Below are 115343 nucleotides of genomic sequence, written 5' to 3'. Positions count from 1 at the left end.
GTCTGAAGTATCATTCGAAGCCAGATTGATGAAAACCGGCAATGGCTTTTTGGGTTCAGGAACTATGTTCAGCACGGTGTCAACATCGACGTCCTGACTTACTGTCACGCTGAGCCAGTCAATCGGTTCTGCGATGGTCGCTAAATCATCTGACCAGTTGTCAGGAAAGTAGTCCTTCAATCGATCCAGCAGAACCTCGGCGTACTTCGCGTGCAGAATTGGTTCGAGCAAGACTGGTTCAAGCTCTGCGCCTAGGTTGGTCAAACCATAGCTGCGCATTTCTTGACGAGCAGCGCCTTGAGCAAGCAGTTGATGGTGCAGACTGCGGGCTTCGATGCGTGGGCTGCCTTGGTTTTTTGTCCTCAGGCACGAGGTTGAGACCTTGAATAGGCGATCGCCCATCCGCGCCACGATTGTTTCAGCGAAATCCGAGAAATATGCGGCTATTTCTCGATTGCACCAGCCGCCAATGTCTTCCAGTGCTGGGGGTAACTCTGAATGATCTAGCACCACACATGGCCGGAGGTTCAGAGACAGAATTTGATCGATCCGCTGTTCGCACTGATCCAACGCATCAGTATCAGGTGTGCAACCATCTGGCAGGATATCAATCCAACTGATTGGGATGCGGTACATATCTAACCCTGTGGCCATTTCAGCAGGGGCATTCGCCCCAAATAGGAAGCCATCGGGAAAGTCTGAACGGGTGTAATTCATTGTCGCAACCTGTTGGAGCCATGTCCTGCGTCATGCCCTGTATCAGGTTATGTTAGCGGTATCTATATTAACGTTGATATGAGCCGTGTTTCCTGAACAGGACATCACAACCTTCGATCTGAAGGCCGTTCCACGAAACCGGATGCGCATTGTAATTGATCAATACCTCATGCGACTGCGTCTCGCGCCGTCGTAGTCCCGGTGGCATTGGGTGGAGCACAAGATTGGTGTCCTGAGCAGCCATCGTAATCACCCGATCCCAAAGCGCCTCATCCGGGAATCCGGCCAGATACCAAAGCCCCGCTTCACCGTGCAGGGCAGGGGTGCCATCGGTGAATGTTAGCAGAGTCTTGGCTTCACCCGACAAACGTTCAACCCAATGTTCCGACTTGCCACCCCCGTCGACGGTGCGGACCACGCTGGGTGGTAGCGTTTCGATCAGGTTAACATGAGTATCAAGATAGTTGAGGCCGGGAGGCCCTTCGCGAGGGATTTGAAAGTCTTCCGTGATTGCTCCGCTACGCGGACCCAGAATGGCCAGATCACAACCCTGTATCAGCCGCTGTTCCAGATCGCCCAGCACGGCTACGCCCGGTGCGAGGATCAGGTTGTAGTGCTTTTCGCCGACCATAGACGGAGAAAGAAAGTCCACTGACAATCCGGCGCGTCGCAATGCGCGGTAGGCTGAGAACACCAACTTGAAATAGTTGAACCCGGCACCCTGAGGTTGCGTGGCCCATGCCCAGTCCGACGCATAGTCGAACACAATCGCTACAGGCGCGCGTGCCGGATGGACCTCGCCCAGTGCGGCCAGATCGACGGCTGTTTGGCGCGCCTCGGCCAATCCGGGTGCGTCGTGGCCGTTTGGGGCCAACAGGCCGGCATGCATCTGTTCCTGACCGAACGGTGCTTGTCGCCAGCGGAAATAGCTAACAACTTCGGCCCCGTGTGCGACAGCCTCAAGCGACCACAGGCGCACCATGCCGGGAAGAGGGGCTGGGTTGTATGGGGCCCAATTTACCGGACCCGGCTGTTGCTCCATCACCCACCAGCGGCCATGACCCACAGCGCGGTAGAGGTCGTGGTGAAAGGCCTGCATGTCGGGATCGCCCTGCTGCAGAAACGCGGTTTTGTGCGCCTCATCCGCTTCCAGACGATCCGACAGGAAGCCAATCGGATAGCTGTCCCACGTAGCGATATCGAGATCATCCCCGACATCGAAATGATCGAATTCCAGCACGCGGCCCATATAGTTGTGCAGCAATGGTGCATCCGTCAGCGGGCGCAGCGCGTCGACCTGAGCCTTGTTGAACGCCACCACCTGATCCGAACTGAACCTGCGAAACGCCAGGACATGCGCTGGGTTGGGCTCGGTCACGGTTTGGTTCGGCAATTCGATCTGATCGAAGCTATTATACTCCATCGACCAGAACACATTGCCCCATGCTGTGTTCAGTGCATCGATCGAGCTGTAGCGATCCGCGAGCCAATGGCGAAACGCTTCCAAAGCTGCCTCGCTGTAGCTGATTGTCGTATCGTGACAGCCATATTCGTTGTCGATCTGCCACGCCGCGATATGCGGGTTACGGCCATAACGCTGACCTATAATCTGCGCGATCCGCGTGCATTCGTCGATATAGCCTACGTGACTAAAACAATAGTGTCGGCGCGAGCCGAATTTGCGCGGATCGTCATTGGCGTCCATGGCCAGCATGTCGGGATACTTGTCCAGCATCCAACGTGGCGGAGTTGCCGTTGGTGTGCCCAGCACAATCTTCAAGCCCGCAGCGCCTAGGGTTTCAATCGCGCGATCCAACCAGCCAAACTGTAGATCGCCCGGAGTGGGCTCCATCCGGCTCCAAGCAAATTCTCCGATCCTGACCCAGGTCAGGCCGGTCTCGATCATGCGTGCCGCGTCTTTGGCCCAATTCTCTTCAGGCCAGTGTTCAGGGTAATAGCAGACGCCAAGTTCTGGCTTCATATGATAACTCTGTGCTCCGCTTGACCTTCGCCAGCATTTGCGGCGGCGAAGGTCATGCCGTTTGTTGGTGTTTTTGTCAGTGTGTCGGCTTCAAGCCCTTGTCGGGCGGAGGTGCAAAACAACGTTGTCAGATCGTTGCCACCAAAACTCGGGCACGACGTGTGTTTGGCGTTGAAATGGACTGATTTCAAGAATTGACCGGCTGGCGTATAGGCCGCGACCCGGCTTGCACCCCACTGAGCGATCCAGATATTGCCGGTGCTGTCGACAACAGCCCCATCCGGGTTCAAGCCGTCGCTTTGCAGGTCGAGGAACACGGCGGCTTCGCCTATGGGCCAGCCAGTCTCCGCATCCAGCTCCCAGCGCATGACCTGTTTGGTCAAAGTATCGCTGTAATAGGCACAGGCGCGGTCAGGCGCGAAACAGATCGCGTTCGAAATCGTCACATCCCGAACCAATGGCCTTAGCTCACCTTTCCAATACCGGTAAATCGATCCGGCGCCCGTTTCAGCATTCTTGCCCATGGTGCCAATCCAGAACCCACCCCAAGGATCGGCGCGGCCGTCATTAGATCGAGTCACCGGGTTGTCGGCCTCAATCGGAACAATCAAATCCTTGGCGTGGCTACCCAGCTCAAATCGCCACAGACCTGTCTCTGATGCGATCAGCAGGGTTTCGTTGTCAACCCAACCAGCGGCGGAGACATGTTCTTCAAATTCCCAGACCCGAGCTTGGTTGCCTTCTCTGGACATCAGGCGATTGCTAAGAATGTCAAACCAGAAAAGCTGTTTTCGCTCCGGATGCCACAATGGTCCTTCACCCAATTCGCAGGGGCGATCATCATAAACGTGGCTCATTTTGTTGACTCGTCATAGGCTGCCACGATCTGCCGGGCGTGGTCTGATACTTCAGCAACAGACATGCCTGGCTTGTAAAGCGCTGAGCCAATCCCGAAGCCATCGGCACTGGCCTTGATCCATTGATCAAAATTCTCTGGGCCCGCGCCACCGACGGCATATACCTGCGTGCCAGGTGGTAGTATGGCCCGCATTGCGGCCAAGCCTGAGGGGCCGGCCATAGACCCGGGGAACAATTTCAACCCGGTTGCCCCAGCTTGTAGGGCGGCGAAAGCTTCGGTCGGGGTGAAAATGCCCGGCCAGCTTTGCAATTCAAGCGCAACAGCACGCTGGATCACTTTTACATCGCAATTCGGCGAGACGATAAGTTTGCCGCCAGCGTCCGCTACCGCATCAACCTGATCAGGGGTAAGCACAGTTCCTGCGCCAATAAGTGCGCGATCACCGATATCCGAGGCGAGGATACGGATGCTTTCCAGAGGATCAGGTGAATTCAGCGGTACTTCGATCCGGTCAATACCCGCTTGCACCAACGCTTTCCCGACAGGCCCCGCCTCATCAGGTGTCAGCCCACGTAGGATGGCGATTATGGGACGGCTCATGCGGTTTGCCTCGTGAGTGTGCGGGCCTGTGCCAGCCCCGCAAGTGTTGTCGCGGTTGCGTCAACGGTTTCGACCAATGCGCCTTGTTGCTGTAGGGCGGTGGCATACGCCTTGGTTAGACTTTCTGATCCGATGACTGCCAATTGCTGACCCAGCCAATAGGGCCGCGATGCGGCAAGCTCTGCACCTATCAGGAAGCCCGAAAGACTGGCGTGCGCGATGTTCTTATTCTGACCATGCAGCAAGTCAGCCGCCCGCAACCCAAAGAGTCGCGCAGCAAGCTGTTCAGGTTTCGATAGTATATCCGCGACTGCGTCAATGAAGCTTGCTTCGTCCCATCCATCATCAATCGAATGCCGAAGAACGGATTGCCCGCACAGCAGGTCAAACATTTCGCCCGTCATGAATGTACGGAAACTGACAACTTCACCAGCACTGATCTGCGCCCATTTCGTATGCGTGCCGGGCAGGCAAATAACACCGTCCCAATTCTGATGCGCGCTGAGGAACCCTGAGATCTGCGTCTCTTCCCCGCGCATCACATCGGGGGGGCTGTTCTGCTTTAGTCCCGGAACAACGAAGGCCCGAATACGCGGATCGGTGTTTGGAACGCGGAAGGGTACGACCGGGATTGGCTCGGACGGCACGGCGGAATAGGGCGCCTCGACCCAGCCCTGCCGCGCACCAACCATTCCGCAGGCGATCACGTCTACTGGCTTCCCAGGCAGCCAGTCTTCGATCAGAGCCAACAGGGCTGCCTGAAAATCTCCCCCAGCCGTGCGCGACATACCATCCTGCGAAGCCGCCTGAGCGATCACTCTTTCTCCCTGCATGGCCCAGGCGCGCAGATGAGATGTACCCCAGTCAACAGCGATCCACTCAACATTCATAGCGTTACCCCGTTACCACAACGCCGCCGTCGACAACCATGCATTGACCCGTCATGGCGTGGCTTGCGCTTGAGGCCAGAAACAGGGTTGGTGCGATCATGTCTTCGGGCGTCAGATGTTCTTTCAGGCATTGGCGATCCAAATGCGCGGCCAGATCTTCGGGCGTTGCCCACATGTCCAGCTGTTTCTGCGTCAGAACCCATCCCGGAGCCAGTGCATTGACCCGGATTTTCTGAGGCCCAAGCTCGCGCGCCAAAGAGCGAGTCATACCGGTGATTGCCGCGTTTGAGCTGGTGTAGATCGGATAGCCTGCGTTCCCCATCATGTAACTGATTGAACTGAAATTGATGATCGACCCGCCGTTGTCTTTCATCTGCCGCGCGGCTTCCTGACAGGCAAAGTAATAAGCTTTGAGGTTCACCTCGATCATCCAGTCCCAGAAATCGGGAGTGGTTTCCTCAAGCGAGTGACGCTTGTCATTGGCTGCATTGTTGACCAGCACTTTCAGCGGGCCGTGGGCCTCGGCAGCTTTGGCCATGGTGGCATGCAACAGCTCGGTATCGGTCATGTCACCCTGCAGAAATAGAGGGGCGCGGCCATGCTTGTCACGCATCTCTTCGACGAAAGCACTCGCATCGGACCGACCTATGAAGGCAACATTTGCACCTTGGCCCATGAAGCCATCGGTTAGTGCCGCGCCAACACCCGATCCACCGCCCGTAATGTATACGGATGCACCGCGCAGGTCTTGAAATGTAGCTGGTTGATCCATCAGTGGCTCTCTCTCGTCACAAGGCGCGTGTCTTTGCCCACAAGGAAATCAAGGTCGGCGCCCTGATCGGCTTGCAGCACGTGGTCGATGTAGAGTTTCGCGTACCCGCGCGTGTAATGCGGATCGTCCGGTTGCCACAGGGCGCGACGGGCGTCCAGTTCCTTTTCGTCAACCAGCAGTTCCAGTTCGCCTTTGCTGGCGGACACTCGGATGCGGTCACCAGTTTTGACCAAGGCGAGTGTACCACCGGCCTGCGCCTCAGGGCTCACATGCAGGATCACCGTGCCGAAGGCTGTGCCCGACATGCGCGCGTCCGAGATGCGGATCATGTCGCGTACGCCTTCTTTGACCAGCTTCGCCGGGATAGGCATGTTCCCAACCTCCGGCATGCCCGGATAGCCCTTGGGGCCACAGCCTTTGAGCACCAGAATGGTCTCGGGTGTGACAGGCAGTTCGTCGCGGTCGATATTTGCTTTCAGGTCCTCGATGCTCTCGAAAACATATGCTTCTGCCTCGGTTTCCAACAGTGCGTCTGTGGCCGCCGAAGGTTTCACGATCGCCCCGTTGGGCGCAAGATTTCCGCGCAGAACCCGCAGGCCAGCGGCGGGTTTTACCGGATCGTCGAAGGGGCGAATGACGTCTGTGTTGAAACATTCAGCGCCTTCATAATGCTCCGAGATATCCTTGTTCAGAACGGTCGTTGCCGGGCGCAGGAAAGGTTTGAGTTCGCTCAGAACCACTGGCACGCCGCCCGCATAACAGAAATCCTCCATCAGGTATTTGCCTGAGGGCATGCAGTTGACTAGCAGTGGGATTTCTGACCCGATTTCAAAGTCTTTTAACGTCAGATCGACGCCCACCCGCCCTGCCAGTGCCAACAGGTGAACCACCGCATTTGTTGATCCTCCGACGGCCGCATTGGTGAGAATGGCGTTTTCAAAGGCTTCCTTGGTCAAAATGTCCGAGGGCTTGAGGTCTTCGTCCACCATCTCGACAATTCGTTTGCCGGTCAGATGCGCCAGTGCCATGCGGCGGGCGTCGACGGCGGGCAGGGCGGCGTTGGTAGGCAGAGACATGCCCATCGCCTCAACCAGCGAGGCCATGGTACTAGCGGTGCCCATGGTCATGCACACACCTGCGCTGCGCGACATGCCGGATTCGGCGTTCATGAAGTCCTGAAGAGTCATTTCTCCGGCACGAACGGCCTCGGAAAACTTCCAGACGTCAGTGCCCGACCCGATATCCTGACCGCGATACTTGCCGTTGAGCATGGGGCCAGAGCTGACCACGATAGACGGCAAATCGACCGAGGCCGCACCCATCAATTGACCCGGTGTAGTCTTGTCGCATCCGCCCAGCAGCACAACGCCATCGATGCCATAGGCGCGGATGGATTCCTCAACATCCATCGCCAGCAGATTGCGAAATAGCATGGCGGTGGGTTTCATCTGAGTTTCACCCAGCGACATCACCGGGAATTCGACAGGGAAGCCGCCCGCCTCCCACACACCCCGTTTGACACCTTCGGCCAGGTCACGCAGGCCCGAGTTACAGGGCGTCAGTTCTGACCATGTATTACAAATGCCAATGATGGGGCGTCCGTCGAACGCATGGTCCGGAAAGCCCTGGTTCTTCATCCACGACCGATGAATGAACCCGTCCTTGTCAAGTTTTCCGTACCAATGTTGAGAACGGCGTTTTTTAGTCATTTTTGGCTCTGTCTGTCTGGCTTGCGATGGAGTTGATTGTTTTTCGAATAGATGAAGATCAGGCCGCGCGGGCTGATTGGCACCAATCGGGTAGCCAGTCGCCATGGGCGGAAAGCAGATCGGTGACGAGGCTGCGTATTTGGCGCAGGTCTAACTCAGCTGCGGTATGCGGGTCCATCATGGCGGCGTGGTAGATATGTTCGGGGTTCTGCTCTGTCAGCGCCCGAACTGTCAGTTCCTGCACGTTGATCTGTGTTCGCATCAGCGCGATCAGCTGGGGCGGGATGTCGGTGACGACAGATGGCTGCACACCGTTGCTGTCCACAAGGCAAGGTGTTTCCACCGCAGCGCCCAAAGGCAATTGCGGGATCTGGCCTGTATTGGGCAGATTGCCATAGGCTGTGTAGGGTGTGTTAGTGACGATGGCGTTCATAAGGTCGGCGGCAAATTCGTGGCTTCGGGTTACTTCGATATCCCGACCATCGGTCAGTGTCTTGGCTTGGTCCTTCCAATTGGCCACCTGCTCGACGCAGCGGGTCGGGTATTCGTCCAGCGGTATGCTGAACTGTTTGATCAGGTCATCGCGCCCGTCTTTGATGAACCACGGAACATATTCTGCGAAATGCTCGGAGCTTTCGGTGCAGAAGTACCCGAGATGATCCATCACTTCGTACCGCACTTTGTTCGGACAGCGAGACATTAGCAGCGGAGGCTTTGGCAGGTGCCCGGCGTGATAGCCCTGTCGCAGATCGGGATAGATATCACGGCCCTTATGCTCGAGTTTGAGAAAGAAGGCGACGTGGTTAATGCCTGCAACTTTGTAGCGAATATCCGCCTTGGGCAGATCCAGATCATGCGCCAGTTCCTCGACTGTGTTCTGAACGGAATGACACAGTCCCACATGTTTCAGAGCAGGGAAGCGCTCGGTCAGGGCCCAGGTATTGATGGCCATCGGATTCACGTATTGCAGCAGCGTAGCATTGGGGCAGAGTTGCATCATATCCTGCGCGACACCCCACAGAACGGGCACAGTACGTAGGCCGCGCATGATACCGCCTACACCCAGCGTATCAGCGATAGTTTGGCGCAGGCCGTATTGTTTTGGAACCTCGAAATCAGTCACGGTGCACGGCTCGTATCCGCCGACCTGAAAGGCAGTAATCACGAAATCCGCGCCGTCCAGCGCCGCGCGGCGATCTGTGTGGGTCGAGACGGTCGCACCCGTGCCGACTGATCGGATCATGGCCTTGGCCACAGCCTCGCTCTCGGCCAAGCGCACCGGATCAATATCCATCAACGCAAAATGGCTGTCGGCGAGGGCAGGGGTGAGCAGGGCGTCGCCCACGATATTCTGCATGAAGATCGTGGAACCCGCACCTACAAAGGTGATCTTGGTCATGAGGTAAACCTCTGGTTTGACGTTATTTTACAGCACCGAGGGTCAAGCCCGCGATAAAGTGTTTCTGCATCAGGAAGAACATGGCAACAGGTGGCAGGGCTGCCACGATAGAACCGGCACTCATCAATTGATAGGCAGCGCGGAATTGCGCGTTGAAGCTGGTGATCCCGGCGGTCACGGGCTGACTTTCGGCGCCTTGGGTCAGGACAACCGCCCAGAAATAATCGTTCCAGATGAAGGTGAAGATCAGCACGCTGAGCGCGGCAATTGCGGGCTTCATCAAGGGCAGAACGACATACCAAAAGATCCGCCATTCGCTTATGCCTTCTACCCGTGCGGCCTCGATCAACTCGAAAGGCAGGGCGCGGATGAAGTTTCGCATAAAGAGTGTGCAGAAGCCGGTCTGGAAGGCAATATGGAACAGAACGAGCCCGGTTTTAGTGTTGTAGAGGCCCAATTCCAAAGTCAGATCGCGCACCGGGACCATCAAAATCTGGAAGGGCACAAAGTTGCCCGCCACGAACATGAAGAAGATCCAAAGGTTCGATTTGAACTTGTAGATTCCAAGCGCAAATCCGGTCATGCAGCTGAGCGCAACGGCTCCGATCACGGTGGGCACGGTGATCAGGAATGAGTTCAGCAGGTAACGCGGCATGTCCGAATTGAAAAAGACCTGCCCATAGTTGAACGCGCCTTCAAAGCTGGACGGCATGCCCCAGTAGTTGGCGTTTGTGAAGTCCGCTGCCGGTTTGACCGAGAAAAGCGCGACTGCCAGCAGAGGCCCGAGCCAAAGCAAGAGGGCAATCGGCAGCAAAGCCTGATAGCTGATCTGAGCGGCGCGGGGTTGTTTTTCGATGGGTTTTGGAAACATCTCAGTGCCCCTTTTCTTCGCGATACATCGACCACAGGAAATAGGCGATGAAGCAGAGCATGATGAGGAACAGGATTACCGCGATGGCGGCTCCATATCCCATGCGGAAGCCATATTCGGACAAGGCGACTTCGAACATGTAATAGGCCAGCACACGGGACGACCCAAAAGGCCCCCCCTGTGTCATGATTGAGATCAAGTCAAAGCTGCGCAACGCACCGATGATGGTTACGACAAAAGCGATGAACGTCGCGGGTCGCAGTTGCGGCAGGATGATGTGCCACAGCATCCGCCCACCTTTTGCACCGTCAAGCCGTCCGGCCTCGATTTGCTCGGGGTCAACGGCGTTCAGGCCTGTGAGGTAGAGGATCATGCAATAGGCGGTTTGCGGCCAGAGCCCTGCGAAGATGATGCCATAGGTAACGAACCGTTCGTCGCCCAGCACATTCAGCGGGCCCATACCGAATAAACCTAGGAATTCGTTCAACAATCCGAATGTCGGGTCGTAGAACCATGTGAAAACAAGGCCAACAACAACTTGAGAGATGACGAACGGAAAGAAGAACAAAGACTTATAGAGCCGTATGCCCCAGACCGTCTGATTCAGGAACAGTGCGATGAACAGGCCTGCGGGAATTGCAGCAAGATATAGGACCAACCAGATCAGGTTGTTCTTGAGCGAAATGTAGAATGCGTCCCGGTCGACCCATTCCCAATACAGATCTTCGTAGTTGCGCATGCCTACATATTCGGCGGCTCCCAGCCCATCCCACTCGTAAAGAGACAGATTGAAGGACTGAAACACCGGGATGATCACATAGACCATGAAGAACAGCAGGCCCGGAGCCAGAAACAGCCAGGGCGCAATGCGCTGTTGGTTTCTGTGGAACCAGCTTTCCTGTTCTGGGGTGTCAACTACAGCGGTCATGAAACATCTCTGGTTAGGGAGTGAAGGCGGGCTGAAGCCCGCCCTACGATTTTGAATGGTTCAAGGCCGAACTGAGTTCGACCCTAATTACACTTAGTTGTCGTAGATGCGCTCACGCGCGCGTTCCAGCTTGGCTAGAATCTTGTCCGCGTTGTCAGGCTTGACCATGAATTCCTGGAAGCCTTCCATCGAGACTTTGGCCATTTCTGCTGGTGCGTCACGGTCCCAGAACTGGGCAACACCGCCAGGGCTGTTGGACGACAGCATGGTGAAACCTTGCTGCAGGAACTTGTCGTCATCTACCGCAGATTGCGCGTTCACAGGCAATTGGCCGAGGTTTGCACCGTTGTTGATTTCGGTCTGCTCGTCCGCGGAAACCGCAAAACGCAGGAACTCGCGTGCGGCTTCTTTGTTTGAGGCATTGGCCGGAATGTGAAATGTATCGGTTGGCGCGTCTTCTGCCAGTTCAACATCAGGGTTGATGGCAACAAACTGGTAGAAGTCCAACTGATCATCGCTCAGACCTGCCTCGCGCAGGGGTGCCACGGCGAAGTTGCCCATCAGATAGGCCGCCGCCTCGCCGTTGACCATGAAGGGCAGGGCTTCCTGCCAGCTATAAGTCTGGTGATTGTCGATGAACGCGCCCATGTCGATCAGTTGTTTCCAGTTGGCGAAGGTCTGCTTGACCCGGTCGTCTTCCCAGCTGATTTCACCATTTGCGAGCTGGTTGTGGAAATCGAACCCGTTGGTGCGCATATTCAAGTAGTCAAACCAGCCACCAGCGGTCCACAAGAACTTGGTGCCGATGGTGTAGCAGGCGCGGCCTGAATCAACTATCTTCTGGCAATTGGCCAGCTCTTCTTCCCAAGTGGTTGGCTCGGTCAAGCCAAGCTCATCAAAGATGTCTTTGCGATAGTAAACCCCCCATTGATAGTATGTGTACGGGACACCCCATTGCTTTCCATCAATGGTCATCGCGCCTTTGGTCGATGCCAGATTGTCGGCGATTTCAGGCTCGGCCCACAGATCTGAGACGTCCTCGAACAGGCCCGCCTCGACATATGGCTTCATCCGGTTGGCAGCGTACCACGTGGCAACGTCAGGCGTGTCTGCCGTCAGGAAGTTGCGGATCTGGGTCTTGTAAGCCTCACGGTCGATCACGGTGGTCTCGATTTCCAGACCGGGATGTTCAGCCGCGAATCGCTCGATCATCGCTTCCATCGTCGCGCGCGGCGCCGGGTTGGATGTATCGAGGAAGATTCGCAGCTCGCCGGTTAGCTCAGCTGCGGCAGGCGCAGCAAGTGCCACACTGGCAGCCAAAGCAGCTGCTGTGCGCTTGAACATGGAATGCATAGTTTCCTCCCTTAAGCTTCCATATTGGTTCCAAATATTGAAACCTTGTTTTATATATTGAAAACTACACATCGACTCGGCTAGTCTTGTCAAGACCCTCGTGCCCATAGCCGGGGGAAAGTGAAGGAGAACAGGCACCCGTGGCAGGTGACGGAACAATAGGAAAAGCATGTGATGTGTTGGAACAGGTCGCGGCCTTCGGGCGCCCTGTGCGGTTTGGGGAATTGCTGGAAAGCAGCAAATTCCCCAAGGCGACGCTGTATCGCTTTCTGCAATCGCTGACCAATCAGGGCATGCTGCATTACGAACCGGAACGGCAAACATATTCTCCGGGGATGCGGCTGGTGCGGTTGGCTCATTCGGCATGGACCCAAAGCTCGCTTGCGCCCATTGCGCGGCCTTTCTTGGACGCCCTCAGCGCCGAGACAGGGGAAACGGTGCACCTGGCGCAGCTTGATTCCGGGCAGGTGCTTTATGTGGATAAACGCAACGCGCAGCGACCGATCGAGATGTATTCCGAGGCTGGCAAGGTCGGCCCGGCTTATTGTACCGGCGTCGGTAAGGCGATGATGGCTTATCTGGACGAGGCACTGTTGGAGAAGACGATCTCGCAACAAAGCTTTCACCGGTTCACCGACAAAACCCTGGCCTCGGAAAAGGCATTGCGAGCCGATCTCGAGTTGATTCGTAGCCGGGGTTACGCAGTTGATGACGAAGAGCATGAGCCCGGCATCATCTGTATTGCCTGCCCGATTCTGACCACCGGGGGCCGCATGTTGGGGGCTCTATCGGTGACGGGATCGACCGGAAGGATGGATTTTGAACAATTACAATCTTGGGTGCCGCGCGTCCGGCGTGTCGCTGAACAGATCGGCACAGAAGCACAGGCGTGGCGGTTCCCCGAGGGCCAACAGAATAGGATGCAAGCAACATGACAGGCGTAACCCTGAAAGGCGCGATCAAACGGTATGGCCAGACTCAGGTCATTCATGGAATTGATCTCCAGATTGAAGATGGTGAGTTCTGCGTGTTCGTTGGGCCGTCGGGCTGCGGCAAGTCTACGCTGTTGCGGATGATCGCAGGGCTGGAAGAAACCTCGGATGGTGAAATCCATATCGGAGCACGTGAAGTCACGCATGTCGACCCGGCCAAGCGCGGGGTGGCGATGGTGTTCCAGACTTATGCGCTCTATCCGCATATGACGGTGGCCGAGAACATGGGCTTTGGCCTGCGGATGAACGGGGTCGCCAAGGCTGAGATTGACCAGAAGGTTCAGGAAGCGTCGAACATTTTGAAACTCGACCAGTATCTGAAGCGCAAACCCAAAGCGTTGTCCGGCGGTCAGCGTCAGCGGGTTGCGATTGGGCGCGCCATTGTGCGCGGCCCAGAGGTGTTCCTGTTCGACGAGCCGCTTTCGAACCTTGACGCAGAGCTACGCGTGGAAATGCGGGTCGAGATTGCGCGCCTGCATCAGGAAATCGGCGCAACGATGATTTATGTTACGCATGATCAGGTCGAGGCGATGACCATGGCCGATAAGATCGTTGTGTTGCGCGACGGACGGATCGAGCAGGTGGGTGCCCCTATGGATCTGTATCGTGACCCCGATAACAGATTCGTGGCGGGTTTCATCGGCTCTCCGGCCATGAACTTCCTTGAGTGCGATGTCGTGGATGGCATGGTGCGGCACCCCGCGCTGACTGATGCAATCCCGGTTACTGAAAGTGTGCCGAGTGGAGTTACTAAAGTTACACTGGGCATTCGCCCCGAGCATATTCAGGTGGATCGAAACGGTGACACCTGCACTGTTGATCTGACCGAAGCGCTGGGTGGTGTATCCTATTCTTATCTGCTGACGCCCAATGGCGATAAGCTGATTGTGGAAGAGCGGGACGACCAACGCAGTACGACCGGTGACCGTATCGGGCTTTCGATCCGGCCCGAACGCGCGATGCTGTTCTATCCCGAGTCGGGTCAGCGGCTGCGTTAGGGCTTGCCAGACCGGAGCTGTTTTGCATCACTGCGCATTAATCAGCGGCTTTCAGGAGGCCATATGCGCAGTTCCAAAACCATCCATGTGATCTCAGCCCATGCCGAAGGCGAGGTGGGCGATGTAATCGTTGGAGGTGTTACCCCGCCTCCCGGGGAAACGGTTTGGGATCAGAGAACCCATATCGCTGAAGATCAGACCCTAAGGGATTTCATGCTGAATGAACCCCGCGGCGGTGTCTTTCGCCATGTGAACCTGCTGGTTCCACCAAAAAACCCCGAGGCCGCTGCCGCTTTCATCATCATGGAGCCGGAAGACACGCCGCCGATGTCCGGTTCGAATTCCATCTGCGTTTCTACGGTTTTGCTGGATAGCGGCATCCTTCCAATGCATGAACCAGAAACTCGTTTGACGTTAGAAGCTCCCGGAGGGCTGGTCCGCGTCCGCGCCGAATGCCGCAATGGCAAGGCCGAACGCATCTATGTGCAGAACGTGCCAAGTTTCGTCGACAAGCTGGATGCCCGGATCGAGGTTGAGGGCATCGGGACGCTGCGCGTAGATACCGCGTTTGGTGGCGACAGTTTTGTAATTGTCGATGCAGCTGATCTGGGTTTTGACCTGACGCCTGATGAAGGCGCTGATCTTGCCAGAACCGGCGCGCGTATCACCGATGCGGCCAATGAGCAGCTTGGCTTCAATCACCCCACCAAAGACTGGAATCACATTTCATTCTGCCAAATCGCAGGCCCGCTGAATCGACAGGGCGATATCCTCACCGGTCGCAATACCGTCGCCATCAAGCCCGGCAAGCTGGATCGTTCACCCTGCGGCACCGGTGCATCGGCCCGAATGGCTGTTTTGCTGGCCAAAGGTCAAATGTCGATGAATGACCGCTATCATGCGCGTTCGGTTATCGACAGTGAGTTTCGCTGCCGCATCGTGGATCAGCTCGATCTGAATGGGCGCATGGCGATCACACCGGAAATCTCGGGGCGGGGTTGGATTACGGGCACACACCAGCACATGCTGGACCCGGAAGACCCTTGGCCCGGTGGCTACCGCTTGAGTGATACTTGGGGTGCATAAGTCGGGGCCAAAATTGACCCCGTACTTTGGTTGATCTTCAGCTATCGAGATTGAACATCAGTCTTGCAGTCACTGGGACGGTACGGGTGATGCTAGGAAGTTGCGCCAGCTCCATTAGCTTGTCGACACCCGCTGAGACGCCCGCATCCTCGGTGCTAATGAAGACCATATCGTTTGTCGACACCATGACAGTGTCTTCAGCCACGCGCAAAATGAACATATCGGTGTAGAACTCAACTTCGGTCCCGGCCAGAGCCAGTTTGGCATCCACTTCAACCGTGTTGCTGGACCCCACATCCAACTTGGACACCTCATCCAAATCAATCTCTGCGGTCAGCGTGGCTGTTGCTACCTTGCGGAACACATGTTCGATCATCCGCTCGTTGCGGATATCGATATTCGTTTCGACCGAGGACAGGTCGATATCAATCTCAACTTTGCCATCCTCGCTGACATGGCCCGATAAATTGGTGAAGGAATTGACCTCGCCCACATCGTCGATCTTAACCGTGCCATAGGCCAGATGAGAGGCGCTGGGATTTAGTGTCCAATCAGCGGCCAGCGCGGGACCTGCAACAAAAGCCGACGCAATCGTGATTGTTTTGAACAGAAGTTTCATTTCATTCCTCCAGAGTCTATGACAGTTCAGACCAAGCGGGCCCGGTCCCATGACAAAGCAAACACACACAGGTCGCGATTTATTCGATGAGTGTTGAGATGAGCACCGAACAAGCCGTGCGCGGCGCGATCCAGACCCATTCGAAACGGGTTTGGCGGTTTGGATTGGCTCTGTCGGGGGCGTCGGATGTTGCGGACGATCTGCTGCAGGCAACAGCCTTGCGGGCGTTAGAAAAGCACCATCAGGTAACTTCATATGATCGGTTGGACAGCTGGCTGATGACGATCTGCCGCTCGATCTGGTTGAACGAGATACGGGCACGGTCTGTGCGCAAGGCGCAAGCATTGTCGGTTACACCTGAGGCGGAATTGGTTGCACACGGACCCGACTCAGAAACGAATATTTTCGCCGCTCAGGTGTTTACTCAAGTGATGCAACTGCCAGAGGCGCAGCGCGAAACGGTGATGCTTGTATTTGTAGAAGGGTACAGTTACCGCGAAGCTGCGGCCATGCTGGATGTTCCCATCGGCACGATCATGAGCCGGTTGTCCAACGCCCGGCAGAAACTGAAAACCGTAATGCAGCACGAAGCGGGCGACGCGGTGCAACGGAGTGGCAAATGAAGTTTTCCGACGAAACACTTCTGGCCTATCTGGAGGGCAGCCTTGATGAGGCCGAAGTCCACGCCATCGAAGCGGCCGTGGCAGAGGATACGGGTCTTGAAGCCCGCTTGATGGCGTTGGATCCGTTTGCCCCTGTTGTGCAGCAGGTTTTTGATGACGTCCCGGCTGAGGTTCCTGAAATTGATCTGCCTGCGCCCACTCCGCAGCAATACAAATCAGGACCTCTTCGATTGCTGGCGGTTGCGGCCTCGGTTGCCGTTATCGCAGTATCCGCAACCTTCTGGGTGACGCGTCCGAAGGCTTTGGGCTGGGCAGAGCAAGCCGCAATTTATCAATCACTCTATTCAGCCGAAACGATTGCTGATCTGGATAACTCTCCGCAAAAACTGGACGCGCAATTTGCTCAGGCTGAGGCTCAGCTCGGCCGACCCTTAAATCGGGAGGTGTTGGAAAATCTTCCCGGCCTCGACCTGAAGCGCACACAGGTTTTATCATTCAAAGGTAAGCCATTGGTTCAGGTTGTCTTTGCTGATGCACAAGGAAATCCATTTGCGTTCTGCGTGATCCGGCAAGGTCCAAATGCCCCATCGAAGGCAGTCAATCTTGCAGTGCTAAGCGGCCTATCAACCGCGACATGGGCAAAAGATGGGTATGGTTATATGCTGTTGGGTGGCGATCGCGAGACAGATCTGAGTGGAGAGCTGCATGCTCTGACTGCGGCCTTTGCGGGTTGACTATCGGGATTTCGGGAAACCCCTTGTGAACTGCGGCAAATGCTCGAAGAATGCCAGATATGAAGCCTATCCCTCAAGAACCGGACCCAGAAGATGATGAGGCCTTGGACGCAGGGCCGCGCAGCATCTATGACACCGATCCACCGGATGAAGAGGATCTATGGTTTCTCCCTCCAGCGGATAAAGAAGATCCTGAAGAATTTCTTCCGTCTGTCCCAAGGCCTGATCAAAGCCTCCTTTTTGATCCAAGGGATTGGCGCGCGGCTCAATCTGAACTGTCCGCTGAACTTGCTGATCTGGCCGTGACTTTCGGAGCGCTGGATGAACGTTTGCGCGCAGGGCCGAAAGGATGGGGTCACCGTCTGGCCTTAATGGAAGTGTCGGATTTGGGCTGGTGGACCGGAGACCGGATCAGCGTCGATCGTCTAGCGCTATGGATCGGATTGCGGATCGGTGCGACGGGTGATGACGTTCAGGCGTTGTACCGGGCAGGCTGGGCGGTGCGGCGACTATCCTCGGGCGCTGGGCCATCAGAGGGCGGATGGGACCCTGGGCTGACCGCTTTTCTGGATCGTCAGGCCCAGGGCATCGAGGACGCCCCAGAGACCGTGATAGATCTGGCCGAAGTGATGCGAAATGTGGCTGCGTTGCACCCGGTGACCCAGGCTGCAATCGGGTTCCACGCGTGGCGCGCGCTCTCTCCGGGCATTGGACAGGATACCGAAGCTGCCGTTATTGCAGCCCGCCATGCGGCATCGATGGGGCGAGGTGGAGCATTGTTCATGCCGCTTTCCTTGTCGGGACCGGGTGCGTTGCGCGGTGCAGGCTCACTGGATGAAAAACTATCCGCCTGGATAGGTGGGGCAGGTCAGGCCTCGCTTGCAGCTCTGCTGCATCTGGACCGGATCAGCGCTTGGGAAGGACGTGCCCGCGAGGCTGTATCAGATCTGAGTGGGCGAACTCCACCAGTGTTGATCGACGCGCTGACAGCTTGGCCGATGGTGTCGGCACCATTGGCCGAAGAGCTGACCCAAGCCTCGCGCGCGGCCATACAGCGAAATCTGGACAAATTCAGCGACAGAGGATTGATCCGCGAGGTGACAGGGCAGGGCCGTTATCGAGTCTGGACAGCGGCATTATAACCGATCTTTCGAATTCCCCGTTTGCTTGCATTTGGACGAGTCTTGCTGTTTCTGGAAGAACAAACAGGCGAAGTAGAACCATCGGGGCGCAATCATGAGCAAATCAGCACTGATAACCGGTATTACGGGTCAGGATGGCTCTTACCTGGCTGAGCTGTTGCTTGCCAAAGGCTATGACGTTCACGGTATCAAACGTCGCGCATCGTCTTTCAATACGCAGCGGATTGATCATATCTATCAGGATCCGCATGAACCAGATCCCAGACTGCATCTGCATTATGGTGATCTAAGCGATACCTCGAACCTGACCCGGATCATTCAGGAAGTGCAGCCCGACGAGGTCTATAATCTCGGTGCGCAATCCCATGTTGCGGTGAGTTTTGAATCGCCGGAATACACTGCGGATGTGGATGGGTTGGGTACGCTACGCCTGCTCGAAGCGATCCGGTTTCTGGGACTGGAGGGCAAGACCCGGTTTTATCAGGCCTCTACCTCAGAGCTCTTTGGTTTGGTACAGGAAACACCGCAACGCGAGACAACGCCTTTTCACCCGCGCTCACCCTATGGGGTCGCCAAGCTGTATTCCTATTGGATAACAGTAAATTATCGCGAGGCCTACGGGATGTACGCCTGCAACGGTATTTTGTTCAATCACGAAAGCCCCCGGCGTGGTGAGACCTTTGTGACTCGTAAGATCACTCGTGGCCTTGCAAACATCGCGCAAGGTTTGGATGACTGTTTGCATATGGGTAATATCGATAGTTTGCGCGATTGGGGGCACGCGCGGGACTATGTGAAGATGCAGTGGCTGATGCTGCAACAGGAGACGCCCGAGGACTTTGTAATCGCCACCGGCGAGCAGTATTCCGTGCGCCAGTTCATCGAATGGTCTGCCAGCGAGCTGGGTTTGGTGCTGGAGTTTTCAGGGGAGGGTGTCGAGGAATTTGCGATTGTTCGCGAAGTAGTGGGTGATAAGGCGCCTGCCCTGAAAGCTGGCGATATCGTGATGCGGATCAACCCGCGTTACTTCCGACCGGCCGAGGTTGATACGCTGTTGGGAGACCCGTCCAAGGCCAAGCAAAAACTAGGTTGGGAACCCGAGACCTCTGTGCAAGATCTATGCGCCGAAATGGTTGCCGAAGATTTGAAAATCGCACGGCGCAATGCCCTGCTCAAAGAACACGGGATGGCTGCGCCAGTCACACGGGAAAACGGCTGAAATGGGCAGCTCGCGCAGAATATATGTAGCGGGTCATCGCGGCATGGTCGGAAGCGCGATCCTGCGAAGGCTGCAGCAGCGCCAACAGGCAGGTGAAAAACTCGAGCTAATCACGCGGACGCGGAGCGAATTGGATCTGACCGATCAGGTTCAGGTTCAGAATTTCATGCGCTCAGAACGTCCGGACATCGTGATTTTGGCCGCCGCCCGTGTTGGCGGTATCTATGCGAACAACACATATCCGGCGGATTTCATCTACGAGAACCTGATGATCGAATGCAATGTGATCCATCAGGCGTTTTCGGCAGGTATAAAACAGCTGCTGCAACTTGGAAGTTCCTGCATTTATCCGCGCTCAACACACCAGCCTATGCGCGAAGACGCGCTTTTGACCGGGCCGCTGGAGCCGACAAATGAACCTTACGCCATCGCCAAGATTGCCGGGATCAAGCTTTGTGAAAGCTATAACAGGCAGCACGGCGTAGACTACCGGTCCGTCATGCCGACGAACCTTTATGGCCCCGGAGACAACTTTCACCCTGAAAACAGTCACGTGCTCCCGGCACTGATCCGACGTTTTCACGAGGCACAGCGTGACGGGCTAGATGAAGTTGTCATATGGGGAACCGGAAATCCGCGACGCGAGTTCTTGCATGTTGATGATATGGCCGAAGCGTCGGTGTTTGTTTTGGACCTGCCGCGCGAAATATATGAGGCAAATACTGATCCAATGTTAAGCCACATTAATGTGGGTACGGGCAGCGATACATCGATCGCAGACCTCGCAACGATCATTGCGGGTGTCGTCGGTTTCACTGGCCGGATCACGTATGATCCAGACAAACCGGATGGCACGATGCAAAAACTGATGGATGTATCGCGCCTCGCAGGTATGGGCTGGAGTGCTGGCATCAGTCTTAACGACGGAATTCGCCAGACCTATGCGTGGTTTCTAGATCAATCAGAAACCGATCTGCGCGAAAGGTGACCGCCCGCGCAATGGCCCGGACGGTGTCTGAGCTGTCAGAACCAGCGGCCGATGGCGATCATTGATGGTTCAATATTTGTGGCATCCGAAATTGCCGCCAGTACCTGGAATGTCGTTTGTGTTTCCGATGGCGTGTCAAATCCTACGAATCGACCGAACCCGCCACCATTCCCGCTAAGGGCTGGTTTGCTGCCAGCGGCAAAAGCGATGGGAAAATCCCAGTTGGTAGAACCACTGGTGAACAAGGCACCGGTTGCGGTCGTACATCCGACAGCATCAAGAGTTGTTGCACAAATTTGGGTGCCGTCAGCAAATCGCGTGTAGTCTCCATTTGTATTACTGCCATGCTCGATCACAGCCCCGGAAGGTACACCACTGTTTTGTGACACTGTGCCCAGTACGTTGCCCGGTCCGTACCCATAATCCGCCCGCATCAGGCGACCAGGCGTGGTGTCGTTGGCACTGCTCTGTATTGCCGCTCCACCCGCGATACCAGATGAGGCGTCAAACCGTAGTGCTTCAACCCAGCTCCCGCCATCTGGCGAGACTTTGATCGAGAACTCCGTGTTGCCAGAAAGGCCCATCTCGGCGTGACCGGTCCAGTTGGATTGAAACAAAAGCGAGGCCGTGTCGCCGTCGCTGGCTTTGTTGACCTTCAACTGATGACCACCACCTTCATGGGTTAGCAACGTCGCAGGGCTACGCACCGCCAGCCGATTGGTGCTGTCGGATCCGGTTGCGACTCCAATTCCTGGCAGATTCTGCAAATCGACAGGCGGGTCGATCCAGGCGGATCCGTTCCAGATTTTCAACTGCTCCGAGCTTTGGTCCCAGGCCCGCCAGCCCAAATCCGGCGCAATGAAATGCCATCCGTTGTCCAGCCACGCCGCCAATTGGCCGTCGTGACCAGCCCATGCCCCCGTGGGCGCCGTGCCAAGCGCGTGCGTCTCCCCCTGATCGGGCGCAGCGGGCGGTATTGTCGCGTCGATGGAGACTACGCTCAGTTGGACCACAAGATCGAGTGTACGCAGCGCCTCGTTATGGGTCACGTGTTTCTGGGCCTGAGACGGTTGAATAAAGGGCAGGTTCAAACGGGGTGAGTTCTGTGGCACGGGCGTCCTCCTGAGATGTCGCTTTGACAATGATCGCGCGCCACCCTGCCGCAATCGGAGTGAAGCCCACCTGACGAACCCGAACGCTAGGTTTTTGATTTGTTAGGATTTGAGAAATGTCAAATAAGCCACCTGCATTGCAGATGGCGGGATTTAATCAGAGATGAACGGCGACTAGCGCCTACTGACCTAAGTCAATTACGCGCATAAACATCTTCATAGCGAATAATGTCGTCTTCACCCAGATAGGTCCCGGTTTGTACTTCGATCAGGACCATCGGGACTTTGCCGGGGTTCACCATCCGGTGAACCGCACCCAAAGGCACATAGACCGACTGGTTTTCTGACACCAACTGAACATCGTCATTTATCGTCACTTCGGCGGTGCCCTCCACGACGATCCAGTGCTCGGACCGATGATGGTGAGATTGCAGACTCAGCGATGCACCGGGATGGACATGGATACGCTTGACCTGGAACCGGTCTCCGATAACGAGGCTTTCGAACCACCCCCAGGGCCGATGATCGACGGGCAGGGATTCCGCCTGCTTGGCACCTTTTGCTTTCAAGGCTGTGACGGCCTGTTTGACATCCTGCGCGCGGTCCATGCTGGCCACCAGAACCGCATCGGGCATCGCGACTGTAATGACGTTTTCCAGCCCCATCGCCACGACCTCCTGTGCAGGAGATTCTGAGCGCACCAGCACATTGTGGCAATCAATGGCAGTGACTTCACCGGCGGTAGCGACCCCATTTGTATCAGGGTTGCTGAGCTCCTGCACCGCCGACCAACTGCCTACATCTGACCACCCGGCTGCATAAGGAACAACGCTGAGGTTGCTGGCCTTTTCCATAACCGCATAGTCGATCGATATGTCCTGAACTGAGTTCCAAGCGATGGATTCAAGCCGCAGAAAGCCCAGGTCAGACTGCGCCTGATCAACGGCGTTCTGAACCGGAGCTACAAGATCCGGCGCATGTTGGTCATAGGCCGCAAGGATATCGCGGACCGCAAACAGAAAGATGCCGGAATTCCAAAGGTAACTACCTTCGGACACCATCCTTTCGGCGCTCTTCAGGTCGGGCTTTTCAACAAATCGATCGAGAGGAATCGACGCACCCGACGCGTCGGGAATCTGCCGAAGTTTGAGATAACCATATCCAGTCTCTGGCCGGTCAGGCGTGATTCCGAATGTAACAAGGTCTCCGCGCTCATCGATCGTACGGATACCTTCCGCAACTGCCTCGTGAAAGGCCTGAGCATCCGGAATGACGTGATCCGACGCCGCCACCAGCATCAATGCATCGGGATCGCTGGACGAAAGGTGCAGAGCTGCCGCCAGGACAGCCGGAGCAGTGTTGCGCCCTTCAGGTTCAATAAGGATCGGGCCTGGGTCAATTCCAACGGCCATCAACTGCTCAGGTACAACGAAACGAAATGCTTCATTGGTTAACAGCAACGGCTTTGCGTAAGGCGTTTCGACGGGTCCTTTAAGACGCTTTGCACATTGCTGCAAAAGGCTGGTTTCACCAATCAGCGGCACGAATTGTTTTGGGTAGCTTTTGCGTGACAGGGGCCATAACCGTGTTCCGGAGCCACCGCATAAAATTACCGGATAGACGGTCCTCATGCTGCCCTCGCTCTCTGTGTTCTTGGGGTCGAGCTATTGCAATGAATGCCAACTGGTTGAAGCATCTTACCTATTGCGCGGCCTGGTCCGACGAAACGATATCATGCAGATACTGACTTAAATCATCACGCAGATCGTCGCGGGCCAGCGCAAACGATACCGTGGCCTGAAGGAAACCGGCCTTTGAGCCACAATCAAATCGTTGGCCTTCGAATTTGTAACCAAATACAGGAACGCCATTTCCGATATCCTCGGCGATCGCGTCAGTCAGCTGGATTTCGCCTCCGCTGCCTTTCTTCTTCTGGTTCAAATTGTACAGTACCGAGGGGCCCAAAATATAACGACCAATGACGGCGAGATTTGATGGTGCCTCCTCAGGTTTTGGCTTTTCAACCATACCCTTGGCTCGGACAACCGTACCGACGTTTTGGCCTGTATCCAAAATACCGTAAGAGCTTGTCTTTTCGTTTGGAACTTCCATCGCAGCAACCATATTGCCGCCGGTTTCCTCATAGGCCTCAACCATTTGCTGCAGGCAGGGTTTGCCAGCAGCAATAACATCATCGGGCAGCATTACCGCAAAGGGCTCATCTCCGATCAGTCGCCGTGCACACCAAACTGCATGTCCAAGCCCCAGCGCCTTGTGCTGGCGAATATAGGCGATCGCGCCGCTTTCCATATTGGTCGCGTTCAATATCTCAAGCAAATCGTCTTTGCCCTTCAACTTCAAGTCCTGCTCCAACACAAGGTTGTGGTCAAAGTAATCTTCAAGCGCTGACTTCCCGCGTGACGTCACGAAGATAAACTCGGTGATCCCGGCTGCCCGCGCTTCGTCAATTGCATATTGAACCAGCGGTCTATCGACCAAAGTCATGATCTCTTTTGGCACCGATTTGGTCGCCGGTAAAAAGCGCGTCCCCATACCCGCGACGGGGAAAATAGCCTTTGTGACTTTGCGTGCCATGTTACCTCATGATTTCCATAGTCTGCCCGTGCGCTTTGTAGGCGCTGGGGTCCTCACATAAAACTTAAATTCGCATCAATCAATCTCACCCGACAGTAGTGCAGCGGGCACGATGGAATCTGCCATTAACCTGCACACAGAGTCAAAACGAAACACACCCAAACGTGGTTCTAGCCAAGGTACACAGAGTACTTGGTGCGCAGAAAAGTAGGATTCGCGCCCCTGAAACCTTCAAGCTTCGGGGCGCTAATAGTCAGGAGTTAGCCATAATCGCATCAAGCGGATCATGTTCGGCAACGAAATGGTCAGGAGCAATTTCGCTAAGCCGCGGAACATAGTCCGTTTCGCCCGAGGACAACTTGCTGGGCAAGAAACGCAATGTGGCCTTGGGATCCATTGGGGACGGTAATTCACCCGGTAATTTAAGCCTTTGACGGTTACGCTCAACATCCGGATCAGGAATCGGAACCGCCGATATCAGGGATTTGGTGTAGGGGTGTATTGGTTCAGAACATATCACTTCACCATCGCCCAATTCGACAATGCGACCCAAGTACAAAACCATGATTCGGTTAGACACTGCGCGTACAACTGACAGGTCATGACTAATGAAAATCATCGACAAACCGAACTCTTGTTGCAATTCTCGCAACAATTCCACGATCTGGGCCTGAATGGACACGTCCAGTGCCGAAACGGCTTCATCGCAAATGATCAACTTTGGTTTGTTGATCATTGCCCGAGCGATTCCGACGCGCTGATTTTGCCCACCTGACAGTTCATGTGGATAACGGTTGATCATATTGGTTGGCAGGCCAACACGTTCCATCATCTCGGCGACCAGGTCCTTACGTTCGCGTTCCGTCAGGTCTGGTCGATAGGTTTTTAATGGTTCCGCGATTGAGGCCGAGATTGTCATCCGTGGATCAAGGCTGGCGAGTGGATCCTGGAATACAATCTGCAGATCCTTGCGGTATTTGTTCAACTCGGACCGTTTCAACCCGACGATCGGATGGCCCAGCCAGCTGACGTTGCCCGCACTGGGTTCGATCAATTGCAGAACCGCCCGCGCCAGCGTGGACTTGCCGCAACCGGATTCACCCACAACACCCAGCGTTTCGCCCTTGCGAATATCAAAGCTGACACCATCCACGGCCTTGAGAGGCACCTTGTGGCCGAATAATCCGCCCGGAACATGGATTGGGAAATGAACCTTGACGTCGTCAACGCGCAGCAGCGGCTCTTCGGTCTTGCCCAAGGCTTTGGGCGCGTCACCGGCGTCGATGCGAGGCATCGCCTCAAGCAAGGTGCGAGTGTACTCGTGTTGCGGTGCGCGAAAGACTTCACGGGTTTCCCCGGCCTCGACAAATTGACCAAGGCGCATGACCTGTATGCGGTCGCACATCCGCGCGACGACGCCCATGTCATGGGTGATCAAAGCAATGGCTGTGCCTTCGTCTTTTTGCAGTCGCACCATCAGGTCCAGAATGTCGGCCTGTACGGTGACGTCCAGCGCCGTTGTGGGTTCATCCGCGATCAACAATTTCGGGCTGCACAGCATCGACATGGCAATCATGACTCGCTGACGCATCCCGCCCGACAGCTCGTGCGGGTACTGATCCAATCGCCGTTTCGCCTCGGGGATACGAACGCGGTCCAACCATTCAAGGCATCGCGCTTTGGCGGCAGAGCCCTGCAAACCCTCATGCACTTGCAGCACTTCGCGCATCTGTTGACCGACCCGCAAATGCGGGGTCAGGGCGGTGAGCGGGTCCTGAAAGATCATACCTACATCATCGCCGCGGATGCGGTTCAGCTTGTTCACTGGCAAGTTCAGGATTTCCTGACCGTTCAGCATGGCAGACCCCGTTGCACGGCCAGCCGGAGGCAATAGCCCCATCGCTGCCATGAAGGTCTGGCTTTTGCCCGACCCGCTTTCGCCGACGATGCCCAGACACTCGCCTGGATTGATGTCGAAACTGATGCCCTTGACGGCTTCGACGATGCCATCTGGAGTATCGAACTGAACGCTCAGGTCTTTGATGGAAAATAGACTCATATCAGCGATCCTTCGGGTCCAGAGCGTCACGCAAACCATCACCGATGAAAAACATGGTGATGATGATGGCAACGTAGAAAGTCAGGGGATAAAGAAGCTGCCACAAAGTGCCATAGCCCATGGTCCCGGCACCTTCGGCAATCAGACGGCCCAAAGAGGTGTAGGGTTCAGAGATTCCGAGACCTAAAAACGAAATGAAACTTTCGGTCAGGATCATTTCGGGAACCAACAGCGAGGCGTACACGATCACAACGCCCAACAGGTTGGGCAGAATGTGGCGATACATGATGGTAAACTCACTGACACCGGCGGCACGAGCGGCTTCGATGAATTCGCGGTTCTTCAGCGTCAGGGTTTGCCCCCGAACGATCCGCGCCATGGTCAGCCAACCGACTGCACCCAACGCGATGAACAGCATGAAAAAGGACCGCCCTGCCACGACCAGCAGAAGGATGATGATCAGAGTTGCCGGGATCGCCAATAGGATGTCGACAAAGCGCATCATGGCGTTGTCGGTACGCCCTCCGATATAACCAGCGGCAATGCCATAGCAAGTGCCAACGATCAACGCAGTTGCAGCCCCAATCAGACCAACCAGCAGCGATGTAGTGGTCGCCTGAATGACACGGCTGTAAAGGTCGCGCCCCAGATCATCGACACCGAAATAGTGACCAGTCTCGATCGAGGGCATTCCCATGCCGCGTACGTCACCCATAACGTTCCAGTCGATCTCTTCATTGGACCAGGCTGCAAAATATGGTCCGATAATCGTGAACAGCACGATCAGACCCAAAACAAAAACACTGGCCATTGCGGCCTTGTTGCGGACAAAACGCATACGTGCGTCCTGCCAGAGCGAGCGCCCCTGAATGACCGTGTAATCTGTGATTTCTTCGGCCAGATGGGCGGCTTTTTGAGATTTTCCAAGCATGAGCCAGCCCCTCAGTAACGAATTTTCGGATCAAACCAGGCATAAGCCAGGTCGGTCAGAAGGTTCACGACAACGGTCAATGCGCCATAGAGAATGGTAACCCCCAGGAGCACCGCATAGTCACGAGACAGTGCAGAGCCAACGTAGGCCTGACCAAGACCACCGGTCGAGAAATAGATATCGACAAAGACTGAACCCGTAAGCACGTAGACGAACACCGGCCCGAGATATGAGACAACCGGCAACAACGTAGGTTTCAACGCATGACGCCAAATTACGGTTCTGGTCGGCAAGCCCTTGGCGCGCGCGGTACGGATGAAGTTCGAGTTCAGAACTTCGAGCATCGACGAACGCGTGATCCGTGCAATCGAACCCATATAGGATGTTGCCAGCGCAATCACCGGCATGACCAGATATTGCCATTGGCCTCCGTTCCAGCCACCTCCCGGCAACCAGCCCAGCCACAGGGTGAAGGTAAGGATCAGGATCGGCCCCATGATGAAGTTTGGCAGAGCTTGCGCCGCGATACCAAGACCAACAGCGAAATAATCGATCCAGCTATTGTGTTTGATCGCGGCTGCGATCCCAAGGCTTACACCAACGGCAGTTGCAACAAGAAATGAAAGCGAGCCATAGGTCAGGGAAATCGGAAACCCTTGAGCGATAATGTCGTTGACGTCCCTGTCCTTGAACTTGAAGGACGGGCCGAAATCAAAATGCACGACGATGTTGTACAGGTAGTCCCAGAGCTGTTTCCACAACGGTTGGTCCAACCCATAGCGCGCCTCAATATTGGCCAGAACCTGCGGCGGCAGCGGCCGTTCTGAGGTAAATGGCCCACCGGGTGCTACGTGCATCAGGAAAAAACAGGCGACGATCAGCAACAGGATCGTCGGAATGGCGATCAGCAGTCGCCGCAGACTGTAGGCAAGCATTTCATGCCCCCATGTTTATTGGCCCTGCCCCGGATGCCTCCGGGACAGGGCGTGGTTCTATGGCGATTATTCGGCGACCTTGTACAGGTTCTTCGAATACCAGTTCTGCTCGACGTTGTTGACGGGCCAGTTCCCTACATCGCTGTCCATCATGTAAACGCCTGCATAGTGATAGATCGGGATTACAGGAGTTTCCTGTGCAATAATCCGCTCTACTTCGGTATAAAGCGGTGCCGGATCGTCCGAAGTTTTGGCTTCGGCCAGCAGCTCATCAACGCGTGCGTTGTTGTACTTTCCGTCGTTGTAACCGGAATCCGATTGCAGCAGATCAAGGAAGGTCGAGGCTTCGTTATAGTCGCCACACCATGCGCCGCGAGCCAGTTCGAAGTTCTGGTTACCGCGCTCTTCCAGGAACACTTTCCATTCCATGTTTGCCAGCTCTGCATTGACGCCCAGCTTCTGTTTCCACATCTGGCTGAGTGCCACGGCCACTTTCTTGTGCGCCTCTGAGGTGTTGTAAACCATCTCAAAGCTCAGCGGATTATCCGGACCATAGCCCGCTCCTGCCAGCAACTCTTTTGCAAGCTCATCGCGCTCAGCCTGGCTCATCGAAGCCATCTCCACGTCAGGAACCGTAAAGTTGGCAGTGGCGGCGGGTGCGAACGTGTAAGCCTGGGGCTGACCACCAGCCATCACCTTTTCAGTAATGATCGCGCGATCCACGGCCAGGGACAGTGCCTGACGGACGTTGGGGTCCTTGAACGCTTCGGGACCGCTGTCAGAGACGTTGAAGGTATAGTAATAGTTGCACAAACGAGGGAAGCTGATGGCTTCATCCGGATGCTCCTGCTGCAGGCGCGGGAACTGACCGGCAGGAACTTCGGTGCGATCCAACTCACCCGCAAGGTAGCGGGTCAGGGCGACATTCTCGTCATTGATGACCAATGCCACAACTTTTTCGATAATGGTGTTGTCATTGTCCCAGTACATCTCGTTGCGCTCACGCACCGAACGTTCCTGTGGCAGATGCTCAGTCAGGACATAGGCGCCGTTCGATACGATGTTTTCCGGCTTAGTCCATGCATCGCCGAATTCTTCAATCACTTTCTGCGGCGCAGGGAAGGTTGTCGAATGCGTGGTCATCTGAGGGAAATAGGGGAGGGGCGTGCTCAGTGTGACTTCTAGAGTGTGGTCGTCAATGGCTTTGACACCCAGATCATCCACTGATTTTTCACCCGCAATGATCTCAGCCGCGTTTTCAATCGACATCAATTCCATGAACCACGCGTAGGGCGATGACAGCTCAGGATCGACAGCACGTTTCCATGCAAAAACGAAGTCACCTGCGGTAACCGGATCTCCGTTTGACCATTTCGCGTTATCGCGGAGGGTAAACGTATACACATCCTTGGTGTCATTGACCGAGTATTCGGTGGCAACGCCGGGGACCAGATTACCATCTTCGTCCTGGTTCATGAGACCTTCGAACAAGTCGCGCACGATTTCGGCGCCCGACACATCTTCAACCACTTGCGGGTCGACCGAGCTGTGCTCATCCAGAATGCGATAGATAAACGTCTGATCATCCGCCAGCGCTTCGCCGGTTTCGGGGTGGGTTCCTGCGGCGATTGCTGCGCCAGTTATGATGGTCGAGGACAACAGTCCCGCCAATGAAGTACGGACAATTTTGTGCATGTGATTACTCCCATTATTATGTGGCGTCGGGCTATCCTGCTATTGCAGCGGATACCCATCTACCTGTGTGTCTCCGACAATTGCCGTGCGTTCACCTTGATCTAGATCGCGGCAGAGTCCAAATTTCAGACCATTTCCATTGGGCAGCGTCGGAAAGCCGATTGCGAAAGTTCTCTTTCACTGCTGCAAAATCTGCTGGTTTTTGGAGAAAGGTAAAGAGTTTTAAGTCGCATTGAAGGCTCAAAGATCGATTGAAACCGTAACGTAAGGGAGCATCGAAAGATTATTCTGAAACGCTTTGCTTTGGTGACATTTTCGTGAAGTCATACAAATTGCAAAGGGCGAATGGGTTTTCGTCAACACGCGCAAATGGCGAATCAGGGCAGAATTCAGGGCTTGAGCGCTGCCTTCAAACGGTCATTTGGAAAACATGTCGGCGCACGGCCTGATGCGGCTTGCCAGCGACCGATCGAACGCCGGGTTTTATATCCAGGCAGACCATCGATGCCGCCTACATCATGACCCTGTTCAACAAGCACTTGCTGCATTGTTGCGATATCCGACCGATAGAGGTTGCCGACGTCCCCCCAGCGCCCGCGAAAATCGCCAACACCGTATTGGATGCGATCGCCGACATGGCCCACAAACAAAGCATAGAGGTCACTGGTATTATAGTCTTTGAGGACATAGAAATTGGGCGTGACGATGAAAGCCGGACCGCTGCGACCTGCGGGCATCATCAGATAACCTTCGGCAGCCAGTTCGTGCGCTGGAAAAGGTTTGCCAGCAACACGGCTGACGCCCATTGCTGCCCAATCCCGGATAAGACGCCCTTGATCAGGCCCTTCTAACGCGCATGAAACGGTTTTTGGCAGATTAACCTCAAATCCCCAATCGCGATCCGCAATCCATCCGTGCTCTTCAAGATAGGCTCCAATCGACGCAATAGTATCTGCGGCTGAGCCCCAGATATCCGCCCTGCCATCGCCATCGCCATCGCGCGCATAGGTCAGAAAATTTGTAGGCATGAATTGTGGCTGACCCAATGCTCCTGCCCAACTGCTCTTTAGTTCTCTTCCTTGCGCATGACCCGCTTCGGCAATTTGCAGTGCTGCGATCAGTTCTGCGGTGAAATAATCGGCGCGCGTGCTCATGAACCCTTTCGTGCTCAGAACCTGAAATGCATCGTGTCGGATTGGTACCTGACCATATCCACTCTCGCGTCCCCAAATGGCCAGAATGATGCGTGCGGGCACACCGGTTTCAGCTTCAACGCGTGCCAGGGTTTCTGCGTGACGTCTGGCCATTTTACGGCCGACCGACGTGGCGCCCTGTACGGATCCGGCATTAAAATACCGACCCGGCGAGCCAAACTCGGCTTGACGCTGGACCTTTGGTGTTTTTTGAGGGCTGCCCGGCGGCACCAGATCCGGCAGATCCCAATTTAGATTCACCCCATCAAAAGCTTGCTGAAAAGTTTGCTTGGAAACACCCTTTGCCTTTGCTTGTGGCCAGATGGTTTGTTGCAGCCAGCTCTGAAACTGACGTTCAACAAAAACACGATCCTGCGCCAACAAAGGAGCTGCCAGAACAATCAGGAAAAGAACAGTGAAAACGAAACGCATGGAACCGATCTTGCGCGCCCGTGACGTGGTGTCAACAATCGCCTTTAGGAGCAAAATCGCAAAAGCCCTTGAGAAAATCCGTGACTCTGCCAATAGTTGCCGGGAACCCCCGCCGCAAGAGGATCATCAGGCGTGACCTTTTCCCGGATGTCTTCGATCGCAGTGCCCGCTCTGGTAACGCTAGTTGCGCTGTTGCTGACAGTGCAGGCCGCTGGGGCAAGTGATAGTTTCATGGACCCTCAGGGGCCAATCGCCGAAATCCAAAAAAAGCACCTTCTGCGAGCGACCGCTCTGATCCTGATTGCGGTGATCCCGGTTTTGGTCTTGGTGCCGCTGGTCGCTTATAGGTATCGCCGACGTAAAGGTGGAAACGCATATTACAAACCGCACTGGGATTTCTCGGCAAAGCTTGAGGTATTGATGTGGGGTGTACCGGTGCTGATTGTGGCGATCCTGTCATTCTACCTTTGGAAAACCACATACCGTCTTGATCCCTATGCAGCCCCGTTCGGGGAGGAGCCTGCCTTGCGGGTGCAGGTGGTAGGCCTCGATTGGAAATGGCTGTTCATCTACCCCGATCTTGGAATCGCCACAGTCGGAGAGTTTGGCATCCCGATCAAAAAGCAGGTCGCGATTACGCTGACGACCGACACAGTGATGCAATCGTTTATGATCCCTGCATTGGCTGGGCAAATCTACGCCATGCCTGGCATGACAACGCAACTGCATGTGGTGGCCGACTCGCCCAATACGATGCAGGGTGAGAACACGCAGTATAATGGTCGCGGGTTCACCAAGCAGAAATTTCTAACGCAGGCTATGCAACCCGTGGATTTCGCGGCTTGGGTCGCCAGCGTCCGGGCGCATGGTATTCCGTTGACAGAAGACACGTATCAGACACTGGCCATGCGCACGGATCGGGACGAAGTTCAGGCGGCGTTAGGAACCGAACTCATGCCGCTGAACGCGCTTTATTTTACACTGGAAGAAGGTGATTTGTTCCGCTTGATCCTGCATCGTTATCACAGCGGGGAGCCTCTTGCCCTTGGCCCGCAACCCGGCACCACTGCGTACGGGTCGGAGGCAAAACAATGACTTCAGTCGAGACTGGCATTTTGGGTCGCCTGAGTTGGGATGCGTTGCCGATCACCGGGCTCATCCGGGCGCCCGGTGCCAATGAAATCATCGCCAACGCTGCGGCCGGTATAGTGATAGTGGGCGCTTTGACGGTGCTGTTCCTGCTAACGTGGTTTCGCCTTTGGAGCCCTCTCTGGCGGGATTGGTTGACCAGCGCTGATCACAAGAAAATCGGCATCATGTATATCGTCTTTGCCATCGTCATGCTGGCAAGGGGCGTGTTGGAAGGTGTTGTGATGCGGGCCCAACAGGCGGCAGGTCCGGGCGATGGATTTCTGAAGCCCGAACATTTCGCCGAGCTATTCAGCACCCACGGCACCATCATGATCTTCTTCGTTGCCGTCCCCTTTGTCTTTGGAGTGGCAAACTATCTGGTTCCGTTGATGATCGGCGCGCGGGACGTTGCATTTCCGGTTATGAACCAAATCAGCCTTGGCCTGACGGTATCGTCCGGCATGATGTTGATGGTCTCGCTGGTGGTTGGCGAGTTTTCGACCGGAGGTTGGACCGCATATCCGCCTTACACAGGCGCCGCGTTCAATCCCGGCGTCGGGCCGGATTATTGGATTTGGGCCATTGTTGTCTCGGGCGTAGGCACCACTCTCACTGGTATCAATTTTGCCGTCACAATTTACAAGCTGCGTGCACCTGGGATGAAATTCATGCGGTTGCCGATGTATTGCTGGACGATCATCTGTAGCTCAATCCTGATCGTCTTTGCCATGCCGCCCCTAGGCGTGGCGGCGCTGTTGCTGGCCGCTGATCGGTATCTGGATTTCCATTTCTTCACCAATGATCTTGGTGGAAACATGATGAACTATGCCAACCTGTTTTGGCTGTTCGGTCACCCAGAGGTCTATCTGCTGGTCCTGCCTGCTTATGGCATCTATTCCGAAGTCTTTGCCACTTTTTCGGCCAAGCGCCTTTATGGCTATAACTCGCTGGTCATTGCCACGATGTCGATTGCAGTATTGTCTTTCACAGTATGGCTGCATCATTTCTTCACCATGGGCCAAAGCGCGCTGATCAACGCGGTATTCGGCATTGCGACGATGCTGATCGCGATCCCAACCGGTGTGAAAGTCTATGACTGGATGGCCACGCTCTATCGCGGGCGGATACGGTTTTCCGTTCCGATGCTCTATGGTCTAGCCTTTTTGATGCTGTTCGTGATTGGTGGCCTTAGCGGGGTAATTCTGGCCAATCCGACGATTGACTATCAGGTCCACAACACGTTGTTCCTTGTGGCGCATTTCCACAACGTCCTTCTGCCCGGAGTACTGTTTGCGCTGCTCGCGGGCTATAATTACTGGTTCCCGAAAGCCTTCGGTTTTCGCCTCAACGAATTCTGGGGACGCGTCTCGGTCGTCTGCTGGACCGTGGGTTTCTTGCTGACTTTTATGCCGCTTTACTTTGTTGGTTTGATGGGAATGCCGCGCCGGTCCTACAGTTGGGAGGACCCGAGTTTTCACCCCTACATGATCATTGCCGTAATTGGTGCATTGGTCATCACCTGCGGGTTGTTCTCGATCCTCATTCAACTTTGGGTCAGTATCCGCAATCGTGAAAAAACCCGTGCTCCGATAGGTGATCCGTGGGACGGGCGTACACTGGAATGGTCGATTCCGTCTCCGCCACCGCCCTACAACTTTGCCATCATCCCGGAGGTCACCGACCGCGACAACTTTGCCGCCGCCAAAGAGCGCGCTGCAGCTTATCCCAAACCTGAAGCCTATGAATATATCGAGATGCCGCGCAATACCGGCATCGGATTCATTCTCTGCGTGCTCAGCGGTGTCTGGATGTTCGCGCTGGTTTGGTGGATTTGGTGGCTGGCGCTCCTGATGACGATTGCTATCATCCTGGCGATTATCATCTGGAGCTTTGATACCAGCACCGAAATCATCATTCCTGCCGAAGAGGTCCGCAAAGACCATGAAGCTTGGCTGGACCTTGTCCATAGCACTGCAGCAGTGGATCGCGATTATGAAATCGCCCCAGAAAATCGCGGTCTCGCACGCCCGGATATGGAGGTCGTGACATGAGGCGCGCACCCACGCAAAGCTATCCGGGCATCAACCTTGGCGAAGGCCATGCGAGCGCCCACAAAGCCACCGAGGTTGTCACTTTTGGCTTCTGGGTCTTTCTTATGAGCGATCTGGTCTATTTCGGCCTGATGTTCGCGATCTACATCACGATGATTGATGCACAGGCCGGTGGGCCCGGACCACATGAATTGTTTGATCTGAAAAGCATCTTTGCTCAAACCCTGATATTGTTGACGAGCAGTCTGACCGTAGGGCTTGCGATGCTGGCGTTGAAATACAACTTGCCGCGGGCGCGGATCGTTCTGTGGTTTGGAGTAACACTGGTACTGGGGCTTAGCTTTCTGGTTCTGGAGATCCGCGATTTTCTGAACATGGCAGCCCAGGGCGGTATCCCTCAGCGCAGCGGATTTTTGTCGGCTTTCTATGGCCTTGTGCCACTGCACGGGCTGCACGTCGCGTCGGGGTGCCTGTGGCTGATCGTCTTGGGCATTCAGCTAAGAATGTTCGGACTAACTGACTTGCTGATGTCCCGTATGGTGCGACTGGCATTGTTCTGGCACTTCCTTGATCTGATCTGGGTCGGCATCATCACAATTGTCTATTTTGGAGGGCTGACCTATGGATAGACGCGCTGACCTGCACAAGCGAGAGCGTCGCCGATATGTTATCGGATATGGTGGGTCTCTTCTGCTAACGCTGGCGGTCTTCTTAATCGCTCACCGATACGGGATTGAAACCAAAGGGGTCTATCTTAGCATCGGCCTGCTGGGCTTGGCACAGTTGGTTGTGCAGTTGGTGTACTTTCTTCATATCGACAGGCGGCGCAGCAGCCGAGAGGATCTGGACCTGATCCTATTCTCAACGCTGGTCTTATTGATTATCATCGGCGGGACGGTCTGGATTCTAGGTAATTTGGCCATTCGGATGCACCTGCAGATGATGTGATCCGCCAAGCCCTGACCCGCTTGTAGCCGCATCAGGAATGGTTCTTCGCACCACCATCATTCGTTCCATAACCGGTGACTCGATTGGTCAGGCCATCAGGACCAATCCTAACCAAAGCGCGATCCAGCACAGAACCAGACTGAGAATTATGTTACCAGCTGCGAACGCGATGGTTCTTTCACGGTTCAACTGCAGTGACTGATAAGCAAAGCTGGAAAACGTTGTGAAGCCACCGCAAAAGCCGAATACCAATCGGTTCTGTTGCTCGCTCATTTCGATTTCCCCGCCGAGATAACCAACCCACAGACCAAGCAACAGGCTGCCTGCCACATTCACGATCAGTGTAGCGTAAGGCAGATCGTGGGTCACCTGAAGCGTCAACCAGTGGCGCAGTACAGCACCTGCTCCTCCTCCCAGCGCAAACATGACGTGCAGATGCAGGTCGTTCATTCTGGATGCCTCCAAGGCAAGTACTTTCGACCCAACGCTTCACCCAAAGCCGCTGCGGCTAAGCCAATTGCGATTTCTGCCCCGAAGGCGGTGATGACGTACCAACCGGTGGTTTCGGCCAAACGCTCCAACTCGGCCACAAATGAAGAAAAAGTAGAAAGGCCTCCGCAAAACCCTACAGCACCCAAGTGCAGCACATGTGCATGAACTTTGTGGCGGATAGAATAAAGCCAGCCAAGGATGAAGCAGGCCACAATGTTAATACCGAACGTCTCTGTCAGAAATGGAGCACCGGGTATCGGCACCGTGAACAGTTCGCGTAGCAGCGAACCCGCAGCACCACCAACAAAGACGGCTGCGTACATCTGGGCACTACGCCTGAGGGCAGGTGCAGTTTGTGACACCTAGATTGATCCCGCTCTTACCTGTGTCTTATCCCGCATATAGATTGCGAATGGACCGATCAACTGCCCTTGCTAACTCAACCGTTACTAACGACAGATTAGCAAGGTCTTGCAAATTCAGTTGAATCTGGTTCACGTTTAAAAACATCTGCCGGGCTTCGAGCCCACGATCCAGCCGAGGATACACAGCTCTTTACGCCACCCAGGGAGGTCAGGGATGATTGTTCGCAGACTATATTATGTGCTCAGCTTTGTGGTCCTGCCACTTACCCTATTGCTGGGGTATTTCTGGTCCTCTGCGAATTGGCTGTTGGTCATTCTGATCCCGTACGCGATTGTAGGAATGTACGATATGCTGACGACCAAGCATAACGTATTGAACAACTATCCCGTTCTCGGCCACTTCCGCTATATGCTGGAATTTGTCAGCCCCGAAATCCGGCAGTATTTTGTGGAAACCAACGAAAGTGGTCGACCTTTCAATCGGATTATCCGCAGTCTGGTCTATTCCCGCGCCAAAGGGCAGGTGGATACGCAGGCATTCGGGACCCAGTACGACATACTGAGTGTCGGTTATCATCGTTCAAACCATTCACTTTCGCCAAAACATGTCGATGAAAGTGAGGAGCGGATTATGCTTGGCGGGCCTCAGTGCGACAAACCCTATAACGCTTCGCGCCTGAATGTTTCAGCGATGAGCTTTGGTGCACTCAGCGCAAATGCGATCCGGGCACTGAACGGTGGCGCTAAGGATGGCGGGTTTGCACATAATACCGGCGAAGGAGGGCTATCCCCGCACCATCTGGCTGAGGGTGGTGACATCATCTGGCAAATCGGAACAGGGTATTTTGGATGTCGCACCGCCGATGGGGGTTTCGACAAGGACAAATTCGCCGAAAAAGCCAAATTGGATGTGGTGAAGGCAATCGAGATTAAGCTTTCACAAGGGGCAAAACCGTCTCATGGAGGGGTATTGCCGGCCGCAAAGGTGGACGAGGAAATCGCGGAAATCCGAGGCGTTCCTGTGCATCAGGATGTAATTTCACCCCCTATACACTCGGCGTTCGATGGGCCGACAGGGTTGATGCAGTTTGTTCAGCATCTGCGGGAAATGTCTGGCGGTAAGCCGATTGGCTTCAAACTGTGCATCGGCCAACCTTCGGAATTCATGGCGATCTGTAAAGCCATGTTGGAAACCGGCATACTGCCCGATTTTATTACCGTTGATGGTGCCGAAGGAGGGACCGGCGCGGCGCCGGTTGAATTTACCAACCGTCTGGGGATGCCCCTGAACGAAGGGTTGATCTTTGTAAACAATTGCCTGCGTGGGATTGGAGTGCGCGACAAGGTGCACGTGATTTGCTCGGGCAAGGTTGCGACGGGTTTCGACATGGTCGAGAAAATGGCCTTGGGTGCTGATATGTGCAACGCGGCGCGGGCGATGATGTTTGCCGTTGGGTGCATTCAAGCACTGCATTGCAATACCAATCGGTGCCCTTCGGGCGTGGCGACGCAGGATCCGATCCGGGGCCGAGCGGTAAACGTGCCGCAGAAACGTCAGCGTGTGCACCGGTTCCATGACGCGACATTGGAAAGCTTCCGCGAGATCTTGGGTGCTATGGGCAAAGCCAAGGTTTCTGAATTGCGACCCAGCGATATCCTCCGTCGCATGGCAGATGAGGGAGAACGATCTTACGCTGAGCTTTACAGCTTTCTGGAAGAAGACGCATTGCTGGGCAAAACCGTGCCGCAGGAATATGCTGCGGACTGGCAGGCAGCTTCGGCCAGCCAGTTCTGACAACCCCTAGCTTGGGCTTGATCGTGGGTTGTTCTGCACGTGAGTATTAATTTTGCGGATACTCCATTCAACCGCATCCCGCATGGTCCGGCCCAAGGCCACATCAAATGCTTCGACTAGATCAGGGGTCTGATCAGTCGTGGCCATTACGTTTTCCCTGAACGAGCTGGAGGCGATAATCTTGTCCTCGTACTCATCGATGATTTTGATGTTGATGCGCACTTCCACGCGCACCGTTTTTGAGTCTCCGGTTTCGCTGACGACTATGCCCTGAAACTCGCGCAAATCGGGTGCAATCACATAATCAGCCCGCAGGCCAACCGTCGATCGCCCCACGGCCGCAACCTTGCCGGAGTTTTCATAGCTTTCAACCATCAGCGCCTGAACGATCAATGGCGCGCGATCCACCCAACGGGCCCGAGGCAGGTATTGAACTTGCAGCAAAGTTGGCTGAACGGCGATCTGATCGGTGTTTACCGCTGCCGTCGCTGTGGGTTCCTCAACAACGATCTGTTTCTGTATGCGCGGCAGCGAAGACGAGAACGTGCTCTTTGGGGTTAGCAAATAGAGATCGTTGGGCTTTGAGGCTTGCCGCAGCGTTCCTAGGCCAGTGCAACCCGTCATTGCGGCCAATATCAGAGACAGTGTTAAGGGCCGTATCATTGACGAAACTCCGATGCTTGGGTGCCTAACAAAAAGCGGGCGGGGTCGCGTTCGACCTTGTCGACCAGTCGGTCGAGACTAATCACCAGACGCTGCGATTCCTCGATGAAGCGGATAAACTGAGGCAAGCCAACGCGCAAGAAATCCGAGACCTGACGGCGGTTATCCTGAACGACGCCATCGATGGTACCCAACAGATCTGACGCCGATTTAGAAGCGCTCAGGACGTCGTCTGATATTTCGTCGATTTTTTCGGTGATGTTCGAGACGGTTTCCGCGACTTGATTGGCTGCCTTACTTACATCGGCTGCGACCGGAGATATATCCTCGTCCATCACGCGATTGGCCGAGTCGAATGCTCGCTCGGCCGAGTCTAGCGCCCCTTTGGCCGAGTTCATCGTGGATGTAACCGATTCAAGGGTCGTGTTTGCGTTCAGAACAGTTTCACTTATCACGCTAAGTGTCAGGCTGCCCTCATCTGACAGTCGTGTCAGCCTTTCGGCAAGGATTGAACCCCGCTCGACAAAGGGTCGAATCTCCTCCTGAATTACGTTTTCAGCGCTTGCAATGGCGGTGTTTGCAGTCTCAAGAGTTGTTTTGGCAGTTTCTGACGTCTCTTTGATGCTCTTGAGCGTATCGGTTCCTGTACTCAACGTTGTTTCGGCCGTGTTCGCCAACGTATCCAATCTCTTGGTGAATTCGCCAACATCTTTAGCGGCACCGCCCAGATCCGACGAAAGCGACTGGAAATCCGTCAGTGTTTTATCCAGTTTGCCCGACGCTTCTGCCAGATTGTTCAGTATATCAGACACCGCCTTGCGATTGTTCTCATCTACAACGGAATTGAGGTTCTCCAGCAGGGTGACCGCCTTTTCCAGAACCTCTGGTGCGCCTTCGAGTAAGGACTGGATTGAGCTGCGCTTGCTTGTGATGACACTATTCTGGGGCAATTTCTGTGCGGTTGGTGATCCACCGGACAACTCAACATATGCCACGCCGGTGACGCCCAGAGACTGCAATTGCGCGATGGTTTCCTTGGTGACGGGGATGCCTGCATCAATCTCAAGCCGAACCCTTACTTTCGAGGGGTCATCTTTGTCCAGATCCAGGGAAATTACCTGTCCCACCGGCAAGCCGTTATAATTCACGCCACCGGCGGCAGACAGGCCCGAGACATTGTCGAACAACACATCATAGTAAGCGTATTGACGGGTTACTTCGAATTTGGCGAGCCATAGGAAGAACCCGAAGGCACCAAGAATGCCCGCCAAGGTGAACGCACCAATCAGGATATAATTCGCTCGGGTCTCCATCGCCTCTACCTGTCCTGCCCCTTCTGTTGTGCCGCACGGGCGCGGGGGCCTGTGAAATATTCCTGAACCCAAGGATGATCGACCTTGGTCATCCCTTCTATCGGACCTTCAACCAGCACACGCTTTTCCGCAAGTACAGCGATGCGGTCACAAATGGCGTATAAACTGTCCAGATCATGCGTCACCATGAACACAGTCAGACCAAGCGCGTGCTGTAGTTCACCAATCAAATCATCATAAGCGGCAGCCCCGATCGGGTCCAACCCAGCAGTTGGTTCGTCCAGAAACACGATTTCGGGATCCAATGACAGGGCGCGGGCCAACGCGGCGCGTTTGCGCATACCCCCGGACAGTTCCGAGGGGAACTTGCTGCAACTTAGCTGAGGTAGTCCGACCAGACTGATCTTAAGCCCCCCAAGCGCGGCCATCAGTTTTTCACTTATGCCGGTATGTTCACGCAGAGGCGCCATCACGTTTTGCAGCACGGTCAGCGAGGAAAACAGCGCTCCGTCCTGAAAGGCGACACCCCAGCTTTTTTCGATGCGCTGACGCTCTTCTTCGGGGCCGTTCAGGACATCAACGCCCAGAACTTCGATGCTGCCCGACTTAGGCTTGTTCAACCCAACGATCGTGCGCAATAGCACCGACTTACCGGTGCCCGAGCCGCCGACCACACCCAGAACTTCACCACGCCAGACATCCAGATCAAGATTGTCATGGACCACTTGTTCTCCAAATTGATTGGTCAGATGGCGCACACGAATAACGGCTTCGCGTTTCGTATCGGATTGGGTTTTGTTTTGCAGCGCGGCCCCATCCATCTCATATCCCCATTTCTGAGAAAAAGATCGAGAACAGCGCGTCTATCGCAATTACCATGAAGATCGATTGCACGACCGAGGCTGTCGTCCGCTGACCAACACTTTCCGATGAACCTTTGACCTGCATGGCTTGCCAGCAAGCAATAACTCCGATCACCAACGCGAAGAAAGGAGCTTTGATCATTCCAACGGCAAGTTGTGCCACCCCAGTATTTTCCTTCAACCGGGTCAGGAACATGCCAGGGCTCACTCCAAGGTCGATCCAACTCATCAAAGCGCCACCGATTAAACCTGCCATGTCGGCCACAAAGCCCAGGATTGGCAGCATGATAAGCAAGGCTACGACACGCGGGATGACGAGAACTTCGATCGGGTCAAGCCCGAGTGTCCGCATCGCATCAATTTCTTCCTGCACCTTCATGGAGCCGATTGAGGCGGTAAAGGCCGATCCAGAACGGCCTGCGACTATAATCGCGGTTAGCAGGATACCCAGCTCTCGCAGGATAGAGATTGAGATCAGCTCCACTACAAAGATCTCGGCCCCAAACTGTTTTAACTGAGTCGCACCCTGGAACGCTAAGACAACCCCAATCAAAAAGCCCATCAAGGAAACGATCGGCAGAGCTTTGAAGCCGACCTGCTCCATCTGCGAGAACAAAGCAGCACGCCGCAACCGCCAGGGCATGATCAAAGTTCGAACCAAGCGATGCAGGGTAAGGCCCAGGAAACCGACGATCGACAACGTGTCCTGCCAGGCACCAAAAGTCCTTTGACCGACCCGGGCAACCCAGTTCACAAAACCCTGCGGCGGCAGCTCCTCTCCGGCCGCATCGGGTAAGTTGTGCGATACCGTCTCGATCAACGAAGAATGCGCTGGGGCCACTCCTTCAAGCCGAACCTGGGCCCCATTGGAACTCATCCGTCGTACGAGGTTGGCAACAAGCCATGCCCCTCCGGTATCCAAAGACTCGACTTGTGACATGTCTATCGTAGCATCTTGCCCGTTGGGCATAAGAGTCGCAAAATCCCCTTCAACACGATCCAACGATTGCGTGCGCAAGTCCCCCGATATCCGTATGCAAACGCCGGTTGCGCTCGTCTCAGAATTTATCGTCGGCCGTGTCATAGCCGTATGTGATGGCAAACACTTGGGACCTGCAATGGATTTGTTCAAACAAGCTAAGATTTTACCCTCACGCATGGCGAGTGTGCGACAGTGAAATTCGGGGCGAAGATTGCTAAAGAAACAGTGCAATTGGTCGAAACCCGTCATTTGAATACCAAGATTCTGCTGGCCAAACCTCAAAGGATATTGATAGGCGCGCGGGAGCAAAACAGGTTAATATTCAGATAATTATGGACAAATATCCTTCTTGAGGTATCGTGTGCTGGAATTTCAAGTTGTGGTTGAGTTTGTCGAACGTGCGGCTTGGTCGGCAAATAGATTAGCTTGCAGGGCGCATTTCTGCCTCGCCACCGACGCTTGCACCACATGCCTATTGCGCACGAACTGAGAGGTGGATGATGGTCGATTGGTTGGTGAATATTCTACAGAATTATCCTGAGTTGGCGGTATTTTTGTCGATCGGTATCGGTTTCTTAGTCGGCCCGTGGAAGGTGATGGGATTCAGCCTGGGCACAGTCACCGCAACTTTGCTGGCGGCTGTAGTGATTGGGCAAGCCCAGATTGACATCGACTCGGCCGTTAAATCGACATTCTTCATTATGTTTATATTTGCCGTGGGCTACGGTGTCGGACCGCAGTTCATTCGCGGTTTGAAGGCAGACGGCGCGCGCGAGGTGCTCTTTGCGCTCAGCGTGCTCGCGCTTTGCCTTGTTATTCCGATCATCGCAGCCAAGGTGGCGGGGCTGGAGCTTGGCTATGCAGCAGGGCTTTATGCCGGATCGCAGACGATTTCGGCGGCGATTGGAGTTGCCACTGACCAGATCGGTCAGCTGGGCCTGTCTGCGGAACAGGCCAAGACCTATGCTAACCAGATTCCGATCGCCTATGCGGTGACCTACATCTACGGCACTATCGGGTCGGCCATCATTCTGGCCAAGATCGGCCCGCGCCTGATCGGCGTCGATCTGGTCGCGGCCTGCAAGGAGTATGAGGCCAAGCTGGGTGGCACGACATCGGTGGAAACCGGTGATGGCATCGTCTCAGCTTATCGCGCGATCGAGGCGCGGGCCTTCGAGATCCCAGAAGGTAGCGATCTGCTGGGGCAACCGGTCAAAAACCTGATGCCCGGTATCCGCATCTATGCCGAACGCCTTAGACGCGACGGGAAGATCATTGAGGTAGACGATAACACCGTATTGCAGGTCGGAGATATCGTGATGTTCTCAGGCCGCCGCGCTGATCTGGTGGGGTTGCTTGAGACCAACCTCACAGAAGCTGATGCGCCTGATCTACTGAGTATTCCATCGGAAAAGCTGGATGTGCTGATCACCAGCAAAGAGGTGCATAACAAGACGCTTGAAGAACTAAGCAAATTGTCGATCGCGCGGGGCATTTATGTCTCGAAACTGATGCGCAACATGCAGGATTTGCCGCTGCTGCCAGGCACCGTTGTGCATCGAGGTGACATCGTCACAATTCAGGGCAGCAAGCGGCACGTTGAGGCCGCAATTGCCCAGATCGGCTATGCAGACCGCCCGGTAGATACCACGGATCTGGCCTTTGTGGGTTGGGGCATATTCATCGGTGGGATCATCGGAACTCTGTCAGTCATAATGGGTGGTTTTCCGATCAGCCTTTCCACCACCGGAGGCGCGCTACTGGCCGGGCTGGTGCTGGGCTGGCTGCGCACTGTCCATCCGACATTTGGCCGAATACCTGGCCCGGCGCTCTGGTTGATGAACACGCTGGGTCTGAACGTCTTTATCGCGGTGATCGGGATCACCGCAGGGCCGGGATTTGTCGCGGGGCTGCAACAGGCTGGTATTGCGCTGTTGCTGTGGGGGATCGTCGCAACTTCGCTGCCGATGATTTTTGCGGTCTATGTCGGACATTACGTGTTCAAGTTTCACCCTGCGATCTTGTTCGGCGCCTGTGCCGGCGCTCGGACCACCACAGCTGCATTGGGTATGATCCAAGAAGCCGCGCAAAGTCGCATCCCGGCGCTGGGTTACGGAATGCCGTATGCGATAGGGAACACATTGCTGACCATCTTCGGTATGGTCGTCGTTTTGATCTTAAGCTGATTTGAAGAGGTTCACGGTATGGATAGAGTAACGCTGCACGACTACGAAGCACTCAGCCCGTTTCAGATCAAAGATGAGCTGATCAAACTGGCATCGGCTGAGGCGCACAAGGCCAACAGCGCCTTTCTGAATGCAGGACGAGGCAATCCCAACTGGGTCGCCACCCGCCCACGCGAAGCGTTCTTTGCCCTTGGTCAATTTGCAATAACTGAATCCAAACGCGTGATGGACCATCCTGCTGGTTTAGGCGGAATGCCTGCGCAGAAAGGCTGCCATGAACGGCTGCAGAGTTGGGCGTCTGATCATTCTGAAACACCGGGTGTCGACACGCTGCTTGAGGTCGTGGCGCATGCCATTTCCGCATTTGATTTCGATGCGAATGAATTTGTGCATGAGCTGACGGATTCGATCATCGGTGACAACTATCCGGTCCCCGACCGCATTCTGAAACACAATGCCGCCATCGCCCATGAGTACCTGATGTGGTCCATGTGCCGGGGTCACCGGCCTGACGCTCAGTTCGATCTGTTCGCAGTCGAAGGCGGTACGGCGGCGATGTGCTACATCTTCAAGTCTCTGAAAGCCAATCGGCTGCTGAACCCCGGCGATACCATTGCGCTATGCACACCGATATTCACCCCCTATCTGGAAATGCCAGAGCTGGAGGACTACAGCCTTGAATCTGTCCATGTGGAGACCGACGAGGAAGACGGGTTCCAACTGACTGACCACGCTGTGGGAAAGTTGAAAGATCCCAAAGTAAAGGCGTTCTTTCTGGTCAATCCCGGCAATCCGTCTTCAGTTGCGCTCAGCACCGCTTCGTTGCGCAAGTTGGCGGATTTAGTGGAAAATCAACGTCCTGACTTGATCGTGCTGACAGATGATGTCTACGGCACCTTTGTGCATGATTTTACCTCGGTCATGGGCCATCTGCCGCGCAATACGATCGGAGTATATTCCTATTCGAAGTATTTTGGCTGCACCGGCTGGCGGCTTGGAGTGATTGCCGTAGCGCAAGACAATATCTTCGATCTGAAACTGGCGGATCATCCGGACGAGATCAAACAGGCCTTGGACAAGCGCTATGGCACACTCAGCCTGACGCCACGGGATATCCGCTTTATTGACCGGTTAGTGGCCGATAGTCGCGATGTCGCTCTAAACCACACAGCGGGTCTATCACTGCCGCAGCAGGTTATGATGACTCTGTTTTCGCTGTGCGAATTGGTCGATAGCAAGAAAATCTATCAGACCGCCTGCATGGAACTGGTTCATCGCCGTTTTAAACTCCTGACCGAAGCGATGGGGATCGAGGTGCAGGCAGGTGAGCACTACGACGCATATTACGGCATCATCGATTTTGAATACTGGCTGCGAAAATATGTCGGCGAAGATGTCGTGGCTTGGATTAAACAGAATGTTCACCCGTTGGATATCGCGTTCAAGTTGGCCGAAGACTATGGCATCGTTTTGCTAAACGGCAGCGGATTTGATGCACCCGGATGGTCGGCCCGCGTGTCCTTCGCAAACCTGCCGGATGAAGCCTATTCGCAGATCGGAATAGCTGTTCGATCGGTTGCGCGGGGCTACGTGCAGGCCTACCGCGCCGCGAACAATTTGCCGCTGCATGGCTAGATCAAATTCCCTACACCTGTGCCTGAACTGGTGTTACCCATAGGCGCAGGGGAGGATGAATTTGGAGATATCTGAACAACGCATTAAGGCGATGACAACGGCTGGCCTGAACCTGATCGGGCAAGCGCTGTCGATCTATGACAGTCAGTTGCGCCTTGTAGTCAGCAATTTGAGATTTCAGGAAATGTTCGGATTGCCGGATGAGCTTGTCGAACCAGGTGCATTGTTCCACGACACCATTCACTTTCTCGCCAGCCGTGGCGAGTACGGCCCGGACGGTGATGTCGCCGAAATGGTTGAGACCCGCGTTGCTCAGGCGTTGGCGTTCGAGCCACACTACATGGAGCGTACTCGACCCAATGGCCAAGTGATCTCGGTCGAAGGTGCGCCCTTGCCGAATGGTGGTTGGGTGGCTGTTTACACAGACATTACGCGCACAAAGCGGGTGGAAGATTTGCTGCGAGCCCGCTCAGAAGAACTGTCCGGCCAACTTTTAGGACACGCCGAAGAGCTTTCGGCAACAAACCGGAAACTGGCTGCAACGATTACGGCGCTTGAAGAGGCTAAGCGCCAGTTGACCGAGATCGAGGCGCGCACGCGGATGACAACCGAGATGATGCCGGCTCATATCGCGCATCTGGATACTGATGGACGATACGATTACTCAAACCGCCGCCTCAGTTCGGTTATGCCCGGCCGCCCGTCTGACATTCTGGGCCTTCACATATCAAAGGCCTTGGGGCAATCGGCCTATGATCGGGTAAAACCGCATCTGGAACAGGCGTATGGCGGCCAACCATCGGTTTTTGAGTTTACCGAGGATCAGGATTCGCGCCGCATTCGCGTGTCCTTCACGCCAGACGAAGCTGGTGGCGTTTATGTCATGTCGGTGGATATTACCGAAGAGACACAAGCTCGTGTCGCCCTTCAGCAAACACGACGCAGAGCGATGGCGGCGCAAATGACAAGTGGGCTCGCGCACGATTTTTCGAATTTATTGACCATAATACTTGGCATGCAGGCGCGTCTGGAGAAGATGGATTTGCCTAAAGAAGCAGACCAACTGATCGCCGCCACGCAGCAGACCGCACGGCGAGGCGGGCAATTGTTGAACCGCATCGCAGACATGACTGGCAATCGCACACCACAACCACAGGCGACGGATATGCGCGGGCTACTCGAGGATTTGCGCATTCTGGCCACACCTTCCTTACCGCGTGGAATGGGACTGTCGGTCGTAAATACTCTGCCCAACAAGCCGTTGATGCTTGATCCAGGTATGGTGCAGGATGCTCTGCTAAATCTCGTGCTGAATGCCCGAGACGCCTGTGGTACGTCCGGTCAAATTACCATCAGTGTGCATGCGATCGGAACCATTTGGATCGAGATTACGGTCTCGGACACGGGGTCAGGCTTTACTCCGGAGGCGCTGGAGCAAGCATTAAATCCGTTCTTTACCACCAAAGGCAGCGATGGATCGGGGCTGGGGCTTCCGATGGTTTATGACACCGTAAAGCTCGCCGGGGGCGATCTGAATTTACGGAACACTCCTTCTGGTGCATCGGTCGTAATTCGCCTGCCTTTCCGACCAGCGCCGCCCACTCAGGCGGGTCTTGTACTTTTGGTTGAGGACAACGATGAATTGCGCAGCCAATTTCGGGAAATTCTGATTGGATTGGGCTGTCCCGTCATCGAAGCGAGCTCGGTTGAAGAAGCACTTACTTTGACGTCCGATATTGAAGATATCACGCTGGTGCTATCAGACATCCGGCTTGAGGGTGAAGGCACCGGTATCGATATCGTCGACCATCTGAGTGGTGCTTTGCCTTGCATCTTGATGACATCCCTACCGATTTCCGATCCGTTGCATCATCAAGCGCTGAAACGCGCGCCTGTCCTGAGCAAACCTTTCACACCAGAGCAGCTCTCCGCTCTGATCCGTACCGGGGCCGCGTAGATGACACAACCATTGGTGACCATTCTTGATGATGAACCCGAAATACGTCACATTTTGACAGGCGCTCTCGAAGATGCGGGTTTTCGAACCCAAAGCTTTGCGCGCGCGCGCGAATTCGAAGCGTCGTTGAAGCGGGTCACGCCAGATGTCTGCCTTGTAGATTTGTCGCTCCCTGATACTGATGGACTGGCACTGGTACATCGCCTTGCGCTCGAGCAGGGGGCCGCTGTCATTATCATCTCGGGCCGGGCACAGGTGCAGGATCGAGTGACAGGGCTCGAACTTGGGGCGGACGACTACATAACCAAACCTTTCGACCCCGCAGAGGTCATCGCGCGTGTTCGCGCCCGCTTACGGTCTACTGGTCCTGCCGTGCAAAACTCAGATGCCGCCGAATTCAACGGATGGACCGCGCATTTTGACCGATATGTTCTGATTGATGAAAATGGTGCGGAAACACCATTCAGCCACGCCGAAGGTGAGGTTCTGCGCCTCTTCCTCGAAAGTCCCAAACGCCTTATCAGTCGGGCCCGTATGCAAGAGATTTTAGGTGGTGGCGCTGGTGACAGCTTTGAAAGAGCGATGGATGTACGTATCTCACGGTTGCGGACAAAATTGGGAGAGGACCCCAAAAATCCGCGCCTGATCAAAACTATCTACGGGGCAGGGTACATCTTTCTAGGCGACGTTGCCTGGCGATGAGCATCCCTTTTAAACAATTGTCAATTTACCGCCACGACGAATGAGCCAGCATTTCTTGAGACGAGAGCTCATTCGCGAAGGGCCTGGTCCTTGATCTTCAATACCGGTTGGATCAGGTAATCCAGCACCGTTTTTCGACCCGCAAGGATATCAACTTCCGCGATCATTCCGGGTATGATCTCGACCGCCATACCAGATCCGTCCAGCATGGTGTCCGAGGTCTGAATTTCAACTGCAAAGACCTCTTCTTCACTCCTGTCAGTACGCGTTACTGCGTCAGCTCCAATGCGAATGATCTCACCGTCTAAGCTGCCGTATCGAGAATAGTCGTAGGCCGTAATCTTCATCTTAACCTGTTGTCCTGCATGCAAAAATGCGATGTCATCGGGGCGAATGTAAGCTTCCACCAACAATCCGTCGTCCAATGGCACGATTTCGATCAATTCTTCACCGCTGCGCGCCAAACCTCCGATTGTCTTACTGTGGATGCGATTTACAATGCCTCGAACCGGAGCACGAATCTGCGCGCGCGACACCCGGTCGCGAAGCGAGGGCAGGGCAGGTTGCAACGCCGACAGCTCAGCCGTAACCAATGCCAAATCCGTAAGTGCAGTGCTGCGAAATCTGCTGCGCGTAGCGCTTACTTTTTCATCTATTTCGTTAAGACCGGCCTTAAGGCGGCTTATCACCGCCTCAGCCCTGGTCTTTCGGCCAGTCCATTCTGCCTCACTCCGACGCAATGCAAGCAATGTAGTTACAGGTTCCATGCGTTGCTCAACCAGAGGCTCCATCATTGCGCGCTCTTCAGCCAGAACATTCAATGTTTCCACTGTTGTAATCTGATCCACCAAACCCTCTTCGTACTCGCGCTGTCTTTGTTCGTGTTGTCTCGTCAGAATTGCAATCTCGGAGGCAAGTTCAGCTTGCCTCCCCCGATACAGCGCTGTTTCTGATCGTACGACGCTTGGAGCTTCGCTCAACAAAGGTTCGCCAAACTGCAGATCACTCCCGTCTATTTCCGCCTGCAGTCGCTGGGCACGCGCCATTAAAGCATATGCGCGTTGTTGTTCCTGAATTAACTCACGTTCAATCTGGTTACTGTCGAGTTCCATCAACAACGCTCCGGCTTCGACCAGCTGCCCTTCATATGCATGCAGAGATTGCAGGACCCCCGGCTCGGTGGCTTCAATAACCTGAATGTCTCCGGAGGGTACTATGCGGCCATCGGCGCGTACAACATCGTCCAACTCTGTAAAATTTGCCCACGCAACCGCGGTGATGATGCATCCCACTATCAGGAACAGTAACACGGATCCCCGGAGCGGTGCCTGCCCTTGCATTTCGCGCGCGAGCTGTTTGAGTTCAGGATGCCGCGACATTCAGATGCCTCCCGGGATTGCGAACATGTTGCTCAAGAACGCCTTTGGGTCCATCCATGCCGACCTTGCCATCCTCAATCACGATCACGCGGTCCACCAGTTCCAACAAACTTGTACGATGTGTCACGATCACCATCGTGGTGTGTTGCGTTGCAGATTTTAACCTTTTGATTGTCTCCGCCTCGGATTTGATATCCATGGCACTTGTCGGTTCATCCAACACCAACACCGGGGGGCGGCCGATGAGCGCCCGAGCCAGAGCAACTGATTGTCTCTGACCGCCTGACAGGCCTTCACCACGCTCGGCGATTTGTTGGTCGTAACCGAGCGGGTGCTTGGCGGTGAAATCCTCAACCCCCGCTACCTGACCAGCGCGGATTACATCGCTATCGTGCGGACGCATCATACCGCTGGCAATATTGTCCCTGATTGAACCAGAGAACAGCCAAATATCTTGCAGGATCGAGCCAACGTTGTGACGCAATTCTCCGGGATCGATTTGACGGATGTCCAGCCCATCGAGCATTACAGATCCCACGCGCGGCTGATATAATCCCAGCAGCAATCGCGCGATCGTACTCTTGCCTGATCCAATTTGGCCAAGGATCGCTACCTTTTCACCCGGTTCGATGGTGAAGGAAACACCCTTTAGCGTATCGTCAGTTTGCTCGGGGTAAGTAAAATAGACATTGTTAAACGCGATGCGCCCGGAAATCTCGGGTCGGCTCACCCATGACCGGCCCTGCGGCCGTTCGTTATCTGCCTGCATAAGCTTATCGAGATTGCGAAAAGCACTACGCGCATGATTGATGCGCGTAAGTGTCTGAGCCAACTGGCCCAATGGCGCCAAAGCCCGTCCAGTCAGCATAACTGATGCCACAAGCGCACCCATGCTGGTTTGGCCATCTGCAATAAGAAATACGCCGTAGAACACAATCAACACTTGCGCGGCTTGTTGAGTAAGCCCGGTCAGGTTCAGTGCGAATTGGGTAATGGCGCGACTACGCGCCCCATGCTCCGACTGGCGCACGATTGCATTCTCCCAGCGTGTTCGCATTTTCCGACCTGCAGCTGTGGTCTTGATCGTCTCAAGACCAGTTGCTGTCTCGACCAGTACAGATTGCTTTGACTGTCCATCGGCAAAGCTATTTTCCGCCAGCCGTGACAACATTGGTTGGACAGCTAATCCGCTCAGCAAAACAACCGGTACGGCAAGTGCTGGAACTAGCGCCAATGGCCCCCCGACGAGGTAGATGGTAAGGATAAAGACGGCGATGAACGGCAAGTCTACAACTGCGACCAAAGTGGCCGAAGTAAAGAACTCACGCAGGGTTTCGAATTCTCTTATCGTGCTGGCCATTTCACCGACTGAACCTGGCCGTGCGGTCATGCGGATATTAAGCATCTGGTCGAAGATGCTCCGCCCCATGAACATGTCGGCTTGTTGTCCGGCGCGGTCAATGAAACCGGCGCGCAAGAGTTTAAGCGCAAAGTCGAATATCAATGCCAAGCACACGCCGAAAGTTAGAGCTAGGAGAGACTCCGTTGCTTCGTTCGGCAACACCCGGTCGTAGACAATCATTATGAAAACTGAAGTCGTCAGCCCCAGAATATTCGCCATCGCAGCCGCCAACGCGACCTGAAAGTAGGACCAACGATTCACCGCGAGCGCGGACCAGAACCAGTGCCCTTCGTGCCTCGCGTCAGAGGTGCCGACCTCGTCATCGTGCGACCGTCGAAAAAGTAAGGCATAGCCTGTATATGCTTCCTGAAAGTCTCCCTCAGAAATCTCTCCGACGCCATCGCCTAACGCTGGATCAAAGAGTAAGAGATCACCCGATTGCGAGCGGCCATGATAAACGACGGCACGATCATCACTCAACAACAGGATCGCTGGCGCCAGTGTTGCGTCAAATGCGTTGATTTTTTGCGCTCCAAAACCAACTTGCATCCCGGCATTTTGCGCCAAGGTTATCGCGTCGCGAACGGTTAGATCATCCGCCTCACCCGACCGTGCGGCAGACAGTGTCGAAATTGTCAAAGTGCGTTCGAGCGTGGCTGCTACATTTAACAAGCAAGATTCTAGCGGCGTTATAGAACCATGAGTAATTTTCATGTGAGCCTACCCCAATAGTTTAGTTTGACGATCAACAGATCAATCGAATTTACGGATCGGCTCGCAGTTGTTACCCGCTTTTCACAATTTAGGTTTGGCGCTACTTTCTGTGTAGAAAAAAGCACGGTCGCCAGAAACGGTAGCTTTGATAGATAGTTAGCCCATCTCATTGATCGGCTCTGCGTTTGTGTGATCATGGGCTATATCATTGGCCATCGCGGTTAAGAACCCGTTTAGTGTGTCGCTCGAAGACGAATGATTGTATTCTGAGCCTCTCTGCGCTTGTGCCAGCCATGCACATTGCGACAACGAAATCTGATGAGCGTGGATAAGTTCAAACGCATCATTTTTTATCAGCGTCAGATTGAAAACATCCGGAACGCGATTTAGTTTTTTTCTATCGATGCCCCAACATGCTGGGGGCAGAGCGATCCCTTCAAAATCCTGAAGGGGAATAAAAAGCTCCATTTCTGCAAGCAATGTGCAAAGGCGGTGGGTTGTGATTGCTGCGGCTTCACGATGTTGCAAAAACTGCAGCACGTCCTGGAGGTCCTGAGACAGTTTATTTTGGTCGGTAAAAAACGGATTATCTTGTGGATCGCGCGTCAACAATCCAGAGTTTTCATCTACGTACAGGCACAACTTTTGCACCGCAGGAACGTCGGAATTTCTACAAGGCCCTGTGTAAAACGGGTAGGAACGAAGCGCTGACGGTACGTACGGCGCACGCCAATGCCCTTTTGGATCGACAAAGGGTGACGCTATGCCAGCAGCGACTGAAAACAGCGCCGTCGGTATGAAATCATCCCCCCGCAGCTGAAACACAATGGGAAACGCAGACGCGATCCGAGATATTTCTGAAATAACGATCGGACATCCGGCCATGCTTTGGGCAAATCCGAAAGACGTGAAACGACGCCAGAAAAAGTTGCGATGACGCCGAACATGTACGGGGACAAGACCATTCTCTGTCATACAAACCTCTTGTAAGGATACGGCGAGATCACCTCAGGTAATCTCGCCAAATGCCGATCGACGATCTACGCAGAAGCGCCGGTCGGGTCGGTCAACAGGACGTTGTCTGATGTCAACGCACTTAGGTCCGCAAGCCCTTCAAACTGCGCCAGTGTTTCGACCGACGCTGAACCTGGGCTTGAATAATCGACTTTGACAAGAAGGCTGTCAGAGCCATCTGTTGCAAGAAGATATATCTCGTCTCCGGCCTGAGCACCTGTCAGGTTCTCTGCAGCGCTGGCAATCGTGTTGACATCCAGATCAGCAAGTGAAGTTTCCAAACCAACGAAGCCAGTGTTTGAGCCGATGGTGCCTCCTGCCATAAGCAACTCAACTCCAGTACCGTCACCGCGCAGCGTACTTGCATCGAGATTATGAAATAGCAGCGCGTCTGATACGCTCGCTGCCGGGCCGAGTGTAAAGTTGCGAACGCTATCCAAGCCATTCGCCGCAGGATCTACATCAAACACAACAACGTCACGACCTGCGCCTGAGAAGTCAATCATATCGTTTCCATCGCCGCCATGGATGACATCATCGACGTTTGACCCGATTAGATGATCAGCCCCAGCGGTGCCCAGATGAAGTTGCGACGGCCCGCCATCCGGTGTGGTCAACGTCAGCACTATCGGTTTGGTTGCATCCTGCACGGTCATCGTGAATGTAACAACTGGTTGCGACAAATCTCCATAGCTTGTCGCAGCTCCGGCGAAACTGATCGTTGAACCTCCGCTTGGGTTCGCAAGGAACAGGTTGAAATCCGCGTTCTCGATCTCGGACCCATTGTCATAAGTCGCAATCGAAGAATCAAAGCCCAGATCAGCTGTAAATGCCAGCCCGCTGGAGATATCGCGATCCGGGTCTGCGTAAATCTCAAATGTCACCGTCGATCCGCTTCGACCAACCTCAGAAATAGTATAAGCGGCTGGCACATGAGCGAAGGTTTCAACCGAAATTGGGGAGGGGTTCGGACCACCAGACACAGTTGCCTGTGCAGAAAAATCGAGAGAGTCTCCAGCATCGATCGAGGCGAAGATTGCAGCGGACACTGCAAGGCTCCAACTTCCATCAGCGGCAACGGTTGCACTGCCGATGGAGACTGAATTTAGCGTGACATCAATCGCCTGACCTGGCGTTAAACCCGTAGAACCACCAGAGATCGTTAATCCGGTGCTTTGCGCTTCGGTTAGTGAAACTGCTCCGTTCGTTCCGGGCGTATTGAGGCTCAGGATAGGACGGAAGTTTGTATCTAACGTTGCTGTTGCGTCAATTGCCGGATTCCCTGCTGCGTCCTGGACCGATGCTGTGATCTGAAAGCTGCTGCTATCAGCGAGCCCAAGCAAATCGGCAGAAGGGATAACCGCGGCCCAAGTACCACCAGAAACCACAGAAGTATAATCCGCACCGTTCAGATTGACGGTAACCAACTGTCCATCTTCAGCGGAGGTGAAACCTGAAACGCTCAGATCGGATCCTTGTTCAATTACATCCAGTACAGGACCCACAGTCATAGGGTTCATCGTAATCGTAGGTGCATCAAGGTCCGTGCTGAAACTTGCCGAGGCGCTACTGTCATTCCCAGCGGCATCGGAAACCAAAGCATTTACGGTGTATGATGCCGCATCTTGTAAACTGCTCAGGTCAGATGCGGCCGCAGTGTAAGTCCAGCCACCTCCGCTGACAGGGGTGGAACCACTTAGCAAAACAGTGCCATCTGAAGCTACAATTTGGACAGTAACTTGTGTTCCATCACCGACGTTGGACGTTCCGGAAATTTCCAAATCAGTAACCTGCTCGGCGATGTTTATCACCGGACCATCGGATAGGGACGAAATTACCAATGCTGGAGGTGTGAAGTCAGTGTCGAAGCTGCCGGAAGCCTGCAATGACGGATTACCAGCCGAATCGGAGACATTTGCAGTCACGGATATCGTTGCGCCATCTGACAGCAGCGCCAAATCTGCGGTAGGTACGGTGGCAATCCAAGACCCTCCTTCAACAATACCCGTATAGGATTGCCCGTTGAGGGATACGGTCACCGTTTGGCCATCCTCAGCCGAAGTGGTTCCTGAGACGGTCAGTTCCGTATCACGCTCTGTCGCATTCATGACTGCGCCATGCGAAAAGCTATCAATGTTCAATGTGGGCGCTGAAACATCTTTGGACAGGCCGACAACGTCCTGCGGAGCCGGTAGGCCGTCAGCGTCAGTAACGTCGGCCGTCAGGTTGAAGCTTCCGCCATCAGCGAGTGCTATGAGATCTGCACTTGGAATATTCACGCTCCAACTGCCGCCCGATACCAAATCTGTATAAGTTTGGCCGTTCAGAGTGACCGAAACTTGCTGGCCGTCAGATACGTTTCCTGTTGTCCCATTTACGGTCAGATCAGAACCCACCTCAGCTGCGTTCAGGACGGCACCGACGGATAGGGGAGCAATTGCTATCGAAGGACCAGTGAGATCGACCGGTACAGAGACAACAATGGGTGTTGCAGGGTTACCCGCAGCATCGCTGATCGCAACAGAAATGGTAGCGGGCACCCCGGTGGCCAGTCCAGAAAGATCCCCATTCGGGATCGTCACCGACCAACTGCCGCCCGAAGCGGTTCCGCCATAATCTTGGCCGTCGAAAGATACGGTAACGGCCTGACCGTTCTCGGCGGTGGTTGTCCCCGTCAGAACCAGATCGCCGCCAACATCTGCAAGATCGATAGATCCGCCGGCGACAGGGTTCAGAGTCAGAGCAGGAGCAGAGAAGTCTGTATCAAATGCATCATTTACCTGAACGGCGGGATTGCCTGCGCGGTCAGTTACATCTGCCGTTACTGCTATGTTAGCTCCGTCTGGTAAAGCCGCAAGATCAACGGCTGGTACCGAGACGTCCCAGCTGCCCCCAGAAACTGTCCCTTGATAGGACTGACCACCGACTGTTACCGTGACAATTTGGCCATTTTCCGCCTCTGTTGTGCCCGAGATTTCAAGAGCGCCATTTTGTTCTGCGCCATTCAAAACTGCGCCAGCTGAAAACGCGGTAATTGCCAATGTAGGTGGGACTGTATCGACGTCAAACTTGGCGGTATCCACCGAAAGTTCCGTGCCCATTCCATCCAGATGACGAATTGTAACCGTTGAAATCCCCTGAGGGAGCGCGGCCGCTTCGGCTTGAGTCAGCGAAACGCTCCAGTTTCCATCGATATCGGGGGTGACAGCTCTGGTGACGGAACCAATGGTTACCTCTACCGAAGTTGTGCCCTCGGGGGTCGCTGATTTGCTGCTGATATTATTAAGTTCATTTGTCTGCAATTCCTGCAGATTAAGGCTGGGTGGGCGAGGAGGTTCTGTTGCGACCGTAGTTGGCTCGGGATCTTCATCACTTCCTCCCCCTCCACCACCACCTCCGCCAGCAGCGGCAGCTGCACCGGCAATACCCAGCCCACCTAATGCAAGCCCCGCGCCGCTCACCCCGCCTGCGGCGGCGGTCGCTCCGGCGGCTTCCGCTGTGAGACTGAATTGAGCAATTTCTGCGGCGACCCCGTCGGCAAGCATAATCGCGCCGTTTTCCAGAATTTGAACGTTCTCGGCGGTGACAACAATCGTTCGACCATCCGCCAAGCTTAGTTGGACATCACCATTTGCAAGCAATTTTACAACCAGAACACCGGGGATCGAATTTGCAAATTGATAGGTTTCGAGCTGTTCGTCGGTCGCCTGTGCCAACACCGGCAATGCCAATAGTGTTGACCCAAGACCACCTGCAAATCCACGCTTGGCCAATAGCTTGAGCTTTTTGTCTATCCAGTTGCGAACATGGCGCTTGCGCTGCGCATTGGGCTGAGAGTCCGTGATCGAAATTTTGGTCGAGCCGGTATTGTTGGTCATGTTGCCCTCACATTTGATGGACGCGGTTTTTGCATGTCCCGCATTTCCCGGTTCAAACCCATTCATTCGTGGCGCGATCTGGCACCTTTGGGGGAGCAATCCGGAAAACTTGAATTAATCTGGAACCGAAGTCCCTATTTTCACCACATTTCTGCTCTGGTTCTGGTCTGCGCATCGTTCCATCCTGTTTCCACTGCCAGGGGTGGTAGGGGGTAGGGGCGATGAAGCTTCAGTTCGAAAGTGTGGTGGCAACGGGGACCGCAGCGCTCGATTCAGGTATCGGCGATACGGCTTTAAAAACGTTTAACGGAGAAACGTATCTCTATAGTATCACTGGACCCGGAGGCGGGATCGTTTCGTGGCAACTTGGTTCGGAAGTATCGCCTCAGGAAATAGACCAGCAGTATTTCGACGCGTCGATCTCGTATCAAGTCGGTCGGAGTGGCATTCCAATCCAACTCGCCTCTGGCGATCAGCTAATTTTGGACGTCGATACCGCGACGGGTCTGATCGGATATGACCTGAACCCTGATGGAAGCATTGGCAGCATCCGCGAAACAAACACTCTGTCTGGCGGCGGAGATATTTCTGCAGCGACACAGTTGACGGTTGGTACAAACGAAATTCTTACGCTTACACAAACTGATACCGGGCAGCTTGCAACGTATCACATCAATGTAGACGGGACTTTGAACGTGATAAATTCGGTTGCAGGCTCAGCAGATGAGCTGCGGGCGTTACAAGTCGGATCGAAACATTTCGTCATGGCCATTGATGCGGCAAGCAGCTCCATCCAGCCGTATTTGGTCGACCAGAATTCAGGTGTACTGTCCGCGGTCGATGGAAATACTTCGATTCAGTCGCTCGGCATAAGCGCGCCAAATGCTATCGAAGTTGTTCAAGCTTATGGCAAATCCTGGGTCGTCGTAGCGGGTTCCCAAAGCAACTCAATAGGCGTCATGGAATTGGGCGACGATGGTCAGCTCAGACCAACCAATCACGTCCTGGATACACTGCATACCCGATTCGAATCTGTACAGGATCTATCGGTCATTGAAGTAGAGGGGCGGGTATTTGTCCTGGCCGGGGGCGGCGATGACGGCGTCACACTGTTCACGATGACCCCGGATGGGCAACTCATTCATATGGATAGTCTTGCAGATACGCTGGAAACCGGATTGCAGAATGTTGAATCCCTCAGCATCGCGCATGTGGGGGACGAATTACAGGTTTTTGCAACGTCTCAAACAGATCCGGGCATAACCCATCTCAGCGTATCAGTTGCGGATTTGGGAATTGTTTCGCAAGGCTTTGGGTCGGTAACCGGGACCGCGCAAGACGATTTGTTAAGCGGAGGGATTCTGGATTCAACCCTGAACGGTGGAGCGGGCGGCGACATCCTGATCACCGGTACAAGTTCAACGATCATGACAGGTGGGGCAGGCGCGGATGTATTCGTGATCCGTCAAAGCAGTGGTCCAACTGTTATTTCGGATTTTCAGGCTGGGACAGATAGACTGGATTTGTCGCACTACCCGTTCCTTAGAACACCTGCGCAGCTGGATTTTACATCAACAGCGACAGGCGCTCGCATAACCTATCTTGAGGAAACAATCGACCTGATTTCGGATAGCAACACCCCTTTGACCAGCACCCAAGTGTTCGGGTCCGGGTTTGGTGGGCCGGACCACATCCCGGTTGATTTGGGTGCCGGTCCGGATAACAACTCCTCAGAAGGTTTAGCTGGCGCATTTACACTTGATGCTTCCGTCCGCAATCCAGCGCTTAGGGATGCCAAAATCCGGTTTACGCCTGATGGAGGCTCCACTCTCACAGCGCAAGCCAATGAATATGGTGAATTCGATTTGGAAGTACCGGATGGGACGTTTCCCGGACAATTAGAAATCATAAAGTCTTATTCGACAGCGAGCAGCGAAATTACAGCGCTGGATGCTCTGCAGGTTTTGCGTATGTCCGTCGGTCTCTATCCAACCTGGGGGTCTACCGCTGCAGAGAATTTCATCGCAGCCGACATAACCCGGGATGGGTCGGTTAATGCCCTCGACGCGCTGGCGATTCTACAAGTCGCGGTTGGACAACCCACCGCACATGGGGCCGAATGGGTATTTCTGGACGCGAACGAAAATTTGTCTGATATCTCCAGAAACAATGTAAATTACGATACAAGCGTCGATGTCACCATAATAGATGGCGCTTTGACGCTTGATATGACCGCAATACTCCTGGGAAATGTCGAAGCAGTTTGAGCATGGGCTTCAGGCCCCGATCACTCCCTGAATGCGCGATAAAAATAGTCAGCCAATGGTTTGATCAGATAGGATAGAGGTGTACGCTCATCTGTCTTGATCATAGCTTCAACTGGCATTCCAGGCAGCAGTTCCTGACCGTTGAGACGATCAAGCTGGCCTTCATCGGGCACCACTTCGGCCCTATAGAAAGTAAAGCCGCTAGTCTCATCGGTGAACGTGTCAGCCGAAACGTTGACTACATGGCCTTCGATCTCGGGGGTGTCACGCTGGTTGAAGGCCGGGAACCGAAGGGCGACATCCTGTCCACGATGCAACTGATCCACATGCAATGCGTCAACGCGCGCGGCAACCAGTAACGGAGTGTCCTGAGGAACTACGTACATCATCGGTTCACCGGGTTGTATGACCGACTGAATCGCAAAAACCTGGCTGTCATAAACTGTACCAGCAACGGGTGCGCGAATATCCAGGCGCGACAAACGTTCGGTTAGTGCAAGGCGCCTTTCTGCCAACTCAACCGCACGAGATTGAACATCTCGAAGTTCGGTAATCGCCTCTTCGCGGCGGGTGGCCTGCAGTTCGACAATCTGAATTTCGGTCGTTGCGATCTGGCCCTTGAGCCGTGCAATGGTTGATTCAAGCCGCCCTATTTGTCCGGTAAGATTTGCCTCTTCTCTTTGTAGGGCAGAGACACGGCTTGCTTGCGTCAGACCGCGTTGCAGCAAACCCTGCTGATCTTCAAGTTCGGTTCTGATGAGTCCAACTTGCGTGTTCAGCGATGTAAGCTGCGCTTGCGTGCCCTCAATCTCGTTTCCTATCTGAACCTTTTGTTTGCCCAACTGGTCAATCTGTTGGGTCAGCGTGTCAAGTCTTGCATTGAACAAACGTTGCTGGCCCGCCAGCAAATCGTCACCGATTGTTTCATTGGATTTGAGCTCCTGCAGGCTTTGGGCAAGTGCATCGATATCCGCGCCGTCCCTCTCTGCCTCAAGCCGAGCCTTTCGGGCAAGCAACTCGAACAACTGTGATTCAACGATGGTTGTCTCCGACGCCAGAAAGGTATCGTCAAGCCTCAGCATCAATTCGCCTTCGGTGACACTATCACCGTCACGTACGAAGATTTCGCCGACTACCCCGCCATCCGGATGTTCGATCACCTGACGGTTGCTTTGCACTTCAATCACACCCTGGGAAATGATCGCCCCGGCCAGTTCGGTGCGGACGCTCCAGATTCCCAACCCCAACACGAGAATTGCCAGGGCCAACAAGCCGACAACGGCTGGTGCCGTGATGCTCCAAGCTGGACGTGAACTCTTGTCTGACATCATTCACCCACCTTATTCAGATGCCGTTTAATGACGTTGGCGTTTTGCACCATTGTATTCAACACCTCATCGCGCCCGCCGGATTTTACGATCTGACCCTTTTCAACGACGACAAGATCATCGCACTCTGAGATAGCTTGCGGGCGGTGGGTCATGATGATGGTGGATTTGCCTGCTTTCTTAAGCTCGCGTACCGCAGTGTTCAAAGCAAGAGTTCCATCGGCATCCAAAGCCGAGTTGGGTTCATCCAAGATCAACACAACAGGGTTGCCATAGAGTGCCCGCGCAAGTGCAATGCGTTGTTTCTGACCTCCCGAGAGCTGACTATCGTTCCCCTCGAGGAACGTGTCATAGCCCTTCTCAAGGCCGAGAATCAAATCATGTGCATTGGCCGTTTTCGCCGCTGCAACTACCGCTTCGGGATCAGGTGACTGAGACATACGGGCAATATTCTCGGCCACAGTACCATTGAACAAGGTAACTTGTTGCGGCAGATAACCAATGTGCTGCCCCAGATCGTCAGGATCGTATTGGTCCAGCGTCGCACCCCCCAGACGGATTTCACCTGCTGCAGGGGGCCATAAACCAAGCAGCGCCTTGGCAAGCGTTGTTTTGCCAGATCCGCTTTTACCGATTACGCCTAGCGCTCTGCCGGGCTCCAGCTCAAGCGCGGCATTGCGCAATGTTGGGGTTTTGGCGCCAGGCGGAATTACGGTCAAACCTTTTGCCACAAGATGTGCCTTGGGGGTAGGCAGCTTCGTGCGCGATGCCTCTGGTGGTGTGGAGTCGAGAAACTGGTTCAGGTTGATCCAGGCTGTACGCGCGCGTTCAATCATTGACCATTGGCCCACCGCCATCTCAATCGGTGCCAAAGCACGACCCAATAGGATAGTGCCTGCGATCATCGCACCGGGTGTCATTTCATTGCGAAGAACAAGCCATGCACCTAGTGCCAACATCGCAGATTGAAGAAACAGCCGAAGTGATTTGGTGAGTGAGGTGAAACTGCCTGTCCAGTCACTGGCGGAAATCGACTGCGAGAGCGCTTCGGTCCGCTGGTTCAGCCAACGCTTAGATACATCCTCCTGCATTCCTTGCGATCTCACCACTTCGGCAGCTTGCCGGGCGTGTTCAGAAAATGCGTTGGCTTTGGCAGTCGCCACCTGCGCTTCCGCGACCTTACGGTGCGTTAAACCTTGGTTGAGCAGAGCAATCACTACCAAAAGTGTACCACCAGCGACCGCCAGCCAGCCCAGCAATGGGTGAAACAGAAAAATCGCAGCAAGAAACACTGGGGTCCACGGAATGTCCATCACTGCAAGCAAAACAGGGGAGGCGCATAACGAGCGAATCGACTCCAAATCGCGCAACGCCGTAGCAGGCGCTGACCGAATTTGCGGAAACAGGGCACGCCGCATCGTTCCTTCAAACACGCGCTCATCAAGGGATGACTGGAAACGGGCGCCAAATCTGGCAACGATCCGGCCACGTGCATAGTCCAGCATCGCCATCAGCGCATAAAGCAATGCGACAAGCAGAAACAGAGCTGACAGTGTTTCGGTCGAGCGTGACCCAAGGACCCGGTCATATACCTGCAGCATAAACAGAGGGCCGGTCAACATCAGCAAGTTGACAAACACACTGAACAGGAACGCAAGCGCAAGGAAGCTGTTGCCTTGGTTGCGGACTTTTCTCAGCTCGTGTCGCTGGGGTGGGTTGTTGCGATTTTTCAAACTCACACGAACGGCCCTTGATTGCTCACATCGAAAACTCGTCAAAAGCCGAATTTCCAGAACCCGAAATCGACCTGACAATTGTGGCAACTATATCTGCGCGCTTATGCAGGGACAACGCGCGTTATCCGCTGCTTAGTAGCTTTCGGCGGTGTTTATGCTGTTGCTCGTTCGAATATGGCAGGAACACGCCGACTGCCTTAGCGTAATCCGCGCCGGCCTTGGTAAACTCCACCAACCATTTTCAGCCGGAGTTTACTCTAGCTTCCAAAACAAGGCAGCCATTCAGGCGCAAACCGCTTGACTGCGTTCATTGAGTACACTTGCAAGTTTGCCAAATACATTCACAGGCATCGCGGTGTTGACCTCGCCAGCCAACTCAATGAACCGGGTGTCGACGCCATACTCGCGCGCTTTCCAGAGAGCAGATCCCAGGGCATCCAGAGATGTTCTTTTCATTAAGAAATCTCTCGCTTTTTGGGTTTGCAGAGTTTTGCACCAATATCTCGCGGGTCACTCAAACCCAAGATGGGGTCTCTACCAGTCGCTCTGTCAGAAAAGATAATGGGTATTTGCTTGCAGATAACGTGCGACGCACTCAATTTGAGAATTCATTCACCGGTGCCAAATATTGCATCAGATGTGCCAGTTGGCGATTAGGCAGCAGCAAGTGTGATCAGCCTGCCAATGCTCCCATATTACAGGAACATACGCAGACACGGATCATCAACGCATTGAAACAAGCAATTTGATAACTGTAGTGACCCTAAGGGGACCCGCCTAGTTTCTCAGAGTAGCGGTTGGTTTAAGATTGACCAAATCGCAGGCTCTATTTGCTGTAATAGTCGCGATACCAGTCTACAAAAGCCTGAATGCCGTCCTTGATTTCTGTCTTTGGGCGATAGCCAGTCAATCGGTGCAGCAAATCGGCATTGGCCCAAGTCGCGGGCACGTCTCCCATTTGCATCTCCATGTAGTTTCGGATCGCGGGCTTGCCGAGGCTTTCTTCGATCGCGTCAACGAAATCCAACAGGCGCACTTTGTCAGAGTTACCAATGTTAACAATGCGGTATGGCGCGACAGGGCTTAAGCTGTCGCCTTCGACGACATCTTCAGGAGATTCGGGCCGAACCGGAGCGACATCGATCAAAAGCGAAATGGCTCGCACCAGATCATCAACATATGTGAAGTCCCGATACATGTCGCCATGATTGTAGATGTCGATGGGTCGATCTTCTAGAATCGCATCTGTAAATTTGAAAAAGGCGAAATCCGGACGCCCCCAGGGGCCGTAGACCGTGAAAAAGCGAAACATGGTTGTCGGCAGATCCCAAAGGTGCGCATAGGAATGCCCCATCGCTTCGTTCGCTTTCTTGGTCGCAGCGTACATCGTAAGTTGATGATCTGCCTTCTCGCATTCGTCAAAAGGCATATCAGGATTAGCCCCATAGATTGACGAGGTGGAGGCCATCAGCAAGTGCTGTACATTATGTCGCCGTGCCGCTTCCATCACGTTGAATGTTCCGACAACATTGCTTTCGACATAGGCGCGCGGGTTTTCCAAGCTATACCGGACGCCGGCCTGCGCCGCGAGGTGGATGATCACGTTCGGTTCGAATGCGTCAGCCATTCGGTCGAAGCTCTCGGTGTCTTCCAGCATCCCTTCGTCGCACGAAAAGTTCGGGTTTTCCAACAACAGCGCGTGCCGGCTCTGCTTGAGGCGGACATCGTAGTAATCCGTCATCCCGTCATAGCCGTGAACGCGATTACCATTCTCAAGCAAAAGTTTGGCAAGATGAAATCCGCTAAATCCGGCGGTGCCTGTGATCAGAACCTTTTGCATGAGGTTGCTTCCTTGTGTCTGGGCTTGGCGCTTGCGTCCACCGGCACATATGACGCCTACAGTCCTACGGCTCAAGCCGTCATTTCCCTATTGGCCGGTTTTCACTTTTCTATCCAAATCAACCTGCTCATCCGGGCCAGGGGAGCGAATAGGTTTTGACATTCGTAAAGTACTTCATGGCCTCAATGACCCCTTCTTTGACACCATTTCCTGAGTCTTTGATGCCTCCGAACGGGGACATCTCGATGCGATACCCGGGTTGTTCCCAGATGTTGCAGGTGCCAACATTCAGACCATTGATATAGGCAATGGCACGATTAAGGTCGTTGGTGCAGACGCCCGAACTAAGGCCAAACCCCGTAGAATTCGAGATGCGTATCACCGCTTCGTCATCTTCAGGCACGCGAATGATCGGGATGATGGGGCCAAAGGTTTCCTCCATGACCAGTTCGCAGTCATAGGGCACTTTGTCGACCACGATGGGCGGTAGCAATGCGCCCTGACGGCCAGGGTGGTATAGTATTTCTGCTCCTGCTTTCTCAGCAAGATGAACGCGTTTATTAAATAGTTCAGCGGCTTCGTCGTGGATAACACAACCCAGCTCAGTCTCGGGGTCTTGCGGATCTCCAAATTTGATCTTCTTCGCCTTCTCCAGAACCGATGCCACAAACTTGTCGGCCACGCTGTCCTGCACCAGAATACGTTTGATTGCGGTGCAACGCTGGCCAGAGTTTCCGGTAGCACCTGCCACCGCAATTCCAGCAGCCTTTTCAAGATCGGCGTCACACAGATCGTTCAGAACTATAAGTGGATCATTGCCGCCAAGCTCAAGCGCCTGACGCTTAAATGCGGCCTTCTCCGCTATCATCTTGCCCACTGGCACACCACCGGTGAATGTGATGATGTCAATGTTTTCATTGGTGATCATCTCATCGCCGATATCCTGCGGCCACCCGGTGATCACCTGAAACATCTCAGGGGGCAGACCGGCTTCGTACAGGATGTCCGCCAGTGTCAGGCAAGTCAGCGGAGTCAGCTCGGTTGGTTTACAAACCATGCAATTGTTTGTTGCAATTGACGGAGCAACCTTGTGGCTGACCATGTTCAAAGGGTGGTTAAAGGGGGTGATCGCGCTGATTGCGTTCACCGGTTCGCGCATAGTGAAAATCTTGCGGGCCCTGCCATTATGCGTCAAATCGCGCGAAAATATCTCACCATCATCCCTCAGCGCTTCACCGGCTGCGAATTGAAACACATCCTGCGCGCGTTTTGTCTCATAAATTGCGTGCTGATGGCAGATGCCCAGCTCTAGCACGAGCCATTTAACCAGATAGCCACGGCGCAGGCCGATTAACTCAGATGTCCGTTGTAGGATCTGGTTACGCTCATGGCGTGTCAGGCTGGGTTTGTATCGAGCGGCAACCTCAAAAGCGCGACGCGCATGTTCGGCTTGGCCAGCAGGAACATTGCCGACAACTTCATTGGTATAAGGGTAGTGGACCGGAATTGTCTCATTTGCAAAGACGACCTCGCCACCGATCCTCATCCCCTCGGTTCTGATTTCGTTTGCTGACATGTCCCGAACTTTCCTACACTAAGCGAATGAGCGGGAATATGTCATCCAAATCAGATCATGTCTCGCCCGATTGCTCTGAAAACACATCAAACGCTTTCAGTGCCTTGGCGCTGTAGGCATATGACGGTCCGCCCCCCATGTAGGTCGCCATAGCCAGAGCCTCGCACAGTTCGCCGCGGGTCGCACCCAAACGAACCAAAGAACGGGCGTGGAAACCGATGCAGCTATCGCATCGCGTGGCAATCGCAATGCCAAGGGCCATGAACTCCTTGGTTTTCTCACTCAGTGCACCGTTCGTTTTGGCAGCTTTACCCATAATGCCAAACCCACGCACGGTTTCCGGCACTTCTTTCGAGAACACACCAATATTGGCCTCGGTTTCGGCCATGAAGTCTTTCCAGTCCAACTGTTTTCTCCTTATCCGCGTTCATCCGCGCCCATACGACGCTCTAACCAACGGACGCCAGCACTGATTATCAAAACCAGCACCAGATATTCAAAGATCAGCAAAGTATAGATTTCGAGCGGACGATATTCGGTCACCACCAGCTCGTTCGCGCGGCGTGTCAGTTCCTGCATACCAATGACGCTGGCAAAAGCGCTCATTTTCACGATGTAAATGAACTGATTGGCCAATGGCGGCAGAATGCGTCGGATTGCCTGCGGCAGGATCACATAGCGCATAGTCTGAAAGTAGTTCAGCCCGATTGTCTGCGCAGCTTCGCTTTGGCCTTTGGCAATTGATTGAATCCCAGCGCGGTAAATTTCAGCGGTAAAGGCACTGTCCGAGATTGCCAATGTGATGATCGCCCCCCAGAATGGATCGATCGGTATATTCATCCCCATCGACTGAAATACGATTGGCAAACCATAAAATACCCAAAACAACATCGGAAGCAGAGGGATCGAGCGGACAAATTCCACGTAGATCCGGTTCACCAGTCGCCAACCACGTTTTTCAGACAGACCTGGCAGCGCCACCAGCAGACCAATCACAATCGACATGATCGCCGCGATCAGCGATATCTGGATCGTCGCACCCATCCCAGACACCAGAAACTTGACATTGGTCCAGCCTGATGCGGTGGTGGGGTCAATCACATACCAGCCCCATGTCTGAGACGACGAACACCCAGCTAGAAGTACAAACAGGGGGAGGAACAGGAGCGGTTTCTTCATGACATCCAACTCAATGTTGCAGAATCTGGCTTAAGAATTTCTGACACCGCTCAGACCGCGGATTAGTGAAGAAATGTTCCGGTTTTCCTTGTTCGACGATCTCACCCGCATCCATAAACACCATGTTGTCTGCAACTTTGCGTGCAAAACCCATCTCGTGGGTGACAACCACCATGGTCATTCCTTCCTGCGCCAGTTCAACCATCACGTCGAGGACTTCCGAAATCATTTCGGGATCCAGGGCCGAGGTGGGTTCGTCAAACAACAAAACCCTCGGCTCCATGCAAAGCGAACGAGCGATGGCCACACGTTGCTGTTGTCCACCTGAAAGCTGAATGGGACGTTTGTCGGCCTGGTCTGGGATATGGACCCGTTCAAGGTAATGGCGGGCTTTTTCTTCGGCCTCTTTTTTGCTCAACCCTCTTGCTTTGATCGGACCCAAAGTCAGGTTTTCGAGCACGGTCAAATGCGGAAAAAGATTAAACTGCTGGAACACCATCCCGACTTCTGATCGAATTGTGGCGACGGATTGGGCGTTATCTGACAGCTCTGTCCCGTCTATGCGGATCGTACCTTTTTGGTGTTTTTCAAGCTGGTTGATGCATCTTACAACCGTCGATTTTCCAGAACCGGAAGGCCCACAGATTACAACTTTTTCACCGCTATTTATCGTAAGATTGATATCCTTGAGCACATGAAATGTGCCATACCATTTGTTTACGTCGACTAACTCGATCGCGGCGTCTGGCATTAGCTGGCCTGCCTTTGTTATTCTCAGTCAATTATTTTCTTGAGGTTAGCGTGGTCTTTGCGCTTAGATCAAGAAACAATCCAGCTAAACTAGCCGACTGCCACCAACAGGAGAAATACATGAAACATCTTTTCAAAGTAGCCATTGCCGCTGCGATTGGCCTAGCGATTGGTAGCGCCGCTCAGGCCCAGTCTGCACTGAATGAAATCCTGGATTCTGGTGTGATGAAAGTCGGTACAACTGGAGATTGGAATCCAATGTCGCTGCGCGATCCTGCGACTAACAGCTACAAGGGTTATGATATAGATATCATGAACGCACTGGCTGCAGATCTTGGCGTCGAAGTTGAATATGTTCCGACAGACTGGAAAACCCTGGTCAATGGGGTGGTCGCCGGGAAATATCATATCACCGGCTCGGCTTCGATTTCTCCGCCGCGCTTGAAGGTTGCCGGTTTCTCTGACAGCTACATCTCTGTTGAACTGTTCCCGTACACGACCAAAGACAAGGCCGATAAATTTGACGGGTATGACTCGATCAACAAACCCGGTGTAAAAGTCGCAACAACCCTGGGTACAACCTTTGAAAAACGTGTGCGCGAATGGTTCCCCGATGCGGATATCAAGGTGGTCGAAGCCCCGGCTCGCGGTTTTCAGGAAGTGCTTGCCGGTCGGGCGGATGTGTTCATCACGTCGAATATCGAAGGCTCGACGCTAGAGGCCAAGTTTCCGGTTGTTCGCGTGAAAAATGCCGGCCCCCGGTCGCCGTCCCCGATCGCGATGCTGTTGCCACAAGATGATCAGGTCTGGATCAATTATGTAAACAGCTGGATCGAAGTGAAAAAAGCTCAGGGCTTCTTCGATGAAAACCAGAAGCGGTGGGGTCTCTGATCACGGCTAACACCGCAGCAATGATCAAGACTTGGACAGGAAGTCATGAAGCTTGATCACATGACCTGGTACGAGGTCGACGCTCGTATAAATCAAGGTGCTGCGGTGTTGCTTCCGGTGGGTTCGACCGAACAGCATGGTCCGATGGGTCGCATAGGTACGGACACAATTTGCGCTGAGGCAGTCGCGCTTGCGGCTGCCAGTCGATGCGGGGGGATCGTTGCGCCCCCGCTGGCGTACACCCCCGCGCCGTTCAATACAGGCTTTCCCGGTACGGTTTCGGTTTCGGCCGAAGTATTTCAGATGCTGGCAAATGAAGTCATTGCGGGATTGCTGGCACAAGGGTTCCGTGGCGTGTTCGTAGTGAATGGGCATGGTGCCAATCTGGAACCCCTTCGCACCATCAAATCTACTCTTCTTGACAACCAGTTGATTATCCGCAGCTGGTGGGAGCCCGACACTGTAAACACGCTACGCAGACAGCTATACGGCGAATGGGAAGGGATGCATGCAACTCCATCCGAAATCGCAATAACGCAATCTCTACTCGGTGTATTGCCAGCAAACCTGGCTGCCGAACCACCAAGGAAACTCACTGCAGAATATGTGCGGGATCACGCAGGCGACCGACATGGTCCACCCGATGAACATCGTGCAGAATTCCCTGATGGGCGAGTCGGCTCACACTCTGCCCTCGCCAACCCGAAGGATGGTAAACGCCTGCTGACCATGGCTGCGATCGCAATTGCGAACGAATTCCGTTCATTTGAGCAAGATCGATAGTCAAAAGATGCTGAAGTGAAAGGGTAAGTGTTTTCTAACCTGCCTCAAGCCCATCGGTCGACAGGTCATCAAGCTTTGGCATAAGCCGCAGTAATTCGCTTGCGTATTCGGTTTTCGGATTGGCAAACAACTCGCTGGTCTCTTGGACCTCGACGATTTGGCCCTGCTTCATGACCGCAACCCGGTCGCACATCTGGCGGACGACGGGCAAGTCGTGGCTGATAAACAGCATGGTCAGGCCCAGATGCTCTTGCAAATCCTTCAGGATGTTCAGAATCTGAGCCTGAATCGATACGTCAAGCGCGCTAGTCGGCTCATCGCAGATCAGGAACCGGGGTTGTGTCGCCAAAGCGCGGGCGATCGAAATACGCTGCCGCTGACCACCCGAAAACTCGTGCGGGTATTTTTGACCGGCTCCGGAACCCAGACCCACCTGATCCAACAATTCATCCACCCGGCGCTTGATGTGCGCGCCATCCATCAGGCGATGATGGCGAATTGGCTCGGCAACAATTTCATCCACGCGCATCCGAGGATTGAGGGAAGAGTAGGGGTCCTGAAAAATCATCTGGATGTTCTTTCGGTACTCGTCTTGCACCGAACGATTGCTTAGATCACTTACCCGCTGGCCCTGAAAATCGATCGTGCCTCCGTCAACCGGGTAGAGCCCGGCGATCATCCGCGCGACCGTCGATTTACCCGAGCCCGATTCACCCACGACCCCGAAGACCTCGCCCGCGTGAATATCGAAGCTAACATTATCAACGGCTGTAAAATATGTCCGATCCCAAGGCAGCAGGCCACGTTTCTGCAGGAACTTTTTGGTCAGGTTGCGGATTTCAAAAAGCGGTTTGCTAGTGTCGTTGTCCACCTTTGGCCAATGGCGCGCCATATCGTCGACGGCAAAACGTGTTTCGCGACCGCCATAGCTGATCTGAGGGAAGCGATGCAATTTCAGTGTCGGGCGCGGTACAGCAGCGATCAAGGACTTGGTGTATTTGTGCTGTGGCTGGCCCATCACCTGAGCCGTGGTACCGCTTTCGACCACTTTTCCCGCATACATCACGGTCACCCGATCTGTGGAGTCGGCGATCACGCCCATATCATGGGTGATCAGGATTACACCGACCTGACGCTCCTGCGCCAATTCCTTGATCAGGTCCAGGATCTGCGCCTGAACGGAAACATCCAATGCCGTTGTGGGTTCATCAGCGATAATTACGTCAGGTTCGGTGCACAAGGCCAACGCGATGACCACACGCTGGCGCATCCCGCCGGAAAACTGATGCGGGTATTGATCAAGCCGCGTGTCCGGGTCCGGAATGCCCACGCGGTCAATTAGGTCTCGGGCGCGTTTGTTTGCCTCGGCTTCAGTACCGCCCAGATGGGTCTGGATCGTTTCAACCAGTTGCTCGCGCACTGTGAACAGAGGGTTCAATGAGGTCAGCGGATCCTGAAAGATCATCGAGATCTTTTTGCCGCGCAGCCCTCGCATCGCCTCGGCATCAATGCCACTGATCTGCTCGCCCCCCAGCTTGATCTGGCCACTGGCGATACGTCCCGGACGTTCCAGCAGGCCCATGACCGCGGCGCCGATTGTAGATTTACCGGCACCGGATTCACCCACCAGCCCGTGAATTTCGCCGGGTTCAACGGACAGGCTGGCGTGATCCACCGCTGTGAAAAGCTGGCGGCGGGTCGGAAACTCAACGGTGAGGTCTTGGATAGTCAGAAGGCTCATGAAATCACCGCAGTTTGGGATTCAACGCGTCGCGCAGCCAGTCGCCCAGCAGGTTGACCGACAAGGCAAGGGCCAGCAGTGTGCAGGCTGGGAAGAACAGAATCCACCATTCGCCTGAGAACAAGAAGCCCTGACCAATGCGGATCAGCGTGCCCAGCGAGGGCTGGGTCGGGGGCGCACCAACACCCAAGAAGCTCAGCGTCGCCTCGGCGATAATGGCCAGCGCCAGCGAGATGGTGGCGATGACCAGAACGGGGCTCAGGACATTTGGCAGGATGTGGCGGAACATGATCGGGAACGATCCCCGGCCAATCAGGCGCGCGGCTTGCACATATTCCTTGTTTCTCTCAACCAACGCAGCACCACGCACGACCCGTGCGAACTGCACCCAGTCCGACAGCGCAATCGCAATGATCAGAACATAGATTGCCATCTCATCACGGTATTCCGGCGGGGTTATCCCTTTGGCGATGCCGAAGATCAGCATTGCCACGAGAATGGCAGGAAAAGTCAGCTGCACATCGGCGATCCGCATGATCAGCGTTTCGATCCAGCCACCAAAATAGGCCGCGACCAGTCCCAGGATCACTCCGATAATCAGTGCAAGAAGCACCGCCGATGCCCCGACGAACAGCGAAATACGCAAACCATAAAGGATGGTAGAAAACACATCGCGCCCCTGATCGTCGGTTCCCAACAGAAAGGTTTCTTGCGTGAAGGCATTCGGTGTGCCCGGCGGTGTGAAACCGTTCATCAGGTTCAGCGTTGCGGGGTTGAACGGGTTATAGGGCGCGATCAAGGGCGCGAAAATCGCAGCCAACACCAGAATGACCACAACCAGTGAGGCGATCACAGCAACCGGGGAATGCCGGAAGGACCATGCGAAATCACTGTCCCAAAACTTGGCCATGCGCGTTTTTGGTGCGGCTTTCGGAGTTTCCATCGTATCGCTCATGTGGCCCTCGCGTCGACACGCAGGCGCGGGTCAATGGCATAATATAGAAGATCGACTATCAGGTTGATCGTCACGAACATCACCGAAATCAGCATTAGATATGCCGCCATCACGGGAATATCGACAAACTGGATTGCGTTGATGAACAGCAGGCCCACGCCGGGCCACTGAAACACTGTCTCAGTGATGATGGCGAATGCGATGATCGAACCCAGCTGCAAACCCGTGATGGTAATCACCGGCACCAGTGTATTCTTCAGCGCGTGGCGGAAGTTGATGACGCGATCTGATAGCCCACGGGCGCGTGCGAAACGGACATAGTCGGCGCGCAGCACCTCAAGCATTTCGGATCGCACCAGCCGCATGATCAGCGTCATCTGATACAGGCCCAACGTAATCGCGGGCAAAATCAGCGCCTTGAGGCCCGAGGCCGTCAGAAACCCGGTTGACCAATGCCCAATCATAACGGTCTCGCCCCTCCCGAAGCTGGGCAGCAGGTCAAGCTCGACCGAGAAAATATAGATTAGCAAGATACCTATGAGGAATGTTGGTAACGATACCCCGATCAGGGAAACCGTCATGATCACATTCGCAGCAATCCCTTGTCGTCGGATCGCGGTAAAGACACCTAGCGCGATGCCCATTGTAATTGCCAGAAACCCGGACACAAATGCCAGTTCCAGCGTAGCCGGAGCACGCTCAAGCAGGATAGTCGAGACAGGTCGGCCCTGCCGGTAGGATACTCCGAAATTACCCTGAACAGCACCTTGCAGGAACTTGGCGTATTGCACCACAAAAGGCTGATCCAGCCCAAGTTCGGTGCGCAGGCGGTCGATGTCAGCCTGCGTACGCTCCTGTCCCAGCATGTTGTCAATCGGGTCGCCAACAAAGCGGAACATCGAGAATGCTACCAGCCCCACGACCAGAAGTACGATGATGGACTGGAACATCCTTCGGACGATAAATGCGAACATTGATTTTCCCCATTGGTGGGTCTGTCTATGCTTTAACCGACCGGGTGGTCAAGCTATCTCGGCCATGCGGAGTGGTCCAGTCGATTTTCGGGCCCAACGGCACGATGCCCAGCGGGTTGCGCAGCTCGGAAGGTGAAAAATAGCCCTTTTTGTAGATATCAAATTTCACCGTCTCGGCGACACCTGGCAGCGCATAGAGCTCTCGCGCATAGCCCCAGAGATTGGGATAGTCGATCAGACGGCGCAGATTGCATTTGAAGGCGTAATGGTACGCAACATCAAAACGAGCCAGTGTCGGGAATAGGCGCAGATCGGCCTCGGTCAGGGTGTCGCCGCAGAGATAGCGGTTTGTGACCAAATGCGCGTCGATCTCATCCATCGTGGCGAAGACATCTCGGAATCCCGCCTCATAAGCCTCCTGCGTGCGTGCAAAACCTGCGCGGTAGACCCCGTTGTTGAGGCGTGCATAGATTTTTTCATTCCACGCTTCGATTTGATCAAGCTTTTCTGGGGGTGCCAGATTTGGGCCATGGCTCGGCAGGGTGCCCAGCATCCGCACCAGATCAGCGGATTCGTTTGAGACTGCCTTGTCGTGAACCCGATCCCAAAGCAGCGGTACCGTGATCCGCCCGGTATAAGCGGGGGTCACGCGGGCATAGGCGTGATGCAAAGCGCTCGCGCCATAAACCGCGTCGGCGCCTTCCGCATAAACCCAACCATCTGCTGTGCGACGCGGTTCGGCATAGGCAACCGTGACGAGATCCTGCAGACCTTTGAGGGCAAGGACCAACAAAACGCGATGCGCCCAAGGGCAATTCCACGCCGCGTAAAGGTGAAACCGCTCTGGTTCCAGTGCCGTATCGGGTAAAGCGTTACGGATGGTCGAGGCTTGACGGCGAAACGCGCCGTCAAGCGTGCTATCGGGCGCCGGGTCTTCTGCATGATAGACACCGGCAATCATCAGGCCCATTGCTCAGTTCACCGTCACCCAGCGCAGAAGGAAGAAGTTGTCCGGGCGCTGTGTCAGCTCGACATTGCTGCGCGTGCCCCAGACCAGCGGTTGAACATACATCGGTACGTAGACCTGCTCGTCCTGATAAATCTGCGTCACCTCATCCAGCATGGCTTGCCGCTTGGTCTGATCCAGCTCGGATTGGATCATCGGTAACAGCTCATCGACCCGCGCATTCGAGAATCCGCCGAAGTTCCAGCTGCCCAGTTTTTTCTCTTCGTTTGGAGTGGCGACGAGGAAGCGGACCGGATGTTCAGCGTCAAACGTACCTGGGCTCCAGCCCAGAAGATACATGTCATAATTGTCCTCACGCAGCTCCGGCCAGTAGTTCCGCACAGGCATTGCATCCAACTCGGCCGTTATGCCGATTTGCGCAAGCATGCCGACAACTGCCTGACAGACGGCCTCATCATTCAGATAGCGGTCGTTCGGACATTTCAGGCCAAACGAGAATCCATCTGCATAGCCTGCTTCCGCAAGCAGGGCCTTCGCAGCTTCTACATCAAACGCTGGACGTTTCGCATTGGCGTCGGAAAATCCACTCATCGCCGGGCTGACGAGTTGTGAGGCGGGTTCAGCATTGCCTCGCATGATCGTGGCCAGAATGGCATCCACATTGACGGCTTGTGCAACTGCCTGACGCACACGTGCATCACGGAACGGATTTGGCTTGCCTGCATCGTCGGTGTATTTCAGGGCTTCGGCTTCGTGGTCGAAGCCCAGCATGATCACACGTGCTTCGATGCCCTGAATGACATCAACCTCTGCGTTCTGCTGCAGCCGAGCGACGTCCTGAATTGGTACAGGGTTGATCATGTCCACGTCACCCGAAAGCAAAGCTGCAACGGCAGTCGCCGGGTTCTGGATCGGATTAAATTCAGCACGGGTAATGTTGTGTTCGACATCTCCCCACCAGCCCTCAAATGGTTCCAGCACAGTTTTGAGGCCTGGCTCACGCTCGGTGACTTTAAATGCCCCTGTGCCATTGGCATTGATGGTTGCGTAGTTGCCGGTCTCTTTATCAGGCACCACAGCGTAGTTGGCTTCGGTCCAGCCCTGATCCATGATCATCCAGTTGGCTATCGAAGACGGGAACAGAGGGTTCGGTGCAGTCGTCATGATATCGACGGTGTAGTCATCGACCACAACGACATCGCTGACGGGGGCGAACCAACTGCGGGTATCTGCCGCTTCGCCTGATGCGCGTTGATAGCTGAACAGGACATCCTGTGCGTCAAAGCTGCTGCCATCGTGGAATGTTACGCCTTCACGCAGCTTAAACCGCCAACCTTCACCATCTCCAATCGGCTCCCAGCTGACGGCCAGTGCGGGCTCGACGCTCATGTCCTTGCCGCGGCGGACCAGACCTTCGTAGACGTTGTTCAGGAACCCAAGTACAGGGGCTGAGTTAACCGCATGGGGGTCCATCGTCTGCGGATCGGTGGTCGAGGCCCATTTGAAATCGGCGGCCTGTGCGGTGCTGCCAAGCAACATGGCCAGGCCGATGGCACTTTTTCTGAAGATCATAGCGAAAACTCCCTGTTATCGCTGAAACAATCCAGCTTTTTGGCCACCACGTAAAGACACTCTCGGTTTGAGATCACGGTCCCGTTACCTGCGGCGCAAACAAGAACAGGGCGCGAAAACGCGCCCTGATCAACATCCAAATGGATGATCTAGTTCATCTCGAAGTATTTGATCTTCGGTGAATCTTCCGGTTCAACGATGGTGCCAACACCCGATTTCATACCCCAGTTCAATACCTGGTGGTGGATCGGGATATACAGCTGCTCGTCCTGAACAACTTGCCAGATGTCTCCGATCTGCTGATCGCGCGCGGGTAGATCGGTTTCCGAGGCCAGGGCTACGATCTTGGCATCCAAATCAGGGTTGGAGTACCGCGTGCCATTCCAAGAGCCATACTTCTCACCCTTCGAATGCACCAAGAAGTTGAAGATGTATTCCGAGTCATATGTCGGAACACCCCAACCCAGCATGTAGAAGTCTGTCTCCAGATTGTTGATCAGCGGGAAGTGCTGGGCCTTCGGTTTGGCGTCCAGGTTCACGGTGACCCCGATCTGGGCCAGCATGCCAACCGCCGCCTGACAGATTGCCTCATCATTGATGTAGCGATCATTCGGGCAGTTCAGGGTCAGCGAGAATCCATCAGGATAGCCCGCTTCGGCCATCAACGCCTTGGCCCCTTCGATATCAGTTGACGAAGACGCGTCCATATCTGCGTCCCAACCATTCACAAACGGAGGTGAGATCATGCCTGCAGGAGCAGACTGGCCACGCATCACGACCTGTTTAATCGCATCACGATTGATCGCTTTCGACATCGCCTGACGAACTCGGACATCAGCCAGCGGATTTTTACCATCCACATTGTCCGAGGTCAGATCGGCGTCACCCATGTTCATACCAAAGAAGATCACCCGGTTCTGTGGTGCTGTCCGTACATCCAGCCCATCAGTTCCGGCGACACGCTCAAGATCCTGCACCGGCACGTCCTGAATGAAATCCACTTCACCCGACAACAAGGCGGCGACGCGTGTCGCGGCGTTCTGGATTGGGGTGTAGACGATCTCGGTCACTTGAAGCGGGAATTCATCCTTGCCCCAGTAGTTCTCGTTGGCAGTCAGTACGGTTTTCACGTCCGGTTCGCGGCTGACCAGCTTGTAAGGTCCGGTGCCATTGGCGTTCTTAGCTGCAAAGGTGTCCTCACCGCCTTCATAGTCCTGCACCTTGACGGCATTGTTTGCCTCAGCCCAATCCTTGTCCATCATGAACATGTTGGTCAGGTTGTTGGGCATGATCGGGTTTGGGCCATCAGTTTCGATTTCAACCGTGAACTTGTCGGGTGCACGCACCTCTTTCACCGAGGCAAGCAGTTCCTTGTAATCGGAATCCGGCGTCATGGCGCGGTTCAGCGAGAATACAACGTCATCGCTGTCAAACTCGGCCCCATCGTGAAACGTGACGCCTTCGCGCAGTTTAAATACCCAGACGTTTGGGTTGTCTTCGGACGGCGCCCATTCAGTTGCCAGAGAGGGTACTAGTGCACCGGAATGATCACGCATCACCAGAGTTTCCATGATCTGGTGCGCCATGGCCGAAGTTGGACCCTCGTTCTGCGCGTGCGGGTCCAACGTCAGTGCATCACCGGCACGCGCCCAACGCAGCGTTTCCGCCGAAGCACCCGCCGCGATCATCGCTGTTGCGCTGGCGGCAAGCATCAGAGTTTTGAATGACATAAGTCGTCTCCCCATTTTTTGTTGTGACCGCATTTTCATGCGGTTGGCCGAATTTGTCGGCCATCATGGATCAGCATCATCCAGATCATCGCCCGAGTTGCAACACCCGAATGTTAGCCCCCCGTTTTGTCCTCGGCTCTGCCGGGGATCAGGTGACTGGTATGCCGTGAGGAACACGCCGCCTAGTTGCCTTGTGCAGGGGCCGCAACCTAGCGTTTGTTGAAGGCGTCTCTGAGGGCGTCACCAAAAGCACCGTTCTGGGTGCTCTGGCCCCCATGTCCGCGCCGCTGTTCCCCCGGCTTGACTGGTCGCGCGGGTTTGCCCTTGCCACGAAGCGCATTGTCCTCACGGGCAGAAGCTCCACCATCCTTGCGCATGGTCAACCCAATGCGTTTACGAGGTACGTCGACGTCAACCACCCTGACTTTGACAACCTGCCCTGTCTTAACCACTTCATGCGGATCTTTTACGAACCGATCGGCCAGTTGGCTGACATGAACCAACCCGTCCTGATGCACACCGATGTCAACAAATGCGCCGAAGGCGGCCACATTGGTAACGGTACCTTCTAAAACCATGCCAGGTTTCAGGTCTGTGATCTCTTCAACACCATCGGTAAAGGATGCGGATTTGAAACTTGGCCGGGGGTCTCGGCCTGGCTTTTCAAGTTCGGTGAATATGTCTCGCACCGTGGGTAAACCGAAATTGTCGTTCACAAACTGTTCGGCGCGCAGGCCTTTCAAGGCACCGTCGTGCCCCATGATATGGCGAATATCGCGCCCGCAGGCCGCTACCACCCGACGGGCGACATCATAGGCTTCGGGGTGAACCGAAGACGCATCCAAAGGTTCTGATCCATCCCGGATACGCAAGAATCCTGCACATTGCTCGAAGGCACGCGGGCCAAGGCGGGCCACCTTCAACAAATCCTGACGAGACGCGAAGGCACCGTGGATATCCCGATGGCTTACGATCGCATCAGCCAAACCCGGGCCAAGACCTGAGACATGTGAGAGAAGCGGTGCCGATGCAGTGTTTAGGTTTACACCTACAGCGTTCACTACATCTTCGATCACCGATTCCAGCGATTGCGACAAACGGTGCTGATCGACATCATGCTGGTACTGACCAACGCCAATGCTTTTTGGCTCAATCTTGACCAGTTCGGCCAGCGGGTCTTGCAGGCGGCGTGCGATCGAAACCGCCCCACGCAGCGAAACGTCAAGATCAGGAAATTCACGCGCAGCAATTTCGGAGGCGGAGTAGACTGAAGCTCCGGCTTCGGACACAACGACCTTGGTGGGCGCTTTAACCGTGTTGGGCAGCAGCGACAGCGTGTCTACCACCAAACGTTCGGTCTCACGGCTGGCTGTGCCGTTGCCAATGGCAATAAGCTCGATCTTATGGGTGGCGATGAGGTTCAGGATCGCAGCCTGCGCACCTCGCAGGTCGTTCTTGGGCTGAAAAGGATAGAGTGTATCCGTTGCAACCGCCTTGCCGGTTGCATCCACTACGGCTGCCTTGACCCCAGTGCGTATGCCGGGATCCAACCCCAGCGTCGGGCGTGCACCTGCCGGAGCTGCAAACAACAGGTCTTTGAGGTTGCGCGAAAACACCTGGATTGCCTCGTCCTGCGCGCGGCTGCGCAGGTCAGCCATCAACTCGACCATCATCGACAGCGACAGCTTGACCCGCCATGTCCAGCCCGCGACTTTACGCAGCCACTTGTCACCGGGTGCATCGCTTCGTGTGTTCAGATGTGCCGCCACCATGGCCTCGGCCCGTGCAGTCCCCGCCTCGGGTTCCGGTGCAATATCGAGCGTTACGATACCTTCCTTTGAGGCACGCAACATTGCGAGCGCCCGATGCGATGGGGTCTTGGACCAAAGCTCCGTGTGATCGAAGTAATCACTGAACTTGGCACCCTCCTGTTCTTTTCCCTCGACAACTTTCGCACTCAGAAGCGCTTCGCATTGCATGAAGTTGCGCAGTTCTCCCAACAGTACAGCGTTCTCGGTCAGTCGTTCCGTGATGATGTCTCGTGCGCCATTCAGGGCGTCTCTGGCCGTGGGAATGACCTCATTCAGATACTTCTCGGCCAAGCTCTCTGGCTCCGCTAAACGGTCAGTCAGAATGGCATCGGCCAGCGGTTCCAAGCCATTCTCACGGGCAATCATCGCCTTGGTCCGACGCTTGGGCTTGTAGGGCAGATAAATGTCTTCCAGTTGCGCCTTGGTCTCGGCCCGGACAATCGATTTCACCAATTTATCCGTCAGTTTCCCCTGATCTTTGATCGAGGCCAGAATCGTCTCGCGTCGGGCCTCAAGCTCGCGCAGATAGGTTAGGCGGTCGGACAGTGTGCGCAGTTGTGTATCGTCCAAGCCACCCGTCACTTCCTTCCGATAGCGGGCGACAAAAGGCACGGTCGCACCTTCGTCCAACAATCGAACGGCGGCCCCAACTTGTTCCGGACGTGCGTTGATTTCGGTGGCGATAGTGCGGGCGATACGGTCCAAAGGGGCCTCCTGACTTACGGTTGGAAAACCGTCTTAGCCAGCTAAAGGTGCAAGGGAAAGAGACCTTGATCTGGGAAAAAACGTCTCTGCACAAAATCTGCACGACCGCTGCGCGGTGATCTGCACCCAAACGGGCCAAATAGGGCCAGCATAAACAAGGAGCAGTAATATGGGACAGTTCATCGTACGCGGTGTTCCTGCGTCGGTTTTACAGGATAGTTGGTGGCTTGACGCCCCTGACAAGAATCCGAGCAAAGAAGATGGCACAACGGGACCAAGTAATCGCGATGCCACCGTCGGATTGGTCATTCTGGTTGCACTAGCAGATGTATTGTTTTTCGAACATGTGCCCGGCATTTCTTTAGCGGCCTATGCGCTCGCGGTTGCCGGAGTTGTTTGGGTATTGCTGGACCGCCGTGCTGGTATGACGGGACCGGCGGTGCTTTTGGTCCTCAGCATATTGCCGGTCGTGGAATATGTTCAGGCCTTGTCCTTGGCCTTCTTTTTCGGCGGATCGACCGTTGCGTTATGTTGGGCCGTGTCAGGGCAATGTCAGGGGACATCGGTGCGCCGGTTTCTGTCCCAATATCCCTTGCTATCGATCAGACAAGGAATTGAAGCGGCTCAACACAGTCATTCTGTATCTAAGGACCAAAGGATAGCGCATCGCATTTTGCGTGAGTGGAGCTTCCCTGTTGGTGGGGCATTGGTTCTGACCTCTCTGATAATATCAGCCAATCCAGTCTTATCGGAATGGAGTGATCGGATATGGCATTTTGATCTGCGCTTCGATCGGCTGTTGTTTTGGTTCGGAGTCGCAATACTCATTTGGCCGGTCCTCGCGATTGTCCGACAACCAGAATTGCTATCCCCGCGGTTAGGACCCAAGCAGAGGCGTGGCTTTCCAGCGTTTGGCGTGAACGCACAGTCTGTTGCCAACGCACTGATCACATTCAACATGCTTCTGGCGATCCAAACCGGTATGGATGTCGTGTATCTGTGGGGTAGCGCGGAACTTCCCAAAGGGATGAGCTATGCGGAATATGCGCATCGCGGCGCATATCCGTTGCTGGCAACGGCCTTACTTGCAGGTGCGTTTGCGCTGGTTGCACGGCCTTTTTTGAACGAGCGGTCAGGGCTGACAAGATGGATGATGTTATGGCTTGCGCAGAACGTGCTGCTGGTGATCTCTTCCATGATGCGCTTGTCGCTATATGTGGAATCCTACGGGTTGACCTAACTACGGGTTCACGCTGCGATGTGGATGGTGCTTGTTGTGGTGGGATTGAGCCTGACCGGATGGCAAATTCTGAAAGGCAAATCGAACCGGTGGCTATTGGTCCGATCAACAGCTTTGGGGATTATCGTGCTCTATGCGTGCTGTTTTGTAAATTTCGCCGCATTGATTGCCCGCTGGAATATTGAGCATCCGGTTCGGTTTGATTTCTACTACGCATGCCAGCTCAATCAGATGGCTGCGGCCGAATTGATGAAAGACAGCCGACTGCGGGATTGCGCAACCCCTCCGGTCATCGACAATTGGAGGAATTGGGGCTTTCGCGCAGATCGAGTGATCCGTAATCTGAACGCGGAACCATTGCCGGAGAAGGTTGATGAAAATCCTCGTCGTGGATGATGATCCGCGCTTGCGCGAGTTGGTTTCGATCACGCTCGAGCGGGCAGGCTATCAGACGGTCACAGCGCGCGACGGTCAGATGGCGCTGACCCATGCGATACGGGAATCGCCAGATCTGATCGTGCTGGACGTCGGCTTGCCCGAGCTTGACGGACTTGAGGTCTGTCGTCGCCTGCGGGCGCGTTCTGACGTACCGATCCTGTTCCTGACCGCACGCGATGATGAGATAGACCGAATTTTGGGTCTTGAACTGGGGGCCGACGACTACGTCACCAAACCTTTCAGCCCGCGCGAACTGGTTGCGCGGATCAAAGCCATCCTCAAACGCAGTACCGCAGAAGGCTCGACCACGATTCTTCGGCATGGCCCTGTAGAGTTGGATGTTCCCGGCCATTCGGTTTGGATTGATGGATCTATGCTCGCGTTGACCGCAACCGAGTTGTCAATCCTGCGCCGATTGATGCAAACACCCGAGGCTATAGTCTCGCGCCCTCAATTGATCGATGCTATCTATGGCGCAGGTAGCGCCGTAGCCGACCGCACACTGGACAGTCATCTAAGGAATCTTCGCCGCAAGCTTGGGGATCAAGGCTGGATCGGGGCCATCGAGACCGTGCACGGAATCGGGTTACGGATGGGCACATGGCCGGGTTGAGGCGCAAGTGGCGTCCTTCATTGGGATTTGTTCTTGGCGGAGGTCTCACGGGTACGCTCGTTTTGTCTCTGCTCGGTCTGATCGCTTTGCGCTACCTTGGACCTGAAATCGGGTTTCGCAGTGCTGCAGGTCTTCTGGCGGTCCTGATCGGCTGCGCGACCGGAGTGCTTGGGTATCTTATGGTCCGGCTATTACTCCGACCGATTTCGGCGCTCGCTTCTTATTCAAGCGCGGTGGAACAGGGTCAGCCCGCCGAGCCACCCGATCACTTTGGAACGCAGGAGCTGTCTCGCCTCGCCGGTTCAGTGCTGAGTATGGCAGATACTTTACAACGGCGCGAAGCTTCGATCCGTGTGTTCGCAGATCACGTCATACATGAGCTGAAAACCCCGGTTACAGCAATCCGCGCTGCAGGAGAGTTATTGACGGAGGCCGATGCACTTACAGATCAGGATCGCACATTGTTACACCAGATACTGGGCGCAAGCGATCAAATGCAAATGCAGCTTGCCGCCTTGAATCGTGTTGCCCAGGCAAGGGTGCCTGAACACCATGGAACATCCACGATCGCTGGACTTGCCCACAAAATGCGTACGTCATTTCCCGAACTGGATATCAGCGTTGAAGGGTGCGAGCGGACCCTTCCTCTTGCCTCTTCTGGCCTGTGGATTGTGTTGAACCAACTGTTAGACAATGCCCGCCGACACGGGGCAGGGCGGGTGGCCCTGACGGCGGAAGCCGAACGGTTGATAATTCAGGATGATGGACCTGGCATATCCGATTGGAACCGGGATCATATCTTCAATCCGTTCTTCACCACAGCCCGCGAACGGGGAGGGACCGGTATGGGATTGACTATCGTCGCTAATCTGATGAACGCGCATGGCGGGCATATTGCGCTGATCCCTTCCGATAGAGGTACGCAGTTTGAAATCCGTTTCCCGGATGAGTGAAAAATAGGCATCAGCAAAAGGTATTAAGGCCCGTGTCAATTTGCGCCTCTGTATTCGATTGATCCTAAGCCAATCCTCATTTATTGGAGGCCCTGTCAAATCAGAGTCACCCGTGGGGCCGTCGTGTCCCGTTACGGCTCGGTGCCAAAACTACAGCGGCACATACTCTTGGATCGCACGCCCCTGAAAGGCTTAAAAAAGGTAAGGGAATATGGCAGAAAAATCGAACTTCGACGTATTGTATACCATTGTAGACGAAGCGCCTGAACTGGCGAGCGCCTCGTTCCTGCCCATCATCCGCAAGTTTGCATCAGCCGCTGGTGTCAGCGTCGGCACCAAAGACATTTCGCTTGCCGGGCGTATTATCGCGACCTTCCCCGAGAACCTGACAGACGAACAACGCATCACTGATGACCTAGCTGCATTGGGCGAGTTGGTGAAAACTCCAGATGCAAATGTGATCAAACTGCCGAACATCTCGGCCTCGGTACCGCAATTGGTGGCTGCCATCGAAGAGCTGCAGTCGCAGGGCTACAACATTCCAAACTATCCTGAAGAGCCTTCGACAGATGAAGAAAAGGCAATCCGCGCGCGGTATGACGCCATCAAAGGATCAGCTGTGAACCCTGTGCTACGGGAAGGCAACAGCGACCGCCGTGCTGCACGTGCCGTAAAGAATTATGCTCAGAAAAACCCGCATTCGATGGGGGAATGGAGCGCTGACAGCAAGACCAAAGTTTCGTCGATGTCAGGCAACGACTTTTACGCCAACGAGAAATCGGCAACTATCACGGCAACCCAGGCTGGCGATGCAAAGATTGAATTCGTCGGTAAAGACGGCGGGGTAACAGTTCTGAAAGACGGATGGCCGCTGGCTGAAGGTACCGTGGCGGATGCTACTTTTATGTCGGTCAAGGCTCTGTCCTCCTTCCTTGCAGATGCCATCGAAGACACCAAGAAAGACGGCACCATGTTCTCGCTGCACATGAAGGCGACAATGATGAAGGTCAGTGACCCAATCATCTTTGGTTATGCTGTCAAAGCCTGGCTGGCGCCAGTATTCGAGAAATTCGGCGCAGAATTGGATGCGTTAGGCGTAAATCCGAACTCAGGGCTCGGTGATCTGCTTGAACGGGTTCAGGGCAACGCAGAAATCGTCGCCGCAATCGACGCGATCAAAGGAGATCGCCCCTCGATGTACATGGTGGACTCTGATCGCGGCATCACCAACCTGCACGTCCCGTCAGATGTGATCATTGACGCATCGATGCCCGCCGTGATCCGCGCAGGCGGCAAAGGTTGGGACGAAACGGGTGCAAAGGGCGATACCAACTGCGTGATCCCTGACCGTTGCTATGCACCGGTGTATGATGAGGCGATCAACTTTTTTAAAACCTATGGTGCGCTGAATCCAGCCACCGCTGGCGCCGTCGCCAACGTTGGATTGATGGCGCAAAAGGCCGAGGAATACGGATCGCACCCGACGACGTTCGAAGCGCCTGCTGACGGAACCATCCGTATCGTGCTGGCCAATGGCGAAACGCTGCATGAGCATGCCGTTGAAAAGGGTGACATCTGGCGCGCCTGTACCGTCAAGAAAGCTCCGATCGAGAACTGGATCCAACTGGCGATGGACCGTCAGCGCCTGACTGGTTCCGAGGCGATCTTCTGGCTAGATGCCATCCGTGCCCATGACGCCGAGCTGATCAAATATGTCAAACCCGCGCTTGAGGCTGCGGGTGTGGCGGACAAATTCCTCATCATGGCCCCGCGCGAAGCGACCCGCCAGTCGCTGGAGACCATCACGGCAGGCAAGGACAGCATCGCCATCACCGGTAATGTGTTGCGGGACTACCTGACCGATCTGTTTCCGATCCTCGAACTGGGCACATCGGCCAAAATGCTGTCGATTGTTAAATTGATGAATGGCGGTGGTTTGTTTGAGACCGGCGCGGGCGGTTCGGCTCCGAAGCACGTGCAGCAGTTGGTTGAAGAAAACCACTTGCGCTGGGACTCCATGGGTGAGTTCTGTGCACTCGGAGAGTCTCTGAACTTCCTGGCAGACAGTAAGGGCAACACCAAAGCAGGCGTGTTGGGTGCGGCTGCCGAAGCGGCGACACAGGGTATTCTGGACAACAACAAGTCGCCCAGTCGTAAGGTTGGTCAACCGGACAACCGCGATAGCCACTATTGGTTCGCCCGCTACTGGGCCGATGCTCTGGCTGCGCAATCCGATGATGCTGATCTTGCCGCCGAGTTTGGACCGCTTGCAAAAGAGCTGGCATACAAGGAAGAACAGATTCTGGCAGAGCTGGCAGCGGCCCAAGGCGCTCCTGCGGATTTGGGTGGCTATTATCACACCGATCCCGCCAAAGCGGCAGCCGTGATGCGGCCAAGTGCGACGTTGAACGCGCTTATTGACTAAGCGCGGTTCAGGTACCGATGCCCAAAAAATCTACCGGCCCCATTGTGGGCCGGTTTTTTGTTTCCAGAATAAGAAAAGGGCCGACCCCCATAGCCAACCCTTTTCTGAGTGAGTGGTGGGGCTATCGCCTCACCGGTGCAGTTGAGTTAATCCTACGCTTATTACTCGCACTGAATATTGGGGGATTCCCGTAGGAAGCTGCTTTTTATTAGCAAAAAGTGTTTTTTGTTAGCATTATGTCTGCGTTTTAAGCCCAATACACTGTTTTCGAGCCGTGATTCTTCGCCTTGTGGTTCTTGCGCTCTACTACTCTCTTTCGTCAGTAATGACCTGATAAAAAAAAGGCCGGTCAGAAGACCGGCCCAAAAATGGTCGTATCGACCGAGGGATTAGTTGGATGCCGCGTTAAGCTTTTCGTTCTGTTCGCGCAGCGTGTCCGAGATAATCGCATACCATTCGCCGGATTCACGCATCTCAATCAGACCCTTGTTCATCATCGCTATGTATTCGCGTGCGAACGGGTTGGTGCGATGTGCGAGGAAGCTCATCGACGACAGAGTGGATACATACGGGTTTTCAACGATGTCAGCCGAAGTCAAACCCATGTCTTTCATTGTCGATGCGAACAGGTCGACCTCGAACGCGGCCACATCTGCGGTTCCGGTCAATACCGCATCAAGGCAATCTCGGGCCGAATTGGGCTGAACAACCGTTGTATTCTCGCGGTTCAGACCTTGTTCTTCCAGTACAACCATGCTCCAGCCTGCCATACGGCAAATGGTTGATCCCTCAAGGTCTGAGAAATCCGTTGCCTTTGCGTACTCGCTTTCAGGCAAAGTGAAGAAGCCGCCGACGATGTCATACACCGGAACAGAAGCGACAAATTGGGTGCAGCGGGCTTCGGTCTCTGCAGACCACTCATAAGAGCGGTTGGTACAATCCGGTACAGTCCACGCGATCGAAATATCAAACGCACCCAATGGCAACAGTGTGTCCAGATGCGAACTCCAGTCATCTACAAAGCTGACCGAGAAGTCGCGGCTGTTGCCTGCACGCTGGAGGCTTGTTGTAGCTAGTCGGGTCATGATGCCGCCGCCGCTCAGGTCTTCTGTTGTGAACGGTTCCCAACCGTTGCCTGCGACCATCTTGATCGGCGGTGCATAGACGTTCGAGCGTTTGACACTCGCTGCACGCTTTTCTTCAGCAGCAATCAGTTCTTGCGCGCTCTGGCCGTTTGGCAGGCTGCCATCCTCACAGGGCAAAGCCAGAACCAAGCCATTTTCAAGCGAACCTGGATTGGTGATCGCGTTGCGGTTCGCGTTGAATATCGGCTGATAGTTCGAGGTGCCATAGGCGGCGATGGCAATGGTTGCCAGTGTGTCACCATCCTGAACGGTATAGTTAGAGCAGGCCTCTTGTGCGGCAGCTGCGCCTGCGCTCAGGGCGGTGAGGGCTGTTGCCGACAGTACTGCTTTCTTCAGTTTCTTGTTAAACATGTCCACTTCCTCCAGACTTTTGTTTTGTCAGGCCTTCGGGGGCCCTAGCCATTTTCCATTTGATAGCGCAGTGCGGTTGATACGATGTCGCGCCACTCGCCAGATTGCTGCATGATCGCCAGACCCTGGTTGAGCGTCTCAAGGACGGCTTCCCCATCTGGATTATCTTTGTGGGTCATGACGTTAAGCGACTTGATTGCCGCCAGATTGGGGTTTTCGATGATCTGATGCTCATAGCCGAGCCGTCCAATTGCCTCGACCGCCAAGTGGGCTTCGATTGCGACAATATCGGCGGTGCCATCCATGACTGCATGGAAACAATCATCCGGCGATACTGGCCGCATCAGGGTGATTGCCGGCTCATAGAGACCGACCGCATCCATATGTGACAGCGACCAGCCTTCTGGCCGACAGATCGTGGCGCCAGCGAAATCCGAATAGGTCAAAGTCTGTTCGTAACCCGACCCGCCCTTCGCAAAGAAGGTATCTACAACTTCGTAGAATGGGTTCGAGAAGTTATAGGTTTCGCACCGAGTACGGTCCTTTTCAGACAGACCATCCGCTGCGTCGCAATTTGGACGCGACCAAGGGAATGTGGCATCAAAGGCGAGGGTTGGCATCAGAAGATCGAGATGCGAAGACCAGTCATTCACGAACTGAATTTTATACGGCTGTTCGGGCGCGGCTCGCAGCATCGCTGTTTCCACGAGGTTTGTATAAAGCCCACGATTTGGTAAAGCCTCGTCCGTGAACGGAGCATAGTTGCCACCTGTGATCATCAAGATCTGACGGTCACGAACTTCCGGGCGCTCGCCACCTTTTGCGTCTCGGATCAGCGCTGCACCTTCGGCACGAGCGGCTTCGATTTCTTCCAAAGCTGCCGCTTTTGCAGCAACTACCGCATCTTCGCTTGCTTTTTGCGCTTCTGCCTCAGCAGCAGCCACGCGTGCCTCTGCCGCGGCAATGGCTTTTTCGGCACGCTCTTCCGCTGCTTTGACTAATTCCGCCGCCATTTCCGCCGCTATACGACCAGCCTCGGTATCAGGAACCAGAGCTTCACGCCCCAAATCCTCCAGACAAGGAAATGTCAAAATATCTCCAACACGAATGATATTTGGGTTCGAGCCAATTACATCGCGGTTTGCATCGTATATTGACCGATAGTCTTCGGTCGCATACACCGCGATCGCCAGCTCCCGTAGGCTATCGCCGCGTTGGATCTCGTAGGTTGAACACGCCTCTTGCGCTGAAGCCGTCCCTGTTGCGGCTGCTAGAGCGAGGCCGGATATGATAAGATGGTTTCTCATTTTTTCCTGTTTCTCTGCCTAGTTCATGTCTGTGCCGGTTTAACCACGGCGATTGAAATGTTGTCCTGATCCGGGTCTGCTTTGGCCTTTAGCGCCTGAAGAAGCGCGTCGGCGATATCGCGGGCCGGAGATTGATTATGAGTGCGCAGCAAAATCTCGATCTCGGTGTTATCGAGATACTGCAGTCCATCACTGCCAAGGATCAGAATATCTGCCGGCACCAGGTCCAAAGGCTGTTCCGGGCAATCAACCTTCGGGATTGCAGCGCCCATGATGACCGAGGTCAGCTGGTTGCGATCCGGATGCATCTGCGCCTCTTTTGCGCTGAGCAGACCCTGCGCGATCTGCGCATCGATCATCGGGGCCATCGAGTGGTCCTCGTTGATCTGTGACAGGGTATCATCGCGAAACAGATACAAGGGGCTATCGCCGATCGAAATCCAAAAGATCCGCTGCTCCAACATCAGCATGCCCAGAAGGGTAGAGCCCAAGTTGACCTTGTTCTCTTCGCCATGGCTGGCGATTGCGGCGTTAGCCTGCATTGCGGCCATCGGCAGAGCGTCGAGCAGTGCGCTCTGAACAAGGTCAGGCTCATCCAACTGGGCATCCATCGCGTCGCGCCAGGCAGAAATGATCAGCTGCGAGGCAACTTCACCCGCATCATGGCCACCCATACCATCGGCAACGACGACATATCCTGCATCCGCCGTATCAGAGACCCGTGCGGCAATCGCGTCTTCCTGCGAGTCGCGCTGACCCTGGTCCAGGATCAGGGCAATATCATATGCAGGGGTCGCCAGCATTAATCGGCATCCCGCCAGTCAAAGCCATCATCGCAGAAGGCCATGAAACGGATCGATGTCTCGCTGATGCGGATCGAGTCTCCGTTTGACAGGGCAATGGTGCTCAGCACGGGTTTGCCATTCAGACGGACCAGATTGGCCTTGCCGCCATGACCCAGATAACATTTCCGATCCTCAGGATCATAGGCGATAACAGCATGGTTGCTGCGCGAGATTCCGGTATCTCCGAAATCCAACTGAATAGCTTGATCATCGTTCCGGCCAATCTGCATCAACCCTTCGGTCAATGTGATTGCGGCACCTCGGCCCGGACCGGCGGTTACAACCAACCATCCGACAGGGAAAGTTTGTTGCACGGCCTCGGCTTTTGCGACAGGTTCGGCTGTTTCCATCAAGTCCTGAACATGCGTGTCTGCCCGTTCAAAGCCCAGGAAAGTGGTCTTTACGCGCGAACGCCGGTCTGCTGAAGGCGCGGCTGGCGCTTCAGGTTCAGTCACTTCTACAACCGAGACCGCCTCCGGTTCGGGTGCGGGCTCAGGCTCCGCAATTGCTTCTATCTCAGCTTGGGCTTCAAAGGCTTCCTCAGGCTCCGCAGTCGCTATTTCCGCGACGGCGGCGAGTGTCTTATCGTCCTCGGCTTCATCCTCAGTGCTGAGATGAAGCGTCACAATTTGCTCGTCTTCGTCTTCAGCTTCCTGCAAGTCAGACGCTTCTTCTTCCACAATTTCTTCAACGATCTGATCTTCTTCGAACTCCGGCATAGGCTCCTCCGGAATTAATTCGTCAGATTCTTCATAGTTGTCTGAACTCACGTTGCCACCAGCCAGTGCAGCGCGCAGTGCGTTGAAGTCGGCAATTGGCTCAGGCTTTTCATCCTGTACCACGTCTGCTTCCACCGCTTCATCTTCTTTCGGTTTGCCGGCACCCTCGAGAAGCCGGCTAAGAGGGCTTTTGTATTTAAACATGGTGACGACACCTTCTTTGTTTTCTGTTGCGGGGATCAGCCCGCAGGATGGCTACTAACCGCTGCCTAAAAGGGCAGAGGCACTATTGAATAAGAAACAGGGAAACTCTTACTTCGCGACGGTCCGGTTCCCGACGGGGCGACGATGGAGATGCCGCCCCCAGTTCACACACTGGCGATTTTCACATAAACCGGTTCAATTACTCCTGCGTTAGCTGCATAACCGCAGTGCCTTCTCCGCCATTACGCAGTATGATCAAGCGCGCCTGGGGCTGATTGTCGGAAGCAAGAACAGCGAGAATGTCATCAAGGCTTTCTGGCTGGTCGAGTGCCGTACCTGTCTGCGCTTCACGCAGAACAACATCACCTTTTTGCAAGCCCCCCACGCTGTTTTCCGGGGCAGAGGCAACAACGGTTTGCCACCCCGCGTCACCTGTATGATGGGCTTTAAAAGTGTATCCGTTCTGCAATCCAAACATACGATGGGCAGGCAGTGCCAAAAGCCCGTTTTGTGCACGCGTCTGACCCAGTTCACGATAACGCGCCGCAACACGGATATACCCGTCCGGATCGACCGAGAAATTATCCAGAACCTGTGAAACCAGAGTTGCATCCGGGCGGATCGGCTCGCTGTTGAGCCTAAAGATCGTGGTTCCACGCTTCACCCAGTCGCCGATGACAGCCGTGTTCAGGTTCGCGTCGACATCATTGATCGCAATGACACTGCCTGTCGCACTGCGACGTTTGGAGATGTCAAAGGGCACTTCAATATCCCAATGCCCAAAGGCCACTTGATTTTCCGCCAGAGTCACCGGTTCTGAAGTGGTCTCATCGTTTAGCGCTGTCTGTACCGCTGCATCTTCGGCTTCATCTGAGGGAGCGGTTTCCGCATCAACTGCAGCGGGCACCTCTGATGCCACTTGTGTTTGCTCGACAGGATCTTCCTGTTTGGTTTCTGTTTCGACAACCGGTTCTGCCTGTGCATCTTCTGGGTCTGCCGCTACGACCTCAGGCTCTGTGACCGAGACAGTTTCAACCTGTTGCGGTTCGGTCTGGGAAACTGCGGCCTGCTCGATCGGCTCCGGCGTTGCCTCGATTGAGTCGGGTGTTACCTGAGTTGCCTCATGTGTCGGCTGATCACTTGACAACATGAAGTACCCACCGGCTGCCAACGCCGCCGCGACGACAACGGCACCTGCGATTACCTTGCCACTGCCACCTGAACCGCTTTTGATAACGGTATCTACTGCTGCGACGGCTTCGTCTTTGGGTGCAAATTTTGCGAGATCGTCTTCGGATTTTTCCTCATTGCCGAGCGCCAGATCAGAATTCCCTGCAAGCAAGGCAGTCACAACAGCTTCGGCATTCTCGCTTTCCGCTTTGATCCGTTCTTTTTCGGCCTGCTCGTCTTTACGATCCATGCCTACAATGACTGAGACCGGGCGGTAGGCGAAACTGTCGAACATCACCCCGGGACCACGGAACATGCGCAACCAGTCTAACGCGGTTTGCAAGCGGTCAGGGGTGTGAACCTCCATCGCCTTATCAATCGCCTCAAGGAATCCATCGGGATAGCCTTTGAAACGTCCGGCTAGCGGGATGTATGGGTCGTCTTGTCCGTTGTTGAATGCGTTCAGACGTGTCTGACCATCAATCGGTCGCTCGCCACCAATCGCGTGATACAGGGTTGCAGCAAGCACATAAAGATCACTGCTGGGCCCTTGTTCCGCCCCACGCACGTAAAATTCGTGTGGTGAATACCCATCCTTGATCACGCGCAACGTCAATAGGGCCGCCGATTTGTTTGCCGCCTGTTCGCGCGCTGCACCAAAGTCGATCAGGACCGGCTCGCCGTTTTCGTCAATCAGGATATTGTCCGGCGATATGTCGCGATGCAACATGCCGCTTTGGTGAATGAACGACACCGCAGAAAGCATCTTTTCGGTGACCTGAACTATGAAATCAGGCCCGCTTTTGTTGTCAGGATTTTCGACATAGTCCAACAAATCGCAGCCACGGATCAGGTCCATAGCGATATAGGCGGTGTTGTTGTCTTCAAACACCTGATGCACGTCGACAATGTTTGGGTGGACTAGCCGCGCGTGGTTGCGCGCTTCCTGAATAAACAGATCGATAATGGCGCGGAGGTCATCCTTTTGGTCGGGATTGGCGGCTTCGACCAGATCACCATTCCGCTGACAAAGTGCGCCAGGATAGCATTCCTTGATGACAACATCGCGATCCAGACTATCGCGTGCGAGATAGGTTATACCAAATCCACCGTTGCTTAAAAAACGGAGAATTTCATACTGACCGCGCAGCAGCTTCGCGCCTGGCTGCAATCCTTCGATCTGAGGTTCGTCGTGCGTTGTGCCGACAGCCTGGTTGTGGCTCATTTCTTCCCGCCCATTCTACTCGTTTTTTGCGGCTTAGATAACCAGGGCTTTAGCCCGCGAACTCACAACCAAACACAACCGCAGGACACTTTAGACGGTTAGACGTTTCAAATTTGACTTTATTTGGGCCACCTGATGGCTTCACTAAGGATCAAAAATTCAGAAATCGCACATATAGTAGCGCCTAACGCTCTGCATACAATATAGTGTATTCCTAAGGTGAGCTAATCGGATTCTATATCTTCAAAAACCGCGCTTGGTCCACGAAATCGAAACAATAGCGCGGTGATTCCGATCCTTTCGAATCGCTGCGTTGCGGCTCAATTATTGCGGGAAAAACCTACGTTCCGGTTTTCGGAGGGGCAGACGCGACCGAGCTGCCGGCCCATGCAAGGTTGTCGCTAAGCTGTGCAAGGATGCTGATCGCGTCTTTGAGAGGTGCATCGCCACTCTCGAATTGTAGTAGCAACAGCAGGTCGGTTGCCTTTTCGAACTCAGCCGGAATCCAATCAGCCTCGGGGTCGATTTCGGATCCGGATTCCAACCTCTCGGCAAAATCCTCAACAATTTCCTGACAACTTTGCAGAAAGGCCGCAGGCTCGATATCCGAGCTTTCACGCAGGTCGTTGTAGATACTGGCGATGGCTGCAAGCCAATCTTCGAGAATTGGATTATCCAGAGGGGGCAGGGCGGTTTCTAAGCTTGATTGGACCGCAATGCCATCAGCCTTAGCGTCACGTTCTTCTTCAACCCCTATGAGTTCTTCCAGATAAGGCAGAAATTCTTCGACCAAGTCCTTCTGAGCTGCTTCAAGATCATGGCGTCGATGGTCAGTCGCAACGCTTAACACCTGTTCGGCCAAATTTTGGCCACCACAGGTCTCCCAAAGATCAAAGTCAGGCTCGGGTTCCTGCTCCATTGCACGCACGGCAACCGGCGTGCCAATGGGCACAACCGCACGGAACAGATCACCTTTTTCTTTATTCAGTCGGGCAACAACCCGATCCAGAGAATCCCGAACCGGAGGCAAGTCGGCGTGGGTTACGGCCAACAAGCTGTTATCGCGCAGCTTCTGTGGCACCTGCGCCCACAAATGCCGTTCAGTTTCGCGCCAGGCGTTGGTTCCGTTGGTACACCAAATGGCGCAGTCCACATACTCCAGCAATCCCAGTGTCTGCTTGTATGTATCATCCAAAGCACCGGCACCGGGCAGGTCGAATAGCGAGATCTCTTGTAGGGCAGGGGTGTTCAACCCGACCGAGATGAAATCAGGTTCGTCAGCTGCGGCTTTTTCCAGCGCAATCCCTGAGTAGACCTTGGGTTCTTTGTCCCACCAACCAACGGTGGTTTCAGGTGTATCAGCGTAAGCGACGATAACCAGCGGCAGTTTCAGATGCTGCGGCCCGGTGGGCAGAATGTCAGCACCTGCAAGCATATTGGCAAGGCTGGACTTCCCGGCGCCAAATTCCCCGGCAAAACCGATGGACACCGCGTTCGAAAGCCGCTCGGCATGAGCCAAAGCGCGGGAACGCATATCGTCCAGCTCAACCGACGAAGGGGCGCTTCCAGTAGCAGTCAGGAAACGCTCTAACTGGCGAACTTCCTTCTCGGTTCCGGGGAATTCAATCATTCTGCGGCCTCTGCCTGTCGAGTGTCCACGGGTGCGGTTCCATGTACCGCACCCAGTTCATCGCTGATGCGGCGGGCCTGGTCAACCGCACGTTGAGCGTCGGCACGAGCATTTGTATCGTCGGTTCCGGCGCGATGTTCCAGATGTCCGGCAAGTAGTGCCAAATAGTGATCCAGCACCGTTTGCATGCGTTCGATCAGATCGATTCTGGCGGTATCCACCAGATCGTCACCAATCATCTCGAATTCCTGTACGATCATTCTTTCCGCCCGGTTCAGAACGCTGCGGCGCGAAATCAGTCGCGATAGCCATGTCACACGCAGTTCGACCGTAATACCCCGCGTCAATGCACTGGTGTCTGGTCTGAACCAACGCACCGCGCTTGTATTCATGCGATTGTCCACCGGCTCCTGCCAACCAGGCAGGGCACGCAGGGCAGCATTGCTTTGCATGTCGATCGCATAGAGCTCACTAAGCATGCGTTGACGCACCACCTGAGTCGCGCCTTGAACAAGCTCTCGCATCCGCTCGCGCAGTGGTGTGAAATTCAACTCGGTATCACCGTCTTTGGTCAACAGAGGGGATTGGCCATCGGGACCACGTACGACAATCGAAACAGCCTCAGCAACCGTATCGTCCATTACGCCACGCAGATTGGCCAGCACGTCATCCATATCGTTGGTGATCGCCTGGGATTTCTCTGCAATTAACGCGCGCAGATCTGTAAGTGTCTTGTTATTTTCTTCAACATCTGCCGTATCAGGCCCGTCCTGCTCTTCAATCGCACGGAGCCTCGCGTTGCTGCGCTCAAGCTCACCCTGGGCAAAACTGTTGAGGTGCTGCCAAGCCATATTGAGTTGTTCCTGACGTGGGCCTTCCGTCAGAGCTTTGGTCACATGGCGGCGCAGATCGGGCAGGCCCGACGCGATCATTGCGGCAAAACGCAATACGCCTTCGCGGCTGATAGGGCCGGGGCCTTGCTTAATCTCTTCGACGCCATCCAGGTATTGCTTCATCTGCTCAGGATGAGCCCGAAGCCAAGCGAGTATCTGATCGTGGTCAATGCCGGTTTCATCACCGGTCAGAGCGTAATGCGCCCATTGGGCGCTGCCCATCAGGACATCGATATCAGAATTACCTAAAGCATTCTCAAGCCCGTCCAACACATCAGCGCGCACCTTCGTGGCATCCTCAGCACCGCCACCCAATTCATCAACACGGTTGATGAAAACCACAATCTGACCAAGCTCTAGCGCTTGCATCAGACGGAACAATTTCAGATCCGCACGCGACAACGCCTGATGCGCCGAAAGCACCACCACAAAGAAATCTGATTCCTTGAGGTATTGGCGCGAAATTTCCTCGCGGATTAGCAGCGGGTCGTTGACACCAGGTGTATCGGTAACGGTTACCGGATACGGAAAATGACCGATGTCAAAATAGACCTCGGCCTTGCGGGTGATATCGCTATAAAGACCTCGGTCCGAACCGGGGTCATGTTCCCCTTCATCCGTTGGGTCATCTCCAGCACAAACATATCGTGCCAAATCGTCTGATGTTAGTTCATCTAGATCGTGATGCTGGCCCAACAAGTGTTTGTAGCTGTCACCAAGACGCAGCTTGGCGCGGGTTTTCATGGCCTCAACCTGCTCTTCGATCATCTCGCGTTTATAGCTGTCTTCCTCGTCCGGGAACATATTGCGCAGCTCTTCGCCTTCAGCGATCAGAGCTTGCCATTGGCGATTGTCGAAGAAGTGAAACTCGGCACCCGATTTCCTGCCGGATGGATGGCCGAAATGCATGTCGGTGATCACAGTTGTCCAAGGGTTCACGTCTGAGGGTAGATATTCCGCCTGCCCGGTGAAACCATTGATCAAGCGAGACTTGCCAGCCTTGATCTGGCCTACGAAAGCGATCGAAGGCTTGAGGTTCGACAGATCGTCAACAATGCGTGAGATGAAATGACGTGTTTCGTCATTGCTCATCCCATTCATGTCTTCTGCGATGCGAATAAGCTCGCGGCGGTTTAACTCACTCATAAGATTTACCCTGGTAACTCGTATTTATCATCTAGCTTTGCAAAATGGACACTATTTGGCAGGAACGCGGTCATTCGACGGCGTTTTTCAAAGATTTCCACAGGTTGACAGCAGCGCCCAGCTTACGGGTGTCATGAAACGCGGCTGCAACGTCCTCATCATCGCGCAGGATCGCAAGGCCAACACCTTGACCCCCGGATGGTCGCATTACGATCAATTGCGGCTCTGACAGTATGTTAGATACATCTGCTTGCCAGCCGAGGAGATCTTTGGTGAAACGCGCCAAAAGGTTTTCGTCTGGATGCGCAGGCTGCCCTTCGGAACAAAGCCCATCAAATTTGACCTCATCGCTAATCAAAAAGCGTCCCAAAGCAAAGCGTTCAGAACCTTCATAGAATGCATCAGTGATCCCCGATGGGCTCTGTTGATCCGTTTCTACTACAGGTTCAGGGGTGGCATCCGGAACAATCGTCATACGCCGCTCATCCGGTAGAACAATATTTCCGCAAGCCGCCTCTACCTCAGAAAATGTTATGCCCACATCATCCGCTTCAAGCGCCGAATCCGGTCTGAGCGAAATCAACTCTAAAGGGCCGGGGGCGATCGCGATGTCAGAAACCAGTTGGGCCAGTCGGCCCGTCAAGTTTTCACGGGCATCGGTTTCAAAATCGGGTAAAGGCCCCGAAACACAGCGAAAGACATCGGTGATCCGAGAGCTGTTCACTTCAACCGCCAGCATTCCTCCGTCGGCCGCCTTGAACTCTAGCCTCCTTGGCAGGATCGTGCCGCGAATAGCGTTCAGTACCTCACCTCGTCTTGCCTGCGCTGTTTCGCCCGACAGATATACTGCGGGAGATAAACGCGCGACCGAAGATTGCCCGATTTCTTCGAGCAATTCGAGTATTTCGCCATCCATCATACCGTGAACCCCCTCTGGTTCCGTCTATACCGCAGCAGCCACCGAGCTGAGGCTGAGATGTGATTTTGTAAGCGCAAGCCCGGTATTCGCGCTGTCGCGACAAATATAGCAGACAACGTGATCCGGGTATTTCGGCGTTCTCAGAAAGATATGTATACGATCATTGGCGAACACCGCGATTTCCCCAAATCCGGGGTGTTCCGTTTCATCTATCTGTGCCGTGCGCAACAATTCCTCAAAGCCTTTTGTGCCCCGGCTTTGAAACAGGTTAGCAACTGAAAGCGCCAGATTTTCTAAAGCATCTGAACTCTCTCGGTCTGCAGCATCAATGCCCAATAGCATCCCTGTTTCCATATCAACATACCCGGCTGCAACGCAGTCGGGTATGGTCTCGATGGCCGAGGCTAAGGCGGATTCTATCGACATTCAGATATCCACCTCAAAGAATGTTTCAGATCGCGTGCCATTCTGCTCCACCGTTTTTGCGCGCTTCCACCACCGGTCGCATGCTGGCTTCGCTATTGCGAGCGGTGTGCTCCAGCGCAATCTGATCATACTCGGACAAAAATGCAGCAAAAGCGCTTTTCAAGCCTTGGGCATCATCAGGCAGACTTTCCCGCGCTACGATCTCGCTCCACATCGCAGACGCGCTGAGTGGCGATTCCGAGGGCAGAACGCTTGGATCGGCTGCTTGTTCTTCAGACGCCTCTTCATTCGACTTCGCTTCGCCACTCAATTCAACCACTTTGGCTGGCGTGAGTGAGTTTGATTCCGGTTCCGGCTCGTATTCTTCTGTTGATTCCTCAGATTGCTCAGAAAGCAATGACGTAATCGACGAGATAGACACTTCGATGTCCGAAGCCGAGCTCTCCTCATCGACAAAAGTCTCCTCGGATGTAGAGGCTTCTACCGTTGCATCTTGTTCATCTTCGGGACCGAGAATAATTAGCTCCGCATCCTCTTGGTCCTCTTCTTCATCCATGAAAGCAAACTCATCGACGTCATGGGTCGGGTTCGCCAAAAGGTTCAGATCCAGCGGGTCATCGGATTGTTCTGAGAATACGGAACGCAGATCTTCATCAGCTGGTTCTGCTTCAGAGGTCATTTCGGCGCGCATCCGTTCTGCCTCGTCTACGTCAATTCGCGGGCGCTCAGCTTCTTCTGAGCGGCGCTCGACGCGGGCAGGGCGGATTGGAAAGCTTGTGACAACATCACTGCTCGCTTCAGCCGGAGTGTCAGCCAGCGGATCCTGATGCACCAACGGTACATCTTCCATTCGGCTTTCCGGATGCAAATGGCTCACTTTTGGTGCTTCGGACAGGGATTTATCAATTTGATAGCGGGCTAGCATATCCGCTCGCTTGTCCATAATCTGCTCGGTGATCTCCAGGAAACTGTCGACCATCTTACCACCACCGCTGCGTGACCAAAGTTCGGCATCACCGGTTTTGTCACGGGCCATGATGGCATCACGGGCCGAGAACAGTATCGTGCGATTGAACAAATGACCCGCTTCGCGATTTACGCGGCGCAAGACCTTTTGCCTGTCTTTCTGATTTAAAGCATCCGCACGTGTCACCAGCAGCAGCGATTTGTGCTGCAGCCTTTCAGGCAGCGAAACCCAGGTGGCACGTTCAGTCTCGCGCCAGGCTTGTGTCGAGTGGGTGCACCACAACACACCATTGGCTTGGCCAACTGCACGCTGCCAGACATCCGTCGAAATCTTCGGGTCCGAAATCCCGGGTGTGTCGATCAAGTCGACCGCCTCAAGAATATCGGCCTCAAGGAAGATGCGAATGAACTGGGCGTCGTTGACACCAACCTGTTCAAGCTGATCCAACTCGATATTCTGCGTACTGCCATCATGGCGTTTGATATAAGCGGGTCGATTGCCCCAGCTGAACCAGATCGGCGGCAGCTGCGTAGCTGTGACCTGCGTTGGCAGTGCCTGTTTGCGCAGCAGGAAATTCATCAACGTCGATTTGCCTGCACTGAATTCCCCCATAAGCGCAAACACGGGTTTGCGGCGGGACCACTGCTCGATGCGGTTCCATGTCTTGGGAGAGACGAAGCGGGTTTGTGAATTTTTTACCATAACTCTTCTTATGCTGCTTCGTTACTAAGATCTTTCAGGATATCGCCCAGAATATCGTCGCGCGATTTCTGTGGCTTCTGCTCGGCGATCTGTGCCGCAGCCCTGTCAGGTGAATGCGAGATGCTGAGCAACGTGTCTTTCTGCTCGACCATAAAGTCGGTCAGCGTAGCACGTACATTCTCCAGCACGGCGGCAATCTGGTTCTCCTCGATATCTTTGGTGATCGAGTTCGCCTCAGATGCGATCAAGCGCGTGTAGTCTGCGGCATAGGCCTCAAAGCCCTTTCGGCGTTGCCACCATCGGCGCCACCAGGTGCTTTGCAGATCCAGCGCGATAGTGCGCCCAATCCCGAGTGGCGGAGGCACGCGTGGCACGATCGGAGCTTCGATATTGAATTCGCCCAAATGGTTGCCCAATAGTTTCTGGTACAGAGCCTCAACATCCGCCGCAGCAGCCGAATACAGCGCACCGGCTTCCTTGCGCATCGAACGGGCAAAGCTGAAATATGCGGCTTTCTGCAAAGTTCGCAGCCCGGCCGGGTCATATTGCCATGTACCCTGCTCTCCATTTTGCTCAAGATGTGAGATCAGAGAATCTGTTGCGCGCTTGACAAAATTCGCTTCTGCCGAGGCAAGTCGCTCCAGTACCTTGTCGCGCAGTTTGGTTGTCAGCTCGGAAGCTTTCTTTTCGTATTCGGCTGTAACCCTCGCAATCGCGTCTTCTGGCGACGCACCATCTAAATCCCGAACAATTCCATCCGAGTTTGACAAGGTCTTAGCAACAGCTGTCGCCCGAATCTGACTGGCGATATTGCGCGCCCGATGCCGGACGCGATCCAAAAGCCGCGTTCCGGCACCTTCGGCAATACGCTCATTCATCGCGAGCAACAAATCGGGCAGGCCGGAAAGCGCCCAGATCTTGTCGAGTGACGCCGCCTGATCGCCGAAACCGGCAGCCAGGTAGAAAGTGTTCAATGCCTCGCGCGATTCTTCTGTCAGAATGTCCGGATTTCCAGTGAGAGCTGCCTCAGCCCACAGGGCGCTGCCAAAGACAACGCTTGTGTTGGCGTCAATGTTGTTCTGCTTCAGGGTGTCCTGAATGCGATCGCGAATCTCGGGGACCTGATTGACCGGGTCAGACAGTTCATCAATCCGGTTCACAAACAGAATGATCTGCCGGTTTTCGAACTGAGCGATAATACGCATCAGCGCCATATCCATCGTGGTCAGTGCCTGGCTTGCAGCCAATACAACTATGCAAACCTCTGACCCTCGCAGGCTGCGTAAAGTGATCTGTTCGCGCACCATGAATGTATCGTTCACGCCCGGCGTATCGCAAAGCTTAAGCGAAATCGGATATTGCGGGATATCCATAAACAGCTCTGCCGATTTCGTCACATCCGCAAAACGACCCGTCTTTGGGTCGATATCTGGGTCATCCTCATCCCCAAGACAGACATACCGTTGGACAAGTTCATCATCGAAATAGTCATACTGGTGACTTTGGCCAAGGATCAGGTCGAAGTGTTTGCCCAACCTTTGCTCGGACTTAGACTTCATCTCCCCGATCTGACGGCGGATGTCATCCATCTCATCGTCAGCACCAGCACGGTTTGCGAGTTCGCCCAAGCGACCGCCGCCAACCATCAGGTTGTCCCATTCTTCCTGCTCGAAAAAGGTAAACTTGGACTTGGTGCCCCCTTCAGTCCGGGTATTGATATTCAGGGTGGTCACCACAGACGTCCATGGGTTCACATCCGAGGGTAGCAGATTTGGTCGCCCCGCCAGAATGTTGACGATGGACGATTTCCCGGCCTTTACCTGCCCCACCATTGTGACGCTGGCTGAAAAATTCTCCATTTTAGTCTTGAGCGCAGCGAGCCGCGCGGAAGAACGCGCATCCGCCACCTCTGTCAGTTGGTCGATCTGCGTCGTCAACGAAGTCATTGTCTCTGTCATTTCGGACAGAGCCTCGTTTCCTACAGACAGAAGGTGGTCGTTACGCGCCATGGTTAGCCTCCGGTACCTGTTGCGGCAAATTGGTCCCCTACCCCGTCCGGCAGGCTCGCAAGCGTGTCGATGCGCGCGATAAGGTCCAATGCGTTACCGAGGATCACAGCCTCGGTTTGCGGTGAAATTGATTCATATGCGAAGGAATCGGCAAGCACTTCGATAGAACTGAAGCCTTCCCCATTTTCCAGGCAGGCGACACGGCGCCCTGTTGGAAAATCTTCTGATTTGTTTGCCGGCAAAGGCATGCGGGCATTCGCCAGCAAATAGCGATTGCCCGAATGGGTTTTGAGCGCAACGCCGAAACCAGTTCCAGGATGCTGGCGGTTCAGAGTTTTTAGCTCGCCGATAAAATTTTCTCGGGCAAGACTTACAACGTCCTGCTCGGAAGCAGCGGATTTGATCAGGTTGGTCACGACAGAGACCCTTGTTCTGGAGTTGAGCAGAAACTCGCACGGTGCCAGAAGGCAAAAAGACTCATTAACTCCTGCGTTCAATCAATTACGATTTCCGCGGTGTTATTTTGACGCGAATAGGATATTTTGGCGTTTGAAATGTGGCACAAATAAGGTGATGGACCTCATAAATACCTCAACCTATAAGAGAATTCCTAAAAAGCACCCACCAACTGGACCCGCGACCGATTCCAATACTGACAACTCTAATCTGGTGCGCTGGATCAGAATTGAGTCTCAATATATCTTATATTTATTTGTTTTTTAACAAAATTAATCGATCCCCCTCACTAGGTGTAACTTTGCTTAAATTTCCTTCAGGCTACTCACACAACACCCAAAATATCACTCTGGCGACCCTTCGCCCACAAGCCTCGTGGTGAGCTCAACTTATAGGTGCAACACGCTTACGATCAAAAAAGGTCCACATGTTCACCTTTTGGAAACAATAATAATGTCAAGATTGAGCCTATTCTGACATCTCAACGAACAGAAAATCTCTGCACTTTGATCTAAATAAACCCGCCCTTCAAAGACATTTCCTTTTCGACGGATTGCCACTTCGGACTTGCACTCGGTTCTCAGGAGTTTGGATGAAGTGCAATTCGACGTCTTATTGTTTCTCGTGCGGCGATAATAATCTTGTGTATTGTCGCACTTTACCTCTCGCGCTCCCTCAAAAGCTTTGCTATTGAGCGCCTCGTCGCGATGCTTTGGCATCGGGTTGCGGGTGTGGCGAAATTGGTAGACGCACCAGATTTAGGTTCTGGCGCCGCAAGGCGTGGGGGTTCAAGTCCCTCCACCCGCACCACAAATCTTCACAGAATCGATTCGTTGCTCTGACGTTGGGTCGTCAAACTCAAACGCCGTAGCGTGCCATAAACATATCGACCGCCTGTATAGCAACCTCGTCAATCTCACTTTGGCTGAAACTGTTTTGGATACCAAAAGCGGCCCGTCCCCATAGCCTTACCTTACACAGCTCCGAAAACTGCTCGGCCGCAATATTGACGTCTTCGACAGCCAACTCTCCTTTTGCGACCGCTTTGGTCAGATACTCTGCCATCTGTCGCTGACCATTCTGAGGACCTGCCTCAAAGAACGCTTTGCCGAGTTCCGGGAACCTGTCGCGCTCGGCGACGCAAATGCGAAAGACTTGCTGCGCAAAGTCTGAAACCAGAAATGCAGTAAGCTGAGTTGCTGCAATTGTTAGCACCTCGCGCGCAGGTTTGGTCTCGTCAATCATTGACAGGATACGCTCGGACATTAACCGGCACTCAGTCTGGGCGACTTCGGTGAACAACAGACGCTTGTCGGGGAAGTAGCTATAGAGAGTGGCCTTCGACACGCCCGCTGATCGCGCAATGTCATCAACACTCGCGCCTTCGAACCCATCCGCCATGAACACCTCGCGCGCCCCGCGCAAAACCTGATCGAATTTTCGGCCTGTACGCAGGATGGCGGCGGCTTGAGTCATGATGTCTCCTGAATGCGATATTCTACAACACTATAAACCGTTCGGTTCAGTTTCAACGCAATTCAACTGGATCGCGGTTTTGTCACAACGTTTAACCGTCAAGAGTAGCTTCTGCCGCGCGTCGCCCTTGCGACCCCGGCCTATCATGTTAACACACAGCTATGGTCGAGATCTTTCTGCGCACATTACCCTTCTTCGCAATCATCGGCCTGGGATTTTGCGCCGGTCGCAGCCGATTTTTCCCGCCCGAGGCGACTGCCTATCTGACCAAGTTCGTATTTTTCTTCGCCTTATCTGCAATGCTGTTTCGATTTGCAGCCACCTTGCCCTTTGCCGAGATCTTCAATGGTCGTCTTGTGATCGGGTATCTGATTGGAACGGCGGGTGTTTATGCACTGGCGACGGCCGTCGCCTATCTGCGCGGATTGGATATTCCGACGGCTGCTGTTGAAGCCCAATGCGCCGCGATCGGCAATGTAGGGTTCCTGGGCTTGCCAATGCTGGCGCTCTTGTTTTCTGAAGCGGCCATAGGACCCGTGATGTTGGTTCTAACCGTTGATCTTGTTGTGTTTTCCTCTTTGATCGTAATTTTGATCAACGGTGGTCGAGATGGTCGGCTCGGTCTTGCGACGGTGCGCTTGATTGGGGTTGGCTTGCTGAAAAACCCAATGATCTTGTCAATCTCTGCCGGGTTGATCTGGTCGGCATTCAATGTGCCCGTCCCAGCCCCTTTGAACGACTTTCTAACAATTCTGGGGGGTGCGGCGACACCGGGTGCTTTGTTTGCCATTGGCGCGTCACTTGCCGACAAATCGGCGGAACGCATACAGATTGCGGGTTGGCTGAGTTTTTGCAAACTGGTTCTGCATCCCTTTTTTGTCGCACTTATGGTGATCTGGCTGATTCCGGTTGCATCCTTTCCAGCCATGGTCGCCATCGCGGCGGCGTCTTTACCCGTTGCGGGCAATGTCTACATGCTGGCCGCGCATTACAGAGTGGCCCCACAGCGCGCATCCGCAGCAATCTTACTGTCGACTTTGGCCAGCATCCTGACTGTCCCGCTGGTAATTGGTTGGGTCAGCACCCTCTGATCTTCAAACTTTTCTAATAATCCACCCGCCGGTAGCACTCGCACTTTACGCGGACGCGACAGAGCGATAGCCATGACGCCGACACAACGTAAGGATCAGAGCGATGGAAACCCTTTCGGAAAATGCCTGTTTTGGCGGTGTGCAAGGCGTCTATCGCCATGCCTCCTCGGCTTGCAAATGTGATATGACATTTGGTCTTTTCCTTCCGGCCGAGGCAAAGGACGGCCCGGTTCCGATTTTGTGGTATCTATCAGGCCTGACCTGCACACATGAAAACGCAATGACCAAAGCCGGAGCGCAAGGCTGGGCGGCAGAACAGGGTATTGCTCTGGCGTTCCCCGATACGTCGCCTCGCGGAGATGGGGTCGCGGATCATGAAGACTATGACCTTGGTCAGGGCGCGGGATTCTACGTCAATGCTACACAAAAACCTTGGGCCCCTCACTTCAACATGTGGGACTATGTCGCCGAGGAACTACCTGCGCTGTTGGTAGAGAGCTTTGCAATTGATGCCGACCGCCAGGCAATCACCGGGCATTCGATGGGCGGACATGGTGCATTGACGCTGGCGATGAATCTGCCTGGGCGGTATCGGTCGGTTTCAGCCTTCTCGCCGATTTCAAACCCGATAGGGGCGGAGTGGGGTCGCAAGCAGCTCAGCGCCTATCTAGGCGATGATGAAGCGGCATGGGCTAAGCACGACGCGTCAGCGATGATGAAAAGTACCGGCTTCAACGGTCCCATCCTGATCGATACTGGTGCAAATGACCAATTCATGGACCTGCTGCGCCCAGAAGCATTGGCGCAGGCAATCGCCGAACGTCGCCAACAAGCCACCTATCGTCTGCAGCCGGGATATGATCATTCCTACTATTTCGTGTCCACCTTCATGGAGGACCACATCACCTTCCACGCCGAAGCATTGTATGGGGAATAAGGCATGAGCAAATATGATTATGACCTGATCATCATTGGCTCAGGTCCTTCGGGGCGCGCGGCGGCTATTCAGGCCGGAAAACTGCAGCGCAGGGTGCTGGTGATTGACCGCAAAGACCGTTTGGGCGGCGTTTCAGTGCATACTGGGACAATCCCGTCCAAAACTTTACGGGAAACAGTGCTGAACCTGTCAGGCTGGCGTGAACGCAGTTTTTATGGGCGCTCCTACCGGGTTAAGGATCAGATCAGCGCGGAAGATCTGAAGGCACGGCTACACATGACGCTCGATCATGAGGTCGACGTGCTGGAACACCAATTTAACCGAAACCATGTGGAAACGCTGAGCGGGCTAGCCAAGTTCATCGGACCGCATGAGGTTGAGGTCGCAACCGACGCAGGCGAAACAACGCGTTTGACAGCTGCAAAATTCCTGATCGCGACCGGCACCAAAACATATCGCCCCGACTACGTTCCCTTCAACGGCAAAACCGTCGTCGACGGAGATGACTTTCTAGAGATGGAAGAAATACCGCGTTCGCTTTGTGTGATCGGTGCCGGTGTGATCGGTGTTGAATACGCGACCATGTTCTCGGCGCTGGATGTTCGCGTTACGCTGATTGAACCACGCGAGACATTTCTAGATTTCATCGACAAGACGCTAATCCACGACTTCACACACCAAGTTCGTGAAAATGGTGTTGATCTGCGGTTGGGGTCGGCCGTCGAAAAGATCGAAGATGCGGGCGGTCATGTCGAGATTACACTGGACAACGGGCGCCATGTCCGGGCTGAGATGTTGTTGTTTGCTGCGGGGCGCATGGGTGCAACCTCGGCCCTGAACCTAGACGCTGTTGGGATTGAAACCGACCATCGCAATCGGATCAGCGTGGACCGAAAGAGTTATCAAACCTCGGTGCCTCATATCTATGCCACCGGAGATGTCATCGGGCATCCCTCGCTGGCCTCAACGTCTTTGCAGCAAGGGCGAGTCGCCGCCTGTCATGCGCTTGAGACACCGACCTTACCGGAAAGCCCCTGGTACCCGTATGGAATCTACTCGGTTCCCGAAATCTCGACTTGCGGCATGTCTGAGGAAGAACTGCAGGAACGTGGCATCCCCTACGAGGTCGGCGTGGCCCGGTTCCGCGAAACCTCGCGCGGGCATATCATGGGATTGGAGCATGGTATGCTGAAGATGCTGTTCTCGCTCAAGACCCGCCGCGTCTTAGGAGTGCAGATTGTAGGTGAAGGGGCGACAGAGCTAATCCATATTGCGCAGGCGGTGCTGAACCTGAAAGGCACGGTGGATTACTTCGTCCAAAATACGTTCAACTACCCGACTTTGGCCGAAGCTTACAAAATTGCGGGATTGGACGCTTTTAACCGGATGCCTATTCCCGAAGAGTTCAAGGTACGCAAATCCACCTCGAAGGCGAAAGTGTCGACAAAGGCCAAAGACACGTGACGACGCTTTACATCGATGGCGACGCTTGCCCTGTGAAGCCCGAGGCCGAACGCGTCGCAACCCGACACAAAGTGCCAATGGTCCTGGTCTCCAATGGTGGGCTGCGCCCCTCGACCAACCCGCTGGTGCAGGTGGTGATTGTCGCGGCCGGTGCGGATGAGGCGGATAAGTGGATCGCAGAGCGCTGCGGCGCAGGCGATATCGTGGTGACGTCAGACATCCCGCTTGCCGCGAAGTGCATTGAAGCCGATGCTCGTGTGCTCCGCCCGAACGGTGAGGCTTTTACGGCAGCCAATATCGGCCAGCAACTGGCGATGCGCGATCTGATGGCAGATCTTCGTGCTGCAAATCCTCTGGGAACTGGCGGCGGCGGCAAATCGTTCGGCAAAGCAGATCGATCGCGTTTTCTTGACGTGCTTGAGCGAGAGATACGCGCCGCATTGCGCGGGTAGCAATCCCGCCGGTCCGTGACGCTTCAAAGATGCGTAGCGTCCCGTTGGATCGTGCAGCGCGTACCACGCTGCGGATGGTGCTTGCATCTTCGTCCGGTGCTTGGTTCAGTCGGCGGCAATTGATTAGGTATGGGATTACCATATGACCATCGAAGCCGTAATATTTGACATCGGAAACGTACTGATCGAGTGGCAGCCCGAGCGCTACTATGATCGCGTGATCGGCGAGGATCGTCGTCGTGCCATGTTTGCCGAGGTCGATCTGCATGGAATGAATGATCTGGTGGATCAGGGCCATCACTTCACCGATACGATTTACAGATGGGCGGACAAGTACCCGGATTGGCGCGAGGAAATTCGGATGTGGCACGACAACTGGATCGAGCTGGCCGCGCCTGAAATCCCGCATTCAGCGCGACTGTTGCGAGCGCTGCGCACCAAGAAATTACCTGTTTTTGCGCTGACCAATTTTGGGGTTCAGAACTTCGACTATGCCACCACCGTTTATCCGTTTTTGAACGAATTTGATCGCCAGTATGTCTCGGGCCGGATGAAAGCAGTTAAGCCTCATACCCCTATTTATGAGATGGTTGAGGCCGATTGCGGCATCGACCCCGCCGCTCTTTTGTTTGCTGATGACAGGATCGAAAACCTCGAAACGGCCAAGGCGCGAGGGTGGCAGACTCATCACTTCATCGGCCCTGAAGGTTGGGCGGATCGGTTGGTGTCGGAGGGACTGTTGACCAAGGAAGAAGCCGTTTAGGTCAGGCTGCCACGCTAGCTGGTTCGCGGTTTTCCCGGATGGGCAGGTGAATGATGGCGCTGAAGGCCCCGATGGCGACTCCGATCCACCAAACCATGGTGTAATCACCAAATTGATCGTACATGCGTCCGCCCAGCCAGATGCCCAGGAAGCTTCCGATTTGATGACTCAGGAATACGATGCCGTAGAGCGTTCCCATGTATCGAAGGCCATAAAGATGCGCGACAAGTCCAGACGTCAGCGGCACTGTTGCCAACCAAAGCGATCCCATCACCAGTGAAAACGCGATCACCGACAAAGGCGTGATTGGGAACACGATGAAAGCCCCTGCCGCAATCGTACGGCCAGTATACACAGCAGCTAGCAGATATTTCTTCGGAAAGTGGTTTCCCGCCCAACCTGCCAGAAGCGTTCCACCGATATTGGCCAACCCAATCAACGAAATGGCTATTGCACCCAGGGCCGATGTCGTGGTGATGCCCATTGAATACAACAGGCCCCCGGGCTGGATCGGGCCACATATCTCGGTAACAAAGGCGGGAAAATGCGCAGTGACAAAGCCCAGTTGATAGCCACAGCTGAAAAAACCAATTGCAATCAGTGAATACGAAGGGTCGCGGAAAGCTTTAGCAAGGATTTGCCCCATGCTTTCTTCGAGCTCAGTTTTGCTGATCGGTAGAGGCGCCCGCATAAACGGCAAGGATAGGATCAAAGCGAGAATTGCTGCGGCAAAGACAAGGAATACCTGCTGCCAGGGCAGAAAAGTCAGCAACCATTCGGCCGTCGGAGCACCGATAACCTGCCCGAAGCTGCCCGCCGCTGTGACAATCGCCAGTGACATTGACCGGTTCGCGTCGGATGAGGCACGACCAACAACCGCTAGCACAACGCCAAACCCTGTTCCGGCGATCCCGAAACCAACAAGCCACGCATAGATTTGATGTTCAAATGGTGTGACAGACCAAGCCGTCAGCACCATACCCGCAGCATAGGTCAAAGCACCCAGAATAATGGCGCGCCGATCACCGATCTTTTCCGCGATAGCACCAAAGATCGGCTGACCGATTCCCCAGGCCAGATTCTGAATCGCTATGGCCATAGAAAAATCGCTACGCAGCCAGCCGAACTCATCTGCTATTGGGATTTGAAACACACCAAAAGAAGCGCGCACCGCAAAGCCGACGGTAATGACGATGCAACCGACGATCAGGATCGGATTCATCAGGCGGGTAGATTGCGGCATTGGGCCTCCAGGGAGTGGTTCGTAAAGACGTTAGCGGCGCAACCATACACGTCAATTCAGGAGTTTTGCGACGCCAGTTCAGCAAAATTGATGTGTCGGGAAAAAGGTTTCTTTTCAATACGTGAACTGGGCGGTATGGCTCAAGACATGACGGATTTAACTTCGCTCTACGAAGATCGCATCGCCGATGGTTCTCTGACACGGGATGACGCCCAGGAAGCGGTGCTACCCCGGTTTGATCGCATTCGGGCGGCACTAGCTGAACCGGTTAAGCGTAGTTTTTTTCGCAAGGCCACTCCACCGCCCAAAGGCTTGTATCTTTGGGGTGGCGTCGGGCGCGGCAAGTCAATGCTGATGGACATGTTTGTCGAGACACTGGGCGATATCCCGGTTCGTAGGGTCCATTTCCACGCATTCATGCAGGAAATTCACGCAGGCTTGCACAAGGCACGTGAAGACGGTGTCGAAGATGCGCTGGCGCCGGTCGCCGATGCCGTGGTCAAGTCTGTGCGTGTTCTGGCTTTTGATGAGATGCAGATCACCGATATCACAGATGCAATGATCGTCGGACGGCTATTTGATATGCTTCATAGTGGTGGGGTTGTTGTTGTCACGACCTCAAACCGCCATCCGGATGATCTGTACAAGGATGGGCTGAACCGGCAACTGTTCCTACCCTTCATCCAGCACATCAAAGAACAACTGGAAGTATGGGAGCTGGTTTCACCCACCGACTACAGGCAGAACCGGCTTGAAGGTTCTCCGGTCTATTTCACACCTATCGGACCCGAGGCGCGAGAGAAGATTCGTGCTGTGTGGAATGATTTGTCAGGTGGGCCGGCGGAGCCTTTGGCTTTGCAGGTCAAGGGACGCGAAGTTGTTCTGCCCGCGTTCCGAAACGGAGTGGCGCGAGCATCGTTTTATGATCTTTGCGGACGGATGCTGGGCCCCGGTGACTATTTGGCAATAGCGGAAGCGCTGAAGGTGCTGGTGTTGGAAGACATCCCGCGATTGTCACGCAACAATTTTAACGAGGCCAAGCGCTTCGTGACCCTGATTGACGCTCTGTATGAGGGGAAGGTCCGGCTAATCAGTTCTGCCGCTGCCGAGCCCGAGATGCTGTACGTCGAAGGGGAAGGTACGTTCGAGTTCGAACGTACAGCGTCACGGCTGCGTGAGATGCAGGATAAGGATTGGGGGAAATAGGGTACCTCGCCCCCGCCCAAGCTAAATGGGCGGGTTCCCCGGAGTATTTTTGACCGAGTACCGGATCAGGCGTTTTCTCGGAGAATGTTCCCTGCGAGATAAAGGGACCCGCAAATCAAAACCCGCGCGTGAGGGGTTTGGGCAGTGATTGCCGCGAGCGCCTCGGCAACGCTGTCAGCGGTTGTTGCGGTCAGATTCACTTTGGCGGCTGCAGCGGCTGTGTCTTCAGCGCTAAGCGTATTCTGTTCGCCGGGAATGGACACAGCGGTCAACCCGGCAGCTTTTGTGGCCAAAGGTGCGAGATAGCCAGTGACATCCTTGGTGTTTAACATACCGCAAATCATATGCGTCGGTCGTCCTGGCAAAGACGATAAAACATCAGCCAACGCCGCCCCTGCAGCTGCATTGTGACCGCCATCAAGCCACAGCTCGGCTTGAGGGGCTTGCTCGACCAGAGGGCCGGTTTTCAACCGCTGCATTCGGGCAGGCCATTCGGCTTTGGTGACCGCAGCCTCGTAGGCATCATCACCCATTTGTAGGTGGCGCAATGCAGCCAAAGCGGCACCTGCGTTATGAATTTGATGGCCTCCCAACAGGTTGGGCATGGGCAGATCGCGCAACCCGGTTTCATCCTGATAGATCAGGCGGCCATTTTCCGTGTGCACATGCCAGTGCTGGCCGTATATGAACAGCGGAGCGCCAAGACGAGCTGCGGTGTATTCGATGACTTCCAGCGCCTCATCCTGTTGCGGGCCGACAATACAGGGAACCCCTGGCTTGATGATCCCCGCCTTTTCAGCGGCGATCTTGCCAAGTGTATCGCCAAGAAACTGCTCATGGTCGATTGAGACGGGTGTGATTACCATCAACGCAGGTTGATCAATCACATTCGTGGCGTCCAGTCGCCCGCCCAATCCAACCTCAAGCAATGTATAATCGGCTTTCGAACGAGAAAACGCGAGCAGTGCAGCGCTGGTTGTGATTTCAAAATAGGTGATGTTTTCACCACCATTGGCGGCATAACACTCGTCCAGAACGGCGGTGAGGTCGGCTTCGGAAATCAACTCACCACCCAACCGGATTCGTTCGTGAAACCGGGCCAGATGTGGAGACGTATAGGCATGGACCGCGCGCCCTGCCCCCTCAAGACCTGCCCGGATCATGGCTTGGGTCGAGCCTTTGCCGTTGGTTCCAGCGATATGGATGACAGGCGGCAGTTTTGTTTGCGGATTGTCGAGCGCAGCCAGTAAACGCCAAACCCGGTCCAAGGTCAGATCAATGATCTTGGGGTGCAGCGCCATCATCCGGTCAAGGATGACATCCGAGGATTGGGCGGTCATTTTTTGACCACTTCCTCAGCAGGCGCCTCTGAAGTGGCCTCTTCGGATTCAGGCGCGGGTAAGTCGCCTTTGATCGCCGGGGGCTGATTCATAAGCATGCGGGTGATCGTGATCAATTCTTCCCGCATCTCGGTACGTTTCGTCACGCGATCAAGCATGCCGTGATCCAACAGATATTCGGCGCGCTGGAAACCTTCAGGCAGTTTTTCGCGGATCGTCTGTTCGATAACGCGTGGTCCGGCGAAACAGATCAATGCATTGGGCTCCGAAATGTGAACGTCACCCAGCATGGCATAAGATGCGGTGACGCCGCCTGTGGTTGGGTGGGTCAGGACAACGATATAGGGCAGGTTTGCCTCTTTGAGCATTTCGACTGCCACCGTTGTGCGGGGCATTTGCATAAGGCTCAGAATACCTTCCTGCATCCGCGCACCGCCCGCAGCCGAGAACAGGATCAGCGGGCGTTTCAGTTTAACCGCCTCTTGAGCGGCGGCGATGATGGCGTTGCCGACATACATGCCCATCGATCCGCCCATGAACGAGAAATCCTGCGCGGCAGCTACAATCGGCGTGCGACCTATCTCGCCAAGGGCAACCAACATCGCCTCTTTCTCGCCGGTCTTTTTCTGAGCAGCCTTCATCCGGTCGGGATATTTTTTCTGATCGCGGAACTGCAGCGGATCATCTTTTGGGGCCGGAACCTCAACTTCCGAGAAAATACCGCCGTCAAACAGATGCGTGAATCGGTCCCGTGGTGTGATCGCCATATGATGGCCGCACTGGGTGCAGACATTCTGGTTCTCCGCCAGTTCGCGATGAAACAGCATGGTTCCACATTCGCCGCACTTGTGCCAAAGGTTTTCAGGCACTTCGCGGCGCGAAAAGATCGAGTTGATCCGGGGGCGTACGTAGTTTGTGATCCAGTTCATGTGGGAACCTTGATATTGCGGCGTTGACGTCAAATAAGACGCAATGCCCGGAAATGCAATCAGCGCCTGAGGACCAATCTCGCAGTGAGCCACCCAACGACCATCAGCGCGAAGTCTACAAACAACCAGGGTCTGAGCGCATCCGCATCGGATGCCTCGTAAGGCAGGTGAAACAAGGCCAAGCCCCCAAGGTTGTCGGGCAGAGAAATGACCAGAAGTGCGGCAAAGTTGTTAAAAAAATGCAGCGCAATGGCAGGTCCAAGTGTCCCTGCCCGCGCAGTCAGATCAGCGGTCAGGAATCCGAAGGTAAGGGCCCAGATGGAAATCAGGATCGCATTATCACCAACGGTGGCAGGACTATAATGACCTGCAGCGAACAAGATCGACGGCAGCCCCATCCAGATAACTGGAGACCGGAACCGCGCAGCGAGACTTTGTTGAAGGTAGCCGCGAAACAGAATTTCTTCGGCGCTCGTCTGAATGAAAACCGCACCCAAGGACAAAGGTAACAGTAGAAGCCATTTGGACCAGCCAAGGTTGACTAACAATGGTTCACCCAGATCGTAGGGCGGTAACGCCAATATTACGAAACTAAGTATGAGCAGCGCGCGTAGGACGCGCCAGAACTGCCGCAGGGCGATCGACTGATTTCCGACGATGGAAGACAGCGAACGGTGCTGAAACAATCTTGCACCCAGCGCGACCCCCAGCGTGGCGAAAATAAAACTGGCTAGCACGATAAGCAGTGCAAATGGGGAAGACCCCGTGAGAAAGGCAGCCGCTGATCCAGGCGGGCCCAGGCTGACGACAGTAGCAAATAAAATTGCGTTGAGCGTCACCACAACCACTGCTACCAGCGTTAACCCTGCCAAAAGACGCCAGATCTCTGGATGCCTGCTGGCGTCCTCAATCAGGTGTTGATGGCATTTATAAGCGCCGGGCTGTTCTCTAGTGTTCATCGTTTCGCTCAACATCTGTCACAGGCGGTTCTTCACCAATCAGCGTGCTACCGTCACGCAGCCGTTCTGAAACGGTGGTCAGATAGCCGGCCACCGTTTCAAGGAGCCTCACCGCCACACCTGCATCACTTTCGATTACTGCCCGTAATTCTTCGGCACCAATTCGTAGGAAGGAACAATCCGTGAGAGCCACCAGATCCAATTGGCGAGGCTCATTGGTAATGATCGCCAAATCACCGATCAGGCGCCCTGGCTCTACCGTCGAGATCGAGCGGTTTTCACCGTGCTCATTGATCCAGTTCACGCTGGCCTTACCAGAGATACACAAATAGGCTGCATCCGGCGCCTGACCACGCGCAAATATGGTTTGACCAGCCGCCGCCTCGTACCATTGGGCCGAAAAGGCAAGAAGCCGTTGGTTGCGCCCGTCCAAGCGTGCAAACAACTCGGTAGAAGAAATGATCTTTAGCTTTCGGCTCAGATCATCCGACGTGTCATCCTCACCAGTTGTGGCAACACGCGACACACCGTCAATTCGACCATCTTTGATTTCCACAAACAAATCATAGGCTTCAGGATGGGCGAAGTGATCCTCCATGAAAATCATAACTGAATCGGGCAACAATTCGCGTAATTTCAGGCGGGTTCTCAAGCGGCTCTCTGAATCATGGCTGGCCAGCGCTTTGTCTAGGATCAATATATCCGGTCGCTTTATTCCCGCTCGTGAAAACGCAGCGCGTTCCTGAAAAACAGTTGGCAGGTTGTTCCCGCCCAGTCCGGACGGCAGGTCATATATGATTGCGGCAGCCCTGCGACGTAGCCCAGCCTCGTTCAGTACTTCGGCCACAAGATCTTCGATCTCTTCGGCCTGAGCCCCGGCCATGATCGAGACGCGACCATACAGAGCATTCTCCATGGCTGTCAGGCGTGGAACATAGGTGTCCGGCGACACCGGGATAAACATTGACCCCATGGCTGCCCGCAACCGTTCAGCCTGAGTGCGACGGATGGAAAGGATCTTTTCCTTGTATTCCTCAGGGAAGCTGGGGCCAATTTGCTCGGCTGTCAGCATGAACGGTACGGTCAGCAGAAGTGCGCGTTCCTGATCACCGATAGAGTCATCTCCTTTGGTCTTGCGGCGCTCTTCGATATCCAGCAGACGGTGATACATGTCCTTCGTCATGCCGAGCCTTAGAAACAGCGGGTGATCAGCGCCGTCACGCCCGAAAGTCTGGTTCAAGGTTTCCAGTACAGCCTCGGCAATCCCGAGCGCATCACCATCAAGATCATTGGCCCTGAGCAGCGATAGGAACCGGTCATCACCTGCAAGGATGTCAGGCGCTATGTCCTGCGTTGGCGAGGCAAAAAGCAGGTTACCACCCAAAGGAACCGCTGGATTGAACTGGTCCGGATCGAACCGGTAAACATATTTGTCCAACCCTCGCTCCTGCAGTCGGGTCGCAACAGTACCACGCAGATTGACGATTTCCTCTGCCAGCGCCGGGTGCACTTTCGGATCGAATTGAGAACGCAACGTTCGGCGAAACATAAATTCATCGATGCCCATAGCTTCGACAAGCTGGAACCACCAGTCGCGAATGTCTTCGATGTCGTCGAGACCCGCTAGACCTGGGTCGATCCATTCATCAGACAAGGAATCCGGAGGGTTCCCTGCCCGAACCGCCTCGATTTGACGGCGCGAGGGCACTCTGAGCGCATCTTGTTCGTGCTGAGGATGCGTGCGCAATGGCATCAAGAGGTTGTCCCCCAGCGTTCCGTCAAACAAATACGGTCGTGAGTAAGCATAGCCGATCCTTGCGGCAATCACCGCTTGATGAAGGTCGCTCAGGTTATGACCGGCCATCAAGACCTCTCCCTGAACCGGAAGCAGCTCGCGCGTCAGTAGCTGCGCAAGCGCACTACGCTCAGAGGCGTGTTTGGACTGAATGGCGATCCGGGCCCCTTTCGGAATTGTCAGATCGATATCTTCGAG

The 115343-nt window shown here is 54.5% G+C and carries 92 protein-coding genes, 1 tRNA gene and 1 pseudogene (2 of these 94 cut by a window edge); 31 read left to right on the top strand and 63 right to left on the bottom strand.

The features are described 5' to 3' along the window. From AC2FI7_RS10950 to AC2FI7_RS10900, 11 genes are all read right to left on the bottom strand, one after another. Positions 1 to 717, bottom strand: the start of a protein-coding gene (locus tag AC2FI7_RS10950) for a family 1 glycosylhydrolase (RefSeq protein ID WP_496816145.1). 1140 nt of this gene lie to the left of the window's left edge; 717 of the gene's 1857 nt are visible here — the first part of the coding sequence; its start codon is at positions 715 to 717; the stop codon falls past the left edge of the window. Between the two features lie 67 nt (positions 718 to 784). Next, complete coding sequence (locus AC2FI7_RS10945; protein WP_010441530.1) at positions 785 to 2698, bottom strand: beta-galactosidase; 1914 nt, start codon at positions 2696 to 2698, stop codon at positions 785 to 787. Continuing rightward, positions 2695 to 3555: an SMP-30/gluconolactonase/LRE family protein gene (locus tag AC2FI7_RS10940; protein ID WP_010441528.1), complete on the bottom strand. Its 861-nt coding sequence runs from the start codon at positions 3553 to 3555 to the stop codon at positions 2695 to 2697. The genes AC2FI7_RS10945 and AC2FI7_RS10940 overlap by 4 nt, the downstream gene beginning before the upstream one ends. Beyond that, positions 3552 to 4157, bottom strand: a complete 606-nt coding sequence (locus AC2FI7_RS10935; protein ID WP_010441527.1) for a 2-dehydro-3-deoxy-6-phosphogalactonate aldolase — start codon at positions 4155 to 4157, stop codon at positions 3552 to 3554. Before AC2FI7_RS10935 ends, AC2FI7_RS10940 begins: the two co-directional genes overlap by 4 nt. Continuing rightward, positions 4154 to 5047, bottom strand: coding sequence for a 2-dehydro-3-deoxygalactonokinase (locus AC2FI7_RS10930; RefSeq protein WP_010441526.1), 894 nt, complete (start codon positions 5045 to 5047; stop codon positions 4154 to 4156). Before AC2FI7_RS10930 ends, AC2FI7_RS10935 begins: the two co-directional genes overlap by 4 nt. A 4-nt stretch (positions 5048 to 5051) precedes the next feature. Next, entirely contained in the window at positions 5052 to 5819 is a 768-nt protein-coding gene (locus AC2FI7_RS10925; RefSeq protein WP_010441525.1) for an SDR family NAD(P)-dependent oxidoreductase, read from the bottom strand. Continuing rightward, positions 5819 to 7528, bottom strand: a complete 1710-nt coding sequence (locus AC2FI7_RS10920; protein WP_029621941.1) for an IlvD/Edd family dehydratase — start codon at positions 7526 to 7528, stop codon at positions 5819 to 5821. The genes AC2FI7_RS10925 and AC2FI7_RS10920 overlap by 1 nt, the downstream gene beginning before the upstream one ends. A 58-nt stretch (positions 7529 to 7586) precedes the next feature. Next, entirely contained in the window at positions 7587 to 8927 is a 1341-nt protein-coding gene (locus AC2FI7_RS10915) for an alpha-glucosidase/alpha-galactosidase (protein WP_010441523.1), read from the bottom strand. A 22-nt stretch (positions 8928 to 8949) separates the two neighbouring features. After that, positions 8950 to 9798: a carbohydrate ABC transporter permease gene (locus tag AC2FI7_RS10910; RefSeq protein ID WP_010441522.1), complete on the bottom strand. Its 849-nt coding sequence runs from the start codon at positions 9796 to 9798 to the stop codon at positions 8950 to 8952. 1 nt (position 9799) lies between these two features. Further along, positions 9800 to 10726 carry a carbohydrate ABC transporter permease gene (locus AC2FI7_RS10905; protein WP_010441521.1) on the bottom strand — a complete coding sequence of 309 codons (927 nt, stop codon included), beginning with the start codon at positions 10724 to 10726 and terminating at the stop codon, positions 9800 to 9802. Between the two features lie 93 nt (positions 10727 to 10819). Next, a complete protein-coding gene (locus AC2FI7_RS10900) occupies positions 10820 to 12079 on the bottom strand; it encodes an ABC transporter substrate-binding protein (RefSeq protein WP_010441520.1) in 1260 nt (419 codons plus the stop codon). Between the two features lie 140 nt (positions 12080 to 12219). On the opposite strand from AC2FI7_RS10900, the gene AC2FI7_RS10895 reads away from it, so the two are divergent. From AC2FI7_RS10895 to AC2FI7_RS10885, 3 genes are all read left to right on the top strand, one after another. After that, positions 12220 to 13014 carry an IclR family transcriptional regulator gene (locus AC2FI7_RS10895; RefSeq protein ID WP_010441519.1) on the top strand — a complete coding sequence of 265 codons (795 nt, stop codon included), beginning with the start codon at positions 12220 to 12222 and terminating at the stop codon, positions 13012 to 13014. Next, positions 13011 to 14069, top strand: coding sequence for an ABC transporter ATP-binding protein (locus AC2FI7_RS10890; RefSeq protein WP_010441518.1), 1059 nt, complete (start codon positions 13011 to 13013; stop codon positions 14067 to 14069). Before AC2FI7_RS10895 ends, AC2FI7_RS10890 begins: the two co-directional genes overlap by 4 nt. Before the next feature lie 63 nt (positions 14070 to 14132). Next, entirely contained in the window at positions 14133 to 15155 is a 1023-nt protein-coding gene (locus tag AC2FI7_RS10885; protein WP_010441517.1) for a trans-3-hydroxy-L-proline dehydratase, read from the top strand. Positions 15156 to 15192: 37 nt separating this feature from the next. Here the strand turns inward: AC2FI7_RS10885 and AC2FI7_RS10880 are convergent, their stop codons facing one another. Next, on the bottom strand, positions 15193 to 15774 hold the full coding sequence (locus tag AC2FI7_RS10880) for a YceI family protein (RefSeq protein WP_010441515.1): 582 nt from the start codon (positions 15772 to 15774) through the stop codon (positions 15193 to 15195). Between the two features lie 98 nt (positions 15775 to 15872). Here AC2FI7_RS10880 and AC2FI7_RS10875 point away from each other — a divergent pair, with 98 nt between their 5' ends. From AC2FI7_RS10875 to fcl, 5 genes are all read left to right on the top strand, one after another. Then, complete coding sequence (locus tag AC2FI7_RS10875) at positions 15873 to 16397, top strand: RNA polymerase sigma factor (protein WP_010441513.1); 525 nt, start codon at positions 15873 to 15875, stop codon at positions 16395 to 16397. After that, positions 16394 to 17131, top strand: coding sequence for a hypothetical protein (locus AC2FI7_RS10870; RefSeq protein WP_010441511.1), 738 nt, complete (start codon positions 16394 to 16396; stop codon positions 17129 to 17131). The genes AC2FI7_RS10875 and AC2FI7_RS10870 overlap by 4 nt, the downstream gene beginning before the upstream one ends. A gap of 59 nt (positions 17132 to 17190) precedes the next feature. Then, complete coding sequence (locus tag AC2FI7_RS10865; protein WP_010441509.1) at positions 17191 to 18273, top strand: helix-turn-helix domain-containing protein; 1083 nt, start codon at positions 17191 to 17193, stop codon at positions 18271 to 18273. Between the two features lie 94 nt (positions 18274 to 18367). Beyond that, positions 18368 to 19492 (top strand): GDP-mannose 4,6-dehydratase, encoded by a 1125-nt coding sequence (gmd, locus tag AC2FI7_RS10860; RefSeq protein WP_010441507.1) that lies wholly within the window; start codon positions 18368 to 18370, stop codon positions 19490 to 19492. A gap of 1 nt (position 19493) precedes the next feature. Continuing rightward, complete coding sequence (fcl, locus tag AC2FI7_RS10855) at positions 19494 to 20480, top strand: GDP-L-fucose synthase (protein WP_496816143.1); 987 nt, start codon at positions 19494 to 19496, stop codon at positions 20478 to 20480. 35 nt (positions 20481 to 20515) lie between these two features. Here fcl and AC2FI7_RS10850 read toward each other — a convergent pair whose 3' ends face one another. The 8 genes from AC2FI7_RS10850 to AC2FI7_RS10815 all read right to left on the bottom strand — a co-directional run bounded on the left by AC2FI7_RS10850 (position 20516) and on the right by AC2FI7_RS10815 (position 31432). Beyond that, a complete protein-coding gene (locus AC2FI7_RS10850) occupies positions 20516 to 21592 on the bottom strand; it encodes a DUF2793 domain-containing protein (RefSeq protein WP_010441503.1) in 1077 nt (358 codons plus the stop codon). 194 nt (positions 21593 to 21786) lie between these two features. Further along, positions 21787 to 23223 carry a mannose-1-phosphate guanylyltransferase/mannose-6-phosphate isomerase gene (locus AC2FI7_RS10845; RefSeq protein WP_010441501.1) on the bottom strand — a complete coding sequence of 479 codons (1437 nt, stop codon included), beginning with the start codon at positions 23221 to 23223 and terminating at the stop codon, positions 21787 to 21789. A 70-nt stretch (positions 23224 to 23293) separates the two neighbouring features. Further along, on the bottom strand, positions 23294 to 24187 hold the full coding sequence (gene galU / locus AC2FI7_RS10840) for a UTP--glucose-1-phosphate uridylyltransferase GalU (RefSeq protein WP_010441499.1): 894 nt from the start codon (positions 24185 to 24187) through the stop codon (positions 23294 to 23296). Positions 24188 to 24440: 253 nt separating this feature from the next. Continuing rightward, positions 24441 to 26246 carry an ABC transporter ATP-binding protein gene (locus AC2FI7_RS10835; protein ID WP_010441497.1) on the bottom strand — a complete coding sequence of 602 codons (1806 nt, stop codon included), beginning with the start codon at positions 26244 to 26246 and terminating at the stop codon, positions 24441 to 24443. Position 26247: 1 nt separating this feature from the next. Continuing rightward, a complete protein-coding gene (locus AC2FI7_RS10830; protein ID WP_010441496.1) occupies positions 26248 to 27177 on the bottom strand; it encodes an ABC transporter permease subunit in 930 nt (309 codons plus the stop codon). Between the two features lie 11 nt (positions 27178 to 27188). Beyond that, entirely contained in the window at positions 27189 to 28112 is a 924-nt protein-coding gene (gene oppB / locus AC2FI7_RS10825) for an oligopeptide ABC transporter permease OppB (RefSeq protein ID WP_010441494.1), read from the bottom strand. A gap of 66 nt (positions 28113 to 28178) precedes the next feature. Further along, entirely contained in the window at positions 28179 to 29807 is a 1629-nt protein-coding gene (locus tag AC2FI7_RS10820) for a peptide ABC transporter substrate-binding protein (RefSeq protein ID WP_010441492.1), read from the bottom strand. A gap of 389 nt (positions 29808 to 30196) precedes the next feature. Then, the gene (locus AC2FI7_RS10815) at positions 30197 to 31432 is read right to left on the bottom strand and encodes a lytic murein transglycosylase (RefSeq protein WP_496816142.1); all 1236 of its coding nucleotides are present in this window, start codon (positions 31430 to 31432) and stop codon (positions 30197 to 30199) included. A 147-nt stretch (positions 31433 to 31579) separates the two neighbouring features. On the opposite strand from AC2FI7_RS10815, the gene AC2FI7_RS10810 reads away from it, so the two are divergent. The 4 genes from AC2FI7_RS10810 to AC2FI7_RS10795 are packed head-to-tail and all read left to right on the top strand — an operon-like array spanning position 31580 to position 35562. Next, a complete protein-coding gene (locus AC2FI7_RS10810; protein WP_496833380.1) occupies positions 31580 to 32527 on the top strand; it encodes a cytochrome ubiquinol oxidase subunit II family protein in 948 nt (315 codons plus the stop codon). Further along, entirely contained in the window at positions 32524 to 34614 is a 2091-nt protein-coding gene (locus tag AC2FI7_RS10805) for a cbb3-type cytochrome c oxidase subunit I (RefSeq protein ID WP_496816140.1), read from the top strand. The genes AC2FI7_RS10810 and AC2FI7_RS10805 overlap by 4 nt, the downstream gene beginning before the upstream one ends. Then, complete coding sequence (locus AC2FI7_RS10800; RefSeq protein ID WP_010441483.1) at positions 34611 to 35243, top strand: cytochrome c oxidase subunit 3; 633 nt, start codon at positions 34611 to 34613, stop codon at positions 35241 to 35243. Before AC2FI7_RS10805 ends, AC2FI7_RS10800 begins: the two co-directional genes overlap by 4 nt. Then, complete coding sequence (locus AC2FI7_RS10795; RefSeq protein ID WP_010441481.1) at positions 35236 to 35562, top strand: cytochrome o ubiquinol oxidase subunit IV; 327 nt, start codon at positions 35236 to 35238, stop codon at positions 35560 to 35562. Before AC2FI7_RS10800 ends, AC2FI7_RS10795 begins: the two co-directional genes overlap by 8 nt. A gap of 87 nt (positions 35563 to 35649) precedes the next feature. Here AC2FI7_RS10795 and crcB read toward each other — a convergent pair whose 3' ends face one another. Together crcB and AC2FI7_RS10785 are read right to left on the bottom strand one after the other, a co-directional pair. After that, on the bottom strand, positions 35650 to 36012 hold the full coding sequence (gene crcB, locus AC2FI7_RS10790; protein WP_010441479.1) for a fluoride efflux transporter CrcB: 363 nt from the start codon (positions 36010 to 36012) through the stop codon (positions 35650 to 35652). Next, positions 36009 to 36377: a fluoride efflux transporter FluC gene (locus AC2FI7_RS10785; RefSeq protein WP_010441477.1), complete on the bottom strand. Its 369-nt coding sequence runs from the start codon at positions 36375 to 36377 to the stop codon at positions 36009 to 36011. The genes crcB and AC2FI7_RS10785 overlap by 4 nt, the downstream gene beginning before the upstream one ends. Positions 36378 to 36633: 256 nt before the next feature. Here AC2FI7_RS10785 and AC2FI7_RS10780 point away from each other — a divergent pair, with 256 nt between their 5' ends. Beyond that, positions 36634 to 38214, top strand: a complete 1581-nt coding sequence (locus AC2FI7_RS10780) for an FMN-binding glutamate synthase family protein (protein WP_496816139.1) — start codon at positions 36634 to 36636, stop codon at positions 38212 to 38214. A 6-nt stretch (positions 38215 to 38220) separates the two neighbouring features. On the opposite strand, the gene AC2FI7_RS10775 is transcribed toward AC2FI7_RS10780, so the two are convergent. From AC2FI7_RS10775 to AC2FI7_RS10760, 4 genes are read right to left on the bottom strand one after another with little or no spacing between them, the layout of a single operon-like run. Next, entirely contained in the window at positions 38221 to 38877 is a 657-nt protein-coding gene (locus AC2FI7_RS10775) for an ABC-type transport auxiliary lipoprotein family protein (RefSeq protein ID WP_010441473.1), read from the bottom strand. After that, positions 38874 to 40190 (bottom strand): MlaD family protein, encoded by a 1317-nt coding sequence (locus AC2FI7_RS10770; RefSeq protein ID WP_010441472.1) that lies wholly within the window; start codon positions 40188 to 40190, stop codon positions 38874 to 38876. Before AC2FI7_RS10770 ends, AC2FI7_RS10775 begins: the two co-directional genes overlap by 4 nt. A gap of 5 nt (positions 40191 to 40195) precedes the next feature. Continuing rightward, positions 40196 to 41011 (bottom strand): ABC transporter ATP-binding protein, encoded by an 816-nt coding sequence (locus AC2FI7_RS10765; RefSeq protein ID WP_010441468.1) that lies wholly within the window; start codon positions 41009 to 41011, stop codon positions 40196 to 40198. Between the two features lies 1 nt (position 41012). Then, positions 41013 to 42137, bottom strand: coding sequence for an ABC transporter permease (locus AC2FI7_RS10760; protein WP_029621934.1), 1125 nt, complete (start codon positions 42135 to 42137; stop codon positions 41013 to 41015). A gap of 398 nt (positions 42138 to 42535) precedes the next feature. Here AC2FI7_RS10760 and aspT point away from each other — a divergent pair, with 398 nt between their 5' ends. The 4 genes from aspT (at position 42536) to AC2FI7_RS10740 (ending at position 48515) form a co-directional block, all read left to right on the top strand. Continuing rightward, complete coding sequence (gene aspT / locus AC2FI7_RS10755; RefSeq protein ID WP_029621933.1) at positions 42536 to 44221, top strand: aspartate-alanine antiporter; 1686 nt, start codon at positions 42536 to 42538, stop codon at positions 44219 to 44221. An 18-nt stretch (positions 44222 to 44239) separates the two neighbouring features. Beyond that, complete coding sequence (locus AC2FI7_RS10750; protein WP_496816138.1) at positions 44240 to 45856, top strand: bifunctional aspartate transaminase/aspartate 4-decarboxylase; 1617 nt, start codon at positions 44240 to 44242, stop codon at positions 45854 to 45856. A 91-nt stretch (positions 45857 to 45947) separates the two neighbouring features. Then, a complete protein-coding gene (locus AC2FI7_RS10745; RefSeq protein ID WP_496833378.1) occupies positions 45948 to 47813 on the top strand; it encodes a PAS-domain containing protein in 1866 nt (621 codons plus the stop codon). Beyond that, positions 47814 to 48515 carry a response regulator transcription factor gene (locus AC2FI7_RS10740; protein WP_010441461.1) on the top strand — a complete coding sequence of 234 codons (702 nt, stop codon included), beginning with the start codon at positions 47814 to 47816 and terminating at the stop codon, positions 48513 to 48515. 68 nt (positions 48516 to 48583) lie between these two features. Here AC2FI7_RS10740 and AC2FI7_RS10735 read toward each other — a convergent pair whose 3' ends face one another. The 4 genes from AC2FI7_RS10735 to AC2FI7_RS10720 all read right to left on the bottom strand — a co-directional run bounded on the left by AC2FI7_RS10735 (position 48584) and on the right by AC2FI7_RS10720 (position 56902). Next, a complete protein-coding gene (locus tag AC2FI7_RS10735) occupies positions 48584 to 49894 on the bottom strand; it encodes an HlyD family type I secretion periplasmic adaptor subunit (RefSeq protein WP_010441459.1) in 1311 nt (436 codons plus the stop codon). Further along, positions 49878 to 52010, bottom strand: coding sequence for a type I secretion system permease/ATPase (locus AC2FI7_RS10730; protein ID WP_010441458.1), 2133 nt, complete (start codon positions 52008 to 52010; stop codon positions 49878 to 49880). The genes AC2FI7_RS10735 and AC2FI7_RS10730 overlap by 17 nt, the downstream gene beginning before the upstream one ends. A 156-nt stretch (positions 52011 to 52166) precedes the next feature. After that, on the bottom strand, positions 52167 to 52985 hold the full coding sequence (locus tag AC2FI7_RS10725) for a SapC family protein (RefSeq protein ID WP_120981217.1): 819 nt from the start codon (positions 52983 to 52985) through the stop codon (positions 52167 to 52169). A 65-nt stretch (positions 52986 to 53050) separates the two neighbouring features. Beyond that, the gene (locus AC2FI7_RS10720; protein WP_037321344.1) at positions 53051 to 56902 is read right to left on the bottom strand and encodes an Ig-like domain-containing protein; all 3852 of its coding nucleotides are present in this window, start codon (positions 56900 to 56902) and stop codon (positions 53051 to 53053) included. 221 nt (positions 56903 to 57123) lie between these two features. Between AC2FI7_RS10720 and AC2FI7_RS10715 the strand changes: the two genes are divergently transcribed. Further along, entirely contained in the window at positions 57124 to 59169 is a 2046-nt protein-coding gene (locus AC2FI7_RS10715) for a dockerin type I domain-containing protein (protein WP_496816135.1), read from the top strand. A 20-nt stretch (positions 59170 to 59189) separates the two neighbouring features. On the opposite strand, the gene AC2FI7_RS10710 is transcribed toward AC2FI7_RS10715, so the two are convergent. The 8 genes from AC2FI7_RS10710 to AC2FI7_RS10675 all read right to left on the bottom strand — a co-directional run bounded on the left by AC2FI7_RS10710 (position 59190) and on the right by AC2FI7_RS10675 (position 67579). Further along, positions 59190 to 60497, bottom strand: a complete 1308-nt coding sequence (locus AC2FI7_RS10710; protein ID WP_010441452.1) for an HlyD family type I secretion periplasmic adaptor subunit — start codon at positions 60495 to 60497, stop codon at positions 59190 to 59192. After that, on the bottom strand, positions 60497 to 62230 hold the full coding sequence (locus AC2FI7_RS10705) for a type I secretion system permease/ATPase (protein ID WP_029621929.1): 1734 nt from the start codon (positions 62228 to 62230) through the stop codon (positions 60497 to 60499). Before AC2FI7_RS10705 ends, AC2FI7_RS10710 begins: the two co-directional genes overlap by 1 nt. Positions 62231 to 62515: 285 nt before the next feature. Beyond that, positions 62516 to 62689 carry a hypothetical protein gene (locus AC2FI7_RS10700; RefSeq protein WP_010441448.1) on the bottom strand — a complete coding sequence of 58 codons (174 nt, stop codon included), beginning with the start codon at positions 62687 to 62689 and terminating at the stop codon, positions 62516 to 62518. Between the two features lie 370 nt (positions 62690 to 63059). Then, positions 63060 to 64073, bottom strand: a complete 1014-nt coding sequence (locus tag AC2FI7_RS10695) for an NAD-dependent epimerase/dehydratase family protein (RefSeq protein WP_496816134.1) — start codon at positions 64071 to 64073, stop codon at positions 63060 to 63062. A 127-nt stretch (positions 64074 to 64200) separates the two neighbouring features. Then, a complete protein-coding gene (gene phnY, locus AC2FI7_RS10690; protein ID WP_496816133.1) occupies positions 64201 to 65649 on the bottom strand; it encodes a phosphonoacetaldehyde dehydrogenase in 1449 nt (482 codons plus the stop codon). A gap of 55 nt (positions 65650 to 65704) precedes the next feature. Then, positions 65705 to 66055 (bottom strand): carboxymuconolactone decarboxylase family protein, encoded by a 351-nt coding sequence (locus tag AC2FI7_RS10685; RefSeq protein ID WP_010441441.1) that lies wholly within the window; start codon positions 66053 to 66055, stop codon positions 65705 to 65707. 11 nt (positions 66056 to 66066) lie between these two features. Next, positions 66067 to 66828 carry an amino acid ABC transporter permease gene (locus tag AC2FI7_RS10680; protein ID WP_029621928.1) on the bottom strand — a complete coding sequence of 254 codons (762 nt, stop codon included), beginning with the start codon at positions 66826 to 66828 and terminating at the stop codon, positions 66067 to 66069. Between the two features lie 10 nt (positions 66829 to 66838). Further along, positions 66839 to 67579, bottom strand: a complete 741-nt coding sequence (locus AC2FI7_RS10675) for an amino acid ABC transporter ATP-binding protein (protein ID WP_010441434.1) — start codon at positions 67577 to 67579, stop codon at positions 66839 to 66841. A gap of 119 nt (positions 67580 to 67698) precedes the next feature. Between AC2FI7_RS10675 and AC2FI7_RS10670 the strand changes: the two genes are divergently transcribed. Continuing rightward, positions 67699 to 68469, top strand: coding sequence for a transporter substrate-binding domain-containing protein (locus tag AC2FI7_RS10670; RefSeq protein ID WP_010441433.1), 771 nt, complete (start codon positions 67699 to 67701; stop codon positions 68467 to 68469). Positions 68470 to 68514: 45 nt separating this feature from the next. Next, entirely contained in the window at positions 68515 to 69252 is a 738-nt protein-coding gene (locus AC2FI7_RS10665) for a creatininase family protein (protein ID WP_010441432.1), read from the top strand. A 34-nt stretch (positions 69253 to 69286) separates the two neighbouring features. On the opposite strand, the gene AC2FI7_RS10660 is transcribed toward AC2FI7_RS10665, so the two are convergent. From AC2FI7_RS10660 to AC2FI7_RS10630, 7 genes are all read right to left on the bottom strand, one after another. Continuing rightward, complete coding sequence (locus AC2FI7_RS10660) at positions 69287 to 70993, bottom strand: ABC transporter ATP-binding protein (RefSeq protein WP_010441431.1); 1707 nt, start codon at positions 70991 to 70993, stop codon at positions 69287 to 69289. 4 nt (positions 70994 to 70997) lie between these two features. Next, entirely contained in the window at positions 70998 to 71948 is a 951-nt protein-coding gene (locus tag AC2FI7_RS10655; protein ID WP_496833375.1) for an ABC transporter permease, read from the bottom strand. After that, positions 71945 to 72922, bottom strand: a complete 978-nt coding sequence (locus tag AC2FI7_RS10650; RefSeq protein ID WP_010441429.1) for an ABC transporter permease — start codon at positions 72920 to 72922, stop codon at positions 71945 to 71947. The genes AC2FI7_RS10655 and AC2FI7_RS10650 overlap by 4 nt, the downstream gene beginning before the upstream one ends. Before the next feature lie 25 nt (positions 72923 to 72947). After that, positions 72948 to 73892, bottom strand: coding sequence for a glutathione S-transferase family protein (locus AC2FI7_RS10645; RefSeq protein WP_010441427.1), 945 nt, complete (start codon positions 73890 to 73892; stop codon positions 72948 to 72950). A 3-nt stretch (positions 73893 to 73895) separates the two neighbouring features. Continuing rightward, complete coding sequence (locus AC2FI7_RS10640; protein ID WP_010441425.1) at positions 73896 to 75461, bottom strand: ABC transporter substrate-binding protein; 1566 nt, start codon at positions 75459 to 75461, stop codon at positions 73896 to 73898. Positions 75462 to 75610: 149 nt separating this feature from the next. Beyond that, on the bottom strand, positions 75611 to 77191 hold the full coding sequence (locus AC2FI7_RS10635; RefSeq protein WP_010441423.1) for an ABC transporter substrate-binding protein: 1581 nt from the start codon (positions 77189 to 77191) through the stop codon (positions 75611 to 75613). Between the two features lie 209 nt (positions 77192 to 77400). Then, positions 77401 to 79707, bottom strand: coding sequence for a Tex family protein (locus AC2FI7_RS10630; protein WP_260026816.1), 2307 nt, complete (start codon positions 79705 to 79707; stop codon positions 77401 to 77403). A gap of 169 nt (positions 79708 to 79876) precedes the next feature. On the opposite strand from AC2FI7_RS10630, the pseudogene AC2FI7_RS10625 reads away from it, so the two are divergent. From AC2FI7_RS10625 to AC2FI7_RS10610, 4 genes and pseudogenes are all read left to right on the top strand, one after another. Beyond that, positions 79877 to 81343, top strand: a pseudogene (locus AC2FI7_RS10625) (DUF4153 domain-containing protein). After that, on the top strand, positions 81321 to 81998 hold the full coding sequence (locus AC2FI7_RS10620; RefSeq protein ID WP_496816132.1) for a response regulator transcription factor: 678 nt from the start codon (positions 81321 to 81323) through the stop codon (positions 81996 to 81998). The pseudogene AC2FI7_RS10625 and the gene AC2FI7_RS10620 overlap by 23 nt, the downstream one beginning before the upstream one ends. Continuing rightward, complete coding sequence (locus tag AC2FI7_RS10615) at positions 81986 to 82951, top strand: sensor histidine kinase (protein WP_010441417.1); 966 nt, start codon at positions 81986 to 81988, stop codon at positions 82949 to 82951. The genes AC2FI7_RS10620 and AC2FI7_RS10615 overlap by 13 nt, the downstream gene beginning before the upstream one ends. Before the next feature lie 211 nt (positions 82952 to 83162). After that, positions 83163 to 85376 carry an NADP-dependent isocitrate dehydrogenase gene (locus tag AC2FI7_RS10610; protein WP_010441415.1) on the top strand — a complete coding sequence of 738 codons (2214 nt, stop codon included), beginning with the start codon at positions 83163 to 83165 and terminating at the stop codon, positions 85374 to 85376. Between the two features lie 389 nt (positions 85377 to 85765). Here the strand turns inward: AC2FI7_RS10610 and AC2FI7_RS10605 are convergent, their stop codons facing one another. The 12 genes from AC2FI7_RS10605 to AC2FI7_RS10550 form a co-directional block, all read right to left on the bottom strand. After that, the gene (locus AC2FI7_RS10605; RefSeq protein ID WP_010441413.1) at positions 85766 to 86872 is read right to left on the bottom strand and encodes a transporter substrate-binding domain-containing protein; all 1107 of its coding nucleotides are present in this window, start codon (positions 86870 to 86872) and stop codon (positions 85766 to 85768) included. A 44-nt stretch (positions 86873 to 86916) separates the two neighbouring features. Continuing rightward, positions 86917 to 88179, bottom strand: a complete 1263-nt coding sequence (locus tag AC2FI7_RS10600) for a transporter substrate-binding domain-containing protein (protein WP_010441411.1) — start codon at positions 88177 to 88179, stop codon at positions 86917 to 86919. Between the two features lie 23 nt (positions 88180 to 88202). Next, positions 88203 to 88982 (bottom strand): PP2C family protein-serine/threonine phosphatase, encoded by a 780-nt coding sequence (locus tag AC2FI7_RS10595; protein WP_496816131.1) that lies wholly within the window; start codon positions 88980 to 88982, stop codon positions 88203 to 88205. Beyond that, positions 88982 to 89947: an FHA domain-containing protein gene (locus AC2FI7_RS10590; RefSeq protein ID WP_010441407.1), complete on the bottom strand. Its 966-nt coding sequence runs from the start codon at positions 89945 to 89947 to the stop codon at positions 88982 to 88984. Before AC2FI7_RS10590 ends, AC2FI7_RS10595 begins: the two co-directional genes overlap by 1 nt. A gap of 199 nt (positions 89948 to 90146) precedes the next feature. After that, positions 90147 to 92342 (bottom strand): serine/threonine protein kinase, encoded by a 2196-nt coding sequence (locus AC2FI7_RS10585; protein WP_010441405.1) that lies wholly within the window; start codon positions 92340 to 92342, stop codon positions 90147 to 90149. A gap of 340 nt (positions 92343 to 92682) precedes the next feature. After that, a complete protein-coding gene (locus tag AC2FI7_RS10580) occupies positions 92683 to 93972 on the bottom strand; it encodes a dynamin family protein (RefSeq protein WP_010441403.1) in 1290 nt (429 codons plus the stop codon). Next, positions 93969 to 96011 (bottom strand): dynamin family protein, encoded by a 2043-nt coding sequence (locus tag AC2FI7_RS10575; protein ID WP_010441401.1) that lies wholly within the window; start codon positions 96009 to 96011, stop codon positions 93969 to 93971. The genes AC2FI7_RS10580 and AC2FI7_RS10575 overlap by 4 nt, the downstream gene beginning before the upstream one ends. A gap of 70 nt (positions 96012 to 96081) precedes the next feature. After that, on the bottom strand, positions 96082 to 96930 hold the full coding sequence (locus AC2FI7_RS10570) for a hypothetical protein (protein ID WP_496816130.1): 849 nt from the start codon (positions 96928 to 96930) through the stop codon (positions 96082 to 96084). 24 nt (positions 96931 to 96954) lie between these two features. After that, positions 96955 to 97356: a hypothetical protein gene (locus AC2FI7_RS10565; protein ID WP_010441394.1), complete on the bottom strand. Its 402-nt coding sequence runs from the start codon at positions 97354 to 97356 to the stop codon at positions 96955 to 96957. A 25-nt stretch (positions 97357 to 97381) separates the two neighbouring features. Continuing rightward, complete coding sequence (locus AC2FI7_RS10560; protein ID WP_480607861.1) at positions 97382 to 99025, bottom strand: dynamin family protein; 1644 nt, start codon at positions 99023 to 99025, stop codon at positions 97382 to 97384. A gap of 8 nt (positions 99026 to 99033) precedes the next feature. After that, complete coding sequence (locus AC2FI7_RS10555) at positions 99034 to 101034, bottom strand: dynamin family protein (RefSeq protein WP_010441391.1); 2001 nt, start codon at positions 101032 to 101034, stop codon at positions 99034 to 99036. Between the two features lie 2 nt (positions 101035 to 101036). Next, positions 101037 to 101450 (bottom strand): hypothetical protein, encoded by a 414-nt coding sequence (locus AC2FI7_RS10550; protein WP_010441389.1) that lies wholly within the window; start codon positions 101448 to 101450, stop codon positions 101037 to 101039. Positions 101451 to 102215: 765 nt separating this feature from the next. On the opposite strand from AC2FI7_RS10550, the gene AC2FI7_RS10545 reads away from it, so the two are divergent. Then, positions 102216 to 102300: transfer RNA gene (locus AC2FI7_RS10545), tRNA-Leu, on the top strand. A 48-nt stretch (positions 102301 to 102348) separates the two neighbouring features. Here the strand turns inward: AC2FI7_RS10545 and AC2FI7_RS10540 are convergent. After that, positions 102349 to 102966, bottom strand: a complete 618-nt coding sequence (locus AC2FI7_RS10540) for a TetR/AcrR family transcriptional regulator (protein WP_010441387.1) — start codon at positions 102964 to 102966, stop codon at positions 102349 to 102351. 161 nt (positions 102967 to 103127) lie between these two features. On the opposite strand from AC2FI7_RS10540, the gene AC2FI7_RS10535 reads away from it, so the two are divergent. From AC2FI7_RS10535 to AC2FI7_RS10515, 5 genes are all read left to right on the top strand, one after another. After that, the gene (locus AC2FI7_RS10535; RefSeq protein ID WP_496816129.1) at positions 103128 to 104057 is read left to right on the top strand and encodes an AEC family transporter; all 930 of its coding nucleotides are present in this window, start codon (positions 103128 to 103130) and stop codon (positions 104055 to 104057) included. A 103-nt stretch (positions 104058 to 104160) separates the two neighbouring features. Then, positions 104161 to 104994, top strand: a complete 834-nt coding sequence (fghA, locus tag AC2FI7_RS10530; RefSeq protein ID WP_010441384.1) for an S-formylglutathione hydrolase — start codon at positions 104161 to 104163, stop codon at positions 104992 to 104994. Positions 104995 to 104997: 3 nt separating this feature from the next. Next, positions 104998 to 106458, top strand: coding sequence for a Si-specific NAD(P)(+) transhydrogenase (sthA, locus tag AC2FI7_RS10525; RefSeq protein WP_010441381.1), 1461 nt, complete (start codon positions 104998 to 105000; stop codon positions 106456 to 106458). Continuing rightward, entirely contained in the window at positions 106455 to 106910 is a 456-nt protein-coding gene (locus AC2FI7_RS10520; RefSeq protein WP_010441380.1) for a YaiI/YqxD family protein, read from the top strand. Before sthA ends, AC2FI7_RS10520 begins: the two co-directional genes overlap by 4 nt. A gap of 142 nt (positions 106911 to 107052) precedes the next feature. Further along, positions 107053 to 107673, top strand: coding sequence for an HAD family hydrolase (locus AC2FI7_RS10515; RefSeq protein WP_010441379.1), 621 nt, complete (start codon positions 107053 to 107055; stop codon positions 107671 to 107673). Between the two features lies 1 nt (position 107674). On the opposite strand, the gene AC2FI7_RS10510 is transcribed toward AC2FI7_RS10515, so the two are convergent. After that, on the bottom strand, positions 107675 to 108916 hold the full coding sequence (locus tag AC2FI7_RS10510) for an MFS transporter (RefSeq protein ID WP_496816128.1): 1242 nt from the start codon (positions 108914 to 108916) through the stop codon (positions 107675 to 107677). A 147-nt stretch (positions 108917 to 109063) separates the two neighbouring features. On the opposite strand from AC2FI7_RS10510, the gene zapE reads away from it, so the two are divergent. Then, complete coding sequence (zapE, locus tag AC2FI7_RS10505) at positions 109064 to 110122, top strand: cell division protein ZapE (RefSeq protein WP_029621927.1); 1059 nt, start codon at positions 109064 to 109066, stop codon at positions 110120 to 110122. Between the two features lie 65 nt (positions 110123 to 110187). Here zapE and AC2FI7_RS10500 read toward each other — a convergent pair whose 3' ends face one another. The 4 genes in view from AC2FI7_RS10500 to AC2FI7_RS10485 are tightly spaced (at most 59 nt apart) and all read right to left on the bottom strand, a layout consistent with a single transcriptional unit that may run on beyond the window. After that, positions 110188 to 111462: a bifunctional folylpolyglutamate synthase/dihydrofolate synthase gene (locus tag AC2FI7_RS10500; protein WP_496833372.1), complete on the bottom strand. Its 1275-nt coding sequence runs from the start codon at positions 111460 to 111462 to the stop codon at positions 110188 to 110190. Next, entirely contained in the window at positions 111459 to 112391 is a 933-nt protein-coding gene (gene accD, locus AC2FI7_RS10495) for an acetyl-CoA carboxylase, carboxyltransferase subunit beta (RefSeq protein ID WP_029621926.1), read from the bottom strand. The genes AC2FI7_RS10500 and accD overlap by 4 nt, the downstream gene beginning before the upstream one ends. 59 nt (positions 112392 to 112450) lie before the next feature. Next, a complete protein-coding gene (locus tag AC2FI7_RS10490; protein ID WP_010441368.1) occupies positions 112451 to 113350 on the bottom strand; it encodes a CPBP family intramembrane glutamic endopeptidase in 900 nt (299 codons plus the stop codon). Beyond that, positions 113340 to 115343, bottom strand: partial view of an ABC transporter transmembrane domain-containing protein gene (locus AC2FI7_RS10485; RefSeq protein ID WP_010441366.1) — the 3' portion only. It continues 1092 nt past the right edge of the window; only the last 2004 of its 3096 coding nucleotides appear in the window; its start codon lies off the right edge, out of view — the gene reads right to left on this strand; its stop codon occupies positions 113340 to 113342. The genes AC2FI7_RS10490 and AC2FI7_RS10485 overlap by 11 nt, the downstream gene beginning before the upstream one ends.

It is taken from the genome of Ruegeria sp. YTSA064 (assembly GCF_059610325.1).
The sequence above is the reverse complement of the archived record's forward strand: the minus strand, read 5'-3'. Positions and strand labels throughout refer to the sequence as shown.

Excerpts from the sequence above, each read along its gene's own strand:
- AC2FI7_RS10945 (WP_010441530.1), bottom strand. The coding sequence starts at position 2,698 with ATGAAGCCAGAACTTGGCGTCTGCTATTACCCTGAACACTGGCCTGAA.
- AC2FI7_RS10940 (WP_010441528.1), bottom strand. The coding sequence starts at position 3,555 with ATGAGCCACGTTTATGATGATCGCCCCTGCGAATTGGGTGAAGGACCA.
- AC2FI7_RS10935 (WP_010441527.1), bottom strand. The coding sequence starts at position 4,157 with ATGAGCCGTCCCATAATCGCCATCCTACGTGGGCTGACACCTGATGAG.
- AC2FI7_RS10930 (WP_010441526.1), bottom strand. The coding sequence starts at position 5,047 with ATGAATGTTGAGTGGATCGCTGTTGACTGGGGTACATCTCATCTGCGC.
- AC2FI7_RS10925 (WP_010441525.1), bottom strand. The coding sequence starts at position 5,819 with ATGGATCAACCAGCTACATTTCAAGACCTGCGCGGTGCATCCGTATAC.
- AC2FI7_RS10920 (WP_029621941.1), bottom strand. The coding sequence starts at position 7,528 with ATGACTAAAAAACGCCGTTCTCAACATTGGTACGGAAAACTTGACAAG.
- AC2FI7_RS10915 (WP_010441523.1), bottom strand. The coding sequence starts at position 8,927 with ATGACCAAGATCACCTTTGTAGGTGCGGGTTCCACGATCTTCATGCAG.
- AC2FI7_RS10910 (WP_010441522.1), bottom strand. The coding sequence starts at position 9,798 with ATGTTTCCAAAACCCATCGAAAAACAACCCCGCGCCGCTCAGATCAGC.
- AC2FI7_RS10905 (WP_010441521.1), bottom strand. The coding sequence starts at position 10,726 with ATGACCGCTGTAGTTGACACCCCAGAACAGGAAAGCTGGTTCCACAGA.
- AC2FI7_RS10900 (WP_010441520.1), bottom strand. The coding sequence starts at position 12,079 with ATGCATTCCATGTTCAAGCGCACAGCAGCTGCTTTGGCTGCCAGTGTG.
- AC2FI7_RS10890 (WP_010441518.1), top strand. The coding sequence starts at position 13,011 with ATGACAGGCGTAACCCTGAAAGGCGCGATCAAACGGTATGGCCAGACT.
- AC2FI7_RS10885 (WP_010441517.1), top strand. The coding sequence starts at position 14,133 with ATGCGCAGTTCCAAAACCATCCATGTGATCTCAGCCCATGCCGAAGGC.
- AC2FI7_RS10880 (WP_010441515.1), bottom strand. The coding sequence starts at position 15,774 with ATGAAACTTCTGTTCAAAACAATCACGATTGCGTCGGCTTTTGTTGCA.
- AC2FI7_RS10875 (WP_010441513.1), top strand. The coding sequence starts at position 15,873 with ATGAGCACCGAACAAGCCGTGCGCGGCGCGATCCAGACCCATTCGAAA.
- AC2FI7_RS10870 (WP_010441511.1), top strand. The coding sequence starts at position 16,394 with ATGAAGTTTTCCGACGAAACACTTCTGGCCTATCTGGAGGGCAGCCTT.
- AC2FI7_RS10865 (WP_010441509.1), top strand. The coding sequence starts at position 17,191 with ATGAAGCCTATCCCTCAAGAACCGGACCCAGAAGATGATGAGGCCTTG.
- gmd (WP_010441507.1), top strand. The coding sequence starts at position 18,368 with ATGAGCAAATCAGCACTGATAACCGGTATTACGGGTCAGGATGGCTCT.
- fcl (WP_496816143.1), top strand. The coding sequence starts at position 19,494 with ATGGGCAGCTCGCGCAGAATATATGTAGCGGGTCATCGCGGCATGGTC.
- AC2FI7_RS10845 (WP_010441501.1), bottom strand. The coding sequence starts at position 23,223 with ATGAGGACCGTCTATCCGGTAATTTTATGCGGTGGCTCCGGAACACGG.
- galU (WP_010441499.1), bottom strand. The coding sequence starts at position 24,187 with ATGGCACGCAAAGTCACAAAGGCTATTTTCCCCGTCGCGGGTATGGGG.
- AC2FI7_RS10835 (WP_010441497.1), bottom strand. The coding sequence starts at position 26,246 with ATGAGTCTATTTTCCATCAAAGACCTGAGCGTTCAGTTCGATACTCCA.
- AC2FI7_RS10830 (WP_010441496.1), bottom strand. The coding sequence starts at position 27,177 with ATGCTTGGAAAATCTCAAAAAGCCGCCCATCTGGCCGAAGAAATCACA.
- oppB (WP_010441494.1), bottom strand. The coding sequence starts at position 28,112 with ATGCTTGCCTACAGTCTGCGGCGACTGCTGATCGCCATTCCGACGATC.
- AC2FI7_RS10820 (WP_010441492.1), bottom strand. The coding sequence starts at position 29,807 with ATGCACAAAATTGTCCGTACTTCATTGGCGGGACTGTTGTCCTCGACC.
- AC2FI7_RS10815 (WP_496816142.1), bottom strand. The coding sequence starts at position 31,432 with ATGCGTTTCGTTTTCACTGTTCTTTTCCTGATTGTTCTGGCAGCTCCT.
- AC2FI7_RS10810 (WP_496833380.1), top strand. The coding sequence starts at position 31,580 with ATGTCTTCGATCGCAGTGCCCGCTCTGGTAACGCTAGTTGCGCTGTTG.
- AC2FI7_RS10805 (WP_496816140.1), top strand. The coding sequence starts at position 32,524 with ATGACTTCAGTCGAGACTGGCATTTTGGGTCGCCTGAGTTGGGATGCG.
- AC2FI7_RS10800 (WP_010441483.1), top strand. The coding sequence starts at position 34,611 with ATGAGGCGCGCACCCACGCAAAGCTATCCGGGCATCAACCTTGGCGAA.
- AC2FI7_RS10795 (WP_010441481.1), top strand. The coding sequence starts at position 35,236 with ATGGATAGACGCGCTGACCTGCACAAGCGAGAGCGTCGCCGATATGTT.
- crcB (WP_010441479.1), bottom strand. The coding sequence starts at position 36,012 with ATGAACGACCTGCATCTGCACGTCATGTTTGCGCTGGGAGGAGGAGCA.
- AC2FI7_RS10785 (WP_010441477.1), bottom strand. The coding sequence starts at position 36,377 with ATGTACGCAGCCGTCTTTGTTGGTGGTGCTGCGGGTTCGCTGCTACGC.
- AC2FI7_RS10780 (WP_496816139.1), top strand. The coding sequence starts at position 36,634 with ATGATTGTTCGCAGACTATATTATGTGCTCAGCTTTGTGGTCCTGCCA.
- AC2FI7_RS10775 (WP_010441473.1), bottom strand. The coding sequence starts at position 38,877 with ATGATACGGCCCTTAACACTGTCTCTGATATTGGCCGCAATGACGGGT.
- AC2FI7_RS10770 (WP_010441472.1), bottom strand. The coding sequence starts at position 40,190 with ATGGAGACCCGAGCGAATTATATCCTGATTGGTGCGTTCACCTTGGCG.
- AC2FI7_RS10765 (WP_010441468.1), bottom strand. The coding sequence starts at position 41,011 with ATGGATGGGGCCGCGCTGCAAAACAAAACCCAATCCGATACGAAACGC.
- AC2FI7_RS10760 (WP_029621934.1), bottom strand. The coding sequence starts at position 42,137 with ATGACACGGCCGACGATAAATTCTGAGACGAGCGCAACCGGCGTTTGC.
- aspT (WP_029621933.1), top strand. The coding sequence starts at position 42,536 with ATGGTCGATTGGTTGGTGAATATTCTACAGAATTATCCTGAGTTGGCG.
- AC2FI7_RS10750 (WP_496816138.1), top strand. The coding sequence starts at position 44,240 with ATGGATAGAGTAACGCTGCACGACTACGAAGCACTCAGCCCGTTTCAG.
- AC2FI7_RS10745 (WP_496833378.1), top strand. The coding sequence starts at position 45,948 with ATGACAACGGCTGGCCTGAACCTGATCGGGCAAGCGCTGTCGATCTAT.
- AC2FI7_RS10740 (WP_010441461.1), top strand. The coding sequence starts at position 47,814 with ATGACACAACCATTGGTGACCATTCTTGATGATGAACCCGAAATACGT.
- AC2FI7_RS10735 (WP_010441459.1), bottom strand. The coding sequence starts at position 49,894 with ATGTCGCGGCATCCTGAACTCAAACAGCTCGCGCGCGAAATGCAAGGG.
- AC2FI7_RS10730 (WP_010441458.1), bottom strand. The coding sequence starts at position 52,010 with ATGAAAATTACTCATGGTTCTATAACGCCGCTAGAATCTTGCTTGTTA.
- AC2FI7_RS10725 (WP_120981217.1), bottom strand. The coding sequence starts at position 52,985 with ATGACAGAGAATGGTCTTGTCCCCGTACATGTTCGGCGTCATCGCAAC.
- AC2FI7_RS10720 (WP_037321344.1), bottom strand. The coding sequence starts at position 56,902 with ATGACCAACAATACCGGCTCGACCAAAATTTCGATCACGGACTCTCAG.
- AC2FI7_RS10715 (WP_496816135.1), top strand. The coding sequence starts at position 57,124 with ATGAAGCTTCAGTTCGAAAGTGTGGTGGCAACGGGGACCGCAGCGCTC.
- AC2FI7_RS10710 (WP_010441452.1), bottom strand. The coding sequence starts at position 60,497 with ATGTCAGACAAGAGTTCACGTCCAGCTTGGAGCATCACGGCACCAGCC.
- AC2FI7_RS10700 (WP_010441448.1), bottom strand. The coding sequence starts at position 62,689 with ATGAAAAGAACATCTCTGGATGCCCTGGGATCTGCTCTCTGGAAAGCG.
- AC2FI7_RS10695 (WP_496816134.1), bottom strand. The coding sequence starts at position 64,073 with ATGCAAAAGGTTCTGATCACAGGCACCGCCGGATTTAGCGGATTTCAT.
- phnY (WP_496816133.1), bottom strand. The coding sequence starts at position 65,649 with ATGTCAGCAAACGAAATCAGAACCGAGGGGATGAGGATCGGTGGCGAG.
- AC2FI7_RS10680 (WP_029621928.1), bottom strand. The coding sequence starts at position 66,828 with ATGAAGAAACCGCTCCTGTTCCTCCCCCTGTTTGTACTTCTAGCTGGG.
- AC2FI7_RS10675 (WP_010441434.1), bottom strand. The coding sequence starts at position 67,579 with ATGCCAGACGCCGCGATCGAGTTAGTCGACGTAAACAAATGGTATGGC.
- AC2FI7_RS10670 (WP_010441433.1), top strand. The coding sequence starts at position 67,699 with ATGAAACATCTTTTCAAAGTAGCCATTGCCGCTGCGATTGGCCTAGCG.
- AC2FI7_RS10665 (WP_010441432.1), top strand. The coding sequence starts at position 68,515 with ATGAAGCTTGATCACATGACCTGGTACGAGGTCGACGCTCGTATAAAT.
- AC2FI7_RS10660 (WP_010441431.1), bottom strand. The coding sequence starts at position 70,993 with ATGAGCCTTCTGACTATCCAAGACCTCACCGTTGAGTTTCCGACCCGC.
- AC2FI7_RS10655 (WP_496833375.1), bottom strand. The coding sequence starts at position 71,948 with ATGAGCGATACGATGGAAACTCCGAAAGCCGCACCAAAAACGCGCATG.
- AC2FI7_RS10650 (WP_010441429.1), bottom strand. The coding sequence starts at position 72,922 with ATGTTCGCATTTATCGTCCGAAGGATGTTCCAGTCCATCATCGTACTT.
- AC2FI7_RS10645 (WP_010441427.1), bottom strand. The coding sequence starts at position 73,892 with ATGGGCCTGATGATTGCCGGTGTCTATCATGCAGAAGACCCGGCGCCC.
- AC2FI7_RS10640 (WP_010441425.1), bottom strand. The coding sequence starts at position 75,461 with ATGATCTTCAGAAAAAGTGCCATCGGCCTGGCCATGTTGCTTGGCAGC.
- AC2FI7_RS10635 (WP_010441423.1), bottom strand. The coding sequence starts at position 77,191 with ATGTCATTCAAAACTCTGATGCTTGCCGCCAGCGCAACAGCGATGATC.
- AC2FI7_RS10620 (WP_496816132.1), top strand. The coding sequence starts at position 81,321 with ATGAAAATCCTCGTCGTGGATGATGATCCGCGCTTGCGCGAGTTGGTT.
- AC2FI7_RS10615 (WP_010441417.1), top strand. The coding sequence starts at position 81,986 with ATGGCCGGGTTGAGGCGCAAGTGGCGTCCTTCATTGGGATTTGTTCTT.
- AC2FI7_RS10610 (WP_010441415.1), top strand. The coding sequence starts at position 83,163 with ATGGCAGAAAAATCGAACTTCGACGTATTGTATACCATTGTAGACGAA.
- AC2FI7_RS10605 (WP_010441413.1), bottom strand. The coding sequence starts at position 86,872 with ATGTTTAACAAGAAACTGAAGAAAGCAGTACTGTCGGCAACAGCCCTC.
- AC2FI7_RS10600 (WP_010441411.1), bottom strand. The coding sequence starts at position 88,179 with ATGAGAAACCATCTTATCATATCCGGCCTCGCTCTAGCAGCCGCAACA.
- AC2FI7_RS10595 (WP_496816131.1), bottom strand. The coding sequence starts at position 88,982 with ATGCTGGCGACCCCTGCATATGATATTGCCCTGATCCTGGACCAGGGT.
- AC2FI7_RS10590 (WP_010441407.1), bottom strand. The coding sequence starts at position 89,947 with ATGTTTAAATACAAAAGCCCTCTTAGCCGGCTTCTCGAGGGTGCCGGC.
- AC2FI7_RS10585 (WP_010441405.1), bottom strand. The coding sequence starts at position 92,342 with ATGAGCCACAACCAGGCTGTCGGCACAACGCACGACGAACCTCAGATC.
- AC2FI7_RS10580 (WP_010441403.1), bottom strand. The coding sequence starts at position 93,972 with ATGATTGAATTCCCCGGAACCGAGAAGGAAGTTCGCCAGTTAGAGCGT.
- AC2FI7_RS10575 (WP_010441401.1), bottom strand. The coding sequence starts at position 96,011 with ATGAGTGAGTTAAACCGCCGCGAGCTTATTCGCATCGCAGAAGACATG.
- AC2FI7_RS10570 (WP_496816130.1), bottom strand. The coding sequence starts at position 96,930 with ATGATGGATGGCGAAATACTCGAATTGCTCGAAGAAATCGGGCAATCT.
- AC2FI7_RS10565 (WP_010441394.1), bottom strand. The coding sequence starts at position 97,356 with ATGTCGATAGAATCCGCCTTAGCCTCGGCCATCGAGACCATACCCGAC.
- AC2FI7_RS10560 (WP_480607861.1), bottom strand. The coding sequence starts at position 99,025 with ATGGTAAAAAATTCACAAACCCGCTTCGTCTCTCCCAAGACATGGAAC.
- AC2FI7_RS10555 (WP_010441391.1), bottom strand. The coding sequence starts at position 101,034 with ATGGCGCGTAACGACCACCTTCTGTCTGTAGGAAACGAGGCTCTGTCC.
- AC2FI7_RS10540 (WP_010441387.1), bottom strand. The coding sequence starts at position 102,966 with ATGACTCAAGCCGCCGCCATCCTGCGTACAGGCCGAAAATTCGATCAG.
- AC2FI7_RS10535 (WP_496816129.1), top strand. The coding sequence starts at position 103,128 with ATGGTCGAGATCTTTCTGCGCACATTACCCTTCTTCGCAATCATCGGC.
- fghA (WP_010441384.1), top strand. The coding sequence starts at position 104,161 with ATGGAAACCCTTTCGGAAAATGCCTGTTTTGGCGGTGTGCAAGGCGTC.
- sthA (WP_010441381.1), top strand. The coding sequence starts at position 104,998 with ATGAGCAAATATGATTATGACCTGATCATCATTGGCTCAGGTCCTTCG.
- AC2FI7_RS10515 (WP_010441379.1), top strand. The coding sequence starts at position 107,053 with ATGACCATCGAAGCCGTAATATTTGACATCGGAAACGTACTGATCGAG.
- AC2FI7_RS10510 (WP_496816128.1), bottom strand. The coding sequence starts at position 108,916 with ATGCCGCAATCTACCCGCCTGATGAATCCGATCCTGATCGTCGGTTGC.
- zapE (WP_029621927.1), top strand. The coding sequence starts at position 109,064 with ATGACGGATTTAACTTCGCTCTACGAAGATCGCATCGCCGATGGTTCT.
- AC2FI7_RS10500 (WP_496833372.1), bottom strand. The coding sequence starts at position 111,462 with ATGACCGCCCAATCCTCGGATGTCATCCTTGACCGGATGATGGCGCTG.
- accD (WP_029621926.1), bottom strand. The coding sequence starts at position 112,391 with ATGAACTGGATCACAAACTACGTACGCCCCCGGATCAACTCGATCTTT.
- AC2FI7_RS10490 (WP_010441368.1), bottom strand. The coding sequence starts at position 113,350 with ATGAACACTAGAGAACAGCCCGGCGCTTATAAATGCCATCAACACCTG.